The 115,343-nt window shown below is 48.2% G+C and carries 99 protein-coding genes and 1 pseudogene (1 of these 100 only partly in view); 33 read left to right on the plus strand and 67 right to left on the minus strand.

Annotated features, from left to right (window positions below; all coding sequences use genetic code 11):
- Positions 1–150: 150 nt before the first annotated feature.
- The 3 genes from M1E03_RS17165 to M1E03_RS17175 are packed head-to-tail and all read left to right on the plus strand — an operon-like array spanning position 151 to position 4,819.
- Positions 151–1,683, plus strand: a complete 1,533-nt coding sequence (locus tag M1E03_RS17165; protein WP_059231982.1) for an NADH dehydrogenase subunit 5 — start codon at positions 151–153, stop codon at positions 1,681–1,683.
- Complete coding sequence (locus M1E03_RS17170) at positions 1,680–4,301, plus strand: DUF2309 domain-containing protein (RefSeq protein WP_212109904.1); 2,622 nt, start codon at positions 1,680–1,682, stop codon at positions 4,299–4,301. The genes M1E03_RS17165 and M1E03_RS17170 overlap by 4 nt, the downstream gene beginning before the upstream one ends.
- A gap of 11 nt (positions 4,302–4,312) precedes the next feature.
- Complete coding sequence (locus M1E03_RS17175) at positions 4,313–4,819, plus strand: carbonic anhydrase (RefSeq protein ID WP_035339184.1); 507 nt, start codon at positions 4,313–4,315, stop codon at positions 4,817–4,819.
- 34 nt (positions 4,820–4,853) lie between these two features.
- Here the strand turns inward: M1E03_RS17175 and M1E03_RS17180 are convergent, their stop codons facing one another.
- From M1E03_RS17180 to M1E03_RS17205, 6 genes are all read right to left on the minus strand, one after another.
- Positions 4,854–5,696 carry a PRD domain-containing protein gene (locus M1E03_RS17180; RefSeq protein ID WP_020450591.1) on the minus strand — a complete coding sequence of 281 codons (843 nt, stop codon included), beginning with the start codon at positions 5,694–5,696 and terminating at the stop codon, positions 4,854–4,856.
- A 42-nt stretch (positions 5,697–5,738) separates the two neighbouring features.
- Complete coding sequence (locus M1E03_RS17185; protein WP_023855886.1) at positions 5,739–7,115, minus strand: sucrose-specific PTS transporter subunit IIBC; 1,377 nt, start codon at positions 7,113–7,115, stop codon at positions 5,739–5,741.
- A gap of 314 nt (positions 7,116–7,429) precedes the next feature.
- On the minus strand, positions 7,430–8,170 hold the full coding sequence (locus M1E03_RS17190) for a YfjL-like protein (protein WP_103750486.1): 741 nt from the start codon (positions 8,168–8,170) through the stop codon (positions 7,430–7,432).
- Complete coding sequence (locus M1E03_RS17195; protein WP_023855884.1) at positions 8,163–9,368, minus strand: MFS transporter; 1,206 nt, start codon at positions 9,366–9,368, stop codon at positions 8,163–8,165. The genes M1E03_RS17190 and M1E03_RS17195 overlap by 8 nt, the downstream gene beginning before the upstream one ends.
- A 103-nt stretch (positions 9,369–9,471) precedes the next feature.
- Positions 9,472–9,795, minus strand: coding sequence for a YckD family protein (locus tag M1E03_RS17200; protein WP_237612060.1), 324 nt, complete (start codon positions 9,793–9,795; stop codon positions 9,472–9,474).
- A 297-nt stretch (positions 9,796–10,092) separates the two neighbouring features.
- The gene (locus tag M1E03_RS17205; RefSeq protein ID WP_328067057.1) at positions 10,093–11,286 is read right to left on the minus strand and encodes a macrolide family glycosyltransferase; all 1,194 of its coding nucleotides are present in this window, start codon (positions 11,284–11,286) and stop codon (positions 10,093–10,095) included.
- Between the two features lie 107 nt (positions 11,287–11,393).
- On the opposite strand from M1E03_RS17205, the gene M1E03_RS17210 reads away from it, so the two are divergent.
- Entirely contained in the window at positions 11,394–11,969 is a 576-nt protein-coding gene (locus tag M1E03_RS17210; RefSeq protein WP_025810226.1) for a TetR/AcrR family transcriptional regulator, read from the plus strand.
- Between the two features lie 29 nt (positions 11,970–11,998).
- On the opposite strand, the gene M1E03_RS17215 is transcribed toward M1E03_RS17210, so the two are convergent.
- The 6 genes from M1E03_RS17215 to M1E03_RS17240 form a co-directional block, all read right to left on the minus strand.
- Positions 11,999–12,724, minus strand: coding sequence for a YfjL-like protein (locus tag M1E03_RS17215; RefSeq protein WP_025810228.1), 726 nt, complete (start codon positions 12,722–12,724; stop codon positions 11,999–12,001).
- A 1-nt stretch (position 12,725) separates the two neighbouring features.
- On the minus strand, positions 12,726–13,292 hold the full coding sequence (locus M1E03_RS17220) for a hypothetical protein (protein WP_231006255.1): 567 nt from the start codon (positions 13,290–13,292) through the stop codon (positions 12,726–12,728).
- Positions 13,279–13,773, minus strand: coding sequence for an RNA polymerase sigma factor (locus M1E03_RS17225; protein ID WP_035339189.1), 495 nt, complete (start codon positions 13,771–13,773; stop codon positions 13,279–13,281). The genes M1E03_RS17220 and M1E03_RS17225 overlap by 14 nt, the downstream gene beginning before the upstream one ends.
- Before the next feature lie 216 nt (positions 13,774–13,989).
- On the minus strand, positions 13,990–14,460 hold the full coding sequence (locus M1E03_RS17230; RefSeq protein ID WP_230368346.1) for a DUF6884 domain-containing protein: 471 nt from the start codon (positions 14,458–14,460) through the stop codon (positions 13,990–13,992).
- Positions 14,461–14,510: 50 nt separating this feature from the next.
- Positions 14,511–15,917, minus strand: a complete 1,407-nt coding sequence (gene rlmD / locus M1E03_RS17235) for a 23S rRNA (uracil(1939)-C(5))-methyltransferase RlmD (RefSeq protein WP_458110534.1) — start codon at positions 15,915–15,917, stop codon at positions 14,511–14,513.
- Between the two features lie 2 nt (positions 15,918–15,919).
- Positions 15,920–16,783, minus strand: a complete 864-nt coding sequence (locus tag M1E03_RS17240; protein ID WP_023855876.1) for a DNA-3-methyladenine glycosylase family protein — start codon at positions 16,781–16,783, stop codon at positions 15,920–15,922.
- Positions 16,784–16,917: 134 nt separating this feature from the next.
- On the opposite strand from M1E03_RS17240, the gene corA reads away from it, so the two are divergent.
- Together corA and M1E03_RS17250 are read left to right on the plus strand one after the other, a co-directional pair.
- Positions 16,918–17,880, plus strand: coding sequence for a magnesium/cobalt transporter CorA (gene corA / locus M1E03_RS17245; protein ID WP_145654139.1), 963 nt, complete (start codon positions 16,918–16,920; stop codon positions 17,878–17,880).
- Positions 17,881–17,937: 57 nt separating this feature from the next.
- A complete protein-coding gene (locus M1E03_RS17250) occupies positions 17,938–18,534 on the plus strand; it encodes a hypothetical protein (RefSeq protein WP_020450577.1) in 597 nt (198 codons plus the stop codon).
- Between the two features lie 178 nt (positions 18,535–18,712).
- Here the strand turns inward: M1E03_RS17250 and M1E03_RS17255 are convergent, their stop codons facing one another.
- The 3 genes from M1E03_RS17255 to M1E03_RS17265 all read right to left on the minus strand — a co-directional run bounded on the left by M1E03_RS17255 (position 18,713) and on the right by M1E03_RS17265 (position 21,078).
- On the minus strand, positions 18,713–19,816 hold the full coding sequence (locus tag M1E03_RS17255) for a glycerol dehydrogenase (protein WP_020450576.1): 1,104 nt from the start codon (positions 19,814–19,816) through the stop codon (positions 18,713–18,715).
- 174 nt (positions 19,817–19,990) lie between these two features.
- The gene (gene pdaA / locus M1E03_RS17260; RefSeq protein ID WP_041817427.1) at positions 19,991–20,782 is read right to left on the minus strand and encodes a delta-lactam-biosynthetic de-N-acetylase; all 792 of its coding nucleotides are present in this window, start codon (positions 20,780–20,782) and stop codon (positions 19,991–19,993) included.
- Positions 20,783–20,892: 110 nt separating this feature from the next.
- The gene (locus M1E03_RS17265; RefSeq protein ID WP_003179806.1) at positions 20,893–21,078 is read right to left on the minus strand and encodes an SE1561 family protein; all 186 of its coding nucleotides are present in this window, start codon (positions 21,076–21,078) and stop codon (positions 20,893–20,895) included.
- Positions 21,079–21,221: 143 nt separating this feature from the next.
- On the opposite strand from M1E03_RS17265, the gene yfkAB reads away from it, so the two are divergent.
- Complete coding sequence (gene yfkAB / locus M1E03_RS17270) at positions 21,222–22,343, plus strand: radical SAM/CxCxxxxC motif protein YfkAB (protein WP_020450574.1); 1,122 nt, start codon at positions 21,222–21,224, stop codon at positions 22,341–22,343.
- A gap of 28 nt (positions 22,344–22,371) precedes the next feature.
- Here yfkAB and M1E03_RS17275 read toward each other — a convergent pair whose 3' ends face one another.
- From M1E03_RS17275 to M1E03_RS17285, 3 genes are all read right to left on the minus strand, one after another.
- The gene (locus M1E03_RS17275) at positions 22,372–23,163 is read right to left on the minus strand and encodes a YfkD famly protein (RefSeq protein ID WP_328067062.1); all 792 of its coding nucleotides are present in this window, start codon (positions 23,161–23,163) and stop codon (positions 22,372–22,374) included.
- A gap of 66 nt (positions 23,164–23,229) precedes the next feature.
- The gene (gene cax, locus M1E03_RS17280; RefSeq protein ID WP_328067063.1) at positions 23,230–24,285 is read right to left on the minus strand and encodes a calcium/proton exchanger; all 1,056 of its coding nucleotides are present in this window, start codon (positions 24,283–24,285) and stop codon (positions 23,230–23,232) included.
- A 104-nt stretch (positions 24,286–24,389) separates the two neighbouring features.
- Complete coding sequence (locus M1E03_RS17285; protein ID WP_020450571.1) at positions 24,390–24,770, minus strand: OsmC family protein; 381 nt, start codon at positions 24,768–24,770, stop codon at positions 24,390–24,392.
- A gap of 100 nt (positions 24,771–24,870) precedes the next feature.
- Between M1E03_RS17285 and M1E03_RS17290 the strand changes: the two genes are divergently transcribed.
- Positions 24,871–26,049: an MFS transporter gene (locus tag M1E03_RS17290; RefSeq protein ID WP_149169178.1), complete on the plus strand. Its 1,179-nt coding sequence runs from the start codon at positions 24,871–24,873 to the stop codon at positions 26,047–26,049.
- A 211-nt stretch (positions 26,050–26,260) separates the two neighbouring features.
- Here M1E03_RS17290 and M1E03_RS17295 read toward each other — a convergent pair whose 3' ends face one another.
- The 3 genes from M1E03_RS17295 to M1E03_RS17305 are packed head-to-tail and all read right to left on the minus strand — an operon-like array spanning position 26,261 to position 27,917.
- A complete protein-coding gene (locus M1E03_RS17295; protein WP_020450569.1) occupies positions 26,261–27,076 on the minus strand; it encodes a YihY/virulence factor BrkB family protein in 816 nt (271 codons plus the stop codon).
- Positions 27,073–27,423 carry a hypothetical protein gene (locus M1E03_RS17300; protein ID WP_020450568.1) on the minus strand — a complete coding sequence of 117 codons (351 nt, stop codon included), beginning with the start codon at positions 27,421–27,423 and terminating at the stop codon, positions 27,073–27,075. Before M1E03_RS17300 ends, M1E03_RS17295 begins: the two co-directional genes overlap by 4 nt.
- Positions 27,424–27,446: 23 nt before the next feature.
- Positions 27,447–27,917 carry a low molecular weight protein-tyrosine-phosphatase gene (locus M1E03_RS17305; protein WP_106071172.1) on the minus strand — a complete coding sequence of 157 codons (471 nt, stop codon included), beginning with the start codon at positions 27,915–27,917 and terminating at the stop codon, positions 27,447–27,449.
- 183 nt (positions 27,918–28,100) lie between these two features.
- Between M1E03_RS17305 and M1E03_RS17310 the strand changes: the two genes are divergently transcribed.
- Together M1E03_RS17310 and M1E03_RS17315 are read left to right on the plus strand one after the other, a co-directional pair.
- Positions 28,101–29,459 (plus strand): alanine/glycine:cation symporter family protein, encoded by a 1,359-nt coding sequence (locus M1E03_RS17310; protein ID WP_020450566.1) that lies wholly within the window; start codon positions 28,101–28,103, stop codon positions 29,457–29,459.
- A gap of 124 nt (positions 29,460–29,583) precedes the next feature.
- A complete protein-coding gene (locus M1E03_RS17315) occupies positions 29,584–29,766 on the plus strand; it encodes a DUF1128 domain-containing protein (protein ID WP_031304963.1) in 183 nt (60 codons plus the stop codon).
- 243 nt (positions 29,767–30,009) lie between these two features.
- Here M1E03_RS17315 and M1E03_RS17320 read toward each other — a convergent pair whose 3' ends face one another.
- The gene (locus tag M1E03_RS17320; protein ID WP_328067067.1) at positions 30,010–30,525 is read right to left on the minus strand and encodes a type 1 glutamine amidotransferase domain-containing protein; all 516 of its coding nucleotides are present in this window, start codon (positions 30,523–30,525) and stop codon (positions 30,010–30,012) included.
- Between the two features lie 229 nt (positions 30,526–30,754).
- Between M1E03_RS17320 and M1E03_RS17325 the strand changes: the two genes are divergently transcribed.
- Positions 30,755–35,092, plus strand: coding sequence for a multifunctional 2',3'-cyclic-nucleotide 2'-phosphodiesterase/3'-nucleotidase/5'-nucleotidase (locus M1E03_RS17325; RefSeq protein WP_328067069.1), 4,338 nt, complete (start codon positions 30,755–30,757; stop codon positions 35,090–35,092).
- Between the two features lie 41 nt (positions 35,093–35,133).
- On the opposite strand, the gene M1E03_RS17330 is transcribed toward M1E03_RS17325, so the two are convergent.
- Positions 35,134–35,817 (minus strand): NAD(P)H-dependent oxidoreductase, encoded by a 684-nt coding sequence (locus tag M1E03_RS17330; protein ID WP_020450562.1) that lies wholly within the window; start codon positions 35,815–35,817, stop codon positions 35,134–35,136.
- Positions 35,818–35,947: 130 nt separating this feature from the next.
- Here M1E03_RS17330 and M1E03_RS17335 point away from each other — a divergent pair, with 130 nt between their 5' ends.
- On the plus strand, positions 35,948–36,340 hold the full coding sequence (locus M1E03_RS17335) for a winged helix-turn-helix transcriptional regulator (protein WP_020450561.1): 393 nt from the start codon (positions 35,948–35,950) through the stop codon (positions 36,338–36,340).
- Here M1E03_RS17335 and M1E03_RS17340 read toward each other — a convergent pair.
- The 5 genes from M1E03_RS17340 to M1E03_RS17360 all read right to left on the minus strand — a co-directional run bounded on the left by M1E03_RS17340 (position 36,337) and on the right by M1E03_RS17360 (position 42,084).
- The gene (locus M1E03_RS17340) at positions 36,337–37,227 is read right to left on the minus strand and encodes an alpha/beta hydrolase (RefSeq protein WP_229129470.1); all 891 of its coding nucleotides are present in this window, start codon (positions 37,225–37,227) and stop codon (positions 36,337–36,339) included. The two genes, M1E03_RS17335 and M1E03_RS17340, sit on opposite strands and share 4 nt — an antisense overlap.
- Before the next feature lie 101 nt (positions 37,228–37,328).
- Positions 37,329–38,624 carry a nucleotide sugar dehydrogenase gene (locus tag M1E03_RS17345; protein ID WP_023855862.1) on the minus strand — a complete coding sequence of 432 codons (1,296 nt, stop codon included), beginning with the start codon at positions 38,622–38,624 and terminating at the stop codon, positions 37,329–37,331.
- An 85-nt stretch (positions 38,625–38,709) separates the two neighbouring features.
- The gene (locus M1E03_RS17350; protein WP_411221344.1) at positions 38,710–39,774 is read right to left on the minus strand and encodes a Gfo/Idh/MocA family protein; all 1,065 of its coding nucleotides are present in this window, start codon (positions 39,772–39,774) and stop codon (positions 38,710–38,712) included.
- Positions 39,771–40,880 carry a DegT/DnrJ/EryC1/StrS family aminotransferase gene (locus M1E03_RS17355; protein ID WP_025810260.1) on the minus strand — a complete coding sequence of 370 codons (1,110 nt, stop codon included), beginning with the start codon at positions 40,878–40,880 and terminating at the stop codon, positions 39,771–39,773. Before M1E03_RS17355 ends, M1E03_RS17350 begins: the two co-directional genes overlap by 4 nt.
- 121 nt (positions 40,881–41,001) lie before the next feature.
- Complete coding sequence (locus M1E03_RS17360; protein ID WP_020450556.1) at positions 41,002–42,084, minus strand: glycosyltransferase; 1,083 nt, start codon at positions 42,082–42,084, stop codon at positions 41,002–41,004.
- A gap of 193 nt (positions 42,085–42,277) precedes the next feature.
- Between M1E03_RS17360 and M1E03_RS17365 the strand changes: the two genes are divergently transcribed.
- From M1E03_RS17365 to M1E03_RS17385, 5 genes are all read left to right on the plus strand, one after another.
- Positions 42,278–44,521, plus strand: a complete 2,244-nt coding sequence (locus tag M1E03_RS17365; protein WP_411221343.1) for a glycosyltransferase — start codon at positions 42,278–42,280, stop codon at positions 44,519–44,521.
- 153 nt (positions 44,522–44,674) lie between these two features.
- On the plus strand, positions 44,675–46,048 hold the full coding sequence (locus M1E03_RS17370; protein WP_458110535.1) for a glycosyltransferase: 1,374 nt from the start codon (positions 44,675–44,677) through the stop codon (positions 46,046–46,048).
- Between the two features lie 66 nt (positions 46,049–46,114).
- Positions 46,115–47,089 (plus strand): NAD-dependent epimerase/dehydratase family protein, encoded by a 975-nt coding sequence (locus M1E03_RS17375; RefSeq protein WP_080131274.1) that lies wholly within the window; start codon positions 46,115–46,117, stop codon positions 47,087–47,089.
- Between the two features lie 17 nt (positions 47,090–47,106).
- Positions 47,107–47,649 (plus strand): acyltransferase, encoded by a 543-nt coding sequence (locus M1E03_RS17380; protein ID WP_026580665.1) that lies wholly within the window; start codon positions 47,107–47,109, stop codon positions 47,647–47,649.
- Positions 47,646–48,737, plus strand: a complete 1,092-nt coding sequence (locus M1E03_RS17385) for a DegT/DnrJ/EryC1/StrS family aminotransferase (RefSeq protein ID WP_103750497.1) — start codon at positions 47,646–47,648, stop codon at positions 48,735–48,737. The genes M1E03_RS17380 and M1E03_RS17385 overlap by 4 nt, the downstream gene beginning before the upstream one ends.
- 177 nt (positions 48,738–48,914) lie before the next feature.
- Here M1E03_RS17385 and M1E03_RS17390 read toward each other — a convergent pair whose 3' ends face one another.
- From M1E03_RS17390 to M1E03_RS17435, 10 genes and pseudogenes are all read right to left on the minus strand, one after another.
- A complete protein-coding gene (locus tag M1E03_RS17390; protein ID WP_458110536.1) occupies positions 48,915–51,497 on the minus strand; it encodes an NTTRR-F1 domain in 2,583 nt (860 codons plus the stop codon).
- A 234-nt stretch (positions 51,498–51,731) separates the two neighbouring features.
- Positions 51,732–60,128, minus strand: coding sequence for a hypothetical protein (locus M1E03_RS17395; RefSeq protein ID WP_458110811.1), 8,397 nt, complete (start codon positions 60,126–60,128; stop codon positions 51,732–51,734).
- 51 nt (positions 60,129–60,179) lie between these two features.
- Positions 60,180–60,575, minus strand: a pseudogene (locus M1E03_RS17400) (NTTRR-F1 domain); the annotation flags it as partial.
- Between the two features lie 219 nt (positions 60,576–60,794).
- Entirely contained in the window at positions 60,795–61,742 is a 948-nt protein-coding gene (locus tag M1E03_RS17405; RefSeq protein ID WP_458110537.1) for an NTTRR-F1 domain, read from the minus strand.
- Positions 61,743–61,868: 126 nt separating this feature from the next.
- A complete protein-coding gene (locus M1E03_RS17410; protein WP_103750385.1) occupies positions 61,869–62,561 on the minus strand; it encodes an N-acetyltransferase in 693 nt (230 codons plus the stop codon).
- Positions 62,562–62,667: 106 nt separating this feature from the next.
- On the minus strand, positions 62,668–63,384 hold the full coding sequence (treR, locus tag M1E03_RS17415; protein ID WP_020450546.1) for a trehalose operon repressor: 717 nt from the start codon (positions 63,382–63,384) through the stop codon (positions 62,668–62,670).
- A gap of 21 nt (positions 63,385–63,405) precedes the next feature.
- Complete coding sequence (treC, locus tag M1E03_RS17420) at positions 63,406–65,094, minus strand: alpha,alpha-phosphotrehalase (RefSeq protein WP_080131271.1); 1,689 nt, start codon at positions 65,092–65,094, stop codon at positions 63,406–63,408.
- A gap of 73 nt (positions 65,095–65,167) precedes the next feature.
- Positions 65,168–66,580 (minus strand): PTS system trehalose-specific EIIBC component, encoded by a 1,413-nt coding sequence (gene treP, locus M1E03_RS17425; protein WP_080131270.1) that lies wholly within the window; start codon positions 66,578–66,580, stop codon positions 65,168–65,170.
- A gap of 188 nt (positions 66,581–66,768) precedes the next feature.
- Entirely contained in the window at positions 66,769–68,181 is a 1,413-nt protein-coding gene (locus M1E03_RS17430; protein ID WP_095292877.1) for an alanine/glycine:cation symporter family protein, read from the minus strand.
- Positions 68,182–68,251: 70 nt separating this feature from the next.
- Positions 68,252–68,629 (minus strand): DnaJ family domain-containing protein, encoded by a 378-nt coding sequence (locus tag M1E03_RS17435; RefSeq protein ID WP_020450542.1) that lies wholly within the window; start codon positions 68,627–68,629, stop codon positions 68,252–68,254.
- Between the two features lie 262 nt (positions 68,630–68,891).
- Here M1E03_RS17435 and M1E03_RS17440 point away from each other — a divergent pair, with 262 nt between their 5' ends.
- From M1E03_RS17440 to M1E03_RS17455, 4 genes are all read left to right on the plus strand, one after another.
- The gene (locus tag M1E03_RS17440) at positions 68,892–70,853 is read left to right on the plus strand and encodes an LTA synthase family protein (RefSeq protein ID WP_075213001.1); all 1,962 of its coding nucleotides are present in this window, start codon (positions 68,892–68,894) and stop codon (positions 70,851–70,853) included.
- Positions 70,854–70,977: 124 nt separating this feature from the next.
- Positions 70,978–71,730, plus strand: a complete 753-nt coding sequence (gene map / locus M1E03_RS17445; protein ID WP_020450540.1) for a type I methionyl aminopeptidase — start codon at positions 70,978–70,980, stop codon at positions 71,728–71,730.
- A gap of 83 nt (positions 71,731–71,813) precedes the next feature.
- Entirely contained in the window at positions 71,814–71,969 is a 156-nt protein-coding gene (locus tag M1E03_RS17450) for a hypothetical protein (RefSeq protein WP_020450539.1), read from the plus strand.
- Positions 71,970–72,099: 130 nt separating this feature from the next.
- Positions 72,100–72,231, plus strand: a complete 132-nt coding sequence (locus M1E03_RS17455) for a DUF2639 domain-containing protein (RefSeq protein ID WP_003179731.1) — start codon at positions 72,100–72,102, stop codon at positions 72,229–72,231.
- Positions 72,232–72,271: 40 nt separating this feature from the next.
- Here the strand turns inward: M1E03_RS17455 and M1E03_RS17460 are convergent, their stop codons facing one another.
- Positions 72,272–72,922: an MOSC domain-containing protein gene (locus M1E03_RS17460; protein ID WP_023855759.1), complete on the minus strand. Its 651-nt coding sequence runs from the start codon at positions 72,920–72,922 to the stop codon at positions 72,272–72,274.
- Between the two features lie 111 nt (positions 72,923–73,033).
- Between M1E03_RS17460 and M1E03_RS17465 the strand changes: the two genes are divergently transcribed.
- The 3 genes from M1E03_RS17465 (at position 73,034) to M1E03_RS17475 (ending at position 74,333) form a co-directional block, all read left to right on the plus strand.
- Complete coding sequence (locus M1E03_RS17465) at positions 73,034–73,306, plus strand: acylphosphatase (protein ID WP_020450537.1); 273 nt, start codon at positions 73,034–73,036, stop codon at positions 73,304–73,306.
- A gap of 107 nt (positions 73,307–73,413) precedes the next feature.
- The gene (locus M1E03_RS17470) at positions 73,414–73,698 is read left to right on the plus strand and encodes an autorepressor SdpR family transcription factor (protein WP_020450536.1); all 285 of its coding nucleotides are present in this window, start codon (positions 73,414–73,416) and stop codon (positions 73,696–73,698) included.
- Entirely contained in the window at positions 73,695–74,333 is a 639-nt protein-coding gene (locus M1E03_RS17475) for an SdpI family protein (protein WP_039073277.1), read from the plus strand. Before M1E03_RS17470 ends, M1E03_RS17475 begins: the two co-directional genes overlap by 4 nt.
- Before the next feature lie 40 nt (positions 74,334–74,373).
- On the opposite strand, the gene M1E03_RS17480 is transcribed toward M1E03_RS17475, so the two are convergent.
- The 4 genes from M1E03_RS17480 to M1E03_RS17495 all read right to left on the minus strand — a co-directional run bounded on the left by M1E03_RS17480 (position 74,374) and on the right by M1E03_RS17495 (position 79,296).
- Entirely contained in the window at positions 74,374–75,408 is a 1,035-nt protein-coding gene (locus M1E03_RS17480) for a glycosyl hydrolase family 18 protein (RefSeq protein WP_023855760.1), read from the minus strand.
- A gap of 15 nt (positions 75,409–75,423) precedes the next feature.
- A complete protein-coding gene (locus M1E03_RS17485; protein ID WP_458110538.1) occupies positions 75,424–76,521 on the minus strand; it encodes a nitric oxide synthase oxygenase in 1,098 nt (365 codons plus the stop codon).
- A gap of 128 nt (positions 76,522–76,649) precedes the next feature.
- Positions 76,650–78,293, minus strand: coding sequence for a M14 family metallopeptidase (locus M1E03_RS17490; protein WP_095292891.1), 1,644 nt, complete (start codon positions 78,291–78,293; stop codon positions 76,650–76,652).
- Between the two features lie 208 nt (positions 78,294–78,501).
- Positions 78,502–79,296 carry an MBL fold metallo-hydrolase gene (locus M1E03_RS17495; RefSeq protein WP_023855763.1) on the minus strand — a complete coding sequence of 265 codons (795 nt, stop codon included), beginning with the start codon at positions 79,294–79,296 and terminating at the stop codon, positions 78,502–78,504.
- A 104-nt stretch (positions 79,297–79,400) separates the two neighbouring features.
- Here M1E03_RS17495 and M1E03_RS17500 point away from each other — a divergent pair, with 104 nt between their 5' ends.
- Entirely contained in the window at positions 79,401–80,183 is a 783-nt protein-coding gene (locus M1E03_RS17500; protein ID WP_020450530.1) for an MBL fold metallo-hydrolase, read from the plus strand.
- Between the two features lie 46 nt (positions 80,184–80,229).
- Here the strand turns inward: M1E03_RS17500 and M1E03_RS17505 are convergent, their stop codons facing one another.
- The 6 genes from M1E03_RS17505 to M1E03_RS17530 form a co-directional block, all read right to left on the minus strand.
- Positions 80,230–80,808 (minus strand): VanZ family protein, encoded by a 579-nt coding sequence (locus M1E03_RS17505; protein WP_020450529.1) that lies wholly within the window; start codon positions 80,806–80,808, stop codon positions 80,230–80,232.
- 83 nt (positions 80,809–80,891) lie between these two features.
- Positions 80,892–83,450: an ABC transporter permease gene (locus tag M1E03_RS17510; RefSeq protein ID WP_020450528.1), complete on the minus strand. Its 2,559-nt coding sequence runs from the start codon at positions 83,448–83,450 to the stop codon at positions 80,892–80,894.
- Positions 83,451–83,462: 12 nt separating this feature from the next.
- The gene (locus M1E03_RS17515; RefSeq protein ID WP_223254876.1) at positions 83,463–84,176 is read right to left on the minus strand and encodes an ABC transporter ATP-binding protein; all 714 of its coding nucleotides are present in this window, start codon (positions 84,174–84,176) and stop codon (positions 83,463–83,465) included.
- Positions 84,154–84,573 (minus strand): hypothetical protein, encoded by a 420-nt coding sequence (locus M1E03_RS17520; RefSeq protein WP_020450526.1) that lies wholly within the window; start codon positions 84,571–84,573, stop codon positions 84,154–84,156. The genes M1E03_RS17515 and M1E03_RS17520 overlap by 23 nt, the downstream gene beginning before the upstream one ends.
- A gap of 287 nt (positions 84,574–84,860) precedes the next feature.
- On the minus strand, positions 84,861–86,297 hold the full coding sequence (locus tag M1E03_RS17525) for an anion permease (protein ID WP_020450525.1): 1,437 nt from the start codon (positions 86,295–86,297) through the stop codon (positions 84,861–84,863).
- A 110-nt stretch (positions 86,298–86,407) separates the two neighbouring features.
- Positions 86,408–86,755, minus strand: a complete 348-nt coding sequence (locus M1E03_RS17530; protein WP_020450524.1) for a general stress protein — start codon at positions 86,753–86,755, stop codon at positions 86,408–86,410.
- Positions 86,756–86,950: 195 nt separating this feature from the next.
- Between M1E03_RS17530 and M1E03_RS17535 the strand changes: the two genes are divergently transcribed.
- Both M1E03_RS17535 and M1E03_RS17540 read left to right on the plus strand, forming a co-directional pair.
- Positions 86,951–87,334 (plus strand): YfmB family protein, encoded by a 384-nt coding sequence (locus M1E03_RS17535; protein ID WP_020450523.1) that lies wholly within the window; start codon positions 86,951–86,953, stop codon positions 87,332–87,334.
- A gap of 50 nt (positions 87,335–87,384) precedes the next feature.
- Positions 87,385–88,413, plus strand: coding sequence for an NADP-dependent oxidoreductase (locus M1E03_RS17540; protein WP_328067185.1), 1,029 nt, complete (start codon positions 87,385–87,387; stop codon positions 88,411–88,413).
- Positions 88,414–88,456: 43 nt separating this feature from the next.
- Here M1E03_RS17540 and M1E03_RS17545 read toward each other — a convergent pair whose 3' ends face one another.
- Positions 88,457–89,587, minus strand: a complete 1,131-nt coding sequence (locus M1E03_RS17545; RefSeq protein WP_039073284.1) for a DEAD/DEAH box helicase — start codon at positions 89,585–89,587, stop codon at positions 88,457–88,459.
- A gap of 137 nt (positions 89,588–89,724) precedes the next feature.
- Here M1E03_RS17545 and M1E03_RS17550 point away from each other — a divergent pair, with 137 nt between their 5' ends.
- On the plus strand, positions 89,725–91,281 hold the full coding sequence (locus tag M1E03_RS17550; RefSeq protein ID WP_020450520.1) for an ABC-F family ATP-binding cassette domain-containing protein: 1,557 nt from the start codon (positions 89,725–89,727) through the stop codon (positions 91,279–91,281).
- Between the two features lie 279 nt (positions 91,282–91,560).
- Here the strand turns inward: M1E03_RS17550 and M1E03_RS17555 are convergent, their stop codons facing one another.
- Positions 91,561–92,745 carry an MFS transporter gene (locus M1E03_RS17555; protein WP_020450519.1) on the minus strand — a complete coding sequence of 395 codons (1,185 nt, stop codon included), beginning with the start codon at positions 92,743–92,745 and terminating at the stop codon, positions 91,561–91,563.
- A 59-nt stretch (positions 92,746–92,804) separates the two neighbouring features.
- On the minus strand, positions 92,805–93,227 hold the full coding sequence (locus M1E03_RS17560) for a MerR family transcriptional regulator (RefSeq protein WP_003179703.1): 423 nt from the start codon (positions 93,225–93,227) through the stop codon (positions 92,805–92,807).
- 165 nt (positions 93,228–93,392) lie between these two features.
- Here M1E03_RS17560 and M1E03_RS17565 point away from each other — a divergent pair, with 165 nt between their 5' ends.
- Positions 93,393–94,223 carry an ion transporter gene (locus tag M1E03_RS17565; RefSeq protein ID WP_020450517.1) on the plus strand — a complete coding sequence of 277 codons (831 nt, stop codon included), beginning with the start codon at positions 93,393–93,395 and terminating at the stop codon, positions 94,221–94,223.
- Positions 94,224–94,260: 37 nt separating this feature from the next.
- Here M1E03_RS17565 and M1E03_RS17570 read toward each other — a convergent pair whose 3' ends face one another.
- From M1E03_RS17570 to M1E03_RS17610, 9 genes are all read right to left on the minus strand, one after another.
- Complete coding sequence (locus tag M1E03_RS17570; protein ID WP_316072842.1) at positions 94,261–95,457, minus strand: cytochrome P450; 1,197 nt, start codon at positions 95,455–95,457, stop codon at positions 94,261–94,263.
- A gap of 17 nt (positions 95,458–95,474) precedes the next feature.
- Complete coding sequence (gene bioB / locus M1E03_RS17575) at positions 95,475–96,476, minus strand: biotin synthase BioB (protein ID WP_195202022.1); 1,002 nt, start codon at positions 96,474–96,476, stop codon at positions 95,475–95,477.
- Entirely contained in the window at positions 96,473–97,180 is a 708-nt protein-coding gene (gene bioD / locus M1E03_RS17580; protein WP_105980801.1) for a dethiobiotin synthase, read from the minus strand. The genes bioB and bioD overlap by 4 nt, the downstream gene beginning before the upstream one ends.
- On the minus strand, positions 97,177–98,328 hold the full coding sequence (bioF, locus tag M1E03_RS17585) for an 8-amino-7-oxononanoate synthase (protein WP_411202826.1): 1,152 nt from the start codon (positions 98,326–98,328) through the stop codon (positions 97,177–97,179). Before bioF ends, bioD begins: the two co-directional genes overlap by 4 nt.
- The gene (gene bioA / locus M1E03_RS17590; RefSeq protein ID WP_079289553.1) at positions 98,318–99,664 is read right to left on the minus strand and encodes an adenosylmethionine--8-amino-7-oxononanoate transaminase; all 1,347 of its coding nucleotides are present in this window, start codon (positions 99,662–99,664) and stop codon (positions 98,318–98,320) included. The genes bioF and bioA overlap by 11 nt, the downstream gene beginning before the upstream one ends.
- A complete protein-coding gene (bioW, locus tag M1E03_RS17595) occupies positions 99,661–100,431 on the minus strand; it encodes a 6-carboxyhexanoate--CoA ligase (RefSeq protein ID WP_103750390.1) in 771 nt (256 codons plus the stop codon). The genes bioA and bioW overlap by 4 nt, the downstream gene beginning before the upstream one ends.
- 181 nt (positions 100,432–100,612) lie before the next feature.
- The gene (locus M1E03_RS17600) at positions 100,613–101,815 is read right to left on the minus strand and encodes a GTP-binding protein (protein ID WP_458110539.1); all 1,203 of its coding nucleotides are present in this window, start codon (positions 101,813–101,815) and stop codon (positions 100,613–100,615) included.
- Between the two features lie 65 nt (positions 101,816–101,880).
- Positions 101,881–103,554 carry a nucleoside recognition domain-containing protein gene (locus M1E03_RS17605; protein WP_316072843.1) on the minus strand — a complete coding sequence of 558 codons (1,674 nt, stop codon included), beginning with the start codon at positions 103,552–103,554 and terminating at the stop codon, positions 101,881–101,883.
- On the minus strand, positions 103,548–104,660 hold the full coding sequence (locus M1E03_RS17610; protein WP_023855778.1) for an NAD(P)/FAD-dependent oxidoreductase: 1,113 nt from the start codon (positions 104,658–104,660) through the stop codon (positions 103,548–103,550). The genes M1E03_RS17605 and M1E03_RS17610 overlap by 7 nt, the downstream gene beginning before the upstream one ends.
- A 132-nt stretch (positions 104,661–104,792) precedes the next feature.
- Here M1E03_RS17610 and folE2 point away from each other — a divergent pair, with 132 nt between their 5' ends.
- Entirely contained in the window at positions 104,793–105,695 is a 903-nt protein-coding gene (folE2, locus tag M1E03_RS17615; protein WP_020450507.1) for a GTP cyclohydrolase FolE2, read from the plus strand.
- 135 nt (positions 105,696–105,830) lie between these two features.
- Positions 105,831–106,106 (plus strand): ArsR/SmtB family transcription factor, encoded by a 276-nt coding sequence (locus M1E03_RS17620; protein WP_075213022.1) that lies wholly within the window; start codon positions 105,831–105,833, stop codon positions 106,104–106,106.
- 29 nt (positions 106,107–106,135) lie between these two features.
- On the opposite strand, the gene M1E03_RS17625 is transcribed toward M1E03_RS17620, so the two are convergent.
- A complete protein-coding gene (locus tag M1E03_RS17625; RefSeq protein WP_020450506.1) occupies positions 106,136–106,801 on the minus strand; it encodes a DJ-1/PfpI family protein in 666 nt (221 codons plus the stop codon).
- A 125-nt stretch (positions 106,802–106,926) separates the two neighbouring features.
- On the opposite strand from M1E03_RS17625, the gene M1E03_RS17630 reads away from it, so the two are divergent.
- The gene (locus M1E03_RS17630) at positions 106,927–107,841 is read left to right on the plus strand and encodes a LysR family transcriptional regulator (RefSeq protein ID WP_020450505.1); all 915 of its coding nucleotides are present in this window, start codon (positions 106,927–106,929) and stop codon (positions 107,839–107,841) included.
- Positions 107,842–107,870: 29 nt separating this feature from the next.
- On the opposite strand, the gene M1E03_RS17635 is transcribed toward M1E03_RS17630, so the two are convergent.
- From M1E03_RS17635 to M1E03_RS17645, 3 genes are all read right to left on the minus strand, one after another.
- The gene (locus M1E03_RS17635) at positions 107,871–109,760 is read right to left on the minus strand and encodes an ABC-F family ATP-binding cassette domain-containing protein (RefSeq protein ID WP_458110540.1); all 1,890 of its coding nucleotides are present in this window, start codon (positions 109,758–109,760) and stop codon (positions 107,871–107,873) included.
- 84 nt (positions 109,761–109,844) lie between these two features.
- The gene (locus M1E03_RS17640) at positions 109,845–111,269 is read right to left on the minus strand and encodes an SLC13 family permease (RefSeq protein ID WP_023855784.1); all 1,425 of its coding nucleotides are present in this window, start codon (positions 111,267–111,269) and stop codon (positions 109,845–109,847) included.
- Between the two features lie 147 nt (positions 111,270–111,416).
- Positions 111,417–112,022 carry a TetR/AcrR family transcriptional regulator gene (locus M1E03_RS17645; protein WP_020450502.1) on the minus strand — a complete coding sequence of 202 codons (606 nt, stop codon included), beginning with the start codon at positions 112,020–112,022 and terminating at the stop codon, positions 111,417–111,419.
- Between the two features lie 128 nt (positions 112,023–112,150).
- Between M1E03_RS17645 and cyoE the strand changes: the two genes are divergently transcribed.
- A complete protein-coding gene (gene cyoE / locus M1E03_RS17650) occupies positions 112,151–113,068 on the plus strand; it encodes a heme o synthase (protein ID WP_023855785.1) in 918 nt (305 codons plus the stop codon).
- Positions 113,069–113,225: 157 nt separating this feature from the next.
- Here the strand turns inward: cyoE and M1E03_RS17655 are convergent, their stop codons facing one another.
- Complete coding sequence (locus M1E03_RS17655) at positions 113,226–114,077, minus strand: methyl-accepting chemotaxis protein (RefSeq protein ID WP_020450500.1); 852 nt, start codon at positions 114,075–114,077, stop codon at positions 113,226–113,228.
- A 16-nt stretch (positions 114,078–114,093) separates the two neighbouring features.
- Positions 114,094–115,343, minus strand: partial view of an aldehyde dehydrogenase family protein gene (locus M1E03_RS17660; protein WP_020450499.1) — the 3' portion only. Its footprint extends 208 nt past the window's final position; only the last 1,250 of its 1,458 coding nucleotides appear in the window; the start codon falls outside the window, past its right edge; its stop codon occupies positions 114,094–114,096.

Consider the following 115,343-nt stretch of genomic DNA (forward strand, 5'->3'; position numbering starts at 1 on the left):
AACATGAGTTAAAGATAAGCCGGTATTATTCAGAAAGATTGGCTGAAATGGGCCGATCCTGAATATACCGGCTTTTTTTACGTTTTCAGAAAGGAAGGCAAGACATGAAACAGTATGTTCTTTTCCATCATCCCGACGGAGGGATGCCGGATGTTTGATCTGCTAGATTCTTTATTTTGGCTGAAAATATTTTTCGCGTCGCTTGCGCTTTGTTTGTTAAGCGCACTGCTCGTCCTGAATCGAAAGGTTCCATTGGCATATGTACGGATTCACGCCAAGATCATCGCCCTGCCGCCGCTTGCCGCGCTGGCAGCATTGATAACGGCAAATCCCGGGCAAGCTGGAGCTCCTTGGCGCTTGGATTCGCTGGCTTGGCTGATCGCCTTGTTTGTCTTGACAATCGGCTTCATCGTCCAGCGCTACTCTGTCCGGTATTTGTTCGGCGACCGCTCCTACCGTAAATTTTTTGTGCTGCTGACGCTTACAACAGGAGGCGCTTCATGCGCCTGGCTGAACGATGATCTTCGCTGGCTCCTCTTATGCTGGGGTATCACGCTTTTCGGCTTGACCGCGCTAATCGGCTTAAACGGCGCGTGGCAAGCGGCCAAAAATGCCGCTTTGTATGCGGGCCGGATCTTTGCGCTCAGCTGGCTGGCGATAGCAGCAGCCGCTCTTTGGCTGTCTCTCGCGACAGGACACTGGCAGCTATCATCCGCCATAGCGGAGGAAAGCCTTGTACAGCTCAGCTCATGGGAGAAAACCGGGATTGGCCTCCTTATCATTTTAACGGTGATGATTCCTGCGGCACAGTGGCCGTTTCATCGCTGGCTGCTCGATTCGGCAATCGCGCCGACTCCCGTTTCCGCGGTCATGCACGCCGGACTCGTAAATGTAGGCGGCGTCATGCTGACCCGTTTCGCACCGATGTTCAGCGGTGATGGGCTGCAGCTTATTCTGCTTGTTCCCGCCGTCTTTTCCGTCTTGCTCGGAACGGGCATGATGATCGTCCAGACGGACTACAAGCGGCAGCTCGCAGCTTCAACGGTCGCGCAGATGGGTTTTATGCTCGTCCAATGCGCATTAGGAGCCTATATTGCGGCTGTTATTCACCTCATTTTGCACGGCCTGTTCAAAGCCGCCCTTTTCCTGCAAGCCGGATCAGCGGTGCGCCGTTATGAATCGTTCGCCTCTAAACGGGGCAGACCGGCTCTTTTCTGGGACATGATAGGCGGCGCCTTTGCTCTTACTGTCGTCATCGGAATCTGGGTCTCAGCTGCGGACGATGGCTATCAATTGATCAGCGCCCTTGTTTTAGGCTGGGCATTGTTCATTGCTTGGAGACAGCTTGTCACAGCCAATGACGGTCGCGTCACACGAATGGCCGGGCTTTTCATTTTAACGGGGGCTTCACTCGCGTTTGCCATCATTCATTCCGGTTTACACGGGCTCCTGAAGGAAGCTGTTGTACAGGGGGCGCAACCGCCCGTCATGGCGGCCGTTTTAACGGTAGTCGTTTTGTTAGCTGGCACTGCGGCCGGCGCCTTGATCGTTCGGCAGCGGTTTGCATGGTCCGGCGCACTTTATCTGCGTCTTGTAAAAACGGGTGAGCCTCATTTTGAATCGGTCGAAGAACGGCCGAATTATCTTGACCAATATCTTACTCAAGGAGGTCGTCAATCATGAAAGCAGCACCCACATTGTCTAAACAATTGATCTTCAAATATGAACATCAGACAGCGGACTTTAATATTGATGAATCGGTTCAATCAGCAGCACGAGTCATTGCGCCGCTTTGGCCGATTGAAACCTTTGCCGCGCGCCATCCGTGGATGGGTCTTGAAGAACAGACATTTGAACAGACGGCCCGGCAGCTTAAACAGCAGCTTCAGGTTGATATATACCCAAAGTCCTCCATTTTCCGCTCCGCAAAACAAAGGGGAGAAATCGATGAGGCCATTCTTGAAAAAAAGCTGACGCATTGGCTCGATTCACATCAGCCCGGCATGCAGAGGGAAACAGCGGAAGCGTTTTGCAAAGCCGCGCTCAAGCTGGATGAAATCCCTGAACAGCTCTTGAGATCCCCGCAAGTCGAAAAGCTTGCCAAACAAGCGGCGCGCGGGACAATCGATGATCAAAAAACACGCTTGATCAAACCGCTCAGCGTTTTTGCCGGACAAAAAACCGCTCACCTTCTTGATCATCATGTGATTAAATGGTGCAAGCTGTTTCTCGATGAATCACAATCGGCATGGCGGCTTCCACATCGTGAGAAAGGGTTTTACAGCGCTTGGCGGCAGCTTGTTGAACATGATCCCGCCCTGGCGCGAGCGGAACGCCAACGACTGAAAGGGTGGCCGGAGGAGCCTCGGGACGCGATGAAAAGAGCACTCCGAGCGCTTGATATTTCTGATGGAGACGTTCAGGCATACCTTGAAGCTCATTTGCTCTCTCTTCCGGGATGGGCCGGGATGATGCTTTGGCGTTCCCAGCAATCGCAGGACGAACAAGGGCTGCTTCTCGAGTATTTGGCCATCCGGCTTTCAATGGAATGGATGCTTATTGAACCTTATGTGCCGCTGTCTAAGCCAAAACCTGAAAAAGAGATGCAGGTCGTTCCTTTGATTGCGGCCTGGCTGCATTGGGGCGGCCTGACGCCTGACGAATGGCTCAAACTTTCAGCAGCAGAGCAAAAAGCGAGATTAACACTCGCCCGCCGCTTTGATGATCTAACGCGCAGGCGCATCTGGCTGGAAGCATGGGAACAATCATACGCTGCTGAGGTAAGGAACCTCATCACGGCAAACAAACCTGCCGCTGCCGCCAAAAGTGAAGCGGCGCTGGCCCAGCTTGCATTTTGTATTGATGTCCGTTCAGAGCCGTTCCGACGGGCATTGGAAAAGTCAGGCCCTTTTGAAACGTATGGAACAGCGGGCTTTTTCAATCTGGCAATCGAAACGTGCGAACTTGGCACTAAGCACACTCACAGCTCTCTGCCGGTCATCCTTAAACCTCAGCATCGAGTAAATGAAACGGCCGATGAATCAAGCTTTAAATCGTATCAAGAACATAAAAAAGCAGCAGCTTCGCTGAGCTCCGCCTTTAAAAAGATGAAACAGAATCTATTGGCGGGTATGCTCCTTCCCGAAGTGAGCGGGCCATGGCTGAGCCTGCAAATGGCCGCGCGCAGCCTGGTCCCCCGCACAGCCGGGCAAACTTTCCGGAATGCGCGGAAAACATGGCTGAAAAAGCCTCAGGCAAAGCTCTCGCTTGATCGTATGGAAACATCTGATGCCGGTATTCCGGTCGGATTTACGGATGAAGAAAAAGCCGCCTATGCCAGACAGGCATTAAAGATGATGGGGATCACCGACCGGTTCGCTCCGCTGGTTGTCATTTGCGGGCACGCCAGCAGAAGCACGAATAACCCTTATGCATCGGCATTGGACTGCGGCGCCTGCGGAGGCGCATCAGGCGCTTTTAACGCACGCGTCCTAGCCGCTTTATGCAACCTTCCGAGCGTCAGACAGAGGCTCCGCTCCGACGGCATTTTTATTCCGGATGATACAGTATTCGCCGCCGCAGAGCACATTACAACATTGGATGAACTGCAGTGGCTCTATGTACCTGAGCTTCCGGCTAAAGCTCAACAAGCGTTCGACCGCATCAACTCGGTGCTTCCTGATGTGAGCCGTACTGTCGGAGCCGAACGCTTAGAAGAGCTGCCGCAGCTCGGCTACCAAAATCCGCGGAATGAAGTTGAGCGCTTCGCCGAAGATTGGAGCGAAATCCGTCCAGAATGGGGGCTGGCCCGAAATGCTTCATTCATCATCGGCACACGCCGGCTTACACGCGAAGCTGATCTTGAAGGAAGAGCTTTTCTGCACAGCTATGACTGGCGGAATGACGAGGACGGCTCCATCCTCAGCGGCATCATTTCAGGGCCTGGAACAGTAGCCCAATGGATCAATCTGCAATATTACGCGTCAACCGTCGCACCGCATTATTATGGAAGCGGAAATAAGGCAACTCAAACCGTCACTTCAGGCCTCGGCGTCATGCAAGGAAATGCAAGCGATCTTTTGGCCGGTCTCCCGTGGCAGTCCGTCATGCGGTCGGATGACGAAATATATCATGCGCCTCTCAGACTCCTGATCGTGATCGAAGCACCGGATGATGCTATCGAACGTCTCCTTGACCGCGATCACAGCTTCCGGCAAAAGGCGGAGAACGGATGGATCCACCTGGCATCTATTAACCCGGAGGGAAAATGGAAGAACTGGACAAACACGATAAATGAATGAGGTGAAATGTCATGGAAGAAAACAAAAAAATACTGATGATTATCGGAATGGAGAAACAGCTTGAACAGACCATCTGCCGGGCAGGGAATATTCAGCCTGAGAACGCCCTTGTTTTAAAAAGCGTCTTCCCTGATATTTCACAGCCCTACGGTGATATGATGAGGGATATCATTACCCTTGTCCACCGGAACAAAGCGGAAGAAATTTGGATTGTCCGCGATAAATACGAGCAAACGGCAGATAAAGATATTTCTGACCTTTTAAATAGAAACAAAGATTTAAGCGATAGAATGCAAACTTTAGAGTACCTTTTCCAAAACTGCAGTCCGGAATTTCCGTACGGCAGCATCGATGAATGGCTGTCACCGAGCGAAAATGCGGCCGAAGGCGTCCAAAAAAGCGTCGCCGCCATCCGACAGCACCCGTTAATCCCTTCGCACGTCAATGTAAAAGGATTTCTAATCGAAAATTCGGTTTTAACGGAAATTGAAACCTTAAACAAAAACGGAGCCCGATAACAGGGCTCCGTTTTGTCTTAAACACAGGCATTCTTTACACAACAGCAGACCGCTGATAAAATCTCTGAATATGCATGGTAATATAGCACAGCTCTTTTTCCGGAAATTCAAAGCCATACTCCCGCTTCACAAATGCCCCGATTTCTTCTGCGCACATAAACGCTTGTCCAAACTTCTTTTTAATGAGGCTGATCATTTCACCATCCATTTCGTAAAATGTCTCTCCCGATTCAATATGCTGAATGGCGAAACGGAGATGGTTGACAAGCCGCTCATACGAAATCGTCTCATCCTTTATTTTAATGTTGAGTTTATCTTCGATAATCTCGATAATATCCTTGATCATCGTTGTGAGATCGAGCGTTTTTGTCATATCTCCCGCGTTTGTTTTCGCTGTATGAATATGAAGCGCAATATTGGCGACTTCATCCTCCGGAATATCGATCTTCAGCTTATCTTTAATGAGGGCCTTTGCCCAGCGGCCGATTTGAAATTCTTTCGTATAGAGGACTTTAACTTCCTGAAGCAGCGGATTTTTAATGACCATTCCCTTGCTTAACCGTTCTATCGCGAATGATAAATGATCTGAAAAAGCGACATGGATTCGCTCATTGATTTTGATCCCGAGCTCTTTTTCCGCATGAGAAATAATGTCCTCCGCCACCTGAATATGATCTTCCGGCAACGTTTTTAAGATCTCCTCGAATTGGCGGTATTCTGTTGAATCTTTCATCACAAATATTTTTTCAATTTTAGATCTATCGACAATATCATTCTTCTTTTTTTGAAATGCGATTCCGGAACCTAATACGATCTTTTCCTCGCCGCCATCCTTGACGACGAGCGCATTGTTATTTAAGATTTTTTTTACTTTCATAGCTGCCTTCCTTTCATCCTGTTTTAATGAATGAAAACGGAATTATTCTTTTTCATCTTTAAAGCCAAGACACAAAGTCGCAATGAATGCTGAAATCACCGCAATCGCAAAAGCGATTAAATAATGAATGAGATTGGCGGTGCCAAGAGGGAGAATGATTGAAATCATCGGGATGCCGGACAATCCGTAAGAGTTTGCCGCAACGTGTGTGAAGACGGCGTATGCCCCTCCGATGGCGCCTCCGATCGATGCGCCGATAAACGGTCTCGCGAGCTTCAGATTGACGCCAAACATGACAGGTTCGACGATTCCCAAAAAAGCGGTGAGAGAAGCCGGAATCGCAATCTTTCTGATAGCGGCATTCTTTGTTTTCAAAAATACGGCGAGCCCCGCTCCTCCCTGCGCGACATTGGCCATCGACCATATTGGAAGCAGAAAATTGACCCCATATTCGGGATCTGCAAGCAGCGACGCTTCAATCACATAAAAACTATGGTGCAGGCCGCTCAAAACGAGTAAGGAGTAAAGCCCGCCAAATAAAAATCCGGCGCAAGCCCCCCCAAAATGATAAACAAACCCGAGACAGTCGCTTACGAAATGAGCGATGATCAGTGAGAGCGGCCCCATGATAAACAGCGCGGCAAATCCGGAAGCCATAACTGTAATAAACGGTGCGACAAGCAAATCTAAAGAACAGGGGACGATTCTTTTTAAGAATTTTTCGATTTTGCTCATTATGTAGACGGATAAGAGAATCGGTATGACCGTCCCCTGGTATCCGATCAAAGGGACTTCAAGGCCGAATACTTCGACGGATTCCGGCTTTTGGCTGCCGAGCAATGAAGGATCGAGTAAATCGGGATGGGTCAGAATTCCGCCGATGACAGCGCCTAAAAACGGATTCGCTCCAAACTGTTTAGCCGCACTGAACCCGATCAGCACAGGCAAAATGACAAACGCTGAGCTTGAAAAAATATCGAGCATTTTCATCAGCGGGCCGCCATAAGCGCCGAGGCTGAATTCTTTAAGCACACTGATGAGACCCATGAGCAATCCGCTCGCAACGATTGCCGGAATGATCGGCACAAAGATGTCTGACAGCGTTTTGGCAAATCGCGTCAATACGTTCATGTTTGGCGGCGCCTCCCGCCGGGCTTCTTCAAGAGGAGCCGGATCGCTGTATTGAATCATTTCCTTATAAATCTTATTGACTACACCTGTACCGAAAATGATCTGAAACAAACCGTATCTGAAAAAAGTCCCCTGCACAGACTCCATCTTTTCAATAGCAGCTATATCGATTTTTTCTTCATCTCTGACATTGAAGCGCAGCCTTGTCGTACAATGGCTGATGCTGATGATATTCTCCGCGCCTCCAATGAGGGGCAAGAGAACTCTTGCAATCTCTTTATGCAGCACCCGGATCTACCTCCTCCAATTTTTCTATCCTATCAAATCAACAGAAGACGATCAAAATGAAAAATGTGCCATCACATCCAAAGACCCCCGGCGAAAGGAATAAAAAAAGACCTAAAACATGCGAAAGCATCAGCCGATAGGCGCAAAAAAAGCACACTAAGGTCTGTAGTTCCTTTAGCACATTTTAGGTCTTGCCTGCCTTACCAGTAACAATCCCGTCAATATTTGTTCTTAATATGATTCTATTCGCTTCGGCCTTGGACATCAATAGTGCAAACCGCCTATATATCCCCCGTATAAAAAAAGAGAAGGCGTTAAAGCGCCTTCTCTACATCTTCAATGGCTATCGCACGGTCCTTTAAAACATGCACACTGTACTTCACATAGCCTGGCCGGTCTTCCCCGTCTAAGCCCATACTGTCAATCTCAATGTTTTCATAATGGTAGCCGCTCAATAACTTTTTCACCACTTTTGCCTGGTCATAGACCTGCCTCCGGCCGTCCCGGCCTGAATTCAAGGTAACTGTAACAGCAATCGGTTCTGTTTGCTTCAGTTTTTTCCAATTTGTATTGACATCATAGCTTCCTGATAGAGAAACTTGGACGTCAATTACGTTTTTCAGCTTTTTTTCAAGCTCTGCCTTGATCTCATTTGAGGCTTCTTTGCTTATTCTGGCTCTCGTCTTTTCCTGTCTGGCTTCTTTGATGCCATCGTTTGTGACAGCCGGGTGCAATCCGCCTTTCACGCTGAAAATGTACTCATCATTCCGCTCATCTGACACACGAAATAGGTATTCAGCAAACTTGAAATTATAGGAGCTCCCTTTTATATTTAAGGTTTCATCGGCGTGTGCTTCCTGCAAGTATGCCGATAGCTTTTGTTCAGCCAGCGCGCGGCTGAACGGATTTCCGTAAAAGGCGTTATACACATAACAGCCTGTCACAAGAATCAACAACGAGAGACCAGTAATGATGGCTTTCTTTTTCAATTCAATCAACTCTTTCCAAATTCTCGCGTCCCGTCCATTATGAAGGAGAATTCGGACATTAGGCAAGCTCTTTCTGCTTCGTCTCCGTCCCCAAAAAGAAGATCGCCGCGACAGCCGCAATAACGGCGACGCAGAAGATCAAAAAGATCATTGAAATCTCTGTTCCCCGGGCGACGAGATAGCCGACAAGAAGCGGGCCCAGGATGCCGCCGATTCGGCCAAAGCCGGCTGCCATTCCTGCGCCGGTCCCCCTGATTGATGTCGGGTATTGTTCAGGCGTATAAGCATAAAGCGCGCCCCAGGCACCAAGGTTGAAAAACGATAAAAACATACCTGACGCAAGCAGAAGCGCCAGCGATTCAGCCGATCCGAAGAAGTAGGCGCTGACAGCCGTCCCTAACAAGTAGACGGTAAGCACCATTTTCCGGCCGGCTTTTTCAATCAGCCATGCCGCGGAGAAATAGCCGGGCAGTTGAGCCAGCGTCATGATCAAGACGTACTCAAAGCTCTGGATCATGCTGAATCCTTTCATCACCATGACGCTCGGCAGCCAAAGAAACATGCCGTAGTAGGAAAAGACAACGCAAAACCAGACAATCCACAGCATGGCCGTAGGCCGGGCATATTTGCGGGACCAGACGTTTTTCACATTTTCCACGACGGTCGGCTTCCTTTCCTGCGCAAGCTTCTCATATTTCGGAGAATCCGGCAGGGCGATCCGCAAATATAAGGCGTAAATAGCCGGTATCGCGGTTATTAATAAAGCAATCTGCCAGCCGTAGGCCGGAATAATAAAATACGAAATGAGCGCTGCGGCCAGCCAGCCGAATGCCCAGAAACTTTCGAGCAGGACGACGACTCTTCCCCTCCGCTCCGGCGCAACCGTTTCGGATACGAGCGTAGATGCGACTGGAAGCTCTCCCCCAAGCCCCATACCGACGAAAAAGCGCAGGACTAAAAATGCCCACAATGTCGTCGTCAAAGCGGATAACCCGCTGCCGATCGAGAAAAACAGCAGCGTAATCATAAAAACGTATTTTCTTCCGACACGGTCAGCCAAAAGGCCAAAGACAAACGCCCCGACTGCCATGCCGATTGAGTTGACGCTGCCGATCCAGCTCATCTCCTGCGGCGTCAACTTCCATTCCACGTGCAAAGCGGCGATAATAAACGATAATATGCCAACGTCCATAGCATCAAAAAGCCAGCCGAGACCGGCGATGCCAAGCAGTCTGCGCTCTGAAACAGGACGGTTCTTCTTCATACTCACTACACCTCTTTACTCTCTTAGCAGTTTACATGAGTATTAGTTTACACCTGTCTTTACACTTTTGTCACGAAGAAAATGAGGCGCCGTCTATTTCAGTTTAATGAATATGATGCTTGTGAAACTTTTCTTCTTGGTGCCTCAACTTTGGCAGAAACCCGTTTTCCCGCTCTTTTTCATAGCGCTTCTCAATATGAGATTTGATTTCTTTACCCCTCTCCTGATCAAGGATTCCGTACTCCACATACTTATTGATCAGCTGTTTTTTCTTTTCCACAATGTCCTTTTGCAAAGAAGCCAGTTCATTTTTTTGCTTGTCGGTCAACTCTTGATAAACGCGTGTTTCCCCGTAGGCAGAAGACATGACAGCCGTACATGACAGCGGTATGACGAGAAGCAGGCAAACGCGCAGTTTGCGCATCATGCAACATCCTTTCTGATCTATGATTCATTCTATTTTTATCTGTTTTGCGGAGTTTATGCATAAAAAAAAGCCGCTTGGTAAAGCGGCTTCAGATTGTTGACAAAATCCCAAAACGACTTTTAGTTTTGGGATTTTGTCATCCTTTCAGCGTGATTGAAAACCCTTGCAGTCTAGGAAGGCCGAGCATCGGAGCGGAGCGAATGTTGGAATTCGTGAGCACCGACGCGCAGGCCTGACAACGAATGCGAGGGTTTGTCGACACGCTGAAGCCGCTTGGTAAAGCGGCTGGGCTTCCTATCAAGCCTGCAGCGATTTCCGCGCAGTATATTCATCAATGCGCGCTAATGCGTCTTTCATGTCCATGCAGTTGCTGAAGCTTTCATCAATTTTTTGAATACCTTCCTGATATTTTTCGTCAGTGAGTACTTGTTCTGCTGCATCTCTTAATCTTTCAGCATTGACCTCTTCTGTAACCAGCGGATATCCAGCATTCAGTTCTTTCAGGCGCTGGGCGATCATCGGCTGATCTTTATCATGCGGGAGCACGACCATCGGGACACGGTAATGAATGCCTTCATTGACGCTGTTCATGCCGCCGTGGGTGATGAACACATCGGCTTCTTTAAGCACCTCTAATTGCGGCACATACGGTGCAATGATAAAATGCTCCGGCACTTCTTTTATATCCGCGTAGTTCGACTTTTCGCCGGCGGCGATGACAACCTTGCCGTCGAAATCACGGAATGCATCGATGCACATATTGAAAAAATCCTCAGTTTTACCAAGTACGGTTCCCATTGAAATATAAATGACTTTCTCATTCTTTAACGATTCTATCGGAAAATCGGTCTTGTCCAGGCGCTTCGGAAAACGCGGACCGATAAACAGCACATCATCCCCAAAACGGTCGCTTTCAGGCTGAAAATACCGGCTTGTATACACAACCGTCAACTCCGCCTGATTGCTCATAAACTGTCCTGTATGCCTAGGTGAGACGCCGTACTTTTCTTTCAGTTCACTAAGCATGTCTTCACATTCTTTGTCCAAGTGCAGCTCCGCGCCTGAATCCGGATGCAGCGGCAGAATCTTCATATGTTCTTGTCCGAAGAGAAATGAAGCCGACGAAGCGATTCCCGGAATGTTCAAATAATCCCTGACCAATTCACCTGCACCGAATGTGTCATAATACACGGCATCGAACGAAATGCTTTTGGACAGCTCTTTTACAATGTCTAAAATATACAGCGAGGTTTTGAGATGAATTTTTAAAAATTCAAGAAGGCCGGACGGTGAATTCGGATCAATATGCGCGTTTCTTACCAGATCTTTGTATAAATGGACGGTAGCCCCGACGCCCTCCAGCCTGTCTTTATACTTTTCTGTTGAAAGATAGTGCACATTGTCGCCTCTGTCAGCAAATGCTTTGGTGATCCCTAATGTAGGATTGACATGCCCTTCCGCCGGAAAATTGACGATTAAAATATTTTTCATGATTAAAACTCCTTTTTATCCTTTTTGAAACGGGTTGACATCAATTCAGCGCCTGATTAGACTGGTGTTAGTTACTACTAACTATCATAAAATGGGGGTATACACCTTTGCAAGAGACGAACGAACGGATCATATCTGCTGCTTTAGACTTAATGCAAAAATACGGTTTCAAGTCGGTGACGGTAAAGGATATCGCGCTCCATTCAGGCGTCAGCGAGATGACGGTCTATCGCCACTTCAACACAAAGCTCGGACTTTTGGAAGCGGCCGTTCAGCAATTTTCTTATATACCAGCCTTTCAGCGCGTATTTGAAAATGATATCACTTGGAACCTGGAGAATGACTTAACATTGATTGCAGAATCGTATTTGCTTCATATGGAAAAAAACAAGCCCCTCTACCTTATCGCTGTTCAAGACGGCGGAAGGATGACTGATCTTTTCGGTTCTCTGTTAAAGCATATGGAAGAACTCCTTCGTTATTTAACAGACTACTTTCAAACGATGCAGGACAAAAGCCTGATGAAAAAGGGAGATGCGGATTCACAGGCCTTCGCTTTTCTGTCATCTTTATACGGATACTTCTCTTCTGGCGCATTGGCTGACGGCCGGTTTCAAAAAGTCGCTAAAGACACTTATATTAAACAGATAACCGCCGCTTTCTGCGGCGGTTTGCACATCTGATCAAACCTTTCAGACTGAAGGATGGATCGCTACTCATTTAGCTCCTCAACATCCTTCAGCCTGGTATCCGTATTTTTTTCAAAGAAGGTGCTGTATTTGACATAGCCGGTCTCGTCGTCTTTGATATCTTCCCCCTCAAAAATGTTGGCATTAATCGTCACGCTTTCATAGTCGTACCTTTCTTCATTCAACAGGCGCTGAATCTTTTGCGCCGTTTTGTATACGTCTTTTCGGTCGGCATTTGCGGCATCAAGTAAAATATGAATCTCCATCGGCCGCTCTAAGCGGAGGCTTTTCTCCCATTTTGCGTCCTCTTTCAGCTTTCCTTTTAATACTTCCACATGCACGTCAACGTCTTTCAGATGGTTTATGTTTTTCGATAAAAACGTTTTGATTTCTTTTCCGGCTTCTTCTCCAAGCCGCTCCATCAGCGGTTCGTTGAGGTTCTCTTCATAGATACCGTCCGTGTGTACTTCTGGTTGAACAAACCCTCTCAAAGAAAACAGATAGGGATCTTTGCGCTTTTGATCGCCGGTATCCGTGACTTCAAATACATATTCGGAGAACTTGAAATTATAAAGCCCGCTGTCGATCCGCAAGTCTTTTTCAGGATAGCGGTCAGTCAAATAATGCTCAAGCGCCGTTTGAGACAGCTTCTTGCTTACGGGATTTCCGTTGAAGGCGTTATATGCGGCAAGCACAAAAGAAACGAGCAGCACGATCAATACGCTATACAAGATTTTCTTTTTCATCATATCAACTACTTTCTTTCAGCTTTAAGAACAGCCATCCGATCATCATCCCGGCCGCGGCGAAAAAACAGTGAATAACAGCAAGCATGAAAGCGCCAAAGACAGAATACAGCAGGTGCTCCACAACCCCTGTACCGTCGGCTGCATCCCAGCCGGCCAGAATATCCCCCATCCCCCAAATGAAAATCGGCGCAAAGGAGAGGAGAATCACAAGTTTCATATCCCGGTAAAACAAGTACACCGCAAGCCCAAGCACGGCGTACCACAAAATAAAGCCGAAGCTCTCATTTAACAGGGATGTGTGAATCGCGAGAAAAAACGAAATGGCTGTAAACATCAATTGGTACAAGGAGAGCTTCCGATTGATTTTTTTAAACATTTGACTTTCATGAACAGTCGATTCGATATGTTCCTTCGGAAGCTCGGCCTCCGTCATCTTCAAAAGCTTTTGAAGCTCTTCATCGTTTTCGGCCGCTTCCTCAATCCATTCAGCCGACTCTTTGCTTAACAGCCCCTCATGGTATAAAGGAAGCAAATCTTTGAATACACTGCGTTCCTTATCCTTCATCATAGCCCTCCATTTCTTGCTGTAGCTTGAGCTTTGCTCTGTGAAACCCGACCCTGGCATAGTTTTCGGTTTTGCCTGTGAGCATGCCGATTTCTTTAAATGATAATTCTCCGTAGATACGGAGGGTGACAATTTCCTTTGAAGCCTCATCAAGCCGGTTGATTTCCTCGAGAAGCCGCCGCTCTTTCTCGGTTTTCAGAAGGTGTTCTTCAGGAGATAAGCAAGCCGCTTCCTCATGCTGAAATATCATGTTTGTCCCGGCTTTTGACGCTCCTGAACGAAAGTGTTTTTTCAACACATTTTTAGCAATCGCAAACACCCATGTTTTGATTGTCGACTTTCCCGAAAATGTATGATAGCCTTTCACAGCCTGATAAAATACTTCCTGTGTTAAATCTTCCGCTGTTTCTTTATGAAATGTCTTAACGTAGAAAAAGGCATAAACGGAAGGCTGAATACTCTTGTAGACTTCCTCAAGCTTCATAAAGCCCCTCCCCGGCTGGGCTGCCGCTATTTTTCCATTCACTTATTAGTACCGCTGAACCTCTTTTTGTTACAAAAAATTGCATAAAAAAAGAGGCAAAAATGAATATTTCATTTTGCCTCCGGATATCCCAGCCGCCAAACAAATGCCTTCCAGATCATGCCCTGCCCTTATTTAGGCAAACCCGCCAGCGATTTTAAAAAACTCACTTTCTCTTCAGTTGTTTTCAGGTTCACTAAGCTCCCGGCCTTCATCGACAGCCCGCTTCAGCGCCTGCAGCATATAGCCGATTCCCCGATAGCCCGCCAGCGGGTAAGTGATCTGCTGGCGGCTGCCAAACACGTTCCTCAAAACAGGCCTGTATTTTTTCCCGCCGAGCATAACGATTTCGTCATAATCCATCAAGTTTTTCCGTTCACCTTGCGCCTTCAGCTCATCATCCGCCATAATCTCCGGGTGGTCCATCCCGAATGTGACATCATAGTTTTCAGAAACGATATCTTCCGGTTTTAAAAAACCGTGTTTTGCTGAAAGAATCACCCAATCCGCAAAAAACGTCTGCGCATATGCGCCGCACGCCCGATGAAACGGACTCAGATAGACATCCTTTGCGGCGGACGGGCCGATGCCCGGATCGACATCCCAGATTTTCTTCGCCCCGCACGGGATGATGCAGAGTCTTTTCATCATATGTCCCCCCTTTTGGTTCCGCTAAAAAACGCCTTTAAAAAGGCGTTTTATTTCAGCTTCAGCGATACGACCGATTCGACGTGCGCCGTCTGCGGAAACATATCGACAGGCTGAATGTATTCGACATGGTAATCCTTCGCTAAGTACTGCAAATCTTTCGCAAGTGTTGACGGATTGCATGAGACATAAACGAACCGCTTCGGCTTAACCTGCCTGATCGTATCAAGGAAGGTGCGGTCACAGCCAGTTCTTGGCGGATCGACGATGACGACATCAGGCCTGAAGCCTTCTTTAGTCCATTTCGGCAGCCAGTGCTCCGCCGTTCCTGTGACATAACGCGCATTATCAATTCCGTGCTTTTTGGCATTTTGGTTGGCGTCATCGATCGATTCTTTGATAACGTCCATGCCGCGGATTTCTTTTGCTCCGTCGGCGATCCACATTCCGATTGTGCCGACGCCGCAGTAGGCATCGACGACTTTTTCGCGCCCGCTCAGTTTCGTCGCTTTTTTCACTTCGTCATACAGCTTGACCGTCTGGATCGGATTAAGCTGAAAAAAAGCGCGGGCGCTCAGCTCAAACGTAACCTCGCCGAGAAATTCCTGAATGACCATATTGCCGGCTAGGAGCCTTGTATCATCGCCGAAGATAACCGATGTCTTGGCTTTGTTGACGTTTTGAATTACGGATGTCACTTCAGGCAGACGCTTTTTGATTTCTTCTGCAATGAGCTCCTTGCGCGGCAGGTCTTCTTTTGACGTGACAATGACAACCTGCACTTCCCCCGTCTCAAAGCCGACCCTCGTCACGATCGTGCGGACGTCGCCCGTTCGCTTCCGTTCGTTGTAGACGGAAATGCCGAAGTCTTCAAGAATCTGCTTGACGGTTTGTGTCGTTTTGTTCGTCGCCGGATGCTGAACGATGCATTCCGTAATCGGGACAAGCCGGTGTGAGTCAAGGCCGTACAGCCCTGCTACCATCTTTCCATTTTTCGAAAGCCCGAGTTGAAACTGGCTTTTATTCCGGTAGTGCCAAGGGTTTTTCATGCCGATCGTCGGCCTGATGTCCATTTTGCCGATGTCAAAACGGGTGTGCCGTTCGAGCGATTGAATGACGATGTCCCGTTTTCCTTTCAGCTGCTCTTCATAAGCCAGATGCTGGAGCTGGCAGCCCCCGCATTGCTCATAGATGATGCAGGGCGGCTTGACGCGGTGCTCTGAACGCTTGCGCACCTTTTTGACCCGCCCTTCGGAAAATTTCGGATGAACCTTTGTCGCCTCGACGACGACTTCTTCACCCGGCAGTGCGCCGGGGACGAAGACGACTTTTTTCTTGAAGTAGCCGACGCCTTCGCCATTGATGCCGAGGCGCTTGATCGTCAGCGGAAATTGCTGTCCGACTTTTAATTCTGCTGATGATCCTTTTTTGTCACGTTTCACTGATGTTCTCTCCATTTCTACTCAATGCTCCTCCATAAATACAAGGAAGCATAGCTTAAATAAGGGTGCCATTCTTTGCTCATTTCAAGCATTTGTTCTTTTGTCGGTTTATCGTTTAAGCCAAAATGGCGTTTGATGGCATTTTGGATGCCGATATCGGCGGCCGGAAACAGATTGGGTCGGCCGAGTCCGAACAGCAGAACGTTTTGGACGGTCCACGGGCCGATGCCTCTGATTTTCACCAGCTTTTCCATAATGTCTTCATCTGATAATTGATCAAGCTCATCAAGATTTAAACGGCCGTCTGCGATCATCCTTGATGTATCGATGACGTATTCAGCCTTCCGCATGCTGAATTGAAGTTCGCGCAAGTCGTTATAGTCGAGCTGTGCAATCGTTTCGGGAAGCGGATAAAACCAGACCCCGTCCTTTTGCTCTCCATAAGTGTGAACGAACCGCTCCGTGAGCGTATAAGCAAAAGACAGATTAAGCTGCTGGTGGATCATGCATTTCATCAAGCAATGATACAAATGAAAATCGAGCACCAGCGGCGTTCCGGCATGCTCTGCGAAAATTGATGACAAGCTTGATTGTGAAAAGTGATCCAGTACAGGCTGAAGATTTTCCTCCCATCTGAAGATCCGTTTCACTTCTTTCATCATGGCGTCTCGATCGTCTGTACCGCTGACGGCAAACGCCGGGGCTTCGACAGTTCCCGTCGCCTGCACAGCGACAATCCGGGGCTCTTTGTTTTGATTGCGGAGCGGCAGCTTGACCTCCCTTTTGTCAAGGTTGACCGCATTGAGCGGATCAAGCGAAAGCCTGTCCAAGACGCGGTCAAAATGATACGGCGGTGATACGCTTACAGTTTCCTTCCACATCGCTTCCCATCCCTTTTTCTTCTTTGTCCACAGTATACCATGTTTCAAATTCTCTTAAAAAAGAACAACATTTTATTTTTTCACCGAATGAATCACAGGGCATCGCAGCATCCTATGGAAGCGGAGGGGTGCCGATGATTAAACATTTTGCGATGACAAAGGACGGAAAACTTTTATCTACCGACATCAAAGCAGAAAGGCTGACAGATCAAGATATTGAGTGGTACTGGACGGACTTCGATCAGCCTTCGGATGAAGAAGTCTCTTTACTCAAAAGCCATTTTCACTTTCACCCTTTAGCAGTTGAGGACTGCGTTCATCATTTGCAGCGTCCGAAGCTTGATCAATACGAAGAATATCATTTTTTCGTCATACACGCGTTGAATCAAAGGACGCTGGCGTCTGAAGAAGTTGACTTATTCGTTGGAAAAGATTTTATCATCACATTTCACTTTCATCGTTCAGACGGTATTGAAAAAGTAAGAAGACAGCTTTCGGAAAACAGCGAGTTGTGGAAAAAAGGACCGAGCCATATCGCCTATATGGTCATGGATCAGCTTGTTGACGAATATTTCCCGATTCTTTACAAAATAGAAGACCGCCTCAATGAAATTGCTGAAAGCGACAGCAGAAAAACGTATGGAACGCTGATGAATGAAGTGTTTGATATCCGGAGCGACCTTCTAAAGCTTAGGAAAACAATCATTCCGATGCGGGATTTGCTTTACCGGATTTTAAACATTGAAATCTCAAAAGAAAACCGCGAACGAAAAGCGTATTACAGCGACATTTACGACCACCTCTTGAAGCTGACCGAAATCGTCGAAAACAACCGCGACATGACCGCCGATTTAAGGGACAGCTACCAGACGCTCAACTCCAACCGGATGAACGCCATTATGATGACGCTGACGATCGTCTCAACGATTTTTATTCCGCTCACCTTCATTGCCGGAGTGTACGGCATGAACTTTGACAACATGCCTGAACTGCATTGGCGCTACGGCTATTTTTTCATCCTCGTCATGATGGGAGCCGTTGTCGCCGGCATGATCTTCTGGTTCCGGCATAAAGGATGGTTTGACATTTTCAAGTAAAACCGGAAACCTTTTTCCTCTCTGTTCGACTATTTCTATAACTGAGGGGGGAAAGAAATGAAGGTACATACAGGGCTTGCCGGCATCTTCTTGATCGTTCTCGGCTTGTTGATTAGCGCCGAAAATCATCAAAGCGTGTCTGCTGCAGACGCGCTTTCGGACTTTTTCAGACTGCCTGTCCGCAATTTAGTGGTTCTGATCTGCATGTTGATGCTCATCATCGGCTTCATTATGGCGTGGCGCCATTATTATGGAGTACCGTGGATCCGCTTTAAGCTGTTTTTGTTTATTATCGGCATTTCAGTATTTTACCCGCTGGTTACAGAACAGCTGATGCTCTTTCAAAAATGGAATGCACAAGGCGATGATGCCGTGGAATATATGAAAAAGAGAAGCACTTGCAGCTATCAGAGCGATATGGAGGAAGGAAACATGGACTGTGAGGTGAAAGTGAACAATTACGGAAAAAAGACCGAACGCATCCAGCTCATCCCTGATATAACGAGCGAATTTGACTTTCAGCCGGAAGAGCTGGAACTGTCTCCGCATTCACAAGAGACGTACAGCGTCACCTTTAAGGCTCCGGGAAATGAGGATGTGTATGAATCAGGGATAGAAGAAGAGCCGAGGATGAAGGTTGAAGTGGTGAAATGAGCGACTTCACTCGAGTCAAGCAGCACGCTTTTGGAAACTTTTAAAAATATTACATGGAAGAGAAGGTTTAGAAGTAAAAGGTATACAGAAAAAACGAACTGCAAACAGCCGCTTCACAAACTAATAGACAAACCTCAAAGAAAAAAGCCGCTCCTTCACGGAAGCGGCTTTTCGTCTATTAATCGCGATAAGATTCTGCAATCGCGTTGGCGGCGACGATCGAATTGTAGACATCGTCAGGGGTGACTGGGAACGGCATGTTGCCCATTGTGTCGCCTTCTGCGCAAGCGCTTTGAGCGACTTGGCGCCATTCTTCTTCGACAAATTCGTCGACTCCGAGGTCTTTTAATGTCAACGGCAGACCGACGCCTTTGATAAAGTCAATGACGGTCTCCAGCTCTTCGGCCGGCGCGTTTTCAAGAACGAGCTGTGCCAAAAGGCCGAACGTGACTTTTTCGCCGTGCTGAGCTCTGTGCAGAGAAGGAACGGCTGTCATTCCATTGTGGATCGCATGTGCGGCGGCAAGACCGCCTGATTCGGCGCCGACGCCGCTTAAATAGATGGTCGCTTCTATTGTGTCTTCAACGGCTCGTGTAGAAACGCCATGCTTGATCGCCTGCATCGCTTTTACGCCGTTTTCCAATAGCGTATCGTAGCAAAGGCGGGCAAGTCCCAATCCAGTTGTTGAAGGTTTCATCAGCACGAGGTTGTCGCCGTTTGCTTTAAAGCAGGCGCGCGCTTCAAAATACGTCGCCAAGGCGTCTCCGATACCGGCTGCGAAAAAGCGCGGCGGCGCGGATGCCAAAATGTCAGAATCCGCGAGAACGACATCTGGGTTCGTCGGCAAAAACAGATATCGGTCAAACGATCCGTCATGTTTATAAATGACAGCAAGGGCCGTACATGGAGCATCTGTTGAAGCAATTGTCGGGAAAATCACAACCGGCAGCTTCTCGTAATAAGCGGTGGCCTTTGCTGTATCAAGCGTTTTTCCCCCGCCGATCCCAACGATGATATTAGCGCCTGCATTGCGTGCAAGCTCCCGGTTACGATCGATTTCTTCCTGTGTGCATTCGTAATTGAATTTTTCAAAAACAGCTTGATTGCCGGCTTTCTGAATCGAATTCCCCGCTTCTTTTTGAGCGCGTTCTAAAATGAATTCATCGCAAATGATATATGCGTGATCACCATAATCTTCAATGTAATCGTTCAAGTTCTCAAGGAGTCGTTTTCCTGTAATAAATTTTTTAGGCGATGTGACTGATTTTACTAATTTTGACATGGTAATTCCCCCTTCACTATCAATGATATACCTATTTTCTTTTTAAATCTAGTAATATATGTATATAGAATGGATTTTTATTCTATGGAATTGACTAGGGGAAATAAAAGAGCCTGAACCATCAACTTTTCCGCTCAAAGCAAAAACCCCGTCTCAGCGTCCGGGGCATTTCTTTCAAAAGGGCTTTAGCATCATAGATTTTTCAAACATCAGGTCATCAAGGCTTTTAAATGTATAGCCTTCTTTTTTTAAGTCGGTGATCGCCTGATCAAGCGCTTCGGCATTGTCTTTCGAGACGGTGTGAAGCAAATAGACGGCGCCGGGATGGGCCTGTTTCATCATATTGTCGTACGCATAGCGCCACCCTTTTTGGGCATTGATTTTCCAATCGACAAAAGCAACAGACCAGAATACCGTTTGATAACCGAGCTTTTTCGTTTCTTCAAGCACCCGCTCGCTGAAAACGCCCCGAGGCGGCCTCAGGTAGAGGTTGTTTTTTTTGCCTGTGATTTTGTAAACCTCCTCATCGACCGATTCCAATTCCTCTTGTATCACGCGGCTTGTTTTCGTCGTGAGATCCGGATGGTGATAGGAATGATTCCCGATGATATGTCCTTCCTCGGCCATTCGCTTGATCAGCTCCGGCTGATCTTTGACAAAATGGCCCGTCACAAAAAAGGCAGCTTTGACGTTTTGTTTTTTCAGAACATCTAGCACCTTAGGGGTGTAGCCATTTTCATAGCCGTTATCAAAGGTCAGATAGATCGTTTTTTCCTTTGTGTTGCCCAAATAAAAGGCGTCGTACTGCTGCAAAAGGCTGTTCAGCTCTTGTCCCGCATCTGCCGGCTGATGGTTTTTGCTTTTTGAAAAGCCCCAATGGATCGGCTTGTTGGAAATCGCTTCAGCATTGCCGCTGAAGGCCAGCATCAGCAGGAATCCGCAGCATAAGGCAAAGAATCGTTTCATCATCTTCTCGCTCCCAGTTTTTCTTTTTTCTTATTGTGCAGAAGGGCTGAGCTTTTCATACCAAGCAACACTTGGAAAACAAAAAAACCGCGGCAAAGAATGCGGCGGTTTTATTTCCAGTCTTTTTTAAAGCGCTCGTATTTGGCTTCCAAGTCGTCGAGCATGCTGATCAGTCTGTCAATATCTTCAAGGTCGGTCGATTCCGGGTCTAAAGAATCGATGACTGACATAAACATATCCAATCTGTTTTTTAAATAATTGACTTGCTGTTCTTTGTCATGTACTGCGTTACCCATGATTCTCCTCCTTTTGTTCCTTTATCGTAGCCTATAAACGGCCTTTTTTCAATCATCCATGACTTGCACGCCTCAAGGATCAGGTCTAAAATGAATAGTTGGGCTATATTAGTATGTCCTATCATAAAGGAGTTAGATATGTCATGACAGAAAAAACGCAGGTTCGTCCGATTACCCCCGAATATGATCCGTGGGAAGCCTACATGGACGTTGACCAATATGGAGATATACAGCTGACGAACGTTGAATTTACGACGACGACTCTTTGCAATATGCGCTGCGAGCACTGCGCCGTCGGGTATACGCTCCAGACGAAGGACCCGGACGCGCTGCCCGTCAGCCTTCTGTTGAAACGGCTTGATGAGATTCCCCGCCTTCGTTCTTTAAGCATTACGGGCGGCGAGCCGATGCTTTCATTAAAATCCGTAAAGGAATATGTCGTTCCTTTATTAAAATACGCTCATGAACGCGGCGTGCGGACGCAGATCAACTCAAACTTGACGCTCGATATCGGGCGCTACGAGCTGATCATCCCCTACCTTGATGTGCTTCATATTTCCCACAACTGGGGAACAGTCGAAGACTTTGCAGAAATCGGCTTCGCCATGATGGATAAAAAGCCGACGTTTGCCCAGCGGGCGCGCTATTTCGAAAAAATGATCGAAAACAGCCGGACGCTTGTTGATGAAGGGGTTATGGTATCCGCCGAGACGATGCTCAACAAACGGACGCTTCCTCACATCGAGCATATTCACCGGCAAATTGTCGAAGACATGAAATGCCAGCGCCATGAGGTTCACCCGATGTATCCGAGCGATTTTGCAAGCGCGCTTGAATCTTTAAGCTTACAAGACATGAGGAAAGCGATCCACCGCCTTCTTGACATTCGCGACGAAAATACGTGGATGCTGTTCGGCACCCTGCCGTTTTACGCGTGCAGCCCTGATCCTGAAGACCACGCTCTTTTACAGCGGCTGCGCGAAGCGAAAAATGTCACGGTCAGAAACGACCCTGACGGCAGATCGCGCCTGAACGTCAATATTTTTGACGGCAATATCATCGTGACCGATTTCGGAGATACTCCGCCGCTCGGCAACATTCAAACCGACAGCCTGCCAAGCGCCTATGCGAAGTGGAGAAAAACAGAGCTTGCCAAGGAGCTCAACTGCCACTGCCCGCACGTCCGATGCCTCGGGCCGAATGTGCTCGTCAAAAACAGCTATTATCAAGATGTTGATTTTACTTCCAGAACAGCAAGAGTATGAAAAAGCAAGCCGCAAAAGGCTTGCTTTTTTATTTCGGCTGATGGCTGAGCTGAAAGCCGAATGTGAGGTGATCCTGTACAGGAATCCAGGCGCCAATTCCTTGCGAGGTGATATTTTTGACGACCAGCTTTCTTTTGTTGCCTTTTAATACAATGTACACTTCACCGTAGGTGACCTTCCCTTTTTCATTGACGGCAGGTGCATAGGCGTGTAAATTCCCCAGCTTTTTCGGCTGCACTTTATAAACCTGATCGCGTTTTGTGCCGGCGCCGACGACTGTTTCAAAGGCGAGCGGCAGCTTTGTTTTTTCCATGGCTTCAAGCATCATCATGTTTTTGACATCGTCCGCTTTCGGGACTTTCGCTGTTAAGCCGCCTTTGATTTTGCTCGTCTGTTCCTGGGAATACGTGAGTTCGGCAGGTGCTTTCCCGCCCCGGTTGTCAAAGCGGTTTGTGTTGATTTTGCGGTATTCCCAGTTCGCAACGGTTTCATTCGAGGTATACCCGAGCGCCCATCTGCCCAAATAGATCGTCGCTCTGTAGCCGATTGCCAGCGGTGTGCCGGAAATGCTTGACTCATTCAGCATTTTGATGAGATGCGGATTTTCAATCGCGATATCGGTTGTTTTCAGCAGCTCTTCAGCCAGTTCGCTCGGCTGCAGCCTCGGCTGATCCTGGGAGGCGTTAGGGTATGTGTTCTCTTTGGAAATATTCGTGACAGAGCTTGGAATCTTGATCGGCTTGGCTGCATCAGCTTCCTGTACAGCGAAAAAACTAAAGGATAAAAACGCAGTTAGCGTAAAACACAAAAGCTTTTTCATACTATCACTCTTTCTGTTTCTTTTCCCTTATTGTTTTCCAGATGCTCTCCGTTTATCCCAATTTTTTTAAAGAAGGAAAAAACCGATTCCCATGATGATATAAGCAGCCAGCAATGTCGCGCCCTCAAACCAGTTCGTATCCCCGTCGTTTGAAATGACGATCATCAAAAGGACGGCGGAAGCCATGGCGACGAGTTCCGGCAAGGTAAAGACGAGCGGCATGCTCACTGGAAATAACAAAGAGCTAATCACAAGAACGGGTGCGACAAACATCGCGATCTGCAGCGTTGATCCGATCGCAATTTCAACTGCGACATCCATTTTGTCCTTATAGGCCATAATGACGGCGGAAGCATGCTCTGCCGCGTTTCCGACGATCGCGACAATGATGACCCCGATGAAAAGCTCCGACCAGCCGAATTGTTCGGCCACCGTATCAAATGTGTGGACGAGGTGCTCGGAAATGTAGGCAACGGCAACGGTCGCCAAAAATAAAATCAATGTTGCCCTCTTTCCCGACCATTCCGGCTCTTCATGCGATTCTTCCCGCTCATTTTGATTCGTCTGGTAAACCCCGCGGTGGCTGACAAGCTTGAAATAAAGCGCTGCCAGGTAAAGCAAAATCATGATGATGCTGATGCCGACGCTCATCGACAGCTTCCTCGGCTCTGTCATTTCGGCTGAAAATACTTCTGGGATGACGAAAGCGACAATCACCGCGAACATGAGCAAACCTGAATTGTGTCTCGCATCATACACGTTGAATTCCTGGCGCTTATATTTCAGGCCCCCGATGAAAAACGACAGGCCGGCGACCAGAAGAAGGTTGCCGAGGACAGATCCTGTCAGCGATGCGAGCACAATGCCGGTCAGTCCTTCCCGCAACGCGAAGATCGAAATGATCAGCTCAACGGCGTTTCCGAACGTCGCATTTAAAAGACCCCCGATCCTCGGACCCGCAATAATCGCAAGGCTTTCGGTGGCTCTTCCCATATAGCTTGCAAGCGCGATAATCGTCAGGCAGTATATGATGAACAATAAAACCTGCGGCCAATGCAACATGCTCCCTGCGACAGAAAGGGGAACTCCCGCAGCCATCATCCAAAAGAAAAAACGGCCCATTTTTCATTCCTCTTTTCTTTTTTGGTGTAGGTTATTTTTGTGCGAACTTTTCAGTTTATATACGGCATACTGATCTATTCCGCATTGACGCAGGTTTTTAAACATCAGCGAATCTGAAATGTTTCGATGATCTTGATGCTGTTTTCAACAGACCTCACCATGGCACAGTTTTTCATCGCTACTTTCAGCGCCTTTTGAATTTGTTCTGCACCAAGGTTTTCTCCCTTCAATATGAAGTGAAGATGGATGCTTTTGATGCGGCCCGCCTCTTCGGAAATGCGTTCTTCTTTTGTCTCGATGGTCATATCTTTCAGCTGTATCCTTTTCTTTTCCAATATGTTATGAAGAACGGTTCCGCTGCATGCCGCAATCGAAGCGGCCAGCAATTGATAAGGCCTGAATCCTGCTTCTTCATTGCCTGATATCTTAAGCTTTCCATATTCCAGATCAGCCTCAAAGCCGTTCTGATTCCACACGATTTCCATGATTCACACCTCTTTTGACAGAAAAAGAAAAATCGCCTTGCCTAAAAACTTGTGAAAGTTGTACGATCAAAGAAGGATTACGGATAAGGAGAATCGGCCGATGACTAGATTTCACTTTTTCATTCTCGTTTTGATTGTCAGTATATCAGGTTTTTCGCAAGGGATGCTCCTTCCGGTCATCTCTGTTATTTTCGAACAGGAAGGCCATTCGGCTGCGCTGAACGGTCTTCATGCGACAGGCCTCTACATCGGCGTCCTGATCGCTTCGCCGTTTATGGAAGCACCGCTTCGCAGGCTCGGTTTTAAACCGCTGATCGTCATCGGCGGGGTGATGGTGTGCGCGAGTTTGTTCACCTTTGTTTTTATTCAGTCGTTTATCGTCTGGTTCTTTTTACGGCTCTTGATTGGAATCGGGGATCATATGCTGCACTTTTCAACGCAAACTTGGGTGACCACATTATCGTCTGAAAAAAACCGCGGCCGCAATATCTCTTTGTACGGCCTTTCGTTTGGTTTGGGATTTGCTGCCGGTCCTTTTTTAACGCCGCTTGTCAACATTGCCCCGTCATTGCCGTTTATCGTCTCAGGTGCATTCAGCCTGCTGGCGTGGCTGTTTATTTTTTGCCTTCAAAACGATTTTCCTGAGAAAAGCGGCTCTGAAAGCCGCAGCGATAACAGCTTGAAGCGCTTCGTCCAAGCCTTTCTGCTAGGATGGGTCGCGTTTTTGCCGACATTCGGCTACGGCTTTTTGGAAACCGCCCTGAACGGCAATTTTCCCGTCTACGCGCTCCGCTCGGGCATTTCCGTCGAAGGCCTATCAATTATTCTTCCGGCTTTTGCGATCGGAAGCATCGTCTTTCAGTATCCGCTCGGCGTGTTGAGCGACAAGTATGGAAGACGAAATATGCTCCTTGTCATATTGGCTGTCGGGGCAGGCTGCTTCTTTGCGGCGGGCTTTTCCGATTCCGTCCCCTTGCTTGCGGCATGTTTTTTCATAGCCGGAATGGCTGTTGGATCAACTTTTTCACTCGGCATCAGCTTTATGGCCGACCTGCTTCCAAAACGCCTTCTCCCGGCCGGAAACTTGATGTGCGGAATCACCTTCAGCTTCGGAAGCATTTTCGGCCCGGTTGCCGGCGGCTGGTATATGCAGACATTTCATAACAGCAATCTGTTTTATATGATTACAATCGTGATGGTGTTGATCTGGATCGGGGTGCTCTTTGGCAAAACGAAGAAAAACGGCGCTCTCGAACAATCTGAGGCGGCGCCAATGTAAAAAAGGCCGGCTGCTTACTATAGGCAGCCGGCCTTTTCGAAAACGTCAGGCAGTTTTAATGATATCCGTTTTGTCCGTTGGCGCTTCCGCTCGTTTTGTTTTTCGAACTTTGCTTTGAATTTTGTTTATTATGGCTGCCGCCTTTTTTCGTGTGTTTTGTCATGATGATCCCTCCGCTTTTGAACTCATGAAACGTTCTTTTATAGATTGCTCATTTCCGCGGATTTTCTTCAGGAATGATTTTACGTTTATGTAAAAGGGCATTGATCTCCCCTCCAAGAATAATCATCATTCCGCTTAAATAAAACCAGATCATCAGGACGATGATGCCGCCGAGGCTTCCGTATGTTGCGCTGTAGTTTGCAAATTCACTGACGTAGTATGAAAACAGCATGCTGACGAGGATCCAGCCGGCTGTCGCTGCAACGGCTCCCGGAAGCACGAATTTAAATGACAGCCGCTTATTCGGGGCAAAAAAGTATAAAGCCGTAAAGACGATCAGCAGCACAAGCGGGCTGATTCCCCAGCGGAGCGCTGACCATGCCGCTAGAAACATTTCCGGCGTACCGTCCAGATTGGCGATGAAATGGCCGATGGCCCTCCCGAATACCGGAAGAAGAAGCGCGACCAATATGGTGAAAACCATCGCGGCGGTCAGGAGGAGTGATGTCAGCCGTACCATGATGAATGAGCGGTTTTCCTCCACTTCATAAGCATGATTAAAGGCCCTGACAATCGCGTTCAATCCGTTTGACGCAGACCAGAGCGCCGCGATAATCCCGAAAGAAAGCAGGCCCCTGTTTCCTGTATTGAGCGTCTCTTCAATAACGGACATCGTGTCTTCTGGAGCATACTGTTCAATCAGCCCGATGACATCGCCCGTTTTGACAGGCAGGTAGCCGATCAAAGTCAATAGGAAAATCATAAACGGAAACAGGGACAGCAGGAAAAAGTAGGCAAGTTCCGCCGATTTGCTCGGCCCTTCATGAAGGAAAAAACGCCAAGCCAGCTCTTTCAAAAAGCTCATTCTTTTTCCGGCTCCGTACGCCCTTTGGATTTAGCTGTGAAGTGATCCCTCGTTTCCTCGATCAGACCGATCACTTTTGGCGTCGTCTCTTTCAGTTCTTTCATCTGTTGATTTAAGAAGCTTAAATCGTCCGATATGGAAGCGGTCAGTTTTTTGGCTTCGTCCATTTTTTCTTTCACGCATTCGGTGAACATTCCGGGATTTGCGCGGTAAAGGCGGACTTTGTTTTTGCACGCGTCAAGCTTTGCGCCGCACGCTTCTCTGGTCGGTTTGTGCAGCAGTGACATAACCGCCCCGACCGAAGCGCCGAGGAGGATATTTCTGATGAAAACGCGGTCGTTTTTCATAAAAAATCTCTCCCTTCGTTTTTTTATAAATTGTGTTCTTTTCGAATGTCCTTTAGCAATTCGCTGCATCCTTTCGCGACGAGTTCGTACACCTCATCAAAGTTCCCGGTGTAGTATGGATCAGGAACATCTGCCGTCTCACAGTCCTCGACATAGTCGAGAAGCCTCCGGATGACGGCTTTGCTCCCGTAGCCGGCAAGGCTTCTCACATGGCCAGCGTTTTCGGCATCCATCGCGATGATATAATCGAACGCTTCCGGGTCTTTGTCGGTAATCTGCCTCGCGTAAAGGCCTTCGCAGCTTATCTTTTTTGCAGATAGCAGCGACCGTGTGCCTTCATGAGGCGGTTTTCCGACATGCCAGTTCCCTGTCCCCGCCGAATCGGCTTCAATTCGGTCCTCAAGTCCGCTTTTTTTGAGCATGTCGTTAAATACAGCTTCTGCCATCGGAGAGCGGCAAATATTGCCGAGGCAGACAAATAGCACTTTGATCATCAAACAAGAGCCTCCTCTATTCTTTCCCCACATTTCAGAAAGAAAAAACACTTTTGCTTTTATACTAAAGATTTTTTTGTTTTTTTCAACTTTGGGAAGAAAAGATGACAATGCTATTGACAAATCTAACAAACTTTCAGAATATTCTAGTTAGACACAAAATTAAAGGGGGATATTTCGCCTATGGATTTTATTTCACATATTGTAGATACAATGAACGGTTTTTTATGGGGACCTCCGCTTTTGATCCTCATTGTTGGAACAGGTATTTATTTGACTTTCAGGCTGGCTTTTTTGCAGATCAGACTTTTGCCTTACTCATTAAAGCTTGCCTTTTCAAGACATCAGGATAAATCCTCCGAAGGTGATATTTCCCACTTTCAGGCGTTGATGACTGCCCTTGCCGCTACGGTCGGTACCGGGAATATCGTCGGTGTCGCCTCAGCTGTCATTGCCGGAGGGCCTGGCGCCGTGTTTTGGATGTGGCTCGCCGCCTTTTTCGGAATGGCCACGAAATATGCCGAAGCGGTGCTTGCTGTCAGATTCCGCGTGAAAGACAAAAACGGCGAAATGTCAGGCGGCCCGATGTATTATTTGGAACACGGCCTCAAGCAAAAGTGGCTTGGTGTGTTATTTGCCATATTCGGGGCGCTTGCCGCTTTCGGAATAGGCAATATGGTTCAGTCAAATTCTGTATCCGGAGTCATGAGCTCCACATTTTCCGTGCCTGCCTGGGTAACCGGCATCATTGTCACGATTTTTACAGCACTTGTCATTCTCGGAGGGATTAAAAGTATCGGCAAAGTCACCTCGCTGTTCGTGCCGATCATGGCTTTATTTTATGTCATCGCCGGGTTGATCATTCTTGTCACAAACTTTGAACTTGTCCCAGGCGCGGTCGGTTTAATTTTCTCTGACGCGTTTACCGGCCAGGCCGTGGCAGGAGGCGCGATCGGAACCGTGATCCGCTGGGGCGTGGCGCGGGGCGTATTTTCAAATGAAGCAGGGCTCGGCTCGGCGCCGATCGCGGCAGCCGCGGCAAAAACTGATATGCCGGCTCGCCAAGCACTTGTCTCTATGACCCAGGTTTTCATCGACACATTGATTGTCTGCTCGATTACGGGGATATCGATTGTCATGGGAAACATGTATCTGACAGAAAAAAACGATGCGCTGACATCGATGACATTCGCACATTTTCTCGGCCCTGCGGGATCGACAATCGTCGCGATCGGACTGCTGCTGTTCGCTTATTCGACGATTTTGGGCTGGTCGTACTACGGAGAAAAATGCTTCACCTACCTGCTGAATGAAAAATATGCGATCGTCTACCGTGTCATCTTTGTGATCGCCGTCTTTTTCGGAGCGGTCTTTAAAAATGACTTTGTCTGGGCGCTCGCCGATATGCTGAACGGTCTGATGGCGATACCGAACCTGATCGGCCTGCTCGGTTTGACAGGGATTGTCATCTATGAGTCCAAACAGATCCTTGCCAAAATCAAAGCCGAAAAAGCCGAAAAGCAAAACAGCGTATCCGTTTAAACCGGAGATGCTTTTTGACAGCCGTCCTTTTCTTCTCGCTTAATTCTGTTACAATAAAGACTACAAAATCAGTGAGAAAGGATGTGCCTTCTTGTCAGAGCAGAAAACAGCCGAGCTGAACAAAATGATCGAAGAGATCTCGCAAAAACTAAACATGCTGAACATCGGCGTCATCAAAGCTGAAGCCTTCAGCAATGAAAAGCTTGAAGATCTTGAATACCTGCACAAAATGGTGATGAAAAAGAAATCTTTCAGTCCGAGCGAAATGCAGGCAATCGCAGAGGAACTGGCTGCACTCCGAAAATAAACATAAAAAAGACCGGAAATCTATTCCGGTCTTTTCAGATTGTTGACAAAATCCCAAAACGGCTCTTAGTTTTGGGATTTTGTCATCCTTTCAGCGTGACCCTCAACCCTTGCAGTCTAGGAAGGCCGAGCATCGGAGCACAGCGAATGTTGGAATTCGTGAGCACCGACGCGCAGGCCTGACAACGAATGCGAGGGTTTGTCGACACGCTGAAAGACCGGAAATCTATTCCGGTCTTTTTCATTAGCCGAGCAGCTTCAAAGATTCGCGTGTAAACGCAGGGATGTCGTCAGGCGTCCGGCTTGTAACAAGCTGGTTCTGGCAGACGACAACTTCCTCGTCCTTAAATTGAACCCCGGCGTTTTCCAAATCGACTTGAATCGATGTGTAGCCTGTTGCACTGCGTCCGTCCAGAGCCTTGGCAGTGATTAAAAGCTGCGGGCCGTGGCAGATCGCAAACACCGGTTTTTTGTCATCCATAAAGGATTTCGCAAACGATACGAAACGCTGGTCGGCTCTGAGAATATCCGGCGAAAATCCGCCTGGAATCAACAGCGCGTCAAAATCGGCCGGGCTGACTTCATCAATGGACGCATCTGTTTCCACTTGCGCCTCGCCTTGCTTGCCTTTCAGCGTTTTTCCTTTCTCTTTTTCAATAACCGTAAGCTGGTGCCCGGCGTCTTTGAACGCTTTCGCAGGCTCGCTATACTCCGAATCCTCAAAGTAATCTGTCAGAACAACTGCAATGTTTTTGCTCATATTGATCACCCTCCCAAAAGCTTCTGTCTACATAAATCCATTTCCCCCTGCCACACTAAATAAAACATCCGCACGTTCCTCGCGACAAAGTACCTAAGTCACCCGGCAGACAGGGACAGACTTTGGAATCATTTTCTGAGTGTTTACAATATTCGCAACGAAAGTTCTACAAAACTTTACAAAAAGTTCTTACAATAGAAATTGTTACTCTAATCTGAAAGGTGGAGAAATGGTGGGAATACAGAAAAGACGGTTTTCAAGGAAAAACATTCTCCGTATTCTGCTAACCTCAGTGATGATACTCAGTTTACTCATTCCAAACACCCAGACATATGCAGAAGAACCAAATGAACACCCGCTGATCAACCTCAGCATCCTGGGTACGACAGATATCCACGCCCATATCATGGACTATGACTACTATGCCGACAAAGAAACGGCAGAATTCGGACTGGCCCGCACGGCTCAGCTGATCGAAAAGCACCGGAGCCGGAATCCGAACACGATTCTTGTCGACAACGGCGACTTAATTCAAGGGAACCCTCTAGGGGAATATATCTTCAAACATGAACGTGAAGCAATTATCTCCGGAACGAAAACACACCCGATCATTGATGTCATGAACAAACTGCACTATGACGCCGGCACGCTCGGAAACCACGAATTCAACTATGGCCTTGAATTCCTTGACGGCACGATAAAAGGCGCCGAATTTCCCATCGTCAATGCCAATATAAAAACATCGGACGGAAAGAACAAATATACGCCATATCATATTGAAGAGCGGACGCTGACGGATGAAAGCGGCCAAAAGCACCAGCTTAAAGTCGGCTACATCGGCTTCGTTCCGCCGCAGATTTTAACATGGGATAAAAAGCATCTGGACGGCAAAATTACGGTGCAGGACATCACCGAATCAGCGAAACAAACGATTCCGAAAATGAAGCAGGAAGGCGCCGACGTGATCATTGCGATCGCCCACTCCGGAATTGAAAATGGCGAACAGGCGGCGGGAGCAGAAAACGCCGTATATGACTTGGCTCTCAAGACGGAAGGAATAGATGCGATCATCTCCGGACACCAGCACGGTCTGTTCCCCGGTACCGACTATCCAGGAAATGGCGTGATCGACAATCAAAAAGGAACGATCAACGGCATCCCTGTCGTCATGCCGAAAAACTGGGGCAGCCATTTAGGAATCATCGATATGCAGCTTGAACAGGACGGCAGCAAATGGACAGTGAAAGATGCCAGCGCAAAAACGGAAGCGATTGCCGGAAATGTGACGTCACGACACGAAACCGTCGTTTCCACGATTAAAGACACACACGAAAAAACGCTTGAATACGTCCGCGCGCCGGTTGGCCAAACGGAAGCTGATATTAACAGCTTTTTCGCACAAGTAAAAGACGATCCTTCGATTCAGATTGTCACAGACGCACAAAAATGGTATGCGGAAGATGCCATGAAGGGAACGGAATACGAAAACCTGCCGATTTTATCAGCGGGCGCGCCATTTAAAGCAGGAGGGCGTAACGGTGCTGATTATTATACAAACATTAAAGCAGGAAACCTTGCGATCAAAAACATCGGCGATTTGTATTTGTACGACAATACGCTCTATATCGTCAAGCTGACGGGAAGCGAAGTGAAGGACTGGATCGAAATGTCGGCCGGGCAGTTCAACCAGATCGACCCTTCAAAATCGGGTGAACAGGCGCTCCTCAACCCCGATTTCAGGTCGTATAATTTCGATGTCATTGACGGTGTGACCTACCAGATCGATGTCACACAACCGGCAAAATACAATGCGTCAGGCGGGGTGAAAAATCCGCAGGCCAACCGCGTCAAACAGTTGTCTTACAACGGAAAAGCCGTCCGCGACGATCAGGAATTCCTTGTGGTCACAAATAATTACCGCGCGTCCGGGGGCGGCGGATTCCCGCATCTGACGCAGGACAAAGTCGTTTATGCGGCGGCTGATGAAAACAGGCAGGTGCTCATGAACTACATCATGGAAAAGAAAACGGTCAATCCTGCCGCCGATAACAACTGGTCGATCGCTCCGATTAAAGGAGCCGATGTGACATTCGAATCTTCTCTCCTCGCCAAACCGTTTGCTGAAAAAGCGAAGGACATCGATTTTGTCAGAGAATCCGAAAACAGCGGATATGGCGTCTATAAGCTGAACTTTGAAGGTACAGAGCCTCAGGTTGATAATGGAAACTGGACGTTAACAGTCATGCACACGAACGACACGCACGCCCACCTTGATGAAGCGGCAAGGCGCGCTGCCAAAGTGAAAGAAATCCGCAGTGAAGCAGAAAACAATGTGCTGCTCGATGCCGGCGATGTCTTTTCCGGTGACTTGTATTTTACAAAATGGAACGGACTCGCCGATTTGAAGCTGATGAACATGATGGGCTATGACGCCATGACCTTCGGCAACCATGAATTTGATAAAGGGCCGAAAGTGCTCGCAGACTTTCTGAGCGGAAACAATGCGGCCGTCGATCCGTTAAACAGACACCAGCTGGAAAAGCCCGATTTTCCAATCGTCAGCTCCAATGTCGATGTATCAAAGGAGCCTCAGCTGCGAAGCTTTCAAAAAGAGCCTGCACTCTTAACAGCGGGAGAAAAGAAAGAAAGCGGCATCTATCCTTATATTCTGCTTGATGTAAATGGCGAGCAAGTCGGCGTATTCGGCCTGACGACGGAAGATACGTCATATACGTCAAGCCCCGGACCGAACATTGCGTTCCATGACGCTTATCTGTCAGCGGAGAAAACGGTCAAGGAACTGAAAGAAAAAGAAAAGGTCAACAAAATCATCGCCCTCACCCACCTCGGCTACAACCGGGATCTGGAGCTGGCAAAAAAAGTGAAGGGCATCGATTTGATTATCGGCGGGCATACGCATACACTCGTCGATCATTTAAAAGTGGTGGAGAGCGAAGAACCGACAATCGTCGCCCAAGTGAAAGACTACGGGCAGTTTTTAGGACGGGTCGATGTTGTGTTTGATGAGAAAGGCGTCGTTCAAACGGATCAATCAAGGTTCAATTTGATCGCGATTGACGGCAAAGTGGACGAAGATCCTCCAGCGAAAGAAGTGCTTGACGGCTTTAAAGAAGATATTGACGAACTGAAGAAGAAAAAAGTAGGCTATGCCGATGTCCCGCTTGACGGAAAACGCGAGCATGTCCGCTCAAAAGAAACCAACCTCGGCAATTTTATCGCGGACGGCATGCTGAAGAAAGCAAAACAAGCTGGCGGGGCTGACATCGCCATCACAAACGGCGGCGGAATCAGAAGCGGTATTGCCAAAGGCGACATCACACTCGGCGATGTGCTGACGGTTATGCCGTTCGGCAACACCCTTTATGCCGCTGATTTGACGGGTGCGCAAATCAAAGAAGCGCTTGAGCACGGGGTGAGCCAAGTCGAAGAAGGCGGAGGCGCGTTTCCGCATGTCGCGGGTTTATCCTTCACATTTACACTGAGCAAGCCAAAAGGTGAGCGCATCCTTGATGTGAACCTTGTCAATGACAAAGGGGATGCTGTTCCGCTCGATTTGGACAAAACCTATCGTGTGGCTACAAATAACTTCATGGGCGGCGGCGGAGACGGCTATTCCGTTTTTAAAGAAGCGAAAAACGGTGTCGATCTCGGTTTTACCGATTACGACATTTTTACAGAGCAGCTTGCCTTGTACGATTCTGTTTCACCGAACATCGAAAACAGAATCACAGAAGTGTTCCTTCCTGACCGTCAGACAGACGGCACTTGGACGCTTGCGGAAAAACCGTTCGAAACATACGCGAAAAACGCAAATCAGGTGATTGCTTATTTCCCCGACACAGAAAAAGACCACATCAAGCTGAATATGACAAAAGCACAGACTGACCTTGTCAAAGAAAGAACTGATGATCCAAGTATCACCCTGAAAAACGATCGCATTGCGATGCAGCTTCCAGCCGTTAATCTGGCAAGCGAAAAGACTAAAATCAGCATCAAAATCGCCAAGAATATCAAACAGGCGGTCACAAAGGTATATGATTTCAACATTCAGCAGAATGGAAAAACGGTCAGCACATTTAAAGAGCCTGTCGGACTGTTTTTCCAAGTCGAGGCTCCTGACAAACATTTGAGCGTCTATTATGTCGACCGCAAAAACAACAGCTTCACAAAAGTGACAAACGGCTATACGAAAGGCCGTACCGTTGCAGGCTATGTCGACCATTTCAGCGAGTATACCGTGATGAATGACAAAGATGCCGGGTCTCCTTCACTTCCGCCGGGTTCAGGCGATGATGACGGTCCGAATGGCGGCAGCGGCGGTGAACCCCCTGCTTCGCCCGGCGCCGGAAGCGGCGGAGACGGATCAGGCGGTCATGGCAGCGGCGGGTCAGATGACGGAAATGAACCTTCAGATGGTTCAAACGGCGGGTTTTTGCCTGACACCGCTTCAAACGCCTATCATTGGCTGATGCTCGGCCTGCTGCTGCTTATATCCGGAAGCGGTCTGTACCTTTACCAAAGGAAGCGGCGCAAACTCCAAATCTAAATAAAAAAGTGCGGTCTGCTAAAGGCAGAACCGCACTTTTTTTATTCAACCCATTTCACGATTTGATCAAGCGCCCGTCTCGTCTTCGGACGCGGTTCTTTCACGCGGTAACCGAAAGCGGCCATGACCGAGATGTCAAAGCGGCCGTCCTCCAACAATCCTTCTTTTTCAAGGATGTCGTGGACTTTGTCGTAGTTAAAGCCTTCAATCGGGCAGGAGTCAATACCGATCAAGGCGGCCGCCGTCATCATGTTGGCTAGCGCGATGTACGTTTGCTTTGATACCCAGTCAAACATCGCTCTGTCGCTTTCGTACAAATGAAAATCGCCGTCTTGGAAACTTTTCAGAACGCCGTCTTCTTTCAGCATATTTTCAATGATGTCCTCCGGCATTTTTTTCACATGCTTTAACTGATCTGCAACATACCCGGAATCATGCCGCATTTCCTTAGCCGTGCGTCCGAGCAGCAAAACGAAATGGCTGGCTGTCGGCAGCTGTCCCTGTGCGCCCCATGAGACCTGGCGCAGTTTTTCACGCAGCTCTTTATTTTGGACGACGACGAACTTCCACGGCTCGAGGCCGACAGAGCTTGGCGACAGTCTGCCCGCTTCTAAAATGAACTGAAAATCCTCGTCTGATATCTTTCTGTCCGGATCAAACTCTTTTGTCGCGTGTCTAAATTGGAATGCGTCAAGAATCTCCTGCTTCTTGGATTGCTGTGTCATGTTCTGTTCTCTCCTTTTGTCTATAGTTTATATTCCTTTCTTAATTTCATTCTAATCATTATAATAGCAATAAGAAAGTACGCACATTTTTGTGGCATAGTATCATTTTTTATACTAAGGAGAGAGGAAAATGAACAAGAATCCGAAGGCATGCGAAACACCGGACGGTTATTCATGCCCGGTGGAAGCAACGATCGATATCATCGGCGGCAAATGGAAAAGCGTCATTCTGTATCATTTGATCGATGATAAAAAACGCTTTAATGAGCTGCGTCGTTTAATTCCCGCCGTGACACAGCGGATGCTGACCCTCCAGCTTCGCGAACTTGAGCGTGACGGCATCGTCTGCCGCACGATTTATAAGCAGGTTCCCCCGAAAGTCGAGTACAGTTTAACTGAGTTCGGCAAGACGCTGATTCCGATCATCAGTCAAATGATGAATTGGGGAGCTTCCTATGCCGGAAAAATCAAGGAAGCGCGCCAACGATCGGCTGCCGCTGAAATGCTGGAATCGCAAGGCTAATTGGCCGGCTCGATTTTCAAGAGAAAGTCTTTGATTCTGCTTAAGTATTCTTCAGGATCGTGGCGGAATCCGCCGACATGTCCGGCACCTTCAATCAAATACAGTTTCTTTATCCCTTTTTTCCGGTCATACAGGCTTTTGGCCATTTCCGGCGGAACAAGCTGATCATTTGTGCCGTGGATGATCAACAGCGGCGTGTCTGACTGCTCAAGATTGCTGACCGGCGATATGTCGGCAAGGCTCCAGCCGTGGCGCCGTTTGATCAGCCCGCTTGCCAACGGGATGAGAAACGGCACGGACAATTTGACGGCGGCTTTCAGCTGAAAGCGGCATAGCTCTGTTAAATCGCTGAAGCAGGAATCGGCAATACAAAACTTGATTCTCCTGTCCTGTTTCATCAGCTCGATGGCAGCCGCGGCTCCTAGCGATTCGCCAAGCACCCCGATCCAAAGGTCTTTGCCAAACCTGTTCTCAAGCTCGTCAGCCCACCTCGCCAAATCGTCCTTTTCGTAAAATCCGTAAGAAACGTGTGAACCGCCGCTCAATCCGTGGCACCTGCTGTCGCAAAGCAGAACATTGTAGCCGATGGACTGGAACAGCTCGACGTATTTATACCCTCCAAACAGCGACCACTTGATGCCGTGGGAAACGATGACGACTTTCCTGCTCTTTTGAACGGGAAAAAGCAGCGCATGCAGCCGGCATCCATCCCCCGCCGTCAAAAACAGCTCTTCTTTGTCGTGTGACTCAAACACATCATCGATGATCTCGCCGTGTTTGAGTCCGCTGAAAAAGGTTTCTTCATATGTGCTCCTGTTCGGCATAACAAACAAATAGCTGACAATCAGACTGACGGCAAAAATACTGATCCCAATTCCAAAGACCATCAACAAAACTCCGATCCACACGGCCCTCACCCTTTACGTTCTTGTTTTAACTTATTGTATTCCGAACGGGTCTGGGCGTGAGTCGCGGAAAAAAATTGGCGTCAAGAGCACCCGTTTCCGAGCTGGATGACTTTCGCTTTTCCTGCTGCTTCTCTCAACACGCCTCTTGTATCAAATATCACGGTTGCATGGTTTAGTAACAGCTCTTTCGGAAGTGCGTCATGATCGGTCAAAACGACAACACAGTCGTACGCTTTCAGCATCTCTGAATCTATCGGCATGCTTGCCATTTTTTTGCCGCTGAGGTCGAGTTCCGGAACGTGCGGATCATGGTAGGAAACATCAGCCCCCATGCCGATCAGCTTCTCTATAATATCAAGCGATTTTGATTCGCGGACATCCGCTATATTACGTTTATAGGTGACGCCATAGATTAAAATGCGGGCGTCTGTCGCCTTATCTTTCCCTGCCAGTTGCAAGGAACGCTCTGCGATATAGCGGACGATTCTATCATTTGTCGCTTCCGACAGCTCGATAAAGTCGCTCGATAAACCGCTTTGTTTCATGACAAACTGCAAATACAGCGGATCGACGGGGATGCAATGGCCGCCGATGCCGGGACCTGGATAAAACGCCGCAAAGCCGTACGGCTTCGTGCTTGCCGCCTCGATGACTTCCCATACATTCACCCCGAGCTTGTCGCATATCATCGCGAATTCATTAATGAATGAAATATTAATAAACCGGTACGTATTTTCCAGCAGCTTTGTCAGCTCCGCTGTTTCAGGCGATGTGACAGGCACAACCTCTTCATAAATGCCGCTGTATAATTGATGCACCTTTTCAAGGCATGCCTCCGTCGCGCCTCCCACTACCTTCGGCACGACTTCAATCGGAAATTGATTGCCCGGATCAACGCGTTCTGGAGAATAAGCCAAATAAAAATCCTTTCCGCATACAAGGCCGCTTTCTTCGAGGATCGGTTTGACGATGTCCCTTGTCGTACCCGGATATGTCGAGCTTTCCAACACAACGAGCTGCCCTTTTTTCAAGTGCCCTCCAATCGATTGCGCCGCTCTTTTCACATAAGTCAAATCAGGACCCGCATCATCATTCAGCGGCGTCGGTACGCAGATGATGACGGCATCCGCTTCGCCGATTAAACCGTAGTCCGAAACAGGACGAAAGAAACCGGTGCCTATTCCGTCCTGCACCGCTTGATCGTTGATATCTGAAATATAGCTGTTCCCTTTCCGTAATGCCTCGACTTTCTTTTTATCCAAATCAACACCGATAACCCGAATTCCTTTTGATATCAACAACATGGCCAAGGGCAGACCGACAAACCCCAAGCCGATGACCGCTATCGTTTCGTTATGCATTTCCTGTTTGCTCATTTATCAAATCGCCCCTTCTGTACATTCCTTTAATAAACTATGTTTTAAATCTTTTTTTGAAAGGGACGATCTACCAAATCAAAACCTATTTATTTTTCATATCAGATGTTTGAAACGAAGAAAGAGGCAGCTGCACCGGCTGCTTCTGCAGCACAGACTGGTAGATTCCAAAAATCGTTTCAATCGCCTTTTTCCCTTCATAGCCGTCAACCAATAGTGTATCTTGGCGCTTGACGGAGCTTATAAAGTTTTGATACATAGCGGTTTGTTCGCCGCTGAGATCAATCAGCTGCGCCGCTTCTTCAGCAGCATCCTTCTCCCCGTGGATATACCAGCGGCTGATCCGGTTTAATGCCGGGCCTTCCAATGAAATCGTTCCATGTTCTCCAAAAATCGAGAGAGAGCTTCCGATATTGTTTGGCTGTGTGACGATATTCGCTTCTACTACTCCTTTCGCCTGACTGGCAAACGTCAGAACACCGACAGCAACATCTTCCGTTTCTTTTGCTCCGGAACCGCCCAGTATATCTCCGTAAACGCCTTTTACATCACCTAAAAACCATTGCAGCAGATCGATCAGATGTATCCCTTGATTGACCAGCATCCCGCCGTCTTTTTCCCAGCTTCCCCGCCAGGTTGCCGCTTCATAATAAGCGGGTGACCTGTTTAAGCGAAGCGATACTGTGCCTAAGTAGATCCTTCCCAGTTTTCCTCTCTCAATCGTTTCCTTCAGTTTTTTCATGATCGGCCGGTGGCGCATCTGGTGGCAGACCATGAGCTTCAGCCCGTTCTGTTCCGCCAGTTCTATCAGCTCATCGGCATCCTGTAATGACAAGGTCATCGGTTTTTCGACGATGACGTGCTTGCCTGCCTGCAGCGCAGCTTTGGCCATTTCGGCGTGCAGTCCCGAAACCGCCGCAATAATGACCGCTTCTATTTTAGAATCTGAAAGCAGCGCTTGATACTGCTGATAACGGGTCATTCGGCTTTCATCTCCAGCTAAGGAAGCATAGTATTGTTCCGCCTCCTTCATCCGTTCTTCCTGCAAATCACTGACGGCCGACAACTTTGCATCACCGCACCCGGCCAGTGCTTGAAGATGTTTTCTTGACATATAGCCGCAGCCGATTAAACCGAAATGAACCGTCACTTTCCCCCTCCTCCTTTTTTCAGCAGCGCGGAAATAATTTGCTCTTGTTCCTCAGCGGCTAGAAAAGGATCCATCGGAATCGCGAAAAGGGTTTCGGACAAGGACTCGGCTATAGGGAAATCGCCTTTTTTGTACTGCAATGAAGAATAGACCGTTTGCAAATGAAGGCAGCAAGGATAATACACGCCAGAATGAATGTTCTGCTCTTTCAGCGATTGAATGAATTCGTCGCGGTCTTTCGCGCCGATACAATAGAGATGATAGATATGTGTGCGGTCTTCTTTCTCAGCCGGCAGTGTGAGATGCTCAGCCGTTTTCAAACCTTCCCTGTAGCGGCTGGCAACTTTTCTTCTTTGTTCATTCCAACCGTCGATTTTCTCAAGAAGAATGAGCAAAGCAGCGGCATGTAATTCATCAAGACGGCTGTTGAAACCGATTTTGTCATGGAAGTATTTTTTGCTTGTGCCATGGGTTCTGAGTGTTCTTAATTGCCGGGCCGCATCCGGATCTGAAATCGTCACCATTCCCCCGTCTCCCAACGTTCCTAAGTTTTTTGTCGGGAAAAATGAAAAACAGGCGGCATCCCCGATGCTGCCGACAGGACGCCCTTTATATGAAGCGCCGAACGCTTGACAGGCATCCTCAATCACAAGCAGTCCGTGTTTTTTGGCAATCGCCATGATCTCGTCCATATCAGCCGGCTGTCCGAAAATGTGGACGGGAATGATCGCTTTAGTAGCAGGGGTGATGTTTTCTTCTATTTTTTCCGGATCAAGGTTGCAGGTTTCACGATCAACATCAGCAAACACCGGCTTAGCCCCCACCCTTGAGACAGCTTCGGCGGTCGCAAAAAAAGTGAACGGCGTCGTAATGACCTCATCCCCTTTGCCGATACCGAAAGCTTCGAGCGTCAGCACTAATGCATCCGTTCCGTTGGCGACCGCGACTGCTTCTTTTACACCAAGCTTTTCGGCTATTCTTTTCTCCAGCTCTTCAACCTTGGGCCCCAATATATATTGGCCGCTGTCCAACACATGCTCAAACTCTTGTAAAATATCTTGTTTTACCGTTTGAAACTGGCGTTTTAAATTGATTAACGGGATCATCTCTGTTCCTCCTCTAAAATCAAAAAGTTCCAAAATAAGTTATGATGCCTGCCGGTAATTTGGCACGGCTTGATTTTTTTCATAAAAAAAGACCTACTTGTTCAGTAAGTCTTGACCATGCTTATTTGTTAATGCCTAATTTCCCTTCCAGCAGCTGTTTGTTATGAAGGACGGATTTGTCATCGGGACGGTATTTTCTCGCCTCTTCATTGTGCTGATACGACTTTTCAAAGTCTCCTAAATTGTAGTAGCACACACACATTTGCAAGTGAGGGTACCAAGTGTAATATGCCGGATAGGTGAAGCTCCATTTATTCGAATCAGGCACCAGTGTTGTCGCCAGCTCATACCAGTAGATAGCGGCATTGTATTCCCGCCGCCTCTGAAAGTTATAGCCGATTCTTGAGCATGTTTCGGCACGAGGCGTTTTGGAAAATTCAAATGACTGGAAGAGCGATCTCAGCTCATTATCCAAGTCGCCGAGAAAGCGGTGGCAGTCGGCTTTGTTGATGCAGGCGTATACTTTGTCTTCAATCCACCCTTCTTTCATTTCAATGTTTTTATTGTAGCTTTCAATTGCTTTTTCGTAGTGCCTGTTTTCTCTTAATTCATTTCCGTAGTAAAAATAGTCGCGCGGGGTAAACGTGTCGCCGCGATCGATCTTCTTTTGGTAAATATTGAGGTTTCGTCCGACAGAGTGGCGGATTTTTTTATGCGTCACAGAGATATCGGCATTGATGATGTTCCCGAATACCTCCAAATATTGATGGCAGTCGCCTTTCCATTTAAAGTTTTTCTCCCTTTTCACCAGGCGGTTGCGGCGGTACCTTAAGGTCACATTTCCGAATTCGTCAGTTCCCGCATCATAGTACATGGACACGGAATCAACGGAAGGATCAAGCGTTTCCTTCAACTCTTTTAATTTTTTCTGATCTTTCTCAAGCAACACATCATCCGCATCCAGATAGAGAATATAATCCTTAGTGGCGTGCTTGAACGATTCATTGCGGGCAGCCGCAAAATCGCCGATCCATTCAAAGAAAAAGACGCGGTCTGTGTAGCGCTTCGCAATCTCTACGGTTTGATCTGTCGATCCCGTATCCACAATGTTAATTTCATCTACAATGTCTTTCACTGTATCAAGGCATCTCGCCAATACTTCTTCTTCATTTTTGACAATCATACATAGACTGATTGTAACCAAAGCCTTCACTCCCTGAGACTCTTTTTTAAAATCTACCCATAAAATATGAACCAGCAGCTGATCGCGTTTGTGCCGCTGTCACTGTTTTAGCTTTTCAGGCTGTGCCATTTCCGAAGTATTTTTCATAGAACTTTCTTTTCTCGCTTGAATATAGATACTACTAGCGAAAATGTGTTTAACCAGGAGGTTTCAGATGGATAATGAATTGGAATATTTGCTAGACTCTGTTGGGCTTAGCTGGAGAGAAACCGAAATATCCCAACTGATATTTCAACACAAATGGCACGATGCTGCGCAGAAGCTGGAAGAGAGGCTGGAAGCCGCTCCCTTCGATCCCGGCTTACTGATAAGCGCTGCTTTTGTTTATGAAAAAAAGCAGCAGGTTCAGAGAGCGTCTGAATTATATGATGATGCCCTCCTGTTTGTCAGGCGCGAACATCAACATCGCCTCATGAAGGAGAAAGCGGACCTTTTCAAAAAAATGGTCAGGCGTCCAAAGATCATTTTTTTCGTTAAACCGGATTTGGACCGGTTTTTGAATGCTGTCGTTGAGCACCTTTCCGAAACTTACCGGACCAGAAAAATCGCGGTTCATGATTTGAATCAAATCGACACTGGTATGCAATGGGCGGATATTTGCTGGTTTGAATGGTGCGATGATTTATTGATCCACGGGAGCAAAGTCCCTTCTGCAGCGGCCAAAACATTAATATGCAGGCTCCACAGCTATGAAGCATTTACTTTTTATATTAAAAAGGTATATTGGCAAGCGGTGGATCAAGTGATCTTTGACGGGGAACACATGCGGGAATATGTATTAGATCAAGTTAAATCGTTGAAAAAAGAGAAAACGGCCGTCGTTCCAAATGGAATCAAGTTAGACGAATACACCTTTCAGCAAAGGCAAAAAGGCTTTCATATCGCATATGTCGGCTATATCAACTATAAAAAAGGTCCGATGCTTTTGCTGCAGGCTTTCAAGGCACTGATTGACAAAGACCCAAGATACAAACTGTTCATCGCCGGGACGTTTCAGGACGCCCGCTATCAGTTGTACTTCAAGCAAATGATTGATGAACTCCGGCTGACTGACAGCGTCCAATTTGACGGATGGCAGGATGATATGAATCAATACTTGGAAGATAAGCATTACCTGATTTGCACGAGCCTTCTTGAAAGTCAGCATATGTCGGCCATGGAAGCGATGGCTAAAGGCATTAAACCGCTGATCCACAACTTTTACGGCGCAAAGACGATATACGATGAATCAGTTGTTTGGAATACAATAGATGAATTCGTGGCCATGATCACAAGCGGTGATTATACATCTCTCCATTATCGGTCGTTTATTGAAGAGCATTATTCATATGACCTGAGCATGCGCAAAATTGAAGAGATGATTTCAGGCTTTGCAAAGCAGTCAGAGTTGACGGTTATGCCAAATCCGCCGCTGATTACGGTAGGCATCATCAACTATAATTACAGTAATTTTATTGATGAATGCCTTCAATCCGTTTTAAATCAACTCTACCCTAATATCGACATTCTGATCGTTGACGACCACTCAACTGACGACTCGATGCAAAAAATCAGCAGCTATCAAAAAACGCATCCGCACATTCGAACGATATGCCACAGCGAAAATACAAAACTTCCTGATCTCGCTTTTAAGGAAATCTTCCAAGAGGCAAAAGGCGAATATGTTTTGCTTTTAAGCGCAGATGATTTCCTTCCGCACAATTTGGTGCTCCATGACTTTATGCAGTGCTTTTTTGGAGAAGAGGGATTAGATTATGTGTACGGGGACCTTTTGCTTGTTGATCAACACGGAAAAAATGCGGGGCTGTGGACGTATCAAGAGTATGGCGATGAGGAGCTGGTGAGGACTATTTTTCAAAGGGGCGGCTCAGGCATTGTCCCGATGGTGGGCATGTTTAAAGCATCTTATTATCAGCAAAAAGGCTTTACTTGGCTGGTTGATCCGCAAAAGCCGCTTGCAGGGGATGTGCTGAATTGTTTGGCCAACACGAAGCGCGGCTGGAAGCGCCGCTATTTAAGAAAACCTGTATTGTGCTACCGCCGCCATCAAAACAATATTTCCTACCAATTGCATAAAAGGATTCAATCGCTTGTGTACGTCATCGACTATATTGTGAAAGAATTTGACGAAAGCGTCTATTTTCCCCATATCAAATGGAAGGAGCTTGAGGAAAATCAAAGACAGTCCTTGAAATATTTCAGCATCGGAAAAACCTTTTGGAGAATGGCCCGGAGATACGCACAAAACGGATATACCCGGCATTTAGATCAAGACGCCAAAAAAGAATGCATTCAGCCGCTCCTGGATAAAATGGATGAATACTTCCAATTAAGCCTCTCTTCAGACAATCAGTATGAACGATATATGAAAAATATTAAAAAAATCCAGCTGATATAAAGCCTTCCGCTCTGTGGAAGGTTTTTCTCTTATACTCTCGCACAAATACACAGTCATATAGATTCATTTATACGTATGATAGAGCGCACAAAGCGTTTTTATTCTGCCATTAAAAGGAGAAATTGAAAGCAGCGTGATCGATGGGAGGTCATCATGAAAGATTTCAAGTCAGACATCATTCATTGTCTGGAACAAAAAGATTGGAACAAAGCCATGAAGCGCTTAAAAGAGTGGGAAGCCGACGGCTCGCATAACGAGCCCGATTTTTATTTTTTTCAAGCCTCTCTTTCTGTCTATCTCGGCCATGACCATAACGCCTGGCTATGGCTCTGGAGGGGGCTTGACCTTTTTCCTGATAACAGATCTTTAAATCTGCTGATGGGAAAAGTGTGCCTGCGCACCGGAAGGGAACAAGAGAGCGCGGCCTATCTTCAAAAAGGAGATGGAGCAGAAACCGAAAGCGGGCCAAAGCTTGATCTTCCTGTTCATGAAACAACCGAGCCTCCGGCTGGGCAAATCCGCGTTTTGCAAGGCACAATGGAAATCGCCAACCAAATGAACACCTTGGCTAAAGGGCTCTCACAGCATGGCGCGCTTGCCCACACTTTAAATTACTATCCTTATTATTTAAATTACGCTGCCGACTACACCTGGTCATTGCTGAAAGAACGCAATACGCCCGCCATGAATGCGAAGCTGAGAAGGCTTGCCAGTGATCTCTTGCCATCCTATGATTTGTTCCATTTTCATTTTGGCACAAGCTTTACGCTGGACATGTCGGATTATCCCATTTTAAAACAGGCAGGTAAACCAATGATCATGCATCATTGGGGCAGCGATGTGAGGCTTTATTCAACATTGGCTAAAACAAATCCATACGCCGTTGTCAAAACGAAAAACGAAGCGCGAATTCGATATCACCTCAAACGAATTTCACAATATGTCCAGCACTGCATCGTCGCCGATATGGAACTTTACGAGTATGTAAAAGACTATTATGAGCATGTCCACATGATTCCAACCATGATCCAGCTTGACCGCTATATTCCCGACTACCGATCAAATGAAAAGCCGCTCATCGTTCATGCCCCCACCTCTCCAGGAATAAAAGGAACCCGCCACATCCTTAAGGCGGTGGAGTCTTTAAAAGAAAAATACGACTTTCATTTTCAACTAGTACGAGGGGTTTCTCATGAACAGGCAAAGAAAATCTATCAAAAGGCGGATTTGATCATTGATCAGCTTCATATCGGCAGCTATGGATTATTTGCCGTCGAATCGATGGCAATGGGGAAACCCGTTATCTGTTGGGTCAGTGATTTTATGAAGGAGCACTATCCTTCCGAACTGCCTCTCATAAGAGCAAATCCCGACAACATTACAGAAGTGATTGAAAATGTGCTGAAAAACCGGGATATGCTGCCGGAAATCGGCCAGAAAGGAAGAAAGTATGCAGAAGTTCATCATGATATGGTGAAAAACAGCAAAAAAATGCTGGCTGTTTATCAGGCGCTACTTTCGGGATGATATTGAACACCTTTCGCGTCGCGGGATTTGTAATTCAAAAAAACGAAACAAGCAGGTGAACAATTGATGAGCGATATGACAGAGTTATCCGGCCAGCATATTTTCATAACTGGCGGAGCAGGCTTTATCGGATCCTCTTTAATAGGAAAACTGATAGAGCGCAACAGCGTCACCGTATACGACAATTTTTCAAGAGACTCCCTCCGGTATAAACCTTACCGGGACCATCCTCACTTGAAAGTGGTGCAGGGAGACATTTTAGATGTGAACACGCTTAAAAAGGCGATCCAGGGAGCCAGCCACATTGTCCACGCCGCCGGCATCGCAGGGATTGACACGGTCATTCAAAATCCCGTTAAAACGATGCAGGTCAACATGATCGGTTCAGCCAATCTGCTAGAAGCGGCTGCAGGTTTAACCGAATGCAAAAGGGTCGTTTGTTTCAGTACGAGTGAAGTGTTCGGCCAAATCGCTTTCAGAGCGCGCGAGACCAGTCATACTGTTTTAGGAGCTGTGGGAGAAGCCCGCTGGACATATGCTGTCAGCAAACTCGCCGAGGAGCATATGGCATATGCCTATTTTAAAGAACATGGGCTCCCGACCGTCACCGTCCGCCCTTTTAATGTTTATGGACCGGAACAAGTCGGGGAAGGCGCCATCAAAACGATGGTTCACAGAGCTCTGTTAGATGAGCCGATTTATATTCACGGCGATGGAACGCAAATCCGGGCCTGGTGTTACGTAGATGACATGATCGACGGAATATTGCGCTGTTTGACGATGAAAGAAGCCATTGGGGAGTCTTTCAACATCGGCAATGAACGCACTGTGATCACTGTATACGGATTGGCAAGCACGATTATCAGAGTTCTTGGATCAAAATCGCAAATCTTCTTTAGAGAGAAAAAAGAAGCCGATATTGAACTTCGCATCCCTCAGGTCAATAAAGCAAAAGAAATGCTCGGTTTTAACGCAAAAGTAGATCTGGAAGAAGGGATCACAAGAACAGCTGAAAGCATTCGAAAAAATTTGGATCAATAAGAAAGGAGGCGCTTTTGTTGAAACAATGGAAAAGCGAAGGAAAAGGTGAATTTACCCTTTCCCAGCTTGGAGGGTGCGGCGAAAATGTCGTTATTGAAGACGGAGTCCGCATTTTTCATCCGGAAAATATCTATATCGGAGATAACGTTTATATCGGCCATGACACGATTTTAAAAGGCTATTATAAGCATGACCTGATCATCGGCTCAAACAGCTGGATCGGTCAGCAATGTTTTATACACGGTGCCGGCGGGGTTACAATCGGAAAATTTGCGGGAATTGGTCCGAATGTCCGGATACACGCCGCCTACCATACCGATCCTGATATACCCGATAGTACCATTTTGTTTTCGCCGCTTACATTTGCTCCCATTCATATTGAAGAAAACTGCAACATCGGGATCGGTGCGTCTATTTTAGCAGGCGTTACGATAGGCGCCCACTCCAAAATCGGAGCAAATGCCGTCGTCAATCGTCATATTCCCCCGTACAGCATAGCGGTAGGCGTGCCGGCAAAGGTGATCAAAAACCGAAGGATGAAAGATGAGGAGCGCTCATGATCAGATTGATCGAGCCGTATATTACGTTTGAAGAAGTGGAAGCAGAATTAAAAGAAATATTTTCTTCCGGCATCCTGACAAAAGGCCCTTATGTCAGAACATTTGCTGATCATATTAAACAGTATGTAAGTGCAAAGCATACTTTTTTAACAACATCGGCTACAACGGCTTTATCGATGTGCCTTAAAAGCCTTAACGTCCAACCCGGAGACGAAGTGATCGTCTCAGACTTTTCGTTTCCCGCCACTGTCAATGTAATAGAAGATTTAGGTGCCAAGCCGATTTTTGCCGATGTTGATCTTGAAACATTTAACATGCTTCCAGAAGAGCTGGAAAGTCAAATTACATCCCGTACGAAAGCCGTCCTTTTTGTAGATGCCCTTGGAAACCCGACAGGCATCACAAACATCAAACACATTTGTGAAGAGTACGGCTTACCACTCGTGGATGATGCCGCGTGTGCGATCGGCAGCAGTGAATACGGCTGTAAATCTGGAAAAATTGCCGATCTCACCTGTTTCAGCTTTCACCCCAGAAAGCTGCTTACGACAGGCGAAGGCGGAGCAATTACAACCGACCGGGAAGAGTTGAAAGATTGGTTTTCAGTCAAGTTAAACCATGGCGCCGCTATCTCTGACGGCCAATTGGATTTTATGGATTTCGGCTACAACTACAGATTATCTGATATCCAAGCCGCTCTTGGAATCAAACAGCTCCAAAAACTAGATGACATCATTCATCGCAGAAACCTTCAGCAGAAAGCATATAGTGAACAGCTTGAACCCCTCGGATTCCAAAGTCAACAAATCGGACCTGACGTTGTACACAATACACAATCCGCCGTTTTCAAAGTTCCAAAAAACATCGTTCGCGACGAATTGATTCAATATTTGAGCGACTGCCATATAGAGTCGACTTTCGGCACCTATTGCTTAAGCGGCACTACCTATTACCGCCGCAAATACAGACAGATTAAACCCAATTCCATTTTTCTTGAACAAAATACGATCACCCTTCCCTGCCATGATCAAGTCAATGTGGATCAAGTAGTCTCAGCCATTCAATCATTTAGCCAACGTAAAGGCTAATCAATCAAAAACATCCCTTTCACAAAATAGTGACAGGGATGTTTTTTTATTCTTAGAAATAAGCAATATAAAAAAGGCAGTAAACCATAGGTTTACTGCCCCCTGAATCATTCGCATAGCATTCCAGCGAAGTTCCGGAAAAACAAACGGAAAATATTTGCTAATAGTCGTTAAATATTAAGCGCCGGTTGGACCTGTTGGGCCAGTTGGACCTGTCGGGCCGGTTGGACCTGTCGGGCCAGTTGGACCTGTCGGGCCAGTTGGACCTGTCGCTCCGGTTGGACCTGTCGCTCCGGTTGGACCTGTTGGACCGGTTGCTCCTGTCGCTCCAGTTGCTCCGGTTGGACCGGTTGCTCCCGTCGGACCTGTTGGGCCTGTTGGACCTGTCGCTCCGGTTGGACCTGTTGGACCTGTTGGACCGGTTGCTCCTGTCGCTCCAGTTGCTCCGGTTGGACCGGTTGCTCCCGTCGCTCCAGTTGCTCCGGTTGGACCGGTTGCTCCCGTCGGGCCGGTTGCTCCCGTTGCTCCGGTTGCCCCGGTTGCTCCTGTCGGGCCGGTTGCTCCCGTCGGGCCGGTTGCTCCCGTTGCTCCGGTTGGGCCTGTCGGGCCGGTTGCTCCTGTCGCTCCCGTGGCTCCGGTTGCCCCGGTTGCTCCTGTCGGGCCGGTTGCTCCTGTCGCTCCCGTTGCTCCGGTTGGACCTGTTGGGCCTGTCGCTCCCGTTGCTCCCGTTGCACCTGTCGCTCCCGTCGGACCGGTTGCTCCTGTCGGGCCGGTTGCTCCCGTCGGGCCGGTTGCTCCCGTTACGCCGGTTGCTCCCGTCGGACCTGTTGCTCCCGTTGCACCTGTCGGGCCGGTTGCTCCTGTCGGGCCGGTTGCTCCTGTCGCTCCCGTGGCTCCCGTCGGACCTGTTGCTCCTGTCGCTCCGGTTGCGCCTGTCGCTCCGGTTGCGCCTGTCGCTCCAGTTGCTCCGGTTGCGCCTGTCGCTCCGGTTGCTCCCGTCGGACCTGTTGCGCCTGTCGCTCCGGTTGCGCCTGTCGCTCCGGTTGCTCCCGTAGGACCTGTTGGGCCGGTTGCTCCGGTTGCGCCTGTTGGGCCGGTTGCTCCGGTTGCTCCTGTCGGACCGGTTGCTCCTGTCGCTCCGGTTGCTCCCGTCGGACCTGTTGCTCCTGTCGGACCAGTTGCTCCCGTCGGGCCGGTTGCTCCTGTCGGGCCGGTTGCTCCTGTTGCGCCTGTCGCTCCCGTTGCTCCCGTCGGACCGGTTGCTCCCGTCGGACCTGTTGCTCCTGTCGCTCCCGTGGCTCCCGTTGCTCCCGTGGCTCCCGTGGCTCCCGTCGGACCTGTTGCTCCTGTCGCTCCGGTTGCTCCTGTCGCTCCCGTTGCTCCCGTCGGACCTGTTGGGCCTGTCGCTCCGGTTGCTCCCGTCGGGCCGGTTGCTCCCGTTGGACCTGTTGCGCCTGTCGCTCCGGTTGCTCCCGTTGCGCCGGTTGGACCTGTTGCTCCCGTTGGACCTGTCGGGCCGGTTGCTCCCGTTGCTCCGGTTGCTCCCGTCGGACCTGTTGCTCCCGTTGCTCCTGTCGGGCCGGTTGCTCCCGTTACGCCGGTTGCTCCCGTCGGACCTGTTGCTCCTGTCGCTCCGGTTGCTCCTGTCGCTCCCGTGGCTCCTGTCGCTCCGGTTGCTCCTGTCGGGCCGGTTGCTCCCGTTGCTCCGGTTGCTCCTGTCGCTCCGGTTGCTCCCGTCGGACCTGTTGCTCCTGTTGGACCGGTTGCTCCCGTTGCTCCTGTCGGGCCGGTTGCTCCCGTTGCTCCGGTTGCTCCTGTCGCTCCGGTTGCTCCCGTCGGACCTGTTGCTCCTGTCGGGCCGGTTGCTCCTGTCGGGCCGGTTGCTCCCGTTGCTCCGGTTGCTCCTGTTGGACCGGTTGCTCCCGTTGCTCCGGTTGCTCCTGTTGGACCGGTTGCTCCCGTTGCTCCTGTCGCTCCGGTTGCTCCTGTTGCCCCCGTTGCTCCTGTCGGGCCGGTTGCTCCTGTCGGGCCGGTTGCTCCTGTTGCTCCCGTCGGACCTGTTGGGCCGGTTGCTCCCGTTGCTCCTGTCGGGCCGGTTGCTCCCGTTGCTCCTGTTGGACCGGTTGCTCCTGTCGGGCCGGTTGCTCCCGTTGCTCCCGTCGGACCTGTTGGGCCTGTCGCTCCTGTCGGGCCGGTTGCTCCCGTCGGACCGGTTGCTCCGGTTGGACCCGTCGCTCCTGTTGGACCGGTTGGACCTGTCGGGCCGGTTGGACCTGTTCCTCCGCCTTCTACATCTAATAGTGCTACATCATCTACAATGACATTCGCTGTACCTGCCTGCGGCAAAGTATTAATCAAAATGAAAGCCATAGTAGAGCCAGCTGGAGCTGGGGTCGTCGTTTGATAGACTTCAAGCCATGTATTATTTTGAACAATCGGTAGTCTGTTGAACGGGATATTTAAAAAGAGACCTTGGCCTAAAAAGTTAAATGAACTATCAAAATAAGACACTTGAATTTGCACCTGAGGCGATGGAGCAGGAAAACCTTCTTTAGCTAGAGAAACTAAAAATTCCAATCCTTCTCCTGCATCTACTGGAACAAATTGTGCAATAAAAGAAGTAACAGCCCCGCCCAGTAATCTTGCCGACCAAAAACCTGAATGAGAAAATTGAGTTGTGACGGTTGCATTTTGGCCTACCCAGGGTGGAAGTGCCCCGTTTTCAAAGCTGCCGTTTACAACCAAATTTTGGATCGACATCTAGGATTTTACCTCCCTTTCACTAGATTAGCTTCAATTCCCTTTTCGAGAATGAAGCTAACATATACTATGTCTCCTTGCTAAGCTCGGTCACGTTATTTTCCATACGATTAAAACACATTTATAGAAGTTAAATCCGAGTGAATCAAACTATATTAACTTTAAAGCAACGTTCTTTCACTTAATATGAAACTTCAAAAGGGGAAAGCTCCATTTAGCTTTCCCCCCCTCCCTTTAAGGGAACCGAATGAGATTTAAATCTCTATTAAATGCTGCAGCGGAAGTAACATTTGAAGCCGTTGTTACCGCTACCCTAACTGAATAATCAACTGTTGCGGTGGCAGGAACTGTATCAACAATTGTGCTGGCTAATGGAAACCTTTGAGTGCCGGCAGCCGCGAGACTCCTATTAAATATTCTTGTTTGAACTAAAGTTCCGCCTCTATATAGCCTTATTTCAAAAATTATATTACTGTTTGCAGTATTTACAGCTTCTATAGCCAATGCATAATCCACCTTAATATTTTGCCCACTAGTGACCGATACATTAGGAACCGATACAACAGTTACTTCTGTATTTAAAGGAACCGTTGGCGGATTGTAAACAGTAGTAGACCCAAATAGATTGTTAAAGAATATAGCAGTTTGTGGACTGGCTGGTCCTGTTGGTCCTGTTGGACCAGCTGCTCCCATTGTTCCTGCTTCACCCGGCGGACCCGTTGGACCCTGTGGACCTGTTGGGCCTGTCGCTCCCGTTGCCCCTGTCGGGCCTGTCGCTCCCGTTGCCCCTGTCGGGCCTGTCGCTCCCGTTGCGCCTGTCGGGCCGGTTGCTCCCGTCGGGCCGGTTGCTCCTGTTGGACCCGTTGATCCTGTCGCCCCTGTTGGACCCGTCGCTCCCGTTGCGCCGGTTGGACCTGTCGCTCCGGTTGGACCCGTTGGACCTGTCGCCCCTGTTGGGCCCGTCGCTCCCGTTGCGCCTGTGGCTCCCGTTGCCCCGGTTACTCCTGTTGGACCTGTCGCTCCGGTTGGACCTGTCGCTCCTGTTGGACCCGTTGATCCTGTCGCCCCTGTTGGACCCGTTGGTCCTGTCGCCCCTGTTGGGCCCGTCGCTCCCGTTGCGCCGGTTGGACCTGTCGCTCCGGTTGGACCCGTTGGTCCTGTCGCCCCTGTTGGACCCGTCGCTCCCGTTGCGCCTGTGCCTCCCGTTGCCCCGGTTACTCCTGTTGGACCCGTTGGTCCTGTGGCTCCTGTCGCTCCTGTCGGACCTGTTACTCCTGTTGGGCCTGTTGCTCCTGTTGCCCCTGTTACTCCTGTTGGACCTGTCGCTCCGGTTGGACCCGTTGGTCCTGTTGCCCCTGTTGGACCCGTTGCTCCCGTCGGACCTGTCACTCCGGTTGGACCCGTTGCTCCCGTCGGACCGGTTGCTCCTGTTGGGCCGGTTGCTCCTGTCGGACCTGTTGCTCCTGTCGGGCCTGTTGGGCCGGTTGCTCCCGTCGGACCGGTTGCTCCGGTTGGACCCGTTGCTCCGGTTGGACCCGTTGCTCCGGTTGCGCCTGTCGGGCCGGTTGCTCCTGTTGGTCCTGTTGCTCCCGTTGGACCTGTTGCCCCTGTTGGACCTGTCGCTCCTGTTGCCCCTGTTGGACCTGTCGCTCCTGTTGGACCCGTCGCTCCGGTTGGACCCGTCGCTCCTGTTGCCCCGGTTGGACCCGTCGCTCCTGTTGGACCCGTCGCTCCTGTTGCCCCGGTTGGACCCGTCGCTCCTGTTGGACCCGTCGCTCCTGTTGCCCCGGTTGCTCCCGTCGGGCCGGTGGCTCCTGGCGGACCTGTTGCGCCTGTCGCTCCTGTTGGACCCGTTGCTCCTGTTGGACCCGTTGCTCCTGTTGGGCCGGTTGCTCCCGTCGGGCCGGTGGCTCCTGGCGGACCTGTTGCGCCTGTCGCTCCCGTTGCGCCTGTCGCTCCCGTTGGACCGGTTGGGCCTGTGGCTCCGGTTGCTCCTGTCGCTCCCGTTGCTCCTGTCGGGCCTGTTGATCCTGTTGGGCCGGTTGCTCCGGTTGAACCCGTTGGTCCTGTTGGACCCGTTGCTCCTGTTGGACCGGTTGCTCCGGTTGCTCCGGTTACGCCTGTCGCTCCCGTTGGGCCTGTCGCTCCCGTTGCGCCTGTCGCTCCCGTTGGACCGGTTGGGCCTGTGGCTCCGGTTGCTCCTGTCGCTCCCGTTGCTCCTGTCGGGCCTGTTGATCCTGTTGGGCCGGTTGCTCCGGTTGAACCCGTTGGTCCTGTTGGACCCGTTGCTCCTGTTGGACCGGTTGCGCCTGTCGCTCCCGTTGCCCCGGTTACTCCTGTTGGACCTGTCGCTCCGGTTGGACCCGTTGGGCCTGTCGTCCCGGTTGCTCCGGTTGCTCCTGTCGCTCCCGTTGGACCTGTTGGGCCTGTCGCTCCCGTTGCTCCTGTTGCCCCTGTTGGACCCGTCGCTCCCGTTGCTCCCGTTGCCCCGGTTACTCCTGTTGGACCTGTTGGACCCGTTGGGCCTGTTGCTCCTGGCGGACCTGTTACTCCTGTTACTCCTGTTGGACCGGTTGAGCCTGTGGCTCCGGTTGCTCCCGTCGGGCCGGTTGCTCCTGGCGGACCTGTTGCGCCTGTCGCTCCTGTTGGACCCGTTGCTCCTGTTGGGCCGGTTGCTCCCGTCGGACCTGTCGCTCCTGTTGGACCCGTTGCTCCTGTTGGACCTGTTGGACCCGTCGCTCCCGTTGCTCCTGTGGCTCCCGTTGCCCCGGTTACTCCTGTTGGACCCGTCGCTCCTGTTGCCCCGGTTACTCCTGTTGGACCTGTGGCTCCGGTTGGACCCGTTGGTCCTGTTGCCCCTGTTGGACCCGTCGCTCCTGTTGCTCCTGTGGCTCCCGTTGGTCCTGTTGGGCCTGTTGCTCCTGTTGCCCCGATTACTCCTGTTGGACCCGTCGCTCCCGTTGCTCCTGTGGCTCCCGTTGCCCCGGTTACTCCTGTTGGACCGGTTGAGCCTGTCGCTCCCGTTGGACCTGTTGGGCCTGTGGCTCCGGTTGCTCCTGTCGCTCCCGTTGGACCGGTTGCTCCTGTCGCTCCCGTTGCTCCTGTCGGGCCTGTTGATCCTGTTGCTCCTGTCGGGCCTGTTGATCCTGTTGGGCCTGTTGATCCGGTTGAACCCGTTGCTCCCGTCGGACCCGTTGGTCCTGTTGGACCCGTTGCTCCTGTCGCTCCCGTTGCTCCTGTTGGACCGGTTGCGCCTGTCGCTCCCGTTGCCCCGGTTACTCCTGTTGGACCTGTCGCTCCGGTTGGACCCGTTGGGCCTGTCGCCCCGGTTGCTCCGGTTGCGCCTGTCGCTCCCGTTGGACCTGTTGCCCCTGTTGGACCCGTCGCTCCCGTTGCGCCTGTGGCTCCCGTTGCCCCGGTTACTCCTGTTGAACCCGTTGGGCCTGTTGCGCCTGTCGCTCCTGTCGGGCCGGTGGCTCCTGTTGGACCCGTCGCTCCTGTTGCGCCGGTGGCTCCCGTTGCCCCGGTTACTCCTGTTGGACCTGTCGCTCCGGTTGGACCTGTGGCTCCTGTTGGACCCGTTGGGCCTGTTGCTCCTGTTGCCCCTGTTACTCCTGTTGGACCGGTTGAGCCTGTTGCTCCTGTCGCTCCGGTGGCTCCTGTTGCCCCTGTTGCTCCCGTCGGGCCGGTGGCTCCTGGCGGACCTGTTGCGCCTGTCGCTCCAGTTGGACCCGTTGGTCCTGTTGCCCCTGTTGGACCCGTCGCTCCTGTTGCGCCGGTGGCTCCCGTTGGACCTGTTGGCCCTGTTGCTCCTGTCGGGCCGGTTGGACCTGTTGCTCCTGTTGGACCTGTCGCCCCGGTTGCTCCGGTTGCGCCTGTCGCTCCCGTTGGACCTGTTGCCCCTGTTGGACCCGTCGCTCCCGTTGCGCCTGTGCCTCCCGTTGCCCCGGTTACTCCTGTTGGACCCGTTGGTCCTGTGGCTCCTGTCGCTCCTGTCGGACCTGTTACTCCTGTTGGGCCTGTTGCTCCTGTTGCCCCTGTTACTCCTGTTGGACCTGTCGCTCCGGTTGGACCCGTTGGTCCTGTTGCCCCTGTTGGACCCGTTGCTCCCGTCGGACCTGTCACTCCGGTTGGACCCGTTGCTCCCGTCGGACCGGTTGCTCCTGTTGGGCCGGTTGCTCCTGTCGGACCTGTTGCTCCTGTCGGGCCTGTTGGGCCGGTGGCTCCCGTCGGACCGGTTGCTCCGGTTGGACCCGTTGCTCCGGTTGGACCCGTTGCTCCGGTTGCGCCTGTCGGGCCGGTTGCTCCTGTTGGTCCTGTTGCTCCCGTTGGACCTGTTGCCCCTGTTGGACCTGTCGCTCCTGTTGCCCCTGTTGGACCTGTCGCTCCTGTTGCCCCTGTTGGACCTGTCGCTCCTGTTGGACCCGTCGCTCCTGTTGCCCCGGTTGGACCCGTCGCTCCTGTTGGACCCGTCGCTCCTGTTGCCCCGGTTGGACCCGTCGCTCCTGTTGGACCCGTCGCTCCTGTTGCCCCGGTTGCTCCCGTCGGGCCGGTGGCTCCTGGCGGACCTGTTGCGCCTGTCGCTCCTGTTGGACCCGTTGCTCCTGTTGGACCCGTTGCTCCTGTTGGGCCGGTTGCTCCCGTCGGGCCGGTGGCTCCTGGCGGACCTGTTGCGCCTGTCGCTCCTGTTGGACCCGTTGCTCCTGTTGGACCCGTTGCTCCTGTTGGGCCGGTTGCTCCCGTCGGACCTGTCGCTCCTGTTGGACCCGTTGCTCCTGTTGGACCCGTTGCTCCGGTTGCGCCTGTCGGGCCGGTTGCTCCTGTTGCTCCCGTTGCTCCTGTTGGACCGGTTGCTCCTGTTGGACCGGTTGCGCCTGTCGCTCCCGTTGGGCCTGTCGCTCCCGTTGCGCCTGTCGCTCCCGTTGGACCGGTTGGGCCTGTGGCTCCGGTTGCTCCTGTCGCTCCCGTTGCTCCTGTCGGGCCTGTTGATCCTGTTGGGCCGGTTGCTCCGGTTGAACCCGTTGGTCCTGTTGGACCCGTTGCTCCTGTTGGACCGGTTGCGCCTGTCGCTCCCGTTGCCCCGGTTACTCCTGTTGGACCTGTCGCTCCGGTTGGACCCGTTGGGCCTGTCGTCCCGGTTGCTCCGGTTGCTCCTGTCGCTCCCGTTGGACCTGTTGGGCCTGTCGCTCCCGTTGCTCCTGTTGCCCCTGTTGGACCCGTCGCTCCCGTTGCTCCCGTTGCCCCGGTTACTCCTGTTGGACCTGTTGGACCCGTTGGGCCTGTTGCTCCTGTCGGACCTGTTACTCCTGTTACTCCTGTTGGACCGGTTGAGCCTGTGGCTCCGGTTGCTCCCGTCGGGCCGGTTGCTCCTGGCGGACCTGTTGCGCCTGTCGCTCCTGTTGGACCCGTTGCTCCTGTTGGGCCGGTTGCTCCCGTCGGACCTGTCGCTCCTGTTGGACCCGTTGCTCCTGTTGGACCTGTTGGACCCGTCGCTCCCGTTGCTCCTGTGGCTCCCGTTGCCCCGGTTACTCCTGTTGGACCCGTCGCTCCTGTTGCCCCGGTTACTCCTGTTGGACCTGTGGCTCCGGTTGGACCCGTTGGTCCTGTTGCCCCTGTTGGACCCGTCGCTCCTGTTGCTCCTGTGGCTCCCGTTGGTCCTGTTGGGCCTGTTGCTCCTGTTGCCCCGATTACTCCTGTTGGACCCGTCGCTCCCGTTGCTCCTGTGGCTCCCGTTGCCCCGGTTACTCCTGTTGGACCGGTTGAGCCTGTCGCTCCCGTTGGACCTGTTGGGCCTGTGGCTCCGGTTGAGCCTGTCGCTCCCGTTGGACCGGTTGCTCCTGTCGCTCCCGTTGCTCCTGTCGGGCCTGTTGATCCTGTTGGGCCGGTTGCTCCGGTTGAACCCGTTGCTCCCGTCGGACCCGTTGGTCCTGTTGGACCCGTTGCTCCTGTCGCTCCCGTTGCTCCTGTTGGACCGGTTGCGCCTGTCGCTCCCGTTGCCCCGGTTACTCCTGTTGGACCTGTCGCTCCGGTTGGACCCGTTGGGCCTGTCGCCCCGGTTGCTCCGGTTGCGCCTGTCGCTCCCGTTGGACCTGTTGCCCCTGTTGGACCCGTCGCTCCCGTTGCGCCTGTGGCTCCCGTTGCCCCGGCTACTCCTGTTGAACCCGTTGGGCCTGTTGCGCCTGTCGCTCCTGTCGGGCCGGTGGCTCCTGTTGGACCCGTCGCTCCTGTTGCGCCGGTGGCTCCCGTTGCCCCGGTTACTCCTGTTGGACCTGTCGCTCCGGTTGGACCTGTGGCTCCTGTTGGACCCGTTGGGCCTGTTGCTCCTGTTGCCCCTGTTACTCCTGTTGGACCGGTTGAGCCGGTGGCTCCTGTTGCCCCTGTTGCTCCCGTCGGGCCGGTGGCTCCTGGCGGACCTGTTGCGCCTGTCGCTCCAGTTGGACCCGTTGGTCCTGTTGCCCCTGTTGGACCCGTCGCTCCTGTTGCGCCGGTGGCTCCCGTTGGACCTGTTGGCCCTGTTGCTCCTGTCGGGCCGGTTGGACCTGTTGCTCCTGTTGGACCTGTCGCCCCGGTTGCTCCGGTTGCGCCTGTCGCTCCCGTTGGACCTGTTGCCCCTGTTGGACCCGTCGCTCCCGTTGCGCCTGTGGCTCCCGTTGCCCCGGTTACTCCTGTTGAACCCGTTGGGCCTGTTGCGCCTGTCGCTCCTGTCGGGCCGGTGGCTCCTGTTGGACCCGTCGCTCCTGTTGCGCCGGTGGCTCCCGTTGCCCCGGTTACTCCTGTTGGGCCTGTCGCTCCTGTTGGACCCGTTGATCCTGTCGCCCCTGTTGGACCCGTTGGTCCTGTCGCCCCTGTTGGGCCCGTCGCTCCCGTTGCGCCGGTTGGACCTGTCGCTCCGGTTGGACCCGTTGGTCCTGTCGCCCCTGTTGGACCCGTCGCTCCCGTTGCGCCTGTGCCTCCCGTTGCCCCGGTTACTCCTGTTGGACCCGTTGGTCCTGTGGCTCCTGTCGCTCCTGTCGGACCTGTTACTCCTGTTGGGCCTGTTGCTCCTGTTGCCCCTGTTACTCCTGTTGGACCTGTCGCTCCGGTTGGACCCGTTGGTCCTGTTGCCCCTGTTGGACCCGTTGCTCCCGTCGGACCTGTCACTCCGGTTGGACCCGTTGCTCCCGTCGGACCGGTTGCTCCTGTTGGGCCGGTTGCTCCTGTCGGACCTGTTGCTCCTGTCGGGCCTGTTGGGCCGGTTGCTCCCGTCGGACCGGTTGCTCCGGTTGGACCCGTCGCTCCTGTTGGACCCGTCGCTCCTGTTGCCCCGGTTGCTCCCGTCGGGCCGGTGGCTCCTGGCGGACCTGTTGCGCCTGTCGCTCCTGTTGGACCCGTTGCTCCTGTTGGACCCGTTGCTCCTGTTGGGCCGGTTGCTCCCGTCGGACCTGTCGCTCCTGTTGGACCCGTTGCTCCTGTTGGACCCGTTGCTCCGGTTGCGCCTGTCGGGCCGGTTGCTCCTGTTGCTCCCGTTGCTCCTGTTGGACCGGTTGCTCCGGTTGCTCCGGTTGCTCCGGTTGCGCCTGTCGCTCCGGTTGGGCCTGTCGCTCCCGTTGCGCCTGTCGCTCCCGTTGGACCGGTTGGGCCTGTGGCTCCGGTTGCTCCTGTTGCTCCCGTTGCTCCTGTCGGGCCTGTTGATCCTGTTGGGCCGGTTGCTCCGGTTGAACCCGTTGGTCCTGTTGGACCCGTTGCTCCTGTTGGACCGGTTGCGCCTGTCGCTCCCGTTGCCCCGGTTACTCCTGTTGGACCTGTCGCTCCGGTTGGACCCGTTGGGCCTGTCGTCCCGGTTGCTCCGGTTGCTCCTGTCGCTCCCGTTGCCCCGGTTACTCCTGTTGGACCTGTCGCTCCCGTTGCTCCTGTTGCCCCTGTTGGACCCGTCGCTCCCGTTGCTCCCGTTGCCCCGGTTACTCCTGTTGGACCTGTTGGACCCGTTGGGCCTGTTGCTCCTGTCGGACCTGTTACTCCTGTTACTCCTGTTGGACCGGTTGAGCCTGTGGCTCCGGTTGCTCCCGTCGGGCCGGTTGCTCCTGGCGGACCTGTTGCGCCTGTCGCTCCTGTTGGACCCGTTGCTCCTGTTGGGCCGGTTGCTCCCGTCGGACCTGTCGCTCCTGTTGGACCCGTTGCTCCTGTTGGACCTGTTGGACCCGTCGCTCCCGTTGCTCCTGTGGCTCCCGTTGCCCCGGTTACTCCTGTTGGACCCGTTGCTCCGGTTGCCCCGGTTACTCCTGTTGGACCTGTGGCTCCCGTTGCGCCTGTCGGGCCTGTTGATCCTGTTGAGCCTGTTGCTCCCGTCGGACCCGTTGGTCCTGTTGGACCCGTTGCTCCTGTTGGGCCTGTTGCCCCTGTTGGGCCTGTCGCTCCCGTTGGGCCTGTTGCGCCTGTCGCTCCTGTCGGGCCGGTGGCTCCGGTTGCTCCTGTCGCTCCCGTTGGACCTGTTGGGCCTGTCGCTCCCGTTGGGCCTGTTGCGCCTGTCGCTCCTGTCGGGCCAGTTGCTCCGGTTGAACCCGTTGCTCCCGTCGGGCCTGTTGGACCTGTGACTCCGGTTGGACCCGTTGCCCCGGTTGCGCCTGTTGCTCCTGGTTGATCAATTGTTATCATTGCAACATCATCAATTAGTATCGGTGCCCCCCCACTAAGAGGGAGTTTTTGAATAGTTACCACTCCTATAACGGTTCCAGGAGGAGCACTATTCGTTGTAGCATAAATTTCATTCCACACATTTACTGCAGATAGACGGTTTACTGGAATTGTTAAGCTTAATCCCTGCGACAAAAAGTCAAAAGAGGAGTTGTAATAATCTACTGTTATTACAATCGCAGGATTAGGAGCGCTGCTAGCTTTTGAAATAGATATAACAAATTCAAAATTCTCTCCCGGGTTAACCAGAAAGCTCTGAGCTAAGATTCCAATCGATGAAGTTACCAAGTTAACACTATAAATCCCTGAATGGCTGAAATTAGAAGTAACTACGGCATTAAATCCTGTCCAAGGCGGCAGAGAACCGGTTTCAAACCCTCCATTTATTATTCGATTCTCAATGGTCAATCAAGTTTCACCACCCTTTCTCAAAAATTGAGATAATAATATCCCTCAAACAAAATATGAAATATCTATGTATACCGTTTGGATAAAACTCTATTTCTTTGAATTTTTATAACGCCAATCACTATAAATGATAAATTTTATAATTTATCATTAGAATCTTTTAAACAAAAACCCCCTTTAAGCTTTATGAAAACTTAAAGGGGACTCTTCATTTTACAATCAATCAAAGATTACAGCATTTAGCGCTCTTGTATTAACATTGGCTGCCAAAAGGTTAGTCCCTGTTACATTAATTCTAACCTCATAAGTTTGTGTTCCTGCCCCTGGTGTATCAACCCATGTAAGGTTAGGAATATCACCATATACACGAACCGAACCTGCCGATTTTTCATCCTGAGAATCAACAGACACTTGTGCGATAGCGCCGTTATTTCTATACAATGTAAAAATTATACTGTATTCAAAAGTAGTAGCTGGCCCTATGATAATATCAACTTCAGCCATAGAATCGACTTTTATATTCTGTCCAGCTGAAGAGGTAACAGTTGTCGTTAGAATTGGTGTTTCGCTGCCAACTGTGAGTGAAACAGGGTCAGTTGACTGCGCCGGTGTTCCCAACAGACTTCCCGGACCCGTTGCGCCTGTCGGGCCTGTTGCTCCCGTCGGACCAGTCGCTCCTGTTGGACCTCCTCCACCCTCAACACTCAATAGAGCAACATCATCCACAAGCACGCTTGCAGTTCCCGCCTGCGGAATGTTGTTGATCAAAATGAATGCCTGGGTGGTGCCAGGGGGAGCAGGTGAAGTTGTTTGATAGACTTCAAGCCATGTCCCATTTTCGGCTGCCGGTATTCTGCTTGACGGCACAGTGGCAAATAACCCGTATCCGAGAAAATTAAATTGACTGTTAAAATAAGTAACTTGTATCGTGACAGAAGGTGCCGGGAGAAATCCCGCTCTCGCAAGAGAAACGAGAAATTCGCTTCCTTCCCCAGCCCTGGCCGGAACAAATTGAGCAATATATGATGTGACTGGTCCGCCCAAAAATCTTGCAGAGAAAAATCCTGAGTGCGAAAACTGACTTGTAACAGATGCGTTTACGCCTACCCAAGGCGAGAAGGTTCCCGTCTCAAATCCCCCGTTCATCACCGCGTTTTGAATGGACATTTTTCCACCCCCAGTTCTTTTCATTTTCTGGCTGCAATGATCTTTAAAAGATATTGAAGCTCTATATCCTATGATCTCTCTTTTTTGCAGACACGTTATATAACACAGATAAGATTGAAAAACCGTTTATTTCAGCAATCGGCCTGGATTGCCCACAGCCGTTTTACCTGCGGGAACATCCTTTGTGATGACGGCGCCCGCTCCGATGACCGCATGCTCCCCGATGATGACCGCCGGCAGCAATGTTGCGTTGTTCCCGATTTTCGCTCCTCTTTTAATAGTTGGACCTTGATACGGGTAGTTTCCCATTCCCATATATTTATCATTTGATGTGGAACAGCAAGGGCCGATAAACACTTCATCTTCGATCGTCATATCAGCGGTGATATAGCAGCCCGTTTGAATCGTGACTCTCTTTCCAATTCTGGTATTGTTTTCAACCATCGCGTTGCGTCCTATAATGCTTTCTCTTCCGATCGCAACATTTTCGCGAATGCTCGCCATGTCTCCCACAAAAACGCCTTTTTCCAACAGCACGTCCCGGTATATAACAGCACTCGCACCGACTACGGCATCATCTTCTATCCGCAAAGGCGCTCCCGCCTGCTTCGGCTGGCGGGCCATTTTTTTATTTGAAGAAGCCGCTTTGCCAAGGACGGCCAAATCGCCGATTTTCACCCCGCTGCCGATCTGAGTATCCTTTTTAATAATGGCATGATGACCGATTGTTACGTTGTCCCCGATGACCACATTTTCTTCAATGACAGCGTGCTCTCCCAATACTACGTTCTTTCCGATCTTTACGGTTTCATGAATCATTGATTACATCCTCCATTTCTCATTTACACCTGCTGCAGCATATTCAATGCGGACGTGATGAGAAACGGCTGCATAAAAAAACACGGCCGCCGTCAGGCGCACCGTGCTACTTTTCTCTTCTTGCAAAATCGACAAACCGGAATTTATCCAGGCGGTGTCTGCTTTCCGTATATTGAAACAAGGTTGTATCATCAAGGAAAACAAAATTCTTCACAACCACAATGTGTTCGTATCCGTTCAAATCCAAATATTCTTGATCCTCAGCCGTACATGGCTCGACCACAATTTCCTTATGGGCATAGCTGATGACGAGCCCGCATTCACCTTCAAGGTATTGGTAAATCGAGTCCTCGCATATTTCTTTCGTCAAGAGCGGCACATGCTTGCGGATAAAATAGTCTTTATCCAGGATGATGCGCTCTCCGTTAATATTCCGCGATCTGACGACGCGCCATACCTCTTCATCTCCGGAAGTGCGAAGCTGCTTTTGAATATATGCATCCGGATGCGTCAAGCCGAACTCGTGGACCGTCGTGCTTGTCTCTTTGCCAAGTGTTTCTGAAAGCTCCTTAAAGCTGACCAAACCGGAAACCGGGAACTGCATTTTCTCCCTGTGCAGCACGACTGACCCCTTTCCTTTGATCTTTTGAATATATCCGTTCTGGGCAAGCACATTCAGCGCTTTCCGAACGGTTTCCCTCGAGGTGTCGTGCTGTTCGGCAAGGTCGTTTTCAGACGGCAGGATATCTCCGGCATTCAGTATGCTTTGATCGATTTGTTCTGCAATTTGTTTGTAAATCATCATATACTTATTGATCTTCATTTTTTTACCACCACGCTTAGTTTAGCATGGTTTGGCAAGATGATAAACAATCGATTGATACGGTTTCACTTTAAAGCGTGTAAATGACTCAGGAAGATCGGTGTCATTGGAAATGAGAACCTTGGCATCATAGCCTTCAATATCAATATCAGCAGGGAGCTGGAACTCTGTTTCTTTCCCGTAAAAATTATTGATCACCAGCAGTTTTTCATCCGCTCCGTTTCTCAAATACGCATAAAGTGCTTGATCGTCTTCCAGAATCAGCTGATAATCTCCGGTTGTGATGATATCGAATTCCTTGCGGAGCTTATTCAGCTTTTTATAATGGTAGAAAATCGAGTCAGGATCGCTGAGCGCTTTTTCTGCGTTGATTTCTTTGTAGTTGTCAGGCACCGGAATCCACGGTGTCCCCGTCGTAAACCCGGCATTTTTTTCTCCGTTCCACTGCACCGGCGTCCTTGAATTATCACGGGACTTCGCTTTCAGGATTTCGATGATTTCGGCTTCCGGCTTTCCTGCTTCTTTCAGCAGACGGTACATATTGAGAGATTCGACATCCCGATAAAGAGAGATGTCATCGAATTTCGGGTTGGTCATTCCGAGCTCTTCTCCCTGGTAAATGTATGGTGTCCCCTGAAGCATATGAATCGCGGTTGCCAGCATTTTCGCAGATTTTATGCGGTATTTTCCGTCGTCTCCGTAGCGTGAGACGATCCGCGGCTGGTCGTGGTTGCACCAGAACAATGCGTTCCACCCGCCTCCTTTATGCATCTCAGTCTGCCATTCAGAAAGAATCTTCTTCAGCTTTAGAAAATCAAAATCCGCCAGCGCCCATTTTTCCCCGTTTGGATAGTCGGCCTTTAAATGGTGAAAGTTAAACACCATATCGAGCTCCCGGCTTTCAGGGTTTGTATACCGGATGCAATCTGCGATTGTCGTCGATGACATTTCCCCGACCGTCATGCTGTCGTATTTTGAAAAGACCTCCCTGTTCATTTCATTCAAAAACTCGTGAACCCTCGGCCCGTCCGTATAAAATCTGCGCCCGTCCCCTTGATCATCATCAGGGAAACGCTGGTCTTTTGAGATGACATTGATGACATCAAGTCTGAAGCCGTCGATTCCTTTTTCAAACCAGAAATGCATCATCTTGTACACTTTTTTTCTGACTTCATCGTTCTCCCAATTCAAATCCGCCTGTGTAACATCATAGAGATGGAGATAATACTGTCCGGTCTCTTCATGAAACTCCCACGCCGAACCGCCGAACTTCGATTCCCAGTTTGTCGGCGGGGCACCGTCCGGCTTCATGTCCTTCCAAATATAAAAGTCGCGATACGGATTTTCTTTTCCGGACGCTGCTTCTTTAAACCATTTGTGCTCTGTTGATGTATGGTTGACGACAAGATCCATGATCACCTTTATGCCGCGTTTGTGAGCCTCTTCTAGAAGCTCTTCAAAGTCGGCCATTGTTCCATATTCTTCATGAATGTTGTAATAGTCGCTGATGTCATAGCCGTTGTCGTTTTGCGGCGATTGATAAATCGGCGTCAGCCAAATGACATCACAGGCGAGCTCCTTGATGTAGTCGAGCTTTTCGATGATGCCGCGAATGTCGCCGACACCGTTACCTGTTGTATCTTTAAAGCTTTTCGGATAAATCTGATAGACGACTGCTTTTTTCCACCATGGATTTTCTTTCGTTTCCACTTTTCAACACCACCGTTTTCTTCTTTATGAAATGGGAAAAGGGCTGACAAATATGCGCGCCCCTCTCCCTCTCTTATTTCATTTTTAATTTTGCATAGAGGTATGTTCCGGCGAACGGCGCGATCAGCACGATCGCCATCCCGACTGCAAACGCTCCCCAGAATTGGCTCATGATAGAGAAAATGCCGGGTACACCGCCGACGCCGACAGAGCTTGCCAAAACCCCTTGCGAGGAAATGAACATTCCGGCAATCCCCGAGCTGATCATCGCGATCACGAACGGAAATCTGTATCTGAGATTCACCCCGAACAGCGCCGGTTCGGTAATTCCGAGATAAGCTGAAATGCCGGATGTCAAGGACAGACCTTTCTGCTTCTCATCTTTGACAATAAACATCATCGCAAGTGCCGCTGAACCTTGTGCGATATTGGACAGCGCCAGCATCGGCCATAAAAATGTTCCGCCGAGCTTTGATCCGATCAGCTGAAGGTCAACGGCAAGGAATGTATGATGCATTCCGGTAATGACGAGAGCGGCGTAAAGTCCGCCGTATAACAGTCCGCCCAGTACGGCAAATTGTTCAAAGACAGCAATAAGGCCTGATGTTAAGACATTTCCGATGGCAAATGTAATCGGTCCAATGACAATAAATGAAGCAAAACCTGTGACAAGCAGCGTAATCGGCGCCACGACAAGGAGCTGAATGCTCTCAGGCGTCCGCTTTGTCAAAAAGCGCTCAATTTTTGCAAGCAAATAAGATGCGAGCAAAATGGGAAGCACCTGCCCCTGATAGCCGACCTTCTGCACTTCCAGACCGAATAAATTCCAGACAGGAATCTCTCCGCTTTGCTCGGCAGCCCCGTATCCCCAAGCGTTTAACAAATCAGGATGCACAAGCATGACGCCCAGCACGATGCCGAGCAGCGGATTTCCGCCAAACCGCTTGACGGCCGACCAACCGATTAATGCCGGGAGAAATGCGAAAGCCGTTCCCGCAATCAAGTTAATCATATTGGCGAGATCCGCCCATTGCGGATAGACTTCAACGATCGATTTTCCACTGAAGAAAATGTCTTGAGCCGTCAGGATATTGTTGATTCCCATCAGCAGTCCGGCGGTGACAATCGCCGGCAATATTGGAATAAAAATATCTGCAAGCGTTTTCACAGCACGCTGTAAAGGATTCATATTTTTCTCTGAGGCTTTCTTGACGTCATCTTTTGACGATTCGCCGATTCCTGTGGCCTTCACCAGCTCCGCATATACATTGTTGACCGTTCCTTGGCCGATCACCACTTGAAATTGGCCGTTAGTTGAAAACGATCCTTTGACAACATCTATTTGTTCCAGCACCTCTTGATTGACTTTGCTTTCATCGAGCAGTGCAAATCGCAGACGCGTCACACAATGGGTAACAGCTGCAATGTTGTCTGCACCGCCGACAGCATCGACAATCCGTCGCGCTGATTGATTTAAATCAGTCATTCCAATCCCTCCTTCTCCTCTTATAACTTGTATATACATGTCATACCTATATTGTATTTCTGTATATACAAGTAGTCAACATATTTTTATAGCGCTTTCAAAAATAAAAAAAGCCCGGCCGTTCCCTTCATAAAACGAAGGACAGCAAGGCTTCCTCCGATTTATGCGCCGGGAACAACCGGCTGAGATCATAAATTGTTCACTTTTTCATCACGTTCATCAGCGCCGTCCTGCTGACCGATGTCTTTCAAATAATACTTTTCTGATGTAAAAAACTCATCATATAAAGACCTTACTTTTTTGCTCAAGAGCAGCACCGCCAAAATATTCGGAATAAGAATGAAAACGAGCGCAAGATCAAGGAATCCCCATATCGCCTTTGCTCCTCCGGCAGCACCGATGATGACGGCGGCCAGATAGACGAATTTAATCATATGCCCCGCGAGCCGTCCGAACAGAAATTCAGCTTGTTTTACTCCGTAAAAAATGACCACTGTGATCGTTGATAAGACAAAGAAAACGAGCGAGACGGAGACGAAGTATCCGCCCACAGGGCCGAAATAGCTGCGGAATGCGGCTGCCGCCAGTGCTCCCGGATTGCTCGCCGCATTTTCAGCGGTCCAGACGCCTGATGCGAGCACGACGAAGGCTGTGGTCGTGCATATCAGCAGCGTATCGACCACAATGCCGATCACCGCCCAGAATCCCTGTCTCACAGGGTGGTCGGTCATCGCCGCCGCGTGGGCGATCGGCGCCGTCCCCATCCCGGCTTCGTTGGAATAAAGTCCACGCGCAAACCCCCAGCGAACGGTTTCAGCAACCGCCGCACCTGCAAAGCCGCCGAATGCCGAAGAAGATGTAAACGCATTCGAAAAGATGAGAGAGAAAAATGCGGGTACAGAAGAAAGGTTCATGACGACAATCAAGAAACCGGCCCCGATGTACGCCCCTGCCATAAGCGGAACCGCAAGCTCTGTCACTTTTCCAATCCGTTTAATCCCTCCGATCACCACTAAACCGATCAAAAAAGCAATCCCGATTCCGGTGTATAAACGATTGAATGAAAACGACTCAGCTAATGATGCGGAAACCGAATTTCCCTGCACCATGATGCTCGGAACGAGCTCAATCATCAGCGCGACCGAAAAAAAGACGCCGAGCCATTTCATAGAGAGTCCTTTTGTAATGTAATACATCGGCCCACCGACATATTCGCCTTCTTCGTTTTTTTCTCTGTAGTGGACGGCGAGGACGCTTTCCGAAAACTTGATCGCCATGGCAAACAGAGCGACCAGCCACATCCAAAACACGGCTCCCGGACCGCCGAACATGATCGCCGCAGGCACACCGACGATATTGGCGGCGCCGACTGTTGAGCTGAGAGCCGATGTCAAAGCTTGCAACGGTGTAACCGTCCCTTCTCCTTTCGGCTTTTTGCCGACGCTTCCGATCGTCTGCTTAAAGATATAGAGAGGATAGCGAAATTGAAAAAATTTCAGCAGGATCGTTAAATAGACTCCCGTTCCTGTCAGCAGTATGATGAGCGGCGGCCCCCAAAGCCAATCTGATATGTATTCAACCCAGTTCAACAATCGTTCCATCCTATCACCCTTTTATTCGTTTATGGGTCAATACCACTATAGGACAGAAATAAACCTGCTCAGCGCTTTTTTATTTCCCGCTGAGCCTTCGGTACACTTTTTCTTTATAAAACGCTGAGGCAGGTTTGGAAAACATGCCTTTTTTATCGGCGAGCCTGTCGAGCCTGAGCCGCGTTTCTGTTTTTCTCTCAATTAAACGATCGCGCTCGTCTTCATCCGCGCACTTTGCGATTAAGTCGTCAATTGTCATCAGCTCTTTCTTCAAAGCCCCTTCATCCCCCGTCATTCCGGCGTTTTTCATCACCCGGTAAGCCATGCGGAGATGCTCTGGAACATGGGCGGCATCGTCTTTTTTCAAGGGTTTCCCCATTCCCGGAAGCCCTTCGAATTCGCCGTCCTTAATGGCCCGCTTAATCTTATCTTCTGAAACAATGCTCGAAAAATCCATGGTCTACATCCTCCCCTTTTGTTCATATACTAACAACAGTCTGCCATAAAGATGCGTTCCCGCCAATGCAAGACAAGCGTAAAATATTCCCAAATGTTTTTCAGAGAACTGTAAAACCCTGATTTACCAGGGGGTTTGAGCTTCTTTTCACAAGGTTGATTTCCGCTTTTCTAAATCGGTATTTCATGGTATATTTTATACATTCGTTTTTTTCTTTCGTTCCGATGGTTTTTTACTGATCCGGAAAAAAGGAGTGTAACAATTGAAAAGATTTATTAAGGAAAGAGGTCTTGCCTTCTTCCTGATAGCCGCCATATTGCTATGGCTGAAAACTTATGCTGCGTATGTAATTGAATTTAATTTAGGAATAACCAACACAGTACAACAGATTTTGCTTTTTGTGAATCCGATTAGCTCAAGCTTGTTCTTTCTTGGATTAGGACTCTTGTTCAAGAAAAAAATACAGCAGACAGCGATTATAGTGATTCATTTTTTAATGTCTTTTTTGCTATATGCAAACGTCGTATACTACAGATTTTTCAGCGACTTTATCACGCTGCCTACGATCATGCAGGCAAAAACAAACGGGGGGCAGCTCGGGGACAGCATCTTCTCGCTCATGCACCCGCTTGATGTTTTGTATTTCATCGATACCTTTATTTTAATCGGGCTGGCTGTATTCTATAACAGACCTTCTGAAACAACAACGAAGCGCCCGTTTAAAATTGTGATGGGAACAAGCATCCTTGTCTTCCTCGTCAACCTGGCCGTTGCCGAGATTGATCGTCCAGAGCTTCTGACCCGTTCTTTTGACCGCAACTACCTTGTGAAATATTTGGGAACCTACAACTTCACAATCTATGATGCGGTGCAGAATATCAAGTCAAACAGCCAGCGCGCACTGGCAAGCTCCAGCGACGTGACGGAAGTAGAGAACTATATTAAAGCCAATCATGATAAGCCGAATGCCGAATACTTCGGAAAAGCGAAAGGCATGAACGTGGTTTACATTTCACTGGAATCACTTCAGACGTTCGCAATCGACTATAAGATCGACGGCAAGGAAGTCACGCCGTTCTTAAATTCACTGGCGCATGACAATGAAACGTTTTATTTTGATAACTTTTTCCACCAAACAGGACAAGGTAAAACGTCTGACGCGGAATTTATGATGGACAACTCGCTGTATCCTTTATCACAAGGGTCAGTGTTCATTAATAAAGCGCAAAACACGCTGCAGTCAACTCCGGCCATTTTGAAGTCTCAAGGCTATACATCAGCGGCATTCCACGGCAACTACAAAACGTTCTGGAACCGCAATGAAATGTATAAAGCCATCGGTTATGACAAATTCTTTGACGCTACGTATTACGATATGAGCGAAGATAAAACGAAAAACTATGGATTGAAAGATAAACCGTTCTTTGAAGAATCAATGCCGCTGTTGAAAAGCCTGAAACAGCCGTTCTATACGAAGTTTATCACCCTTTCGAACCATTTTCCGTTCGAGATGGATGAAGGCGATACAGACTTCCCTGCCGGCGATACCGGCGACAGCGTCGTTGACCATTATTTCCAGTCGGCCAACTACATGGATCAGGCCATTGAACAATTTTTCAACGATCTGAAAAAATCCGGACTGTATGATAATACGATTGTCGTCATGTACGGAGACCACTACGGTATTTCGGAAAATCACAACAAAGCGATGGCCAAAGTATTGGGCAAAGACATCACACCATATGAAAATGCCCAATTGCAAAAGGTTCCGCTGTTCATCCACGCGCCTGGGGTCAAGGGAATCAAATCCAATAAATACGGCGGCGAAGTTGATGTAGCCCCTACCCTGCTTCATTTGATGGGCGTGAATACGAAAGATTACCTGATGAGCGGTTCAGACCTTCTGTCACCGGAACACCGTGAAATTATTCCGTTCCGCAACGGCGATTTCGTTTCTCCGGAATATACGAAAACGAACGGAAACTACTACGACACGAAAACAGGAGAACTTCTGAACGAAAAAGACATCGATCCGAACATCGATGAGTCCGTGAAAAAAGAACTCGAAATGTCGGATAAAATCGTCGACGGAGATTTGCTGCGCTTTTATAAACCGAAAGGCTTTAAAGCGATCAACCCGAGCGACTACGACTACACCAACCACAATCCGAAAACATCAGAATCTGATGCGGCGCAAACTACGAAATCAGATTCCGGACAATAAACAAAAAGCACCCGCTTCATTAAAAGCGGGTGCTTTTTTGGTCTTGAAGCCGCGCTGTTCCTTTTTCGCAAGCAGATATGGTAAGCTTGAAATAGAATATAAAAAAAGAAAGCGGGAATGAATTGTGATTGTAACAAATGACCAAGAGCTGGAAGGGCTCAAGAAAATAGGCAGAATCGTCGCTTTAGCCAGGGAGGAAATGAAGGCAAAAGCAGCACCCGGCATGAGCACAAAAGAGCTGGACCTCATCGGTAAAGAAGTGCTTGAGGCTCATGGCGCCGCATCGGCTCCGGAAAAAGAATACGATTTCCCAGGAACGACGTGCATCAGTGTGAACGATGAAGTCGCCCACGGCATCCCAAGCGAATCCACGATTTTAAAAGAAGGGGATTTGATCAACATCGACATCTCCGCTGAATTTGGCGGCTACTATTCTGATACTGGCATTTCATTTGTACTCGGAAAAGGCGATGAAACGCTGCACAAGCTTTGCCAAAGCGCGGAAAGCGCATTTCAAAAGGGACTTTTGCAGGCGCGCGCCGGCAAGAAACAAAACCAAATCGGCAGAGCCGTATACAATGAAGCAAAAGCAAACGGATTTACCGTCATTAAAAACCTGACGGGACACGGGATTGGAAAGAACCTCCATGAAGCGCCCAACCATATCTTAAATTACTATGACCCGTTTGATAATGCGCTCTTTAAAAATGGAACCGTCATCGCCCTTGAGCCGTTTGTTTCCACAAAAGCCGAGCATACCATCGAAGCCGGAGACGGCTGGACATTCAAAACGCCTGACGGCAGCTTTGTGGCACAGATCGAGCATACAATCGTCATTACGAAAAACGAACCGATCATTTTAACACAGCTTGACTGATTACGTGAAAAAGCCCGGCTCATAGAAGTCCGGGCTTTTATGCTAAAATAAAAGACAAACTGTGCCGAAAGGAGCTTTACCGCATGCTGTTTGCCATCATCGGGCTGATCTTTTTCATCGAGAGCATCCTGTTAATCGTATATGCTCATAAAAAAAAGAACGGCTTCTTAAAATATATCGGAATCGTCCTCAGCATCTCGATCATTGTGATGATCGTCACCAGTTTGACACACGGCTGAAGCCTTCCTCAAACTTCCAAACTACGACGAAAGACTCAGTTTTTAAAAATTGCCGCCTATCCCTTTTCAGTGTTTTTCTATAGATGTTAGAATGCCAATTGCATCGAATTATAGAAGGGAGTTTTCTGCCATGCATTACGGAAGCAAAGGCTGGTATGTAGAAGAACTGAAAAAGCTGGGAATGACAAAGTATGAAGGAAGAAAGCTTCAAAGCTATAAAAAACACTTTTTGGCCAACCTGCTTGAAAGCGTCAAAAAATAAACATGTTAAAGCCGTGCTCCTTTTCGGACACGGCTTGTTTTTATGCGCTCAGCTCCTTTAAAAATGAGCTTCTCCAGCTTTCCGACAGCGCTTCAACCTCAAGGATCTTCCGAATGGCGGGGTGATTGCCCCTGTCATGGTACATCAAATGGTTGGCGTACGAAACTGTGGCTTCATGCGCATCTCTTGAAACGAGCTGCAGCCCGGAATCGGGCGCAACGATTCCTTCTTCGAGAACCCTGAAATAAAATCCGCTGAACCCGGTGTCCCTCACCAGTAACACCATATCTTTTTGATTCAGCCGTTTGGCAAGCTTGAAACAAGGCTGGCGCGGCTGGCTGACTTGAACAAGAGCCTCCCCCAGCTTGAAGATATCACCGATGCACACATCTTTTTCGGTGAGCCCTTTAACCGTCACGTTTTCTCCAAATGCCGCCTCCGGCAGCTTCCGCTTCAAGACGCTTTCCCAATACATGTAGTGGTCCGCCGGATAGACGCAAACCGCTTTATCCACTCCTCCGTGGTGAATCAGATCCGCCTGCCCGTCCCCTTCAAAATTCGTACGGCTCAAATATACGGGTCCGCCGACAGGCTCCTTCACGATTGCCGTTTCCACCTGTTTTCCGTCGAATTCGTATGTGTGCGGACGGCCTACATGAATAGATAAAATTTCATACTCCTGATGCTCCAAAACCTCACGCCCTTCCTTTATTTTCACATTTTAACGATTTATCCGAAGTATGTCTATCCCATGATCTCAAAATGAGAAATATGGTAGCATAAAAGAAAAGGAGTGTTCTCGATGCTTCAATACAGAATCATTGTAGACGGACGCGTTCAGGGCGTGGGATTTCGCTATTTTGTTCAAATGGAAGCAGATAAGCACAAATTGACCGGCTGGGTCCGGAACCGCGACAACGGCACAGTTGAAATCCGCGCCGAAGGACCCGAGGAAAGCCTGAAGCCATTTTTAAAAGCGATTCAAAAAGGAAGTCCCTTCTCAAAAGTAACGGACGTGAATGTCGAAGAAACAAAAGAGATTGACGGATTCCACAAGTTTAATATCAGCTATTGAAAAATCCGCCGGAGATGGCGGATTTTTCAAACGAATCTTGACTAAATTCCTCTTTTATTTTAGTATTTAGTTAAATAGCTAAATACTTAATTCCAAGGATGCTGAATATGAACCAAACCTTTAAGGCTCTAGCTGACCCGACGAGAAGAAAAATTTTAAATCTGCTGAAGGATCGGGATATGACCGCCGGTGAAATATCTGACCAGTTTCAAATGTCTAAACCAAGTATATCTCAGCATTTAAAAATTTTAAAACAGGCTGAATTAATTCAAGATGAAAAAAAAGGCCAATACATCATTTACTCGCTGAACACCACAATATTTCAAGAAATCATCGGCTGGGCTTTCAGTTTTACTGAGCAAGCCGGCAAAGATAAAGGGGATGCCAAATGAGAAAACACATCTTTTCACTCGCTATAATCGCCATAAATCTAATCATGTGGGCAATCGCTTATCCGCACATTTCCGATCAAGTTCCAATTCATTGGTCATTTTCGGGAGAAGTCGACAGTTATGCTTCAAAAATGGAAGCAATGCTTATCATGACCGGGCTGCTCGTTTTTGTGTATGTGTTGATGTTCTTAACGCCAAAAATCGATCCGCGCAGAAAAAACTATCAGCTTTTTTCAAAGACTTATTACCTTCTCATCAATGCCATGCTGATTCTATTTTCCCTGATCAACGTGCTTGTAATCATGACAGGGCTCGGGTATGATCTGCCCGCTGGCAGCATTGTACCGGTTCTAGTAGGCGCTCTACTCATTGTCATAGGCAATTACCTCCCGAGAGTCCGCTCAAACTTTTTTTTCGGGATCAAAAACCCTTGGACATTGAGCAGCGATTCAATCTGGAAAAAAACCCACAGATTTGCGGCGAAAGTATTTACTTTAGCAGGACTGCTGATCATTGCGGACGGATTGTTATCTATCAGCCCAGAAATCATGCTTCCGGTTATTTTGGCAACGGTTTTCGCGCCCTATATTTATTCTTATGTCCTGTACCGGAAAGAAATCAATATGAAAAGCTGACATGAGAATAAATGAAAAAGAAGGCTCCGAATTGGAGCCTTTATTTTATTCCCTTCCGCACCGCCTGCCAAAAAGAGGCCGATTCATGTCCCATCGAGTAGACGGAAACTCCTGCGATTTTATATCGCATGGCCAGGCGGCTTTTCGCCGCAATCGTTTTTTCATCTTCATACCAAACGACATGGCGGTGTTTGTGTTGATCTGTATAAGAAAATCTCATCGACCCCGATCTTTTATCATATACAGGCTTAGCCTTCACTTTTTTCTTAAGCGCCTTCACGTCGTTCCACTGCTTCAATTTGCTGTTCTTTCGGGATGTTAAATCCCAATCATTCCCGTATGAGGGGATGCCCATAATGACTTTTTCGGCTTTGATCGTTTTCACCGCATATGCTAATGAGCTTTTGACCCAGTTCATTCCGGCAACAGAGCCCGGCTCGCTCCAGATCCCGTGTTCATCGTAAGTCATGACTTGAACATAGTCAGCTGATTTTCCGATTTCCGCATAATCATACGGCCAGCTCCAACCATCTTTTCGGTCATCTGCACTCTTCGCCGGTACCGAAACCATCGTTTTGATCTTGTGTTTTTTCAAAGCGGCTGCGACATGACGGATGAAGCTTGAGTATTTAGCTCTCTCGTTCGGCTTTACAGCTTCAAAATCAATATTAATTCCGGTAAACGACTGCTTCTTCGCAAGCGTAATAAGCTGTTCTGTAAAGTGCTGCCGCGCCGTTTTGTCGGACATGACCGTTGATGCCAGATTCCCGTCAAAATCGTGAATGGATTCGTTGTAGTTTGAAATGACCGCCCACGTCTTGAGGCGTTTCTTCTTTGCAAACGATAATTGTTTTTTCGGAGTGTCTCCGATGATATCTCCTTTTTGATTAAACGCGTAGGTGTCGAGAGCTGCGGCATTGATATAGTGATGGTATGCCGTCAGCGATTGATAGGAAGCTGCTTCCCCTGTTGTATAGCCGAGTACGATTTTGGCCGCTTTTGCTTCTGTTTCTGTATATGTAAGCATCGTTAAACATACAGCGAATACGCTGCATAGCAAGTAGATTTTTCTCATTGTCTATTCGTCCTCTCAATCGTTCGAATAAGGCTTTTCCTGATAAAAGTAATTCGGTTTAAGCGTTTTATTTTCATAATAGCTGTGAAAGATATGGGTCGCTGCCGGAGATAACGGCGGAATCAGCCATGTCCAGCTTGCTGAAAGCTCCCTTCCCGCTTCAGCTTCCTGCTCCTCGAACCGCTTGAATTGGCTTGCCGCGGTATGGTGGTCAACAATGCTGACGCCGGCATTTTTATAAGAGTGAAGCACCGCCGTATTTAATTCAACAAGCGCCTTGTCTTTCCACAGCGAAGTATTCCGTTCCGTATCAAGTCCCATAATGGCTGCCACTTTTTCGAGTACATTATAGCGGTCTGTATCCGCGAGGTTGCGCGCTCCGATTTCCGTTCCCATATACCAGCCGTTAAACGGGGCGGCATTATAATGAATTCCTCCGACCTCCAGCTTCATATCGGCTATAATCGGCACACCGTACCACTTCAGCCCCAGACTTTTAAAGCCTTCAATCTCCGGATGTTCAATCCTGACCTCTTTGACGATTTCACGAGGCAGCTCATACCACACAGGGGGATGGCCATCTATTTGAAAAACAAGCGGCAAAACGTCAAAAGGCGTACCTTCGCCTTTCCAGCCGAGCGCTTCACACGCTTTTGTCAGTTCCAATGATGCCGGATCGCCGATGACACCTTGCTCCGTTTCATACCCCGCATACCTGATCAGCTGATGGTTCCAAATGGACACTTTTTTTTGCCCGCTATGTTCCGGGGGAAAAATCGTAATGAACGGTCTGATTTTCCCTCCGTTTGTCGCAAGCTCTATATGGTGAAAAAGCGCATCCCGCACCTCTGCCTCGGTTTGAACGCCTCTTTGATCGATGACAGTAAGAGAGTGCCAAAACAGCCGGCCGATGCAGCGGCTGCTGTTTCTCCACGCCATTTTCGCGCCATGTTCGATTTCTTCTAATGTATGTGTATAGCTTCCGGTTTCTCTGATTTCTTCGTCTATTTTATGTAAGCGCATCCTTGTTTCTTCTTCGGACTTCGACAGTTCCCCGTAGCAGAGCTCGATGAAGGTCTTGGCTTCCCTCCATAATTCTTCATATGATTCCAACCGGATTCTCTCCTTCCAGATTTCAGACTGATATTTATTGTATAGGTTTCAATCTCAGTTTAAAACCATTATGTATGAAAAGACAAAAAACCGCTAAAAAGCATCCGTCAAAGACGGATGCCTGATGATTATTCCTTAATGTTAAGCGTTTTGGTGTTCAGCATGAAGCGGTAAACCGGCAGCTGTTTGCCTGTTTGAGAAGGGATGTAACCCGTGCTTACATAACTGTCAACCGATTCCGGCTCAAGCGCAATCGACAGCAGATTGCTTTGCGGCTGTGCTGTAAAATAGATTTTTGTTCCTTTTGGAAACTCTTTTTTCTGTTTTTTAAGCTTCGTTTCCACCTTGATCACAGGCCGGCCCTCAGATTCTCCCGATGTTTCTTTCGATAAAACCTCATACGCTTCAGCGGTGAGCTTTTGTTTGAAAGGAAGTGTCACGCTTTTTAATCCCTGATCCCTCAGCTTCTGCTCAATATCTTGATGGCCCGGAAGGACAAGGTAAGCGGTCGGACGTGTTCTTGACAGCACAGGGACGGCTTCCGAAGCGCTGTAATATTGGACAGGAACGTCAACTGCTTGTCCTGAAGCGATATCAGCGACTTTCAGCGTTTCTTTATACGGCCCTGCAAACTCACTGTTGATGACCACTTGGTCTTTATCGCTCACTTTTGCACCATTTTTTATCAGCTTTAATTTTTCTTTGGCGACAAGGCGCTTGATCTCGGCTGCATGCTTCACTGTCGTGTCGATGATCGTCTCATGCGTAGCAACCTGAGCCGCGACTCTTCTTGCAAAATTTTCGCGTCCGATGTCTATCCCCCTGCTTTCCACTAGGAAGGAAAGAGCAGGCTGGAGGCCGAATGCATTACGTCCGATTCTCGCTTCAGTACCGCCTTCATAGATTTCGATTTTTCCGTCCTTGCTTTTTCCTGTCGTATAATATGCATCATTAGAAAAACCTTTTTCATCAAGTTTAGCTCTGACGCCGTTCACATAAAGGCTGTCAGACGCATATCTGATCGATTCGGGAATGTTTAAGTTTTTTCCTGATAAAATTAAAATATCATGGTATTTTAATGACCCTTTTTCGCCTACGCTTTGAAATTCGTTTTGGCCGACACCGTATTCATGGGCATCAATAACGACTTCAGGCGAATATTGATTGAACTCCTGGTGAATGGCGCGGACTTCCGGAGATTCAAGCTTAACATGATCCCTGTTTCCGTCGATTCCGCTCGCCAGCCGTCTGTTAAACTGATACGAGCCGTCGGGATTGACCCGCGGAACGACGATGACATTGATCTTGTCCAACACTTTGTCGCCGTACGGCCCGGCCAGTTTTTCAGCCATCGCCAGGACCGATTCTCCCGCCGCCGGCTCATTTCCGTGTATCTGTCCTTGCAGCCAGACGGTCGGTTTTTTTGATATGGAACGTATTTGCTTATCCTTTGTGAAATAAAGCACGGGAATATTTCTTTTTTCAATTGAAAAACCGATATTCCCGATTTTGACATTCGGGCTTTTCTTTGTCAGACTGGTTATAAACTTCATCATTTCTTCTTGTGTCGTAAAGGCTTCCCCTTCTTTCACAAAAGCAGGGGTCGAGAAAGTTTCTTCCGGCTCCGGATATAATGATGACACTTGCTCTGGCTGAGTATAGTTCTTTCCATAATAAGGGGTTTCCGCAGCGTGAACCGCATCAGACACCATCAGTCCTGCAAACATTGCCGCAGCTGCCAGCAAAGCTTGGACCCTTTTTTGAATGTTCATCTTTTCTCAGCTCCTTTCAGGCATACCTGCATTATAAATGAAATATCAGCTTATTTTGTCTAAAATTTCAGAAAATGATTCCTTTGGTATACAACAACATCCGAAATATAGAACGATGGATGGCCATCATCACATGTAAATGGTTAGTTTTTCCCTATAAAAAAACATTCAGCCTGGCTGAATGTTTTAATGGGCAGCATATGACATTTTACGAATCAGAGGCGGGAAGGCGGCCTGACAGATCAAGGAGCTCTTTGGAAAAATCGTTTCCTTTCATCGGTACACCGTGTCCCGTCAACAATGCAGCCGGTTTTAATTCTGACAGCTTCCGAACTGAGTCCGCCGCTTTTGTCCAGTCCATTGTGAAATAAGCCGGGGGTCCGTTCAGCTCCTGCTTTTGAATCGCCACTTCAAACAGAGATTCCTGCTCTACAGTTGTAACGGCGTCGCCTGCGATCAAGGTTCTGTCCGACTGCCGGAAAAGCGAAACATGACCCGGTGTATGTCCCGGCGTCTCAATCCATTTCCACCCTTTAAGAAACGGAAGCGAACCATCTTCAGAAAGCTGCTTTACATGGGACGAAAAGTTGATTGAGTGCCTCGGAAACAACGGAGACATCTTTGCAACCAGCCCGCTTTTTACTTGCGGTTTGGCAGGCGGATAATCGGCTTTTCCCGTTAAATAAGGCATTTCTTTTTCATGGGCGTAAACTGGAACCTGCCATGTTTCGAGAAGACCTTCCAAAGCGCCGACATGGTCGAAATGTCCGTGCGTCAAAACGATTGCTTTTAGGCTAAAATCGCCGAACCGCTCCTTTGCCTCTCTTAAAATAAATGGAGCGGACTTGGGCATTCCGGCATCGATTAAAACGGCTTCCCGCGAATCGGGATCGAAAATAAAATACACATTGACGATTTGCACCGTCAAACCGAATACGCCTTCGGCATACTCTTCCAGGACCCCGCTGTTGATGGATGTCAAAGGCATGTAAGGATCACTCATTATGTTCACCACACTCACTTATCATATATTTTATTACTTTGCACATTTGACTTGAGGATATGCATGGATAAGCACCTTTGAAAAAATGAAGGAGGGACAAACCAATGGGAGATGGTCAATGGTTTACTGTAACAGAGCTTGATGAATCCACATATGCGATCAGCGAATACGGGCATTGGGAAAATGTGCACTCTTACTTGCTGATTGGGGCGAAGGAAGCCGTTTTAATTGATACAGGTCTTGGTATCGGCAGCATGAAGACGGTAACGGATAGTCTGACCGATCTGCCGGTCAGCGTCATCACAACCCATGTCCATTGGGATCACATCGGAAGCCACGGTGAATATCAGCGCATTTACGTTCATGAAGCCGAGAAAGACTGGCTGACGGATGGAATCAAAGGGCTTCCGATCGAGCACATTCGCCGCGATGTCTCTCGAGATATCACCAAACCTGTACCGGCCGGCTTTTCCGCTGAAACATACACCCCGTTCAGAGGTGAACCGTCGGGAACGCTGCAAGACGGCGACACAGTCGGCTGCGATTCAAGGCCGCTCGTTATTTATCATACGCCCGGACACTCCCCGGGGCATATCTGTATCTTTGATCCGGCGTCAGGCTACTTGTTTACCGGCGACCTGCTGTATACCGGAGCCCCCATCTATGCATTCTACCCGACGACTGATCCGGTCCAATTGATTCAGTCGCTTGAAAAAATCTCGGCTATCGGGCGCGTGAAAAAGGTTTTCGGCGGGCATCATCAGCTCGGTCTTGCTCCTGACATTTTGCAGGAAGCCGGGCATGCGGCCCAGCATTTGAAGATGCATGGTCTGGCAAAGCATGGCACAGGCATGCACCGATTTAAGAGCCTGAGCTTTCAGTTTTAACTAAAAAAGATGATTGCCCAGCCGGGAATCATCTTTCGCGCTTTCCTCAAAAATGCAGACCTTTCCTGCGGTAACCTGATCCTTTAGCTCCGAACATGAAAGACGTCAGGCAGAAACCGATTACACCGCCGGCCGTATTTAAAATTAAATCATCCACATTAAAGGTTCTCGCCATTATGAATCCAGTCACAGATAGCACAAGCTGGAGACTCTCAATCAAAAAGCTTGTCAAAAAAACAAAAACCGCCGCTTTTTTCAGCGGAATTTTCCTCCATAGAACGGAAAGATACACACCTAAAGGAATGAGCAATAAAACATTAAAAAATGTAAGCTTGACAGAATTCCAAAAAAACCAATCAAACCCGCTCTGCTGATGCATTTGCACCCATTCAGCAACAAAATAAAACGGAATGAGCTGAATGTTCATTTGAGCGTATGCCGGCTGCGGCGGAATGTTGATTCCGCCTATCGTATAGTGATAAACGACGCTCAAATAAACAATAAAACTGGCAAACACCATTTTTCTAAAAAAACTTGTTTTTTTTCGGTTTTTCACAATGTCGTACAAAAAGTAGACGATTGCGCACATGAAACCGAGCAGCATTAAATCAACTGACCAAAACATTAAAATTCACACCTTTATTTTTAGTCACTATACTAACAAGTTTTGTGAATTTTCACCATAGCTCATAAACACTAATTACCAAACTATTCTTCCTTAGTTTTTAAAGCGTCAGAAATACTTATTTTTTTCAATACAAAAAATAAGATAGACAGTGAAATCAAAGATAAAGTACTTGTGAAAGCAACTGAATAAAAATAATATTTGAAATAATTATAATTATTATAGTTTTCAGGCATTGATAATGTAAGAAAAAGAATGATCGTTCCGCTTAAAAGAAAAGCTAATATTAAATAAATAGTCATTTCAATTATCAGGTCTTTCAAGACGGCTGTGACGCTTTTTCCAAAGGCTCGATTAATTGCAATTTCAGCTTTTCTTTGAATGATTCTAGAATACATTGTTGCAGCTAATGTTAAAACAGAGTAAAATGCAGTAACTGCAAATAACACAGTCCCAAGTATGGATAGGTAATTAGAAATTGACTCAAGTCTCTTATTATCTTCTGTTTCTGAATAATACAGACTTCCAGGAATTGATGAAACCATTTGTTTCGTCTTATTAATAATTCCCTTCTTTTTTTGTTTAGAAATTGAATGGTCAGTATATATTGTCAATTCTTTATAGCCATCAAAAACCCCAATTTTTTTAGCCACTTCTTCATAAATTAAAACTGTAATTCCCTCACGTTCTTGAGAAATCTGATTTTGTTTCATCAAGTAAGGAGACAAGATAATCCGTTCTACCTTCAAATCCCAATTTTCAAATTTTGGTTTTTTTTCATCAGAATATGCAATCCTGCCGATTTTCACTTCGTCTCCATTTATAATTTTATTATTCATTTCTTTTTGGTTTATTTCAGGAAAGAAAATAAAGGCTGATCTTGATTTTTTCACTTTCCTTACGGAACTTTCATCAAAACTATACATGCGTTGGAGATGTTTAAGTTCACTGTCATTCACTAATACAAAATTCACGTTAGGAATAGGTATAAGATTATTTGGTACTAAATTATCTATTGTGTGCTCAGATATTTCAACATTTATATTCTCCAGCTTATAGGTATTTATCCAAGATTTAATATTGGGTGAAAGTTGTTGTTTGGTTAGGAGCAAGGTGCTCCCTAGGGAGTTTGGAACTTTATCAATATAAACAACTCCTGGCAAGCGTTGAAGATCTTCTACACTTTTATAATCAAAAGAAACAGATTGATTGGTTTCGATAATATAGCCATTTACATGTTCCTCAGCAGTCAGTTGCTTAGATGAAAGTATAAAATCCGGTGTTGTTTCTTCGGATTTTTCAATTGTTTCATCGGCTATTAACTGGGTGAAGAAAAAAATCATGATCGAGAAAGACAGTATAACAATAAATAATATAGAAGATTTCCATCGAAACGTAAGTTGAATCACCAAAGACTTCAATTTAAAAGGAAACTTTTCTATAAATTGATAAACACGGTATCCTTTTGCTATAAGCGGATTCCCTTTTAAATTAGTATGAATTGTTTCTTTGCTTATTTTTTCCGTTACAATTAGTGCTGTTATACATAATGAAAAAAATAATAAGGTGAGCCAAATCGTGACGAACAGAGTAGATTCCAACAGAGGTGAAGAACTGTAGTTTTCAGTACGATATGTTTGATGATTTAATATCTTTTTCAAGTACACCCCAACAGGAAAAGATATTAAGAAACTCACTAAAACAATAATGGTACTCTGAAAAAAAACAAGAAGCCTTATATGATTTTTTTTTGCTCCGTGGGATCTCAGTATCGCAATTTTTTGCCGGTAATTCTGATAGAACACCTCAAATATTCGAAAACAGCAACACAACGAACCAAATATTAGAATGATTGAAAAAAATAAACATATATAGAAAATCCTATTATAGTTTTTATATCCTTCATTAAAAAGATTCTCATTTTCATATAATTGTTCAGGGCTAGATAAATGTTGCTCAAAATTTTCATTTATTTCTTGTTCGATCTTTTCTACATTTTCATTTTGAAGTGAAAAGATAAAACTTTTTTGTATATCAATGTGCTTATCTGCATTAAATTTTGTCGGACTTATAAAAACATTTGGATATGTATTCTTTCCTTTTTCTATATTTATTGGAGTAGACCAATTTGAGGAATAATTATTCACAATACCTACTATTTGATAAACTTCCTCAACAGCACCTATTTTTAATTTAACATCCGCTCCAATAACGTCATTTGTTTTAAAAGAGTCAGTTAAAAATGATTCAATGGCAATCTCATTTTTGTGTACAGGCATCCTCCCATGTAAAATATGTATATGCCCTAATTCTAAAGCACTTTTGTCAAACCATCCAATAGAAGCTCCGACTGAAGATTCATTAAAATCTTCAGTGTAACCAACTAAAAAAATTCCTCCTCCTTTTTTTACACTATGTATTCCTTTTAACTCTTTGAACTCCTTTTCACTAAGATTGTTAATTATAGCATGATGCTCACCATATTTTTCATAGGCCTTTTCTTTTGTGTATTTCAGAATTTCTTCTGTAGCGCTGTTCACCATAATAAGAAAGACCATTGAGATAGAGATTATTAAAACCATTAAATAAGATATTTTTCTTCTTTGGAACAACGACTTAAAAGCTAATTTAACCCAAAACATATTTCAACACCTTTATAAAGTTTTGACTCGTCCATCTTCAATTAAAAAAAGCTGATCTGGCCTCTCTATCAAGTTCTCTTCGTGTGTAACAATCACTAATGTTTTATCAAATTCTTTGCATAAAGAAACTAAAAGTTCAATAACTTTTTCCGCATTTTTTTGATCTAAATTACCAGTAGGCTCGTCCGCAAAAATGATTTCTGGATCATTTGCCATTGCTCTTGCAATAGCAACTCTTTGTTGCTGACCACCTGACAGTTGGAAAGGAAAAGATTTCAACTTGTGCCCAATCCCTAAAATGTTTGTCAGTTTCTTAATGTCCGAAATGTCTTTTTCCTTTTTATTAATCATTAGTGGTAGGATAATATTATCAAACACTGAAATTTCAGGTATTAAATGATAATTTTGAAAAATGAAACCGAAATTATTGCCTCTAATATTAGCTTGTTCAGGATCCTTTAATTTGTAAAAATTTTGCTGTTTAAACCACACATGGCCGTTGGTAGGTTCCTCCATGCCACCAAGAAGACTCAGCAAAGTTGTTTTACCTGATCCACTTTTCCCTAAGATTACATTAATTGAACCCTTGCTTATAGAAAGAGTAGTAGGGTGCAACGCATTAAATAATGAAGCACCCTCCCCATATGTTTTTGTTACTTGATTTGTCGATATTATAATTCTATTATCTTGTCTCATAATATTCTTATTGTTTAATCCTTCCTCCACCTTTTATATTAATTCCGTAATCTGAATATGTGTGCTTCGTAACATTAACTCTGTAAGTTCCTTTAGCCACTTTTCCTACATTTTTGCTATAACTTTTTCCGGTGGTTAATCTACCGGTACTGTAGCTAGTAAATACTCCTTTGCTAATTGTGACAGTATATTTATGAGTTTGTGACAGAGTTTCACCAGTTTCAGCCTTAATAGTTCTTGCACTAGCAGTTATAGTGGTAGATTTATTGCTTAGTTTATGTTTAGCTTCTCCAGTTACTGCTGATCGGATATTGAAAGAATATGGCTCATTATAAGCTAAACTCACCGTACTAAAGCCGAAAATAAAGACCAAAGCTACCACAGAGAAAGCACCAAATATTTTCTTTCTCTTTAATAATCTTTTCATAAATAATCCCTCTTCCTTTTTATCTTCTTTTTGGTTGTCCAATCAGAAACAGATCTGTCATATATTAGGTTAATATGAAAAATAATGTAAGTCAATGCATAAATTAGATTTCTATATCCATCATTTGTTTCAAAGAAATAACTAATATAAAACGGATATATGATGATAGATAGGCTAATTCCAAAGCTTTTAATTTATTACGACTTTTAACCGCAAGTGTGGAATTTCAAATCAACAGCATCGAAATTGACATAAAAGAAAGGACAGGATCTCTCCTGCCCTTCATTTTACCATATACCCAACAATTTCCACCATAAACCTCCGACAACAAGCCATGTCACAATATGAACAATCGACAAGATAAAGCCGATTGACCACCATTTGCTTTGCGGGATATAGCCGGCCCCGAAAAAGACGGGTGCCGCTCCAGCTCCGTAGTGTGTCGTCGAAGCAAAAAGGTTGCTGAAAAACGCAAGGCTTAATGCTGCGAGGAGCGGCGGAGCGCCTGCAGCGATAATCACGGCGAGAAAGGCCGAATACATCGCGCTGATATGAGCGGTTGCACTCGCAAAGAAATAATGCGAATAATAGTAAACCGCAATTAAAATGAGAAATGCGCTGACCCAGGAGAATCCTGAAACATACGATTTCATCGCATCGCTGAACCAGCCGACCATGCCGAGTTCATTCAAGAAGCTCGCCAGCATGACGAGCGCGGCAAACCATGTCAGCGTATCCCATGCGCCTTGCTCTTTCTTAATATCGTCCCACGTCAGAACCTGTGTCAAAAGCAGGACGGCTAAACCGATCAATGCCGTTGTCGTTGCGTCAATTTTCAGGTTTCCGCCGAAAATCCATAAAAAAAGGACGAGCAAAAAGACCGCGACCATCGAGAGTTCCGATTTTTTGAACGGGCCCATTTCTTTCAGCTTCTCTGTTGCGATTTTCGCCGCATCAGGCGTTTCTTTCACCTCAGGCGGATACAGTTTATAAATGACAAGCGGAGTGATGATCAAGCTGACAAGTCCCGGGACGATGGCCGCCACAGCCCAGCTTGTCCAGGTCAGATTCACACCTGCCACATCATGGGCAAGTTTGGCAATCAGCGGGTTTGCCGCCATAGCCGTTAAGAACATCGCTGAAGTGATCAAGTTCCCCTGAAAGCCCACCTTCAGCAAGAAAGCGCCGATGCGCCGTTCCGTGCCGTCCTTGGGCGTTGACTGAAAAGTTTCGGATAACGAACGGATAATCGGAAAAATAATTCCCCCGGCCCGTGCGGTATTACTCGGGATCGCCGGCGACAAAATCAAATCGCTGACAAGAAGTGAATACGAGAGTCCGAGTGTTTTTTTGCCGAACATCCGCACAAATAAATAGGCGATTCGCGCACCTAAACCGGTTTTAATGAATCCCCGTGAAATAAAAAAGGCAATGACGATCAGCCAAATCGTCTTGTTTCCAAAGCCGCTGAGCGTTTCTTCAATCGACAGCGTTCCGGTCAGCGCTGTGACCGCCAATGCGAATACGGCGATTGCCCCCATCGGCAGCGGTTTTGAAATAAAGCCGATAATCGTTGCCACAAAGATTGCAAATAAGTGCCATGCTTTCGGGTCCAATCCGGCGGGCGACGGAATAAACCAAATCACCGCTCCGACTAAAATCGTGACCGTAAGAGGAATGATGTTCAATGCCGATTTTTGTTCTGCATCTTTTTCTTTAGCCAAAACCTTTTCCTCCTATTCATATCGTTTTCGTTTATTATTCTACTCCTTCCCTGCCATCATTCAAATTTTATTTTATTAAAAAAACTGCCGACCTTGTCGGCAGTCTCAATTTATACCCAAGATTTCACTCTTTCATGATCCGTGACAAAGAGGAGGACTTTTCCTTCATCAAGCTGCTTCTCGAATTGTTCTGCTTCCTGTTTTGAAAAGCCGATCTCATGAATTTTATTGCGAAGTTCGTCCCCTTTTTTGTTGAAGATATTGCCCACGGCATTTTTAAGGCCTGTCTCTTCGGCTCCGATCGTATTGGCATCCGCGTTGTCCGCAAGTCTTTCAGTACGGTCGTCATCATGTGACAGAACGTAAATATCTTCTCTTGCAACTCCGATTTCTCTGAGTTCCTCAACATCCTTCATCAGTTTTTCATCATTAGTATATTGTCTTACTACTGGTTTCATATGAATCTCCTCCCTTTTTTCATGTTGTATTTAACACTTACCCTTTGTTTACGCGGCTAAACGGATGAATGCTCTGTCATGACATTTTCATTTCAATGTTACAATTGTTATAAATTTTCAGACAAAACGTTTGAAAGGATTGCCAATTCAGGTACATTACAAATAGACAAGGCTTTGAGATGGGGTGATTGAAGCGTGTATTATTTTTCACCGGAACAGCAATATAACGCATGGATCATTAGCGATTTGGTCAAGCAGATTTTTTCAAGGGAAGGTCATCAAGAAGTTGATACTCATCGATTTGAATCTTTTGCCGCCAGACGATTCGGCATTAATATCGATTACGTCTTTTCAATCATCATGAACATCGGCGATCCGGAAGAAAGGAGAACGGCAAGCAGCACCGAAGACCTCCTCTCTTCATATCTCCTGTCATTGCTTCCTTTTATCACAAAAGACATGTTTCAATTTTCGAGAGAAAATGCCAATCAATATCTTTTAAATGAAAGAAATGCTGATGTTTTTCATCTTTTTCTGCCCGATTCTGTGCTGAAAAAAACCTTTCATGCAACCCGCTGATCTTTTGCTAAACCTCTTTTTTACGTGGTAAGTTATAAGTAAAAGGAGGAATCATTATGTCGCAAAAACAAATTGAACTCGCAAGACGTCCGCAGGGCATACCTGTTATGGACGATTTTCGCATAAAAGAAACGGAAATTCCGGAAGCAAAAAAGGGTGAAGCGCTTGTAAAAACGCTTTATGTCTCAGTGGACCCTTATATGAGGGGAAGAATGCAGGACACGAAATCCTATGTCGAGCCATTTCCGCTTGATAAAGTAATCACCGGAGGCGTGATCGGCGAAGTGATATCTGCAAAAGGAGAAAAGCTCAAAAAAGGGGACATTGTTTTGGGCCGCTTGGGCTGGCAGGAGTATTCAGCGGTTCGCGAAGACAATCTGCAGAAAATCGATCCGTCCCTCGCGCCTGTTACCGCTTTTCTTGGGATTCTCGGCATGACCGGTTTGACGGCTTATTTCGGACTTTTGGACATCGGACAGCCAAAAGCCGGTGAAACGGTTGTTGTCTCCGGTGCCGCCGGAGCAGTCGGCTCCGCCGTCGGACAAATTGCCAAAATCAAAGGGGCGAGAGTCGTCGGTATTGCAGGCTCTGACGAAAAAACGGCATACTTAAAAGAAAAGCTCGGTTTTGATGAAGCAATCAATTATAAAACAACGGAAAATATGGCCTCAGCGCTTGAACAAGCTTGTCCGGACGGTGTCGATGTTTACTTTGACAACGTCGGAGGCACGATTTCAGATGCTGTCTTCCCCCTGCTCAATAAGTTTGCACGAATTCCGGTTTGCGGGGCGATTTCTTCTTATAACGTCAAAAGCGCAGAAGATGATATGGGGCCGCGTGTACAAACGGCCTTAATTAAAACAAGCGCCCTGATGAAAGGATTTGTTGTCAACGATTACAGGGACCGCTTTCCTGAAGGAACCAAACAGCTCGCCGAATGGGTAAAAAGCGGGCAGCTTCAATATGAGGAAACGATAACAGAAGGTTTCGAGCGGATACCTGAGGCATTTTTAGGCTTGTTTGAAGGAAAAAACCTCGGCAAACAGCTGATCAAAGTCGCCGATTCCGACAATGCCTGAGCATTCATATAAAAAAGAGGCCTGCCGGCAGCAGGCCTCTTTCTTATCTTTCAATAATCCGTCCTCTTTCATACACGATCCGCTGAAGCGGGATTTCAAGCTTCTTCGCCAGCTTTTTCAGCCTTTCCTCTTCAATGCGGTTGACAAGGCTGATCACGGTTCCTTCATTCCCCGCTCTTCCCGTCCTTCCCGACCGGTGGATATAGCCTTCAATGTTTGGCAAATCGGCGTGGATGACATAAGGGAGATCTTCGATGTCGATTCCGCGCGCTGCGATATCGGTCGCGAGAAGCAGCGTGAATTCGCCTGCTTCAAATGCCTGCAATATTTTGGCGCGCTCGATTTTTTTCGCCTCGCTGTGAAGAACGCCGATGTCGACATGATGAAATTTGAGCTTTTCGGCATACACGTTTAAGTTGCCGATGTCTTTGACAAAGACGAGCGCCTGCATGCCCGGAAGCCGCGAGAATTTTTGCAGGATCTTCACCTTATCCCGCTGGTCGCATACGAGAAATTGGTGTTTGATTTTTGCAGATTCTTCTTTCGACCTCTTGATCCTGAGAACTTCCGCTTCTGTCGTCATGCTGCGGAGCTCGCGTTCGGCGTCGTCTTTTAAAGTCGCCGAAAAACAGAGGAGCTGCCTGTCGCGGAGCGTCGATTTGATGATGCTTTGTATCGTCCCGCGATGCTCCGGTGTAAGCAGATGATCGGTTTCGTCAAGGACGATCGTTTTCACTTCATGCATTTTCAGTTTTTTCATTTTAATCAGCTCAAATACGCGTCCAGGTGTGCCCGCAATGATGTGCGGGTGTTTTTTCAGCTTTTCCTGCTGCTTTTTGACATTGGCGCCGCCGATCAGGGAAGCGGCTCTGATATCCGAGCCTTTTTTCCATTCGACGATCACATCAAAAATCTGCATGACAAGCTCGCGGGACGGAGCCAAAATCACAGCTTGCACGTTCTTTTGATCCGCCTCCAGCTTTTCCAGAATCGGCAGGACGTAAGCGAGCGTTTTGCCCGTTCCAGTCGGCGACTCGGCGATCACGTCACGCCCGTCCAAAATCAGATCGACTGCATTTTTTTGGACACTCGTCGGCTCTTGAAAGCCCGATGCCTTCCAGTTTTCTTGAATAAACGGTTTTGCTTTATTTAAAAATGGCCATCTTTCTGTCATGTTTTTCTCCTTTTATCAGGTTGATTCTGCTCCTAGTATCTCAAAACAAAAGCGGCTGCGCAATTTTTCTTTTATTGTTCCCTCTGAGTTCGATATAATCTTATAGAATACAGATTATATTTTTTGAGGTGCAAAACATGAGTTTACTTACAGTCACAAAGCTGAGCCACGGTTTTGGCGACCGGGCGATCTTTCATGATATATCCTTTCGATTGCTGAAAGGCGAACATGTCGGTCTCATCGGAGCAAACGGCGAGGGAAAATCGACCTTCATGAATATCATTACAGGCAAACTTGAGCCTGACGAAGGAAAAGTCGAATGGTCCAAAAAGGTCCGGGTCGGCTATCTTGACCAGCATACATCACTTGAGCGCGGACAAACAATCCGCGACGTGCTCAGAAACGCTTTCCATTATTTATTTGCGATGGAAGAAGAAATGAATGCCATCTACACAAAAATGGGCGAGGCTGACCCCGATGAGCTTGAAAAGCTTCTCGAAGAAGTCGGAACGATCCAGGACGCCCTGACCAACAACGACTTTTACGCGATTGACGCAAAAGTCGAAGAAATCGCCCGCGGCCTCGGGCTTAACGATCTCGGCCTTGACAGGGATGTCGCGGATTTGAGCGGCGGCCAGCGGACAAAGGTGCTGCTTGCCAAACTGCTCTTGGAAAAGCCCGACATCCTGCTGCTCGATGAGCCGACAAACTATCTGGACGAACAGCATATCGAATGGCTGAAACGCTATTTGCAGGAGTACGAGAACGCCTTTATTTTGATTTCTCACGACATTCCGTTTTTAAACAGCGTCATTAATTTGATCTACCATGTGGAAAACCAGGAGCTGACCCGCTATGTCGGCGACTACAACCAATTCCGCGAAGTATACGAAGTGAAAAAACAGCAGCTTGAAGCAGCCTACAAGAAACAGCAGCAGGAGATTTCGGAGCTGAAAGATTTCGTCGCCCGCAACAAAGCGCGCGTCAGCACAAGAAATATGGCGATGTCCCGGCAAAAAAAGCTCGATAAAATGGATATGATCGAGCTCCCTTCGGAAAAACCGAAGCCTGAATTTCATTTTAAACAAGCAAGAACATCCGGAAAGCTGATTTTTGAAACGAAAGAGCTCGTCATCGGCTATGATGAGCCGCTGTCCCGTCCGCTGAACTTGAGAATGGAGCGGGGCCAAAAGATCGCTCTGTACGGAGCCAACGGCATCGGAAAAACGACATTGCTGAAAAGCCTTCTGGGTGAAATTTCACCACTGTCGGGAGAAGTCGAACGCGGCGAACACCTTCATATCGGCTATTTCGAGCAGGAAGTCAAAGAGACCAACAACAACACATGCATAGAAGAAGTGTGGAACGACTTTCCGTCCTTTACACAGTACGAAATCCGCGCGGCTCTGGCGAAGTGCGGACTGACGACAAAGCATATCGAAAGCAGGGTATCCGTATTAAGCGGCGGGGAAAAAGCAAAAGTCAGACTATGCAAGCTTATCAATTCGGAAACGAACCTGCTTGTACTCGATGAACCGACAAACCACCTTGATGTTGAAGCAAAAGAAGAATTAAAAAGAGCTTTGAAAGAATACAAAGGCTCCGTCCTGCTCATCTCTCACGAACCTGAATTCTATATGGATATCGCGACAGAAACATGGAATTGCGAGTCATGGACAACGAAAGTTTTATAAACAAAAAAAGCTTGTTTCCTTTTAGGGAAACAAGCTTTCAGATTGTTGACAAAATCCCAAAACGGCTTTTTGTTTTGGGATTTTGTCATCCTTTCTGCGTGATTGAAAACCTTTGCAGTCTAGGAAGGCCGAGCATCGGAGCGGACTTTCACAGGAGGTGATGACGGCGACGTTCAGGCAGGACGCCTGGGCGGTTAGTCGCCGATCCTTCCTCTATTCGTGAGCACCGACGCGCAGGCCTGACAACGAATGCGAGGGTTTCTCGACACGCTGTTTTCATTAATGACCGGCTTTGATGCCTGCCAAATAACGGCGGCCTCCAGTCAAAACGGCCATGCCGGCAAGCACGGCGATGCATCCTGCAAAATAGGGAGTATGCGCAGTAAAATGATCGGCTAACACACCGGCGATCCAAGGCGCAATGGCCCCGCCGATGAACCGGATGGAGCTGTAGGCAGATGAAGCGACAGACCGTTCGACAGGCGCAGCTTCCATCACCGCTGTTGTCAAAATCGTATTGATCATGCCCAGAATCCCTCCGGCTATGATGATCGCCCCGATGACGAGCGCCATGTGCTCCGTCCAAATCCCGATCGCGAGCAAATCAGCTGCAAACAGCATAAACAGAAAGATCAGCGAGCGGACGGTTCCAAAGATCCGCTGTACGGCCGGAGCGATGAAAACGGAAGTGATCGCAAGAAACAGCCCCCAGCCGAAAAAGACGTAGCCGAGGCCCCGTTCATTTAAGTCAAGAACAAACGGCGAATATGCAAGCAGGGTGAAGAAACCGAAGTTATATAAGAATGCGGCGCCTGAAAGCGTCAATAGCCCTTTATAACGAAGCGCTTTGATCGGCGCGCTGACGGAAATTTTCTTCCGCGGCTTTTGGACAGGCGGCAAAAGAAAAAAGATGGCCAAAAGAGCGGCCGCCATTAAAACCGATACGCCGAAAAACGGCGCTCTCCACGATATTGTGCCAAGCTCTCCACCGGCAAGCGGTCCAACCGAAATGCCCAATCCCAAAGCCGCCTCATACAAAATAATGGCTTTTGCGCTTCCGCCAGATGCCACGCTGACAATGACGGCAAGCGCAGTTGAGATAAACATGGCATTTCCGAGTCCCCAGCCGCCGCGAAAGCCGACGAGCTGAGAAATGGAATGCGAAAGCCCGCCCAAGCCTGCAAAAACGATGATCAGGATCAAGCCGCTGATTAACGTCAGCTTTGCCCCAATCCGGCTCGATACGGCGCCTGATAAAAGCATGGCGAAACCTGTGACTAGCAGATAGCTTGTAAATAAAAGCGAAACCTGGCTGGGGGAAGCATGCAGCTGCCGCGCAATCGCCGGCAGAATCGGATCGACAAGCCCGATCCCCATAAACGAGATCACGCAGGCAAAGGCCACGGCCCAGACCGCTTTTGGCTGTTTAAACATACTTGAGTTCTCAGGTGGTTGTTCATTCATGATCTATCAAACCTTTCTTTGCAAATAAAGAAACGCTATAAAAATAGCGTTTTTCTTGTTTAATCAATTGATTGAAGCGCATTCTCGGCTTTTGCCTGCATACCCTCCAAGCGCTTCTTGAATGATTGAAATTTCTCAATTTTTTCATCAATCATTCTCATCTGTTCATTCAGCATCCTCTGAATGTCTTCGAGCTTTTCTTTTCGTTCCCGTTTGTCCAGCGATAAAAGGTATCCTTCTTTATTCATCTCCAAGTGCTTGCCCGTTTCCATGAACTGCTGGAGCTCCTGCAGCGAGAATCCCAGCACTTCCTTCGCGCTGATCACTCTTTCAAGCTCTTCAAGATCGTCTTCAGAGTAAAGACGGACACCGCCTTCCGTCCGCTTCGGTGAAGAAAGCAGACCGATTTCTTCGTAAAAGCGGATCGTTCTTTTCGTCAGGCCGCTTCGCTTGGCCATTTGATCAATCTTCATCCACTCCACGTCCATATCCCCCCGAGATTTTTCTTCTTTTCTATTATACTACTACTATACTTTTACGTAAACGTTAAGTTTTTTTCGATACAAAAAAAAGAACTGACTTGACATCATCCTGCTGCTGTAACGTATCATAGAATGGACAACTAAACAGGAGGACAAATAATCAGAGTGAACACTCATCAAAATCGATTTTCAGTTCAAAGTAAAGTTTCGGCATTGATTGAAAGCCGGCTGTTTCAGTCATTCATAACGACGGTCATTGTGTTGAATGCCATCTCGATCGGTTTGGAAACTTACGCTTTCTTTAAACCTTATCAAAAAGTATTTTTTATTGTGGATTGTTTGTTTTTAACGATATTTGTCATCGAACTATCTCTTAAACTATTCGTTCAAAAACAGCACTTTTTTAAAAACAACTGGAACGTTTTTGACTTCGTAATCGTCGCCGGCAGTTTGATTCTTTACAATACGAATTTCGTCAGCGTTCTCCGTATCTTCCGGGTGCTGCGGGTGCTGCGGACGATCACTTCCGTTCCCTCATTAAGAAGGATCGTCAATGCGCTGTTTATGGCGATTCCGACTATCAGCAGCGTCATTATTCTGATGAGCATCATTTTTTATGTGTACGCCGTCATCGGTACGATGTTCTTTTCTGCTATCGCGCCGGAATACTTCGGCAACCTGCAGCTCAGCCTTCTGACACTGTTCCAAACCTTTACGCTCGAATCGTGGGCAAGCGGCATATTCAGGCCGATTTTTGCCGAGAGCGGCTGGTCATGGCTCTATTTCGTTTCATTTATCATCATTGCGACTTTCATTATGATCAACTTAATCGTCGGGGAAATCGTGAATAATGCACAAAAAATTTCTCAGGAAATAGAAGATGAGACAGGCGAGCTGAAAGAGGATACAAAAGAAATCAAAGAACTGCGCGCGGAGGTTAAAGAATTAAAAGCGCTTCTGGAAACCTATATCACGCAAAATGAAAAGAAAGATTAAAAAGGGCCGGCACCTGTAAGCCAGCCCTTTTTTGTCTTTAATTGAGGATGACAGGCAGCTCGGCCAGCGATCTAAAGCCGATTAACCTGCGAAATGGAACGTCTGTTGAAGCAAGCTTCAACTTAGGCAGCCGCTCCAACAATACGGGAATGGCAATTTGCGCTTCGAGCCGCGCCAATGCCGAGCCTAAACATACGTGTGCACCGGCTCCAAAGGCAAGGTGCGGATTCGGTTTTCTCGTGATGTCAAATACATGCGGATTTTGAAATATCTTCGGATCGCGGTTGGCGGCGCCTAAAAGGATGTATACGTGCTCTCCTTTTTTGATGATCGTCCCGTTGATTTCGCAGTCCTCTGACGCGGTGCGCGCTGTCAGCTGTGTCGGACTTTCATAGCGCAGGCATTCTTCAACAGCTGACTCAATCAGCAGCGGATTTTCTTTCAGCGCGCTGAGCTGGCCGGGATGGTTCATGAGCAAAAACAATCCGTTCGTCAAAAGGTTGACCGTCGTCTCGTGCCCGGCAATCACAAGCAGAATGCACGTCGCAAGCACTTCATCTTCGGTGAGCTGCTCATGACCGGCGAATGTGCTGATCAGGTCTTGAGAAGGATGAGCTTTTCGCTTTTCAATCAAATCTTTAAAATACGCCGTCAGCTTGGCAACGGTATCCCCGCCTTTTGCCAGCACCTCTCGTGTGCGGGTCAAATCGATCGTTTGAATGAGATCCGCCGTCCATTGCCTGAATTGATATCTCTCCTCTGCGGGGACGCCGAGCATGTCGGCAATGATAAGGCTTGCCAAAGGAAAGGCGAATTCGGATACCATGTCCGCCGTCTTCTTGTTTTCAAGCTGATCGAGCAATTCATGGACGATTTCTTCTATAACAGGACGGAAAGATGCCGTCTTCTGCGGCATGAATTCTTTGCCGACAATCGTCCGCATCCGCTTATGGCCGGACTCATTTTGAAACAGCATCATATTCCGCTGCAATTCGTGAAGTTGTTCATATTTTGTAGAGGCTTCAGGGAGAGGAACGCGGTTTTTAAATGCCGCGTCCCTCAAAATCGCCGCCACTTCTTCATATCCGGTGACATACCATCCCGGATGCTTTAAAACGGTTCCTTTATATACAGGATGAACGGACCGCAGTTTATCGTAAAACAGATATGGATCTCTCCAAAAATCCGAATCCGATTTCAGACGCGGCCCTGCCTCGTGCAGTTCTGTCGTCATGTTATATCTCCCCCGTGTTACTGCTGTAAACTGGCTTTCATTTCTTCCACCGATTCGACTTCAAATCCTAAATCACGGAGCATCTTATGGTCCTCTGTTTCATTCTGCCCTGCCGTTGTTAAATAGTCTCCGACGAAGATCGAATTGGCGGCATACAGCCCCAGCGGCTGCAAGGAGCGGAGGTTGACTTCGCGCCCCCCTGAAATACGGATTTCCTTTGTCGGGTTGATAAAGCGGAACAAAGCCAAAACCTTTAAACAATAAAGCGGATTTAATTCATTGACCCCTTCCAGCGGAGTTCCGTCGATCGCATGCAAAAAATTAACCGGAATTGAGTCTGCATCAAGCGCCTTTAAGCTATTCGCCATATCGACGACATCCTGCTTCGTCTCTTTCATCCCGACAATGACGCCCGAGCATGGGGACATTCCGGATTTTTTGGCTGTTTCCACAGTGTTTACTCTGTCATCATACGTGTGGGACGTTGTAATGTTTGAATGATTGCTTTTTGATGTATTGATGTTGTGATTGTACCGGTCCACTCCGGCTTCCTTCAGCCGCTCGGCCTGTTCGGGCTTTAGCAGTCCGAGGCATGCACAGACTTTTAAGCCGTACGTTTCTTTAATTTCTTTAACGGCGCCGACCACTTGATCGACATCTCTGTTGGACGGGCCCCTTCCGCTCGCCACGATGCAGTACGTTCCGATATTTAAATCGTGCGCACGCTTTGCACCTTCAAGCAGGGTCGTTTTGTCGACCATCCTGTAGCTGTCGATCGGCGCTTTTGATATCGAAGACTGCGAGCAGTAGCCGCAGTTTTCCGGACAAAGTCCGGATTTTGCATTCATAATCATATTGAGCTTTACTTTTTTTCCAAAGTAGCGTTTTCTGATTTGAAATGCAGCATGCATAAGCAGGAGAACGTCGTCATCCGGACATTCCAAGATGGAAAGCGCCTCTTTTTCAGTTACTTCTCCGCCATCCAGCACCCGTTCTGCAAGTTCCATCCACTGATTCATGTTTCTGCCCCCATTTGCATTTGATTCATAATCAAGGAAACATCGACATGCTCCTTGATCATGTGGTGAATTTGTGTTGGTGAAACGTCTTCAAGCTTCGGCGTAACGCCGAGGAGCGGCACACCGCAAAATCTTTCAATCATGTCCGGATTCGTCTGTTCGTCAAGTCCGGGCCGGCTGCTGATGCCGTTGATCACGATGCCGATCACGCGTATCCCCATTTGTTTCGCGTATTGGACGGTTAAATACGTATGGTTGATCGTTCCAAGATTGGGACGGGCCACAATGACAGCCGGCAAATCGAGCGCTTTGATCAAGTCGCTGACGAAATAATCCTCTCCGAGCGGCACCGCAATCCCGCCTGCCCCTTCAACAATGAAGCAATCGTGCCGATCCTTAATCTTTTTCCAATGGTTCACGGCATCTTCCAGCCCGACGGTCCTCCCTTCGAGCTTCCCTGCTGTGTAAGGTGCAAGCGGCTCTTTAAACACGAAAGGTGTGATCTCCTCATCAGCGAGAGATGTTTCAGAGCTGTTCTTCAAAAGTGCTGTATCACTCTGCGGATCGCTGCTAAGCTCTCCACTCAAAAACGGCTTGAACACGCCGACATCAACATGCTGCTCTTTCAACAAAGCGGCAAGGCCGCAAGCGATAAACGTCTTCCCTACTCCCGTATCAGTTCCCGTTATAAAAAAACCCTTCATTTCACCAAGTTCAACTCTCTTCCCACTAATTTAAACCCCTCTAATAGAGCTTCAATATCTCTTAACTTGCGATCTGCGGTGACGGTCAGCCTGATTCGGCTCTCTCCTTCCGCAACAGTCGGCGGGCGGATGGCCGGGGCCTCAATCCCTTTCTCCTTGAGGCCGTTTGCAAATCGAACGGCTTTTTGAGGGTCTCCGATCATAACGGGTATGATCGGCGTATCTTCTCCCTTGACCGTAAACCCGATATCCTCGAGACCCCGTTTGATCGTGGTCACCGATGATTGCAAAAGCCGGCGTTTATCCCGGCTGTCTTTAATGATGTCTAAAGCTCTGCATGCCGCCGCACAGCTTGCGGGCGGGACAGCCGTTTGAAAGATAAACGTTCTCGCATGATTCAGCAAAAAATCGATCAATGCTTTAGAGCCCGCGACGAAGCCGCCTTCCGCGCCTACAGCTTTACTTAACGTGCCGATCACAACATCTGGGGAGACGCCGAAATACTCGCCCGTTCCCCTGCCGGCATCTCCCAAAACCCCTGTTGCGTGGGCATCATCAACGATGACAAAGGCCCGGTACCGCTTGGCAAGGAGCATGATTTCGTCCAGCGGTGCAATTGTGCCGTCCATGCTGAACACGCCGTCTGTCACAATAAAACAGCGAGCACGGCTCTGTGCGGTGCGGAGCTTTTCTTCAAGATCATTCATATCCGTGTGGCGGTAAACAACCGTATCAGCTTTTGAAAGGCGGCAGCCGTCGATGATGCTCGCATGGTTCAATTGATCGCTCAATATGACGTCTCCTTTTTCAGGCAAAGACGAAAGCACGCCGATATTGGCCAAATATCCGCTTGAAAACAAGAGAGCGGCTTCTGTCTGCTTAAAACCGGCGATTTTCCGCTCAAGTTTTTCATGCCATTCGGTATTGCCGGACGTCAGCCTTGACCCTGTGCTCCCGGCTCCAAAGCGACGAAGCGCCGTTTCTGCGGCGTGAATCAGCCGTTTGTCGTTCGCCAGGCTCAAATAATCGTTTGACGCCCAATTCGTACGTTTCGCTTCCGCGACAGCTTGAGGCGGTTTAAGCGAGCGGTAAAGCCCGGCTGCCTTCGTCCTAGCGAGCCGACTGCTGAGCCATTCGTCAATGTGCACAGCCTGTAACCTCTTGAATCGCTTCTTTCATAATGGACACCATGGCGCGCAGGTCATCGGCGGTGCTAGCGAGCGGAGGAAGAAATGCGATAACATCCCCGAGCGGCCTCGTCAGCATGCCAAGCTCCCTCATTTTCAAAGACACCCGGTATCCGATTCGCTCTTCAGGCGGATAAGGCTGCCTCGTTTCTTTCGACTGAACGAGCTCGATCCCGCTCATTAAACCGAGCTGGCGGATGTCGCCGACATGAGGGAGCGCTGCCAGATCATGAAAAAGCGATTCCACTATTTTCGACTTTTCCGCAACTTGAGCGACGATTTTTTCCGATTCGAACAGGCGCAAATTTTCCAGAGCAACGGCACAACCAAGCTGGTTCCCCGTGTACGAATGGCCGTGGAAAAACGTTTTCAGTTTGTCATAGTCATCATAAAATGCCTGATAAATTTCCTCTGTCGCAAAAGTGACGGCGATCGGCAAATAGCCTCCGGTAATGGCCTTTCCAGCCGCCATCAAGTCAGGCTGAACACGTTCATGCTCACAGGCAAACATTTTCCCGGTTCGGCCGAATCCTGTCGCCACTTCATCGACAATCATTAAAACGTCATATTTCGTACAAAGCTCCCGGACGCCTGCCAAATATCCTTCAGGCATCACGATCATCCCCGATGCCCCTTGGACCATCGATTCGACCGACAGCGCGGCGATCTCACCGTGCCGCTCGCTCAGGAGCCGTTCGAGTTCTGCGAGGCATTCATCGCGGCACTCGTCCGGGTTGCCGCTTTTCGAGCGGTATACGTAAGGAACATTTACCTTAAAGCTTTCAAACATAAGCGGCCCGTATACATGGTGGAAGAGCTCGATCGCACCGACGCTGACAGCGCCGATCGTATCGCCGTGATAGCCGTTTTTCATCGAAATGAATTTTTGTTTCTCCGGCTTGCCGATGTTTTTCCAATATTGAAAGGCCATTTTCAGCGCGATTTCCATTGCTGCAGCGCCGCTGTCCGAATAAAAAACACGCGTCAGCTTTTCCGGCGTGATCTTGATTAACACCTCGGCAAGCTCTGTCGCCGGAACATTTGTCATCCCCAGCAATGTCGAATGAGCGATTTTGCCGAGCTGTTTATTGATGGCTTCATCCAGTTCCTTCTTGCGATGGCCGTGGACATTGAGCCATACTGAAGAAAATCCGTCATAGTACTCCCTGCCGTCGATATCTTTCAGTTTGATGCCCTCCCCGCTTTCGATGATCAGCGGGTTTTCGTCATAGTCTTTCATTTGGGTAAAAGGCAGCCAAAGATATTTTTTGCTTTTTTCAACGAATGATTGATTCATGTTTTACCTCCCGACCGAATGAATACAGGCTGTTTTTCCAAGCCGTCTATACAGCTCTTGATATCTGTTAATCCATCAACAAAAAAAATCCGGCAGCCGCTCTCGTCTCCATGCTCTTTCATCCTTGTTATCCGCTGATAACCCAGCTTTTTAGCGGCAACATAGCCCGTTATGTAATCAGGGTCATCTGACCAGCATAATTCGGCGACGACAGCCAGATGCTCACATACCTTAGAAGCGATGGCAAGCGCCTCTTTCAACCGCGGATTCGGCGGCATTCCGCACAAAGCCGCCCACATTTGAAAATCGGCTTCCGGCCAATCGAGCCGTGAGACGCGCACTCCTTTTTGTTTTCTTCCGTCAATCCTCCGCCCTGAATGAATGTCAAACAAAACGGCGCCCCTTACGTCCGAGTATTCGGCAATGCCTTGAAACGCTTTGTCTACCGCGTTTTTCGGTACGCCGGCACGGCTGATCAGCTCACGGGCAAGCGCTTGTCCTTCTTCCGCTGATTTTGTTTCATTCGTTTCAATGCGCAGAGGCTGGACAAACTTTATCGGTTCGTTTACAAGATCGAAGCGAATTTGCATAAAGTCTGGCTTGCCACGCGAATGAGACAATGCTTTTTCCAATAAATCGCTGACGGCATCCTTTACACCGATGAAAGGCGCAAGCCGCTCTCCTCCGGATATGTGTTTTCCCCCCTCTTCATGGGGACCGTTCTCGGAGGCTCTCATTCTCACACTGTAATACGCTTCTCCCTTCATGCTTTCATCCCCCCTCTAAACACCGCACTCATATGTTAACCTATAAATAATTTAAGTTAACATTACAATAAAATATTAGTATTCCTTTCCTGATATGTCAACATGGTGTACAAAACACCGGTTTGTTTGAAATAAAAAAAGACAAAAGAGATATCTCTTTTGTCTTAATGTGGAAATTCATTTATCTAGCTCTTTCAATCTGCCAATCGAACGGGTCAGATAAAAGCGACCAGTCGTCCGCCATCTCCGAATCTGTCAAAAGGCATCGATCCGCTTCGGCGGTAATTTCTGACGGGGACAGATCCAATCCGATAAAGACGAGCTTTGTGTGGCGGTCTCCGAATTCTTCATTCCATTCTTTTAATAGCTCTGGATTCTGTCTGAGGATTTGCTCCTGTTCCGCCTTGGACAGCGTGGCCACCCAATAAGAGATCGGTTCCAGCGACACGGATGGGCCTGCCTGCGACATCAAAAGGGCAAGGCTGTTGCGCGTCGCACACCAGGCGATTCCTTTCGCCCTGACGACGTTTTCCGGCAGCGAATGAATCCAGTTATAAAACCGCTCGGTATGAAAAGGACGGCGCGCTTCGTATACAAACGAAGATATTCCGTATTCTTCAGTCTCAGGCGTATGCTGGTGGTGTCCTTCGTTTAATTCCCTGATCCAACCTGCTGAGCCGCTTGCTTCGTCAAAATTGAAAAGACCGGTGTTTAAGATGACCTTCGGATCGACCTCTCCTTTGACCGCTCTGATGATGTTTGCTTTAGGCTGCAACGTTTTCAGCACTTTCTCAAGCTTTTCCAGATCTTCCTCGGAGACAAGGTCGCATTTATTCAAAATCAGCACATCGCAAAACTCGATTTGATCGATGAGCAGATCGGCGATATCACGTTCATCCTCTTCACCGACAGCCTCTTTCCGGTCCAGCAGGCTGTCACCCGACTGAAAATCGTGCCAAAAACGATTGGCGTCGACCACCGTGACCATTGTGTCCAAACGGCAGAACCGCGTCAAATCAATACCCAATTCTTCGTCGATGTAAGAGAACGTCTGAGCGACCGGGATCGGTTCGCTGATACCGGTCGATTCGATCACGATATAATCGATATTTCCTTGCTTCGCCAGTTTTTCGACTTCAACCAGCAAGTCCTCTCTGAGTGTGCAGCAAATGCAGCCGTTTGACATTTCGACCAGCTTTTCATCCGTCCTCGACAGGCCGCCGCCTTGCTTGACAAGCCCGGCATCAATGTTGACTTCGCTCATGTCATTAACGATAACGGCGACTTTCAGCCCTTGGCGGTTTTGCAATATGTGATTCAGCAGCGTCGTTTTACCCGCCCCCAGGTATCCGCTTAATACTGTTACAGGAATCCTTTTACTCATTTTTTCATTCTCCTTCCTCTTATCAAATCGTAATGATTACGATTTGTATTTTATTTCACCACAATTTATTTAAAAATGCAAAGTGTCAGCTTCCAGATGATCATGATGATCAAAACTGACACGACTGAAGTGGCCATCTGTTTTCCCATAATGGCTGCCGCCGTTTTCATCCCCAGTTCCTTGGCAATTGTCCAAACCGTCACCATGCATGGAGTAAAGGTTGATGCCAAGTAAATGAGCAGAAAGAGCGTTGCCCCCGGCAGCACATCAAGAAGCGCTCCATTCCCTTCATTGAACAAGAGAATGCCGTCTTTCCTGATCAGAGAAAAAACAAGGCCCGGCGCCGCATCTTCCGGAGCACCGAACAGGCTTAAAACAGGCGAGACAAGCAATGTCACAAGACGGATGACACCGAGTTCATTCAATACTGTCGCCGCCAGGCAAATGATGAGAAAGATCGGCATCGCCTGAAAGATAAATTGCTGGAGCACTTCTTTTACTCGAAAGACGATCCCTTTCCAGGACGGCATCTGTAAAAACGTTTGCCGGCGCTCGAAGTAAGCGGCCCATTTCTGATCGATGCGATACCATATCCGGTTATGAGCGGCTGCTGCGGCAACAAGAACAGCGAGGTAAGGGATAAACAGCCACTCCCTTCCCGCAGCATGAAAAATCGACAGCGTCGCGCCGATTTGGTAGCTGCACGCTGATCCGAAAGAAATAAATGATACACAGCGCTTTCTCGTACACATGCTGCACGACCGCGTCTGCTGAACGGCAACGACATTGCAGCCAAATCCGGTCAAAAGCGGAACTAAATCGCGGCCGTTCAGACCGATCTTCCGCATCAGCGGGTCCAGTGAATCGACGATCCGGTCCTTTAAACCCGAATCATCTGCTGCCGCATTTGCTATAGACATAAACAAAACGACAGGAAACGCCCAAACAAACGAGTAAATGCCAAGGGATAACAGGCCATAATTCCCCGCCAATGCCGCGCTCAGCCATGACGGCAAGCCTCCGACCGCATTTTGGAGAGGTTCAACCGCCCATTCGTCCGCGTATTGCTGCATCCACTCTGATGTATGATAAGCCAATACGATCGGCACCATAAATAACAAACATAAAAGTGCAGTACTCACAACAGGCCCAACTACGGGACGATGAAACACAAACTGCTGAACAGCCACACTTTCAAGTTTAATCTGTTTCATCCGTTTCCGTTTCAGCGGATGAAATTCAGCCTCTTTTCTTAAAAAAACGATGATATGCTCTTTTTTATCGTCTGTCACAGTTCTCGTATCAACCAGCAGGACCGGGAGACTGTGCTTGGTTACTTGCTCAGAAAGCGTCCGGCGCATGGCGTCCGTCATTTTGTCCTGAAACGTAACGATAAAGCAGACGCGCCTGGCATCCGGCGGAATCAGGTCCAAGACCGCGTTCAGCTCTTCTGAAAAATGGGTGCCGCGCAAGACGGCAACCACCTCATCGGCCTTTTCGATCTCTTTTTTCAGCGCTCTTTTCGACACGCTGTCATCCTCCCGAATGCCCGGTGTATCAATGGCTTGCCAGCCCGGAAGGCTTTTGATCTCCCGTTCAGCCGCAAATATCGTCGATCCTTTCACATTGGCTGCTTCGCCTGCTCTCTGATCTGTGATCGCGGAAAAAAGCGTTGTTTTCCCGACCGATTCGAGTCCGATGAAGAGCATGCGCTGCCGCCGCGTTGGCTCTTTCAGCATTCACACTGCACCTCACAGCAGCTCAAATCCGTGAGAAACATTTGATTTTCCCTGTATTCTGTCAGCACCTTTTCATCGATCGAAAACTTTCGTTTCTCCAACAAATGCTCGGCGATGACGGCGAATCGCTGCCTGAATTTATAAATGAAACAAAAGACGGCGTTTTGGTGCTGAACGCTCGGCCCGATTAAATAAAGACCGTCCGTCACGGTCGACATATCTTTATTCGTTAAAAGCGGTTTGCCGTTCTCTCCCCATTCAAACAAATGCTCGATTTGTTTTGCCCCGGAATGAAAGCCTGTCGCGATAATGGGCCGTGTTTCCGAGCGGATTTTCCTCCCGTCTGACAAATATAAATCATAGGCTGGTCCGTTTTTCGCCAGTTTCTCTACCAGGGCTTTTTCCAAAAACTGAACCTTCCCTTTTTCATACGCATCTTCAAGACGCTCCCATGTATAAGGTGAAAGCGACCGGCTTGGATCGGCTTCAGCGTTTTCGCGGAGCGAATTCGGCATCACAACCGTCACATCGCTGCCATAGGACGCCAGTGTAACCGCCGCATCCATTGCGCTTTCATAGCCGCCTACCACGTAATAATGGGCTTTTTCAAATTGGCTCCATCTGGCGACCTTGCTATTGTGGATGCCAATCTCTGCACCATGAAACGAATATTTCGGGAATTGGAATTCACCGGCTCCCCAAATAACGTCTTTGGCCTTCATCGTGCCTTTATTAGTTTCAACTGAAAAACCGCCGTCGTCTTTATAAACATTGCGAACCGATGTGCCTTCTTGAATTGGAAGCTGAAAATGATCGGCCAAAAGCGCCAAATAATCTCCATACTCCTGCCCGCTCAAGTGCTCGCGGTGAAAAGTAAAGGCAGGGGATGTTCCCGGAGCAACAGCATTTAAATCCAAAGCCCCGAATCCCTGCCCGGTAAAGGACGGTGTTATCAGTTTCATTTCTTCAGGCCAGCTTCGAAATGAAGCTCCTGCACGGTCTTTTTCCAAAATCGTAAACGATTGAAAACCGAGTTTTTTCAGAACGATTCCCATTCCAATACCTGCGGGTCCCGCTCCAACAATGACGATTTCGCTATGCTGCAAAACAACCACTCCCTAAACGAAATCATTTCGATTTAATTTGCATGCTTTAGACATGACCACTTGATTTTATCACAGCATTCCCTCAAAATAAATAGGAACTATTTCGATTTACTACAGAAAGGGGTCTCATCAATGGAACGTATACTGCATTTGCCCGCAAAACCCGAACGCCACCGCCGCTTCGGATCTGTCGAAGCCGTGAAAGGAATAAAACCGACCGATAAAGAACAGATGAAGGATATTCAAAATACACCGAACGACTATTTTTTTGACATTGACCATGTCGGTGTCTCAAACGTTTCGCATCCGATTTTGATTGCATCCTCGCTCAAGCCGTTTACACAAACGACGATCGGCGCTTTTTCCTTTACGACGAGCCTTGCGCGCGGCCGCAAAGGAATCAATATGAGCCGCCTGACAGAACAGCTGCAGCGCTATCACGAAGCAAACTGGACGATTGATGTTCATACACTGAAAGATTTTGCAAAGGATTTAGCCGACAATATGGAACAGCAAAGCGCATCCGTCTCTGTCAGTTTTCCATGGTATTTCGAACGCCTCAGCCCGGAAACCAAACTGTCAGGATTGATGCACGCCGATATCCATATGACAGTCTCTTATCATGAAAACAAAGGCTTTTCACAAACCGTCGGCATCACGGCCCATGTGACGACGCTCTGCCCGTGTTCAAAAGAAATCAGCGAATACAGCGCCCATAACCAGCGCGGCATAATCAAGATCACCGCACATATCAATGAGCAGGCGGAGATGCCGTACGATTTCAAAACCGAGCTTCTTGCCGCAGCGGAAACGAACGCAAGCGCAAAGCTCCATCCCGTCTTAAAAAGGCCCGACGAAAAAAGAGTGACTGAACAGGCTTATGAAAATCCAAGATTTGTAGAAGACGTCATCCGCTTAACGGCTGCCGACTTATACGAAATGAACTGGATCTCCGCCTTTGAGATCGAATGCCGGAACGAAGAATCGATTCACATGCATGATGCCGTAGCGCGGCTGTCGTTTTCCAAAATATGAATTAAAAAGAGCTGCCGGTTTTTCCGGCAGACTCGATCCTTATGCAGTTTTTGATTGATTCAGCGCCCGGCTGTTTTTAAACAGGAGCATTGAAAAAATGTATAATACCGATGCAAACAGACAAACCGCCCTGACATCAGTTTATCCGCTGTTCTTTACGCCCTCAGTGATCAAATCAGACTTCAAATCATAAAAAATCTTGCAGAAGCCGGCGAACAATCGTGCAGCGCTGTTAACGTTCCCATTCCAAAATCAACCCTGTCTCATCACTTTAAAGTCCTTAGGGAATCGGGAGTCATTCATACAAGAATAGAAGGAACACAACGGTTTATTTCGCTTCGCCAAGAGGACTTGGACAGCCGTTTTCCGGGGTTGCTTCAAATCGTTTTACAGGCAGACGAACCGTTGTAAACTGCCGGGTTCTCCCCGGCAGCTTCGACTTATTTCTCTTTCCGCACGTATTCAATATCATCCTGATACTGGCTGTACCCCTCTTGATACTCCATAACACGCGCCGTTTCTTCTATGAAGCTTTCATCATAGCCCGCTCTTCTCAATAAGTGAAAGCCCATTTCCATGCCTGAAGCAATTCCCCCGGCGGTGATGATCCGTCCGCTGTCGACGATTCTCGCCCGGCTGACGCGGCAGGCCGGCGCGATGTCCGCCAAGCGGTCGATCGGTACTTGCCCCATCTCTGACGCCTCAAGCCGATCCGGCTCTTTCCGGCTTGTGGCGGAAAGCCCGTCTAAGAGCCCCATGCGCCCGTAAATCCATGAACCTGTACATACGCTCACCAAAAGCGTCGACTCAGGCAGAGAGCGGATAAACTGATGCAGCCGTTTGTTGTTGGTCTCCTGTCGTGTACCGAAACCGCCCGGAATTAAGAAAGCATCCATATCTGGCTGGTCATTGAAGCTGTAATTCGGATGAACGGTAAGCCCGGCTTGCGTCTGAACCGGTTTCATCGCATCCGCCACAAGAAAGGCGTCCAGTTCAGGATCGAGCCTCCTCGCCACTGAAAACACTCCATATGGGGCGGCATAGTCGATGATTTCAGCATCCTTGAAAATGTACACGCCAAGTCTGAATCCTCTCGTTCTTTTCATTGTTTTCCTCCTCAATTTTTCTTTTATTCTTGCAAAACCTACGATATCATGGGGAGAGACATTTTACTTATGAATGATTACGATGGAAATCATTTTGATTTTCGATATCAAGGAGATGACAAGCTATGATTGAGCTTTTAGAGGGTAAATTTTTTAAAACCTTCATCGCCGTCATGGAAGAAAAAAACTTCAGCCGCGCCGCTGATCGGCTGGGGTATGTACAGTCGACAGTCACCAGCCATATTCAGCTTTTGGAGCAGGCTTGCGGACAGCGTTTGTTTCACCGGCTGTCAAGAGGTGTGAAGCCGACACCGGCCGGTTTGAAGCTAAGTAAATATGCCTATCAATTTATTCATTTAGGCAGCACCTTGGAAGAAGCGATGAATGAACTGGATCAGCCGCAAGGAACCGTCCGCATCCGCATGCAGGAATCGTTTTTTCTGACGCGCACGTCTCTCCTGATCCGGGATTTTATTAAAGAATATCCAAAGATTAGATTGCAATTGGAAAACGGGTTTCAGCACGATATCGTTCAGCAGGTGCAAAATCATGCCGTCGATTTCGGAATCGTACCGCAAAATCCGAATAGGCCCGACATCTTTTTTACCCCTTTGCTCGAAGAAAAGCTGGTGTTCATCGCTTCCAATGATCTCGCTGAAAAGGTTGAAACTGAGAGCCTTGGCGCTCTTAGTCGTGAAACATTCATCAGCTTCGGCACAAGCTGCGTCTACCACACAAAAGCGGGCAGATTATTGCAAGATGCCGGGATTGAAGGAAACAGCGCCCTGGAATACCCAAGCATCGCCATGATCAAAGAGGCGGTAAAATGCGGCATCGGCTTTGCCTTCATTCCTGAAATCGCAGTCAAACAAGAACTTGAAGCCAAGCAATTCAAACTGCTGCCTGTGACTGCCCCGATTGTCTCCACCCACGGGCTCATCGTCCATCAAGACAGAGAGCTGAGTCTGGCGGCGTCTTTATTAAAGGAAAAAGTAATCGGCTATTTTTGTAACGATGCTGAAAAAAGCCCGACAAATTAAAAACTGCCGGGATTTCCCGGCAGCTTCCATTACGATTGTTCCAGCTCCTCGATCATCAGAGACAGCTCGGTCCAGCGCTCCATTGCCGCATCGAGTTCTGCGGCTGTTTGCGCCTGCTCTTCCATCAACGTCTGAATCTTGGCGAAGTCGCTGCTGGCGGCGGCGATTTCCTCTTCAAGCCGTTTATGCTTTTCTTCCAGAGCGGCGATTCTGTCTTCGATGCCGTCCCATTCCAGCTGATCTTTATAAGATAGCTTCTTTCTTTTCTTTTTCTCAGGTTTGACAGGTTCTGCGGCTTCAGGCGCCGGCTTTTGACGGCTGGTCTCCTTTTGCTTCTCCATATATTCGCTGTATGAACCTTGAAAACGCGAAACGTTTCCGCTGCCTTCAAATACAAGCAGCCTGTCGACGACACGGTCAAGGAAATAGCGGTCATGGGAAACGGTCACGACAACGCCGGGAAACTGTTCCAAATAATCTTCCAGCACTCCGAGCGTCTCGGTATCAAGGTCGTTTGTCGGCTCATCAAGGAACAGGACGTTCGGCTCTTCCATCAGCACTTTCAAGAGATAAAGGCGCCTCTTTTCTCCGCCTGACAGCTTGCGAATCAAGTTGCGCTGCATGCTCCGCGGAAAAAGGAACCTTTCCAGCATCTGCTCAGCTGTGACCACTTGTCCGTCGGCCGTTTTGACGACCTCAGCCGTCTCCTTAATGTATTCGACGACCTGCAGCGCATCGTTCATTTCGCTGTGATCCTGTGTATAGTATCCGATTCTTACAGTCTGGCCGATCGTGATCTGCCCTCCATCAGGCTTGACGCGGCCGGCAAGCGCGTTTAAAAGCGTAGTTTTGCCGATCCCGTTCGGTCCGATGATGCCGATCCGGTCCCCGGGCACAATCAGTTCATCGAATGAACGGACAAGCTGATTGCCGCCGCGGCTGATGTCAACACCTTCCCCTTCAATCACCTGCTTGCCGAGACGGTGGGAGCCGATGGCGAAATCAAGGGAAGAGCCGGTTTCAGGCGCATCTTGTTCCTTTAGTTCCTCCACCCGCTGAATTCTTGCTTTTTGTTTTGTCGAACGGGCTTTGGCTCCTCTTCTCAGCCAGGCAAGCTCCCTTCGGAGAAGGTTTTGCCGCTTCGTTTCGCTTTGTTCGGCGAGCGCTTCTCTTTCGGCCCGCTTTTCCAAAAACACTTCGTAGTTCCCTTTGTATGTGTATAGGCGCCCGCGATCCAGTTCATAGATCCTGTTTGTCACCCGGTTTAAAAAGTAGCGGTCATGGGTGACGAGGACGACGGAGCCCGGATACCCGCTCAAATAGCCTTCAAGCCATTCGATCGTTTCATTGTCCAAGTGGTTTGTCGGCTCATCCAAAATGAGGAGGTCAGCAGGCTGAATCAATGTTTTCGCAATCGCAACCCGCTTTTTTTGCCCTCCTGATAGCGAGCTTACTTCTTTTGCCACATCCGCGACGCCAAGCTTCGTTAAAATCGTTTTTGCCGCTGTATTCGCGTCCCAGGCGCCGTGTTCGTCCATTTTCCCCTGTGCCGCCAGCAGGTTTTCCTGCTTCTTCGGATCATCAGGCGAAGCATTCAGCTCCTGAAGCGCCTGCTCATACGCCCTCATCGTCCGCATCATCACGGAATCTCCCGAATAAATGTGCTCAAGTACGGTTTCCGGACCGTCCAAATCAGGATCCTGATCCAAGTACTCGATATGGAGGCTGCCAGGCTTGGTGATGTCTCCTTTTTCGGTCGATTCATGGCCCGCGATCACTTTCAGCAAACTGCTTTTTCCCGTTCCGTTCGGTCCGATCAAGCCGATCCGTTCGTTTTCTTCAATATGAAACGATATATGGTCAAATAATGTTTTATCTCCGTAAGTTTTATATAAACCTTCCGCTTTAAAAATGCTCATCTGTCTACCAATCCTAACGTAATGTCATAACCTTATTTTAATGCAGATGATGCAAGAAAACTAGTGAGAGCTTTTTCACGGACATTACAGGAAGACGGCCGGAAGCCAGAAATATACGCTGATCACGATCAAGACGACACCTGCGATATTGAGCCAAAAACCCGCCCTGACCATGTCCTTCATCGTCAGCAGATTGGAGCTGAAGACGGCCGCATTCGGCGGGGTAGAGATCGGGAGCATAAAGGCGCATGATGAAGCAAGCGCAGCTGCCGCCATCAGCCCGTACGGCTCAACCTGAAGCGCGGCGCCAAGACCGATCGTCATCGGAATCACCATATTGGCGACAGCCGTATTAGACATGATTTCGGTCATAAATAAAATTGCAGCCGTCAAAATGATCAGTACAAATAAGTAAGGATGGCCTTCCAACAGCTTGAGCTTGCCGCCGATCCAAGCCGTCAGATTGGTCGCCGAAAAACCGGCCGCAAGCGACAAGCCGCCTCCAAACAACAGAAGAAGCCCCCATGGCAGCGTCTGCATATCCTTCCATTCCAAAATCCGTTCATCCTTTGTACTCGGAATTAAAAACAGCAAAACCGCTCCGAAAATCGCAATCGACGTATCTGAAATTTGAAACGGCAGGATGAATTTGAACATCCACAAACATGCGGTCAACAAAAAAACGGCAAAAACCGATTTTTCCTCCCTCGTCATTGCGCCAAGCGCCTTTAAATCATGATCGATAAAATCAGGTTTTTTTCCTTGAAAGGCGCTCACTTTAAATTTTATTTTCGTTAAATAAACATATAAAATGGCAAGAAACAGAACGGAAACCGGGAACCCGAATAAAAACCACTCAAAAAACATAATTTCGTGATTGAGCATCTGTTTGGACATCGCGGCAAAGACCGCATTCGGCACGGAACCGACCAATGTCGCAAGTCCGCCGATCGAAGCCGCATACGCGACAGCCAGCAAAATGCTTTTGCTGAACTTCTGCAGCGATTCGCCTTTTAAAATTTCTTTTTCCTGCACTTCTTTAATAACTGCAAGCGCTACGGGAAGCATCATCAAAGCGGTGGCAGCATTCGAAATCCACATCGATAAAAATGCCGTCGCCGCCATCACGCCGAGCACGATTCGATGGCTTTCAGCCCCGATCCGCTTCAAAATATGCAAGGCCATCCGTTTATGAAGATTCCATTTTTCGATGGCGATCGCAATGATAAATCCCCCCATATACATAAACACAATCGGATCGCCGTATGCTTTGGCCGTCGTTTCCATATCTAAACCGCCCAATGTCGGCAGCAAAATGACTGGCAAGAGCGATGCCGCCGGAATCGGCACGGCTTCCGTAATCCACCAGACGGCCGTCCAAGCTGTAACCGCAAGAACGATCCGCGGCGCGTAAGCCAACTCAGCTTCCGGTATCAAGCCGAGAATCAGCAAAAAACTGATCGGCCCCAATAACAATCCGGTCAGTTTAGTCGGTGTATATACTCTCATTTACCCCTTCCCCCTTTGAAAGCGATTTCCCATTCATCACTTTCGCTTCGCCCGGGGAAAATTCCTCTAAAAAATTTAAAATAAAATTTAAATTAATGTATGACACTGAGCCTAGAAATTGAAAAGTACAACTTTTCTATTAAAAAGTCACTCAGAGGCTGAAAGCAAATTTTTTAGCGCTTTTCCATATAAATTCATCGGGACGCTTTCTCCATTAATAAAATTGAATATCGCAAGACCATTTTCAAGTGAAAAAATAGTCCAAGCGATTTCTTCCGAAGATAGCGTAACCTCATGATTCTCTTTCAACATTAGTTTCGCGACAGACTTGGAGATCCGGTCCACAGACTCCCTGATCATGCAAGACCATTTGTAGCGCACTGACTCATTACGCATCACATAAAGAAGAAATTCCATATTTAAAATCATCCACTTTTGATTTTCTTTCACCACTGAGACAAAATGATCATTCATTGTTTCAATAAAATATGAAAGTGAATGCTGATTATTTATGATTTGATCGATGTTATTCACTTGTAAATTCATTTGTTGTTCCAATAAGGCCAGAAAGAGCTCTTCCTTAGATTTAAAATTGGAGTAAACCGCTCCTTTGCTAAATCCGGCATGTTCAGCAATTTTTTCAACAGAAGCCCCATGAAAGCCAAGCTCCGAAAAAATCTCAACAGCCGATTCTAACAACAATTGACGTGTTTCCTCTTTTCGCTCTTTTTGGGTTAGCCTTCTTCTAAGCATTCTTCTTCCTCCTCTTATTGACAATCATACTGTTCAGAATTAACATACCATATAGTATGTATATTCTAAAAGGTATCACTAGCACTTCACTAAATCAACGTGTGGCCATTAAAAAGAGGAGAAGAATGATGCAAATTGAAAATAATATCAAAACGGATAAACGACCTGTGTCCATCATATTGTCAAAAACCATTAAAACAGGAATTATTAAATCTAACCTTATTCCGATGTTTTCTGGATTAACATTATCTTTATATACTTATAAAATCAGCCTTTCTGAGAAATTACCAGAAATATTTTTTGCATTAATTGGGTCTATTTTAGTAATGGGAGCGGCAGGAGCTTTTAACAACTTATATGACCGGGATATAGATTCTATTATGGAGAGAACCAAAAACAGACCAACCGTTACAGGAGAAATAAAGCCTAAAACAGTTCTATGGCTCGGTATCTTTATGATGATTTTTGGTGTAATAATCCTTGGTTTCACCACCTCTCTGGCAGCACTCCTAGGGTTTCTAGGATTGTTTTTTTATATTGTCCCGTATACCATGTGGAGTAAGAGAAGAACAGTTTACAATACAGAGGTCGGGAGTATCGGCGGAGCTATGCCGCCTCTTATTGGATGGTCAGCTGTCTATCCGGACATCACACATCCTGCTGTTCTCGGTCTTTTTGTGACATCTGTGATATGGCAAATGCCTCATTTCTATGCTATAGCCATTCGAAAAAATGATGAGTATAAGGCTGCGAAAGTTCCAATGCTCCCTGTTATCAAAGGAGTTAAAAGAACATATATACAAACTAATATTTATTTAATCATCCTTATCGGGACAAGTCTCCTTTTTATTTCTTTGAGCCTCGGCATTATGCTTGTTTCCCTTATATTAGGTGTCATATGGTTGGTTCTTAGTGTGTATGGTTACAAAAAAATGGATTCAGAGAAATGGGCAAAATCCATGTTTATTTACTCTCTGATTCATATGACAATTCTTTTTTCGACTGTCATTATCTATTCTCTTATCGGAGTTATTTTCAATATATAGTTATTTGATTTCGTCTCTTTTACACGTTTGAAGGAATTGCAGTGTGACGGGAAAGAGCATACTCATGAGCCATATTTACGGCAGTCATTTCAATCGCTAGTGTAGTAGTGTTAGTAAAAAAACTGCCGACACATTGTCAGGCAGTTTTTTTCTATCTCTAGTCTTCAAAATGATGTTCCGCCATCTTGGCGAGGTTATGCGCGTTGCTGCTGATCTCCTGCATGGTGGCGGAAATTTGTTCAACGCCGGCGGCCTGGCCGCTCGTATGTTCATTGATGACTTCGATCGAATGCTCAAGGTCTTTCAATAACGCGTGGATTTTCTTCGTGATTTGGTCAATCTGCCCGACGTTTTCTTTTGAGTGTGTCGCGAGCTTGCGGATTTCGTCGGCGACGACGGAGAACCCTTTTCCTGACTCTCCGGCTCTCGCCGCTTCAATCGCCGCGTTCAGTCCGAGCAGGTTGCTTTGATCTGAAATGCCTTTTACGGTAACTGAAATTTTCTCAATTTCTCCGGCGCTTTCACTGACTTCTTTCGCCTGCTTGGAAATGTCGGACATTTGTCCGGAAAACCCGCTGACAGATTCGGCGATATCCTGAATGGCTGAGGCCGTCTGCTCGACGATGACCGACAGGCTTTCTGCGACGCGGTGAAGCTGATCCGATTTTTCAAGACTCGTACCGAGTCCGACTCCGCCGATAACCCTTCCGTTCTCGTCATGGAGCGGGATCGCTCTCGCCGCAAGAGGGAAGCCGAACAGTTCCTTAGGCACCATGCTCACTTTCTTTTTGTTTTGGCGGATAGCGTCTGTAATAATATCGCCTTCCTGCAAAGGATCACCCGCTTTAACATCAAGGGAAAATGTCTTTCCCGGAATGTTGACGATCAGCTTTTCAGTATCGTAAATCCCCACTGTCACATCGTCCTGAATCAGCTGATTCAGAAACGGCGCCACTTTCACAAAAGCATCCAGCAGCGGGTGGATGTCCGTTTTTACTGCTTCATTCATGTATCAAATCCTCCTTTTAATATGGAAAAATCCTTTTCTGGTGCTGGACGGAAATCCATTTTAATGTCGTAAATTCGTCAAGGCTCCACTCGCCGTTCAGCCTTCCGATCCCCGATTGCTTTTCACCGCCGAAAGCGACATGTGGCTCGTCGTTGATCGTTGTGTCATTGACATGGATCATGCCCGTCTCGATTTGCTTCGCGATGGCAACGCCGCGCTCCACATTTCCCGTGTGTACGGCTCCGCTCAGTCCGAACGAAGTGTCATTCGCGATCTCAACCGCTTCTGCTTCGGTCTCAAACGGCATGACGCACACAACCGGGCCGAACAGCTCTTCCTTGGCGACAGACATGTCAGACGTGACATCCGCAAGAATCGTCGGCTCGACGAGATTGCCTTTAATATCGCCTTTCAGAAGCGGTGTGGCGCCTTCTTCGATGCCTTTCTCAATCGATTTTCTTAAATGTTCAGCTTGGCGTTCATTAATGACAGGGCCGATCACAGTTTCAGGATCCAGCGGATCACCCGTTTTAAACCCGGAGATTTTTTGGCTGAACAGCTTTAAAAATTCCGGATACACTTCTTTTTGAACGAGAATCCGGTTGGCCGACATGCAGATTTGCCCCTGATGTGTGAAGCGGCTGAAAGCCGCGGCATTGACAGCGTATTCCAAATCGGCATCCTCAAGAACGATCAATGCGCTGTTTCCGCCGAGTTCAAGCAACGGTTTTTTAAAATGTTTGATCGCCAGCTGCCCGATATAGCTGCCGACCTTCGTTGATCCGGTAAACGAGATGATTCTCGGAATCGGGTGCTCAACGAAGCTGTCGCCGATTTCCCCGATATCCGTGACGACAACATTCAGAAGTCCCTCCGGAAGACCGGCTTCTTCAAAAATCTTTGCAATCAGCGTGCCGCCGCAAATCGGTGTTTCTTCATGCGGCTTTAAGACAACGCCGTTCCCTGCGCCAAGCGCAGGTGCAACCGATTTTACAGATAAAAAGAACGGAAAGTTGAACGGACTGATGACACCGACCACTCCCGCCGGAATGCGGTATATCCGATTTTCTTTCCCATCAACCGGTGAAGGGAGAATTTTACCTTCCATTTTGAGCGGGAAACCTGCCGCTTCTTTGATCATATTGACGACAAGATCGATTTCAAAAGCCGCTTTCAGCCGTGTTCCGCCAAGTTCCTCCATAATGAGGTACACGATCGCTTCTTTATTGTCTTCAATATAAGCCGCGGCTTTTTCTAAAATCGCTC

The sequence above is a fragment of the Bacillus sp. PK6-013 genome, assembly GCF_054161445.1.

Bases quoted from the DNA above. Each gene is read 5' to 3' on its own strand.
- M1E03_RS17165 (WP_059231982.1), top strand. From the start codon at position 151: ATGTTTGATCTGCTAGATTCTTTATTTTGGCTGAAAATATTTTTCGCG.
- M1E03_RS17170 (WP_212109904.1), top strand. From the start codon at position 1,680: ATGAAAGCAGCACCCACATTGTCTAAACAATTGATCTTCAAATATGAA.
- M1E03_RS17175 (WP_035339184.1), top strand. From the start codon at position 4,313: ATGGAAGAAAACAAAAAAATACTGATGATTATCGGAATGGAGAAACAG.
- M1E03_RS17180 (WP_020450591.1), bottom strand. From the start codon at position 5,696: ATGAAAGTAAAAAAAATCTTAAATAACAATGCGCTCGTCGTCAAGGAT.
- M1E03_RS17195 (WP_023855884.1), bottom strand. From the start codon at position 9,368: ATGAAGAAGAACCGTCCTGTTTCAGAGCGCAGACTGCTTGGCATCGCC.
- M1E03_RS17200 (WP_237612060.1), bottom strand. From the start codon at position 9,795: ATGATGCGCAAACTGCGCGTTTGCCTGCTTCTCGTCATACCGCTGTCA.
- M1E03_RS17205 (WP_328067057.1), bottom strand. From the start codon at position 11,286: ATGAAAAATATTTTAATCGTCAATTTTCCGGCGGAAGGGCATGTCAAT.
- M1E03_RS17215 (WP_025810228.1), bottom strand. From the start codon at position 12,724: ATGATGAAAAAGAAAATCTTGTATAGCGTATTGATCGTGCTGCTCGTT.
- M1E03_RS17220 (WP_231006255.1), bottom strand. From the start codon at position 13,292: ATGATGAAGGATAAGGAACGCAGTGTATTCAAAGATTTGCTTCCTTTA.
- M1E03_RS17225 (WP_035339189.1), bottom strand. From the start codon at position 13,773: ATGAAGCTTGAGGAAGTCTACAAGAGTATTCAGCCTTCCGTTTATGCC.
- M1E03_RS17230 (WP_230368346.1), bottom strand. From the start codon at position 14,460: ATGAAAAGACTCTGCATCATCCCGTGCGGGGCGAAGAAAATCTGGGAT.
- rlmD (WP_458110534.1), bottom strand. From the start codon at position 15,917: ATGGAGAGAACATCAGTGAAACGTGACAAAAAAGGATCATCAGCAGAA.
- M1E03_RS17240 (WP_023855876.1), bottom strand. From the start codon at position 16,783: ATGTGGAAGGAAACTGTAAGCGTATCACCGCCGTATCATTTTGACCGC.
- corA (WP_145654139.1), top strand. From the start codon at position 16,918: ATGATTAAACATTTTGCGATGACAAAGGACGGAAAACTTTTATCTACC.
- M1E03_RS17250 (WP_020450577.1), top strand. From the start codon at position 17,938: ATGAAGGTACATACAGGGCTTGCCGGCATCTTCTTGATCGTTCTCGGC.
- M1E03_RS17255 (WP_020450576.1), bottom strand. From the start codon at position 19,816: ATGTCAAAATTAGTAAAATCAGTCACATCGCCTAAAAAATTTATTACA.
- pdaA (WP_041817427.1), bottom strand. From the start codon at position 20,782: ATGAAACGATTCTTTGCCTTATGCTGCGGATTCCTGCTGATGCTGGCC.
- M1E03_RS17265 (WP_003179806.1), bottom strand. From the start codon at position 21,078: ATGGGTAACGCAGTACATGACAAAGAACAGCAAGTCAATTATTTAAAA.
- yfkAB (WP_020450574.1), top strand. From the start codon at position 21,222: ATGACAGAAAAAACGCAGGTTCGTCCGATTACCCCCGAATATGATCCG.
- M1E03_RS17275 (WP_328067062.1), bottom strand. From the start codon at position 23,163: ATGAAAAAGCTTTTGTGTTTTACGCTAACTGCGTTTTTATCCTTTAGT.
- cax (WP_328067063.1), bottom strand. From the start codon at position 24,285: ATGGGCCGTTTTTTCTTTTGGATGATGGCTGCGGGAGTTCCCCTTTCT.
- M1E03_RS17285 (WP_020450571.1), bottom strand. From the start codon at position 24,770: ATGGAAATCGTGTGGAATCAGAACGGCTTTGAGGCTGATCTGGAATAT.
- M1E03_RS17290 (WP_149169178.1), top strand. From the start codon at position 24,871: ATGACTAGATTTCACTTTTTCATTCTCGTTTTGATTGTCAGTATATCA.
- M1E03_RS17295 (WP_020450569.1), bottom strand. From the start codon at position 27,076: ATGAGCTTTTTGAAAGAGCTGGCTTGGCGTTTTTTCCTTCATGAAGGG.
- M1E03_RS17300 (WP_020450568.1), bottom strand. From the start codon at position 27,423: ATGAAAAACGACCGCGTTTTCATCAGAAATATCCTCCTCGGCGCTTCG.
- M1E03_RS17305 (WP_106071172.1), bottom strand. From the start codon at position 27,917: ATGATCAAAGTGCTATTTGTCTGCCTCGGCAATATTTGCCGCTCTCCG.
- M1E03_RS17310 (WP_020450566.1), top strand. From the start codon at position 28,101: ATGGATTTTATTTCACATATTGTAGATACAATGAACGGTTTTTTATGG.
- M1E03_RS17315 (WP_031304963.1), top strand. From the start codon at position 29,584: ATGATCGAAGAGATCTCGCAAAAACTAAACATGCTGAACATCGGCGTC.
- M1E03_RS17320 (WP_328067067.1), bottom strand. From the start codon at position 30,525: ATGAGCAAAAACATTGCAGTTGTTCTGACAGATTACTTTGAGGATTCG.
- M1E03_RS17325 (WP_328067069.1), top strand. From the start codon at position 30,755: ATGGTGGGAATACAGAAAAGACGGTTTTCAAGGAAAAACATTCTCCGT.
- M1E03_RS17330 (WP_020450562.1), bottom strand. From the start codon at position 35,817: ATGACACAGCAATCCAAGAAGCAGGAGATTCTTGACGCATTCCAATTT.
- M1E03_RS17335 (WP_020450561.1), top strand. From the start codon at position 35,948: ATGAACAAGAATCCGAAGGCATGCGAAACACCGGACGGTTATTCATGC.
- M1E03_RS17340 (WP_229129470.1), bottom strand. From the start codon at position 37,227: ATGGTCTTTGGAATTGGGATCAGTATTTTTGCCGTCAGTCTGATTGTC.
- M1E03_RS17345 (WP_023855862.1), bottom strand. From the start codon at position 38,624: ATGAGCAAACAGGAAATGCATAACGAAACGATAGCGGTCATCGGCTTG.
- M1E03_RS17355 (WP_025810260.1), bottom strand. From the start codon at position 40,880: ATGATCCCGTTAATCAATTTAAAACGCCAGTTTCAAACGGTAAAACAA.
- M1E03_RS17365 (WP_411221343.1), top strand. From the start codon at position 42,278: ATGGATAATGAATTGGAATATTTGCTAGACTCTGTTGGGCTTAGCTGG.
- M1E03_RS17370 (WP_458110535.1), top strand. From the start codon at position 44,675: ATGAAAGATTTCAAGTCAGACATCATTCATTGTCTGGAACAAAAAGAT.
- M1E03_RS17375 (WP_080131274.1), top strand. From the start codon at position 46,115: ATGAGCGATATGACAGAGTTATCCGGCCAGCATATTTTCATAACTGGC.
- M1E03_RS17385 (WP_103750497.1), top strand. From the start codon at position 47,646: ATGATCAGATTGATCGAGCCGTATATTACGTTTGAAGAAGTGGAAGCA.
- M1E03_RS17390 (WP_458110536.1), bottom strand. From the start codon at position 51,497: ATGTCGATCCAAAATTTGGTTGTAAACGGCAGCTTTGAAAACGGGGCA.
- M1E03_RS17395 (WP_458110811.1), bottom strand. From the start codon at position 60,128: ATGATAACAATTGATCAACCAGGAGCAACAGGCGCAACCGGGGCAACG.
- M1E03_RS17405 (WP_458110537.1), bottom strand. From the start codon at position 61,742: ATGTCCATTCAAAACGCGGTGATGAACGGGGGATTTGAGACGGGAACC.
- M1E03_RS17410 (WP_103750385.1), bottom strand. From the start codon at position 62,561: ATGATTCATGAAACCGTAAAGATCGGAAAGAACGTAGTATTGGGAGAG.
- treR (WP_020450546.1), bottom strand. From the start codon at position 63,384: ATGAAGATCAATAAGTATATGATGATTTACAAACAAATTGCAGAACAA.
- treP (WP_080131270.1), bottom strand. From the start codon at position 66,580: ATGACTGATTTAAATCAATCAGCGCGACGGATTGTCGATGCTGTCGGC.
- M1E03_RS17430 (WP_095292877.1), bottom strand. From the start codon at position 68,181: ATGGAACGATTGTTGAACTGGGTTGAATACATATCAGATTGGCTTTGG.
- M1E03_RS17435 (WP_020450542.1), bottom strand. From the start codon at position 68,629: ATGGATTTTTCGAGCATTGTTTCAGAAGATAAGATTAAGCGGGCCATT.
- M1E03_RS17450 (WP_020450539.1), top strand. From the start codon at position 71,814: ATGCTGTTTGCCATCATCGGGCTGATCTTTTTCATCGAGAGCATCCTG.
- M1E03_RS17455 (WP_003179731.1), top strand. From the start codon at position 72,100: ATGCATTACGGAAGCAAAGGCTGGTATGTAGAAGAACTGAAAAAGCTG.
- M1E03_RS17465 (WP_020450537.1), top strand. From the start codon at position 73,034: ATGCTTCAATACAGAATCATTGTAGACGGACGCGTTCAGGGCGTGGGA.
- M1E03_RS17470 (WP_020450536.1), top strand. From the start codon at position 73,414: ATGAACCAAACCTTTAAGGCTCTAGCTGACCCGACGAGAAGAAAAATT.
- M1E03_RS17475 (WP_039073277.1), top strand. From the start codon at position 73,695: ATGAGAAAACACATCTTTTCACTCGCTATAATCGCCATAAATCTAATC.
- M1E03_RS17480 (WP_023855760.1), bottom strand. From the start codon at position 75,408: ATGAGAAAAATCTACTTGCTATGCAGCGTATTCGCTGTATGTTTAACG.
- M1E03_RS17490 (WP_095292891.1), bottom strand. From the start codon at position 78,293: ATGAACATTCAAAAAAGGGTCCAAGCTTTGCTGGCAGCTGCGGCAATG.
- M1E03_RS17495 (WP_023855763.1), bottom strand. From the start codon at position 79,296: ATGAGTGATCCTTACATGCCTTTGACATCCATCAACAGCGGGGTCCTG.
- M1E03_RS17500 (WP_020450530.1), top strand. From the start codon at position 79,401: ATGGGAGATGGTCAATGGTTTACTGTAACAGAGCTTGATGAATCCACA.
- M1E03_RS17505 (WP_020450529.1), bottom strand. From the start codon at position 80,808: ATGTTTTGGTCAGTTGATTTAATGCTGCTCGGTTTCATGTGCGCAATC.
- M1E03_RS17510 (WP_020450528.1), bottom strand. From the start codon at position 83,450: ATGTTTTGGGTTAAATTAGCTTTTAAGTCGTTGTTCCAAAGAAGAAAA.
- M1E03_RS17520 (WP_020450526.1), bottom strand. From the start codon at position 84,573: ATGAAAAGATTATTAAAGAGAAAGAAAATATTTGGTGCTTTCTCTGTG.
- M1E03_RS17530 (WP_020450524.1), bottom strand. From the start codon at position 86,755: ATGAAACCAGTAGTAAGACAATATACTAATGATGAAAAACTGATGAAG.
- M1E03_RS17545 (WP_039073284.1), bottom strand. From the start codon at position 89,587: ATGACAGAAAGATGGCCATTTTTAAATAAAGCAAAACCGTTTATTCAA.
- M1E03_RS17550 (WP_020450520.1), top strand. From the start codon at position 89,725: ATGAGTTTACTTACAGTCACAAAGCTGAGCCACGGTTTTGGCGACCGG.
- M1E03_RS17555 (WP_020450519.1), bottom strand. From the start codon at position 92,745: ATGAATGAACAACCACCTGAGAACTCAAGTATGTTTAAACAGCCAAAA.
- M1E03_RS17570 (WP_316072842.1), bottom strand. From the start codon at position 95,457: ATGACGACAGAACTGCACGAGGCAGGGCCGCGTCTGAAATCGGATTCG.
- bioB (WP_195202022.1), bottom strand. From the start codon at position 96,476: ATGAATCAGTGGATGGAACTTGCAGAACGGGTGCTGGATGGCGGAGAA.
- bioD (WP_105980801.1), bottom strand. From the start codon at position 97,180: ATGAAGGGTTTTTTTATAACGGGAACTGATACGGGAGTAGGGAAGACG.
- bioA (WP_079289553.1), bottom strand. From the start codon at position 99,664: ATGAATCAATCATTCGTTGAAAAAAGCAAAAAATATCTTTGGCTGCCT.
- bioW (WP_103750390.1), bottom strand. From the start codon at position 100,431: ATGAAGGGAGAAGCGTATTACAGTGTGAGAATGAGAGCCTCCGAGAAC.
- M1E03_RS17600 (WP_458110539.1), bottom strand. From the start codon at position 101,815: ATGAGTAAAAGGATTCCTGTAACAGTATTAAGCGGATACCTGGGGGCG.
- M1E03_RS17605 (WP_316072843.1), bottom strand. From the start codon at position 103,554: ATGCTGAAAGAGCCAACGCGGCGGCAGCGCATGCTCTTCATCGGACTC.
- folE2 (WP_020450507.1), top strand. From the start codon at position 104,793: ATGGAACGTATACTGCATTTGCCCGCAAAACCCGAACGCCACCGCCGC.
- M1E03_RS17625 (WP_020450506.1), bottom strand. From the start codon at position 106,801: ATGAAAAGAACGAGAGGATTCAGACTTGGCGTGTACATTTTCAAGGAT.
- M1E03_RS17630 (WP_020450505.1), top strand. From the start codon at position 106,927: ATGATTGAGCTTTTAGAGGGTAAATTTTTTAAAACCTTCATCGCCGTC.
- M1E03_RS17635 (WP_458110540.1), bottom strand. From the start codon at position 109,760: ATGAGCATTTTTAAAGCGGAAGGTTTATATAAAACTTACGGAGATAAA.
- M1E03_RS17640 (WP_023855784.1), bottom strand. From the start codon at position 111,269: ATGAGAGTATATACACCGACTAAACTGACCGGATTGTTATTGGGGCCG.
- M1E03_RS17645 (WP_020450502.1), bottom strand. From the start codon at position 112,022: ATGCTTAGAAGAAGGCTAACCCAAAAAGAGCGAAAAGAGGAAACACGT.
- cyoE (WP_023855785.1), top strand. From the start codon at position 112,151: ATGCAAATTGAAAATAATATCAAAACGGATAAACGACCTGTGTCCATC.
- M1E03_RS17655 (WP_020450500.1), bottom strand. From the start codon at position 114,077: ATGAATGAAGCAGTAAAAACGGACATCCACCCGCTGCTGGATGCTTTT.